Raw genomic sequence first — 112,161 nt, 5'->3', positions numbered from 1 at the left:
CCGGTGCCACCGATCAACGAAAGGTACGTCGTCGACGCGACATATTGTTGACCCCGGAACAGTTGTCCGCAAGCCCCCATTCGGAGGTGCCGACGGACCCGGGCCGGATGCGCGCGTACGCTAGGACGGGCCGCTCGCACGCCGAGCCGTCATCTCCTCGCCATTCCGGCGGGAAGGCGCGGGAAGGCGCGGGAATCAGAGGGATGCAACACGTGGGATCCGAACAGAATCCGTCCAGATCCGGGGAAGCTCCGGGCGCCGGTGCGAGTTCCCAACCGTCCTCGGCGGGTGCCGAGACGCACCATCACCATCACCTCGAGCAGTCGCGCTTCCCGATCTGGATCGCGCTCGTGCTCGCCCTGCTGCTCGGCGCGGGCACCGCGCTGCAGTCGCGCGTCAACGGGCAGCTCGCGATCGCGCTCGACGACCCGTTCGTCGCCGCGGCGATCTCCTTCGGGAGCGGGCTCGTCATCCTGCTCGTCGTGCTCCCCATGTGGGAACCGGGCCGAGCAGGGCTCGGGAAGGTCGTCGCTGCACTCCGCGGTCGCGCGCTGCCGTGGTGGATGGTGCTCGGCGGACTCGCCGGCGCATGGTTCGTGACGACGCAGGGGCTCTCGGCCGGCGTCATCGGCGTCGCACTGTTCACCATCGCGATCGTCGCGGGTCAGACCGTCGGCGGCATCGTGTTCGACCTCATCGGGCTCGGCCCTGGCGGGCGCCGGCCACTCAGCGCAACCCGTGTCGTCGGCGCCGTGCTCGCTCTCGCCGCGATCGGCTGGGCGGTGTCGGCGCAGTTGGCGGGCGATGCCCCGATCCTGCTCATGGTGCTGCCGTTCATCGCCGGCATCGGCGCGTCGTGGCAGCAGGCGGTCAACGGTCGGGTGAAGTCCGTCGCCGAGAGCGCCCTCACCGCCACGGTGATCAACTTCGCGGTGGGCACGACGGCGCTCGTCGTCGTGATGCTCGTGCACGCGGCATCCGCTGGATGGCCCGACGCGCTGCCCGCCGAGCCCTGGCTCTACGCCGGTGGGGCACTCGGCTGCATCTTCATCGCCGGGCAGGCGATGCTCGTGCGGCGACTGGGCGTGCTGCTGCTCGCGCTCTGCGGCGTCGCAGGGCAGCTCGTCGCGGCCCTCGCCCTCGATCTGCTGCTGCCCACCGCCGATCGACCGGTCGACATCGCGACGATCGGCGGCACCGTGCTCGCGCTCGTCGCGGTGGTGATCGCCTCGATCCGTTGGGGGCGTCGCAAGCACGCGCTGCCGCCCGCGGAGGTCACTCGAGGGAGCTGAACCTCGCCGCGGCACCGACCTCGGAGCCGCGGTCGGATCGCGTGCCGTCGGGCGCGCCGCCGACGTAGAGCCAGCCCAGCAGTCGCTCGCCGTCGGTGAGGCCGTGCGCCGCTGCGACGAGCGGATGCCGCGTGTGCGGCCCGGAGCGCCACATGACGCCCCACCCGGCGTCGTCGAGGAGCAGGCTCAACTGGTGGGCGACGCCCGCGGCGACGGCCTCCTGCTCCCACGCGGGAACCTTGAAGTGCGGCGTCGTCACCGCGACGATCGCGAGCAGCAGCGGTGCTCGCAGGGGCTTCGCCGCGAGGCGGGCGCCGTGCTCGCCGTCGAGGCCCGCAGCCGCGGCGAGTGCGTCACCCAGTCGGTTTCGCGCGTCGCCGCGCAGGGCGATGAACCGCCACGGGCGCAGCGCGGCATGGTCGGCGACCCGCCCGGCCGCTTCGAGCAGGCTCACGACCTCCGCGTCGTCGGGTGCGGCATCCGCGACCTTCGGCGACGAGCGTCGGGCGAGCATCGCCTCCCGGACGGACGACGACACTCAGGACTCGGCGGAGAAGTCGAGAGCGATCGAGTTCATGCAGTAGCGGTCGCCGGTCGGGGTTCCGAAGCCGTCGGGGAAGACGTGACCCAGGTGCGATCCGCAATTCGAGCAGCGCACCTCGGTGCGCACCATGCCGAGCGAGGAGTCCTCGATGAGCTGGACGGCCTCGGGCCGCACGGACTCGTAGAAGCTCGGCCAGCCGCACCCCGAGTCGAACTTCGTGCCGCTCTTGAACAGCTCTGCGCCGCAGGCGGCACACGAATAGACGCCCGCCCGCTCCTCGTCGAGGAGCTCGCCCGTCCACGGGCGCTCCGTCGCCGCCTCGCGGAGCACGGCGTACTGCTCGTCGCCGAGCTCGGCGCGCCACTCGTCGTCGGTCTTGTCCACGTTGTACGCCATGAAGCGTCCTCTCAGTGCTCGCGTCGGTGCTCCTCCATGGTCGCAGGTCTTGCCGCGGGGTCCGACAGGAGGTGCAACGCGGCGTCGTGCTCCCGTGTTCCATCGGGCCCTCGCCGGCACACGCCGTCGGTACTCGGCACCCGCGGAGGCGTCGGTGTCTAGGATGACCTGCAGGCGGTGCATCCTGCTCGCCTTGACGGGAGGATTGGGATGAGCGCCGAGCGCCTGCCGCACCGCCCCGCCGATTCGGCCCTCGACGAGCGCGACGAGCGGGTGCTCGCATTCGAGGCTCGCGCCTGGCAGCATCCCGGTGCGAAGGCCGAGGCGATCCGCGACGAGTTCGGCATCTCGGCGGCCCGCTACTATCGGATCCTCGGCGAGCTCCTCGATTCACCCGCGGCGCTGAGGCACGATCCGATGCTCGTCAAGCGACTGCAGCGGATGCGTGCGGCCCGCGCGGCGGCGCGAACGCGTCGTTCGCTCTCGATCGGCCGACCGCTCGACTGAGCGCGGCCCCGACAGACGACTGGACTCATGGCGCAGAAGTTCCCCCGCGATCGTTTCGACTCGATCCCGCATGGCATCGACCGTGTCGGGGCGCACCGAGCGCCGGCGCGCCGGGGCGCCGGATGGATCACCTTCGGATGGGCGGCGCTCGCGACGGTCGTGCTCGTCGCAGTCGGCATCGGCGGCGTCATGCTCTTCAACGATCGGCTGAACTTCGGCGACACCCCGGTCGCGACCCCGAGTGCGACGCCGGTCGTCACCGCCGAACCCGTGATCGCACCCGACATCCCCGTGCTCGTGCTGAACGGCACGGCGACGGCCGGGCTCGCGGCGAAGGCGGCCGAGACCCTCACCGCCAACGGCGTCCCCGTCGGGTCGGCCGCCAACGCCGACGAAGACACCCTGACCGAGACCGTCGTGTACTACGCGACGCCCGAGCTCGAGGGAGCCGCCCGCGGCGTCGCGCAGTTCCTGCCCGAGGCCGATGTGCGCGTGTCCGAGCAGTTCGCCGCCACCGGGAACCAGCTCGTGGTCGTGCTGGGCTCCGACTACGCGACCGCGACCGCGGGCTGACCGCGCGCCATACGCCGGACGCTGGTCGTGGCTGCGAATCGTTGCCATTCCGATATCGGCTCCGCGCCGCAGGCCCTTGTGCGGGAACGTCCAGTCGTGAGTATCTGGTTTCGGCCGCTCGGAAGCTCGAGCGCACGGTTCCGTCCCTGGCACCCTGCGCCGGCGTGAGCGGTCCGGCACAGGCCACGGGCGCGTGCTGATCGGACACGGCAACATGGGAGCAACGCATGGCGAACGGAACCGTCAAGTGGTTCAACGCTGAAAAAGGCTATGGATTCATCACGGTCGACGAGGGTGGTCAAGACGTCTTCGTCCACTACTCCGCGATCGACATGTCGGGCTACAAGGTCCTCGAGGAGGGGCAGCAGGTCGTCTTCGAGGTCGGCACGGGCTCGAAGGGGCCGCAGGCCGAAGGCGTCCGCCCGGCCTGACCTCGATTCGCGGGCGCGCCGCCGACCCGGCGGCGCGTTCTCGCGCCCCCGATGACGCTCAGGTCTACGCTGGCCGCATGGGAGCGCAGGTCGTGCGTGCTCCGCGGCAGCGGGGAGCGCGGATCGGCGTGCTCGTCGCGGCCGCGCTGCTGCTGACCGGCTGCCAATCGGCGCCCGAGCCCGACCCCGCGCCGAGCAAGGCCGCGGTTCGGCCCTCCGCCGACGCCGCGACGTCTGCGGTGTCGTTCGCTCCGCTGCGCGGAACCCCGGCGGATGCGGCCGTGCTCGCGCACCCGTCGCTCGCGGTGAAGATCGACAACCACGAGGAGGCGCGTCCGCAGATCGCGCTGAACCGCACCGACATCGTGTTCGAGGAACTCGTCGAGGGCGGACTCACCCGATACGTCGCGATCTGGCATTCGGACGTCCCCGACGAGGTCGGGCCCGTGCGGTCCATCCGCCCCATGGACCCCGACATCGCCTCGCCCTTCGGCGGCATCATCGCCTATTCCGGAGGACAGGATCAGTTCGTCGCGATGATGATGGCGACGCCGCTCGTCAACATCGTCTTCGACTTCGACGAGACCGGACTCTTCTCCCGGGCCGACGAGCGGCCCGGGCCGCACGACGTGATCCTCCGCTCCGCCGAGGCCGTCTCCCGCAACGCCTCGCTCGCGCCGCCGCCCGTGCAATTCGCCTACGGCACGGCCGATCCGCTCGCGGCGCCCGCCCTCGCCGCGGCGCCGACCTCGCGCGTCGACCTCGTCTTCTCCGAAGGCCGGTTCCCCGCTTGGGAGTGGGATGCCGCGACATCCGGCTGGCTCCGATCGCAGGAGGGCTCGCCCGACCTCGAGGCGTCGGGGGAGCGGGTGCGCGCCACGAACGTCGTGACGCTTCGCGTCACGATCGACGGGAGCTACGGAGAGGTGCCGAAGACCGTCCTCATCGGCTCGGGCGAGGCCTGGGTCTCCGCCGCAGGCCGAACAGCTCACGGCACATGGGCGAAGGGTGCCGCGGATTCACCGATCACCCTCACCGCCGACGACGGCTCTCCGCTGCGGCTGGCTCCCGGCAACACGTGGGTCGAGCTCGTGCCGAGCGAGGGTTCGGCGACCTTCACGCCCTGAGCGGACAGCGTCGGGCTCGCTTGCACTCGTGGCGGTCGAGTGCCAGAATCGATTTAGCACTCACTCGTTTTGAGTGCTAACCCAACGAATCTTTGAAGACGTCCGGGAAAGGACGAGAGAAACACATGGCAAAGATCATTGCTTTCAACGAGGAGGCCCGTCGTGGCCTCGAGCGTGGCCTCAACACGCTCGCCGACGCGGTGAAGGTGACCCTCGGCCCGCGCGGACGCAACGTCGTGCTCGAGAAGAAGTGGGGCGCACCCACGATCACGAACGACGGTGTGTCGATCGCCAAGGAGATCGAGCTCGACGACCCGTACGAGAAGATCGGTGCCGAGCTCGTCAAGGAGGTCGCCAAGAAGACCGACGACGTCGCCGGTGACGGCACCACGACCTCGGTCGTGCTCGCCCAGGCGCTCGTGCGCGAGGGCCTCCGCAACGTCGCCGCAGGCGCCGACCCCATCTCGCTGAAGCGCGGCATCGAGAAGGCCGTCCGCGCCGTCGAGGCCGAGCTCCTCGCCAACGCGAAGGACGTCGAGACGAAGGAAGAGATCGCCGCAACGGCTTCGATCTCCGCCGCCGACGAGCAGATCGGTGCGCTCATCGCCGAGGCGATCGACAAGGTCGGCAAGGAGGGCGTCGTCACCGTCGAGGAGTCGAACACCTTCGGCACCGAGCTCGAGCTGACCGAGGGCATGCGCTTCGACAAGGGCTACCTGTCGGCGTACTTCGTCACCGACCCCGAGCGTCAGGAAGCGGTCTTCGAAGACCCGTACATCCTGATCGTCAACGGCAAGGTCTCGAACATCAAGGACCTGCTGCCGATCGTCGACAAGGTCATCCAGACCGGCAAGCAGCTCCTCATCATCGCCGAGGACGTCGACGGCGAAGCACTCGCGACCCTGATCGTCAACAAGATCCGCGGCATCTTCAAGTCGGTCGCCGTCAAGGCCCCCGGCTTCGGCGACCGCCGCAAGGCGCAGCTGCAGGACATCGCGACCCTCACCGGTGGCCAGGTCATCTCCGAGGAGGTCGGCCTCAAGCTCGAGAACGTCACCCTCGACCTGCTCGGCTCGGCTCGCAAGGTCATCATCACCAAGGACGAGACGACCATCGTCGAGGGTGGCGGCGACGAGGAGGCCATCGCCGGTCGTGTCGCGCAGATCCGCAAGGAGATCGAGAACACCGACTCCGACTACGACCGCGAGAAGCTCCAGGAGCGCCTCGCCAAGCTCGCCGGCGGCGTCGCCGTCATCAAGGCGGGTGCGGCGACCGAGGTCGAGCTCAAGGAGCGCAAGCACCGCATCGAGGACGCCGTCCGCAACGCGAAGGCAGCCGTCGAAGAGGGCATCGTCGCCGGTGGTGGCGTCGCCCTCATCCAGGCCGGCAAGACCGCCTTCGAGAAGCTCGAGCTCACGGGCGACGAGGCGACCGGTGCGAACATCGTTCGCGTCGCGATCGATGCTCCGCTCAAGCAGATCGCCCTCAACGCCGGCCTCGAGCCGGGCGTCGTGGTCGACCGCGTGCGCAACCTCCCGGTCGGCCAGGGCCTCAACGCCGCGACCGGTGAGTACGTCGACATGCTCGCCGCCGGCATCAACGACCCGGTGAAGGTCACCCGCTCCGCGCTGCTCAACGCCGCGTCGATCGCGGGCCTGTTCCTCACCACCGAGGCCGTCGTCGCCGACAAGCCCGAGAAGAACGCCGCTCCGGTCGGCGACCCGACGGGCGGCATGGACTTCTAGTCCGCGCCTCGCGAAGCACACGATGGGCGTCTCCCTCCGGGGAGGCGCCCATCGTCGTATCCGATGATCTCCGGCGGCCGAGTCCGGACGGAGTCAGGCTCGTGCGCGGGCGTACTGCTCCCGGATCACGCCGCAGGGGCGGCTCTCGAGCTCGGCGTCGACCTCGAGCGGCCACGTGGGGCGCTCGCCGGTGAGCGCCCACCTCGCCTGCCGCGCCGCGCCGTCGGCGACGTACTCGCCGGGCACGGGCACGATGACCGGAGCATCGAAGACCTGGGCGGCGACGTGTCGCACGGCAGGGTTCTGCGCCGCGCCGCCGATGAGCAGCACTCGCGACACCTCGACGCCCTGCCCGCGTACGGCGTCGAGGCCGTCGGCGAGTCCGCAGAGCAGCCCCTCGATGGCGGCCCTCGCGATCGAGGAGCGAGTGGTGTTGGCGAGCGTGAGCCCCGAGAACGAGGCGGTCGCGTCGGGGAGGTTGGGAGTCCGCTCGCCTTCGAAGTAGGGCACGAGCACGGCTCCGGATGCCCCGGGCTCGGCATCGAGTGCGAGCCTGCCGAGTTCGTCGTGGCCGACGCCGAGCAGCCGTGCCGTCACGTCGAGCACTCGCGCGGCGTTCAGCGTCGCGATGAGTGGCAGGCGCCGCCCCGTGGCGTCCGCGAAACCGGCGACCGTGCCCGACGCGTCGGCGATGGCGGCATCCGTCACCGCGAAGACCGTACCGCTCGTGCCGATCGAGACGACGACGTCGCCCGGCGCCGCGTCGAGGCCGAGCGCGGCGGCCGCGTTGTCGCCGGCTCCGGCGCCCACGAGGATGCCGTCGGGCGTGCGGCCGGCGACCTCGTCCGGGGCGAGCACGCGTGGCAGCACGGCATCGTGCCCGAGCGCGCGGACGAACAGCTCGCGGTCGTACCCGTTCGGTCCCCAGTAGGCGGTGCCGCTCGCATCCGATCGGTCGGTCGTGAGCTCGCCGAGGACCGGCCCGAGCGGTGACTCGCCCGCCGGGCCGAAGCCGCGCAGTCGCCAGGTGAGCCAGTCGTGGGGGAGGGCGACGGCGGCGACGCGGGCCGCGGCGTCCGGTTCGTTGTCACGCAGCCAGCGCAGCTTCGTCGCCGTGAACGATGCCACCGGCACGACGCCGGTGCGCCGGGCGTATTCGTCGGCACCGACCTCGGCGATGAGGTCGCGCGCGGCCCGGGCGGAACGGGTGTCGTTCCAGAGCAGCGCGTCTCGGATGACCCGCCCCTCGGCATCGAGCACGATCATGCCGTGCTGCTGGCCTGCGACGGAGATCGCCTCGACGCCGTCGAGCCCGCCAGCGTCGGCGACCGCCGTGAGCAGTGCCGCCAACCACGCGGCCGGATCGACCTCGGTGCCGGCGGGGTGCGGCGCCCGGCCGGAGCGCACGAGCGCCCCGGTCGCAGCGTCTCGGATGACTACCTTGCACGCCTGCGTCGACGAGTCGACGCCTGCGACGAGCGACACGCGCCGTGCCTAGCCGCGTGCGCCGAGCAGGTGCTCGGTGGCGAGCTGCTGGAGCCGCACGAAACCGAAGCCGTGTCCGCCGAGGTAGGCGTCGGCGTCGAATTCCTCGAACGCGGCGCGGTCGGCGAGCAGCTCGGCGTGGCCCTCGCCCTCGCCGAGGGTCGGCTGTCCGAGTTCGAACACCTTCGAGGCGGTGAGGGCCTCCTGCACCTCGGGATCCGCGCGGAATGCGGCAGCCCGTTCCTTGAGCAGCAGGTAGGTGCGCATGTTCGCGGCCGCGGAGTCCCACACGCCGGTCTCGTCCTCGGTGCGACTGGGCTTGTAGTCGAAGTGGCGGGGACCGGTGTACGCCGGCGCGCCACCGGGGCCACCGTGCTCGAGCAGGTCGACGAGGGCGAACGCGTTGTGCAGGTCGCCGTGGCCGAAGACGAGGTCCTGGTCGTACTTGATGCCGCGCTGGCCGTTGAGATCGATGTGGAAGAGCTTGCCGTGGTAGAGCGCCTGGGCGATGCCGGCGGAGAAGTTGAGGCCCGCCATCTGCTCGTGCCCGACCTCGGGGTTGACGCCGACGAGTTCGGGGCGCTCGAGCGAGTCGATGAACGCGAGGGCATGGCCCACCGTCGGCAGCAGGATGTCGCCGCGAGGCTCGTTCGGCTTGGGCTCGATCGCGAAGCGGATGTCGTAGCCCTTGTCGGTGACGTAGTCGCCGAGCATGTTCACGGCCTCGCGATAGCGCTCGAGTGCCGAGCGGATGTCTTTCGCCGCGTCGTACTCCGCGCCTTCGCGCCCGCCCCACATCACGAAGGTCTTCGCACCGAGCTCGGCGGCGAGATCGATGTTGCGCAGCACCTTGCGGAGCGCGAAGCGGCGCACGGCGCGGTCGTTCGACGTGAACCCGCCGTCCTTGAAGACCGGGGCGCTGAACAGGTTCGTGGTCACCATCGGCACGACGATGCCCGTCGACTCGAGCGCGCCCTTCAGGCGGTCGATCATGGTCTGCCGTTCGGCGTCGGTCGACCCGAAGGCGAACAGGTCGTCGTCGTGGAAGGTGAGGCCGTAGGCGCCGAGCTCGTCGAGCTTCTCGACGACGTGCACGACGTCGAGCGGATGCCGCGTGGGCCCGCCGAACGGATCGGTGCCGTTGTAGCCGACGGTCCACAGGCCGAAGGAGAACTGGTCGTCACGGGTGGGGGTTGGCACGGACATCGTCACCTGATCCTCATTGAGCGGTATTGGTTGCGTGTGACAACTTATCGCATGGATGGGCATCGCGCCAGCGCAAGTTTCGGGAATATGATTCGAAACATGGATTCCGAAGCACCCGCGGAGCGTGTCACCCTTGCCGAAGTGGCCGGCGAGGCCGGCGTCTCGCTCTCGACGATCTCGAAGGTCCTGAACGGCCGAGCCGACGTCTCGGCCGCGACCCGCACGCGAGTCGAGACCCTCCTCGCCGACCGGGGATACGTGCGCCGCCACGGCCGCTCCGAGGCGAGGACCGACCTCATCGAACTCGTCTTCCCCGAACTCGACCCCATCTGGTCGATGGAGCTCATCGCCGGGGTCGAGACCGTCGCCAAGGAGCACGGCCTGAGCGTCGTGCTCACGGTCAGCGGCAACCGTCATGCACCCGATCCCGACTGGATCGAAGGCGTCATGCGGCGGCGGCCCATCGGCATCGTGCTCGTCTTCGCCGAGCTCGCGCCCGAGTATCGCGAGCGGCTGCGGTCGCGGGCCATCCCGTTCGTCATCATCGACCCGGCCGGCGACCCCTCACCCGACGCGCCGTCCGTCGGTTCCGCGAACTGGTCGGGCGGGCTCATGGCGACCCGCCACCTCATCGATCTCGGCCATCGCCGCATCGCCGCGATCACCGGGCCCGAGGACATGATGTGCTCGCTCGCCCGCGTCGACGGGTACCGCTCGGCCATGAATTCGGCCGGGCTGCCGATCGATCCGGCATGGATCAGGTTCGGCGACTTCCACGTCAGCGGCGGGCGCGATCACGCCCGCGAGCTCTTCGCGCTCGACGAACCGCCCACCGCGGTCTTCGCGGGCAGCGACCTGCAGGCCGTCGGCGCCCTCGACGCGGCGCGCGTCGCCGGGCTCCGCGTGCCGGAGGACGTCTCGATCGTCGGGTACGACGACATCCCGCTCGCGCTCTGGGTGACCCCGAGGCTGACGACCGTGCACCAGCCGCTGAAGCGAATGGGCGAAGAGGCTGCGCGGCTCGTGATCCGGCTGAGCGACGAGACGCCGGCCACGACGCCGCGCATGGACCTGGCGACGAGCCTGGTCGTCCGCGAGAGCACCGCGCCGCCGACGGGTACCCCGACGGCGGCGCGGTGATCGCAGGCGAGGTCAGCCGGTGACGGATGCCGCGGCAGCGGTCACCGCGATCGACACGTCGGGATGCAGTCGTCGGGTGTGATCGACCTCGCGCACCGGGCCCGTGAGGCGGACGGTGTGCGCGAACGGCATCTCGGTGCTCGACCGGCCGGCGCTGAGCACGACGTCGCCGGGTTCGACGATGCGCCGCCCGTCGCGACCCGTGAACGAGGCGAGGTCGGCGGGCACCGTGAACGACACCGCTGCGGATGCCTCGGGCTCGAGCTCCACGCGGGCGAAGCCGATGAGCCGCTGAACGGGGCGCACGACCGACGCGACCGGATCGTGCAGGTAGAGCTGCACGATCTCGGTGCCCGCGCGATCGCCCGCGTTCCGGACGCGGAGGCGCACGGTCACCGCGCCGTCGGTGCCGGTCTCGGCGACATCGGCGTCGAACGCATCCCAGACGAGCGGCGAATAGCCGAGACCGTGACCGAATGCGTACGCAGGCGTCGGATCGACGTTCGACACGTCGTTCGCGCGAGCCAACGGCGGCGCGAGGTAGGTGGTGGGCTGGGAGCCCGCCGTGGCCGGGATGCTCACTGGCAGTCGGCCGCTCGGGTTGATCCGCCCGCTCAGCACGCCGGCGAGGGCGGGTGCGCCCTCCTCGCCCGCGAAGAAGGCCTGCGCGATGCCGGCGGCTTCGCGGCTCGCGCGCCCGAGGGCGTAGGGCCGCCCCGCGAGGAGCGCCAGTACGGCCGGGGTCCCGGTGTCCAGCACCGCGTCGACGAGCTGCTGCTGCGCGCCAGGCAGCTCGAGCGATTCGGCATCGCAGCCCTCGCCGCTCGTGCCGCGACCGAAGAGCCCCGCCCGATCGCCGAGTGCGAGGATCACGACGTCGGCGGACGCCGCGAGCGCCGCGGCATCCGCGATGTCATCGGTCTCGCCGCCGTCGACGCTCGTGCCGATCGCCCAGCGGATCTCGCTCGCGGGGAACTCGTCGCGCAGCGCCTCGAGCAGGGTCGGAACCCGGATGCCGAGCGCGACGCCCGGATGCTGCGACACCACATGGGCGGGGAAGGAGTAGCAGCCGAGCATCGCGTACGGGTCGTCGAGGTTCGGCCCGACGACGGCGATGACGCCCGGCGCCGCGAGCGGCAGCGTGCCGTCGTTGCGCACGAGCACGATGGCGCGCTCCGCGAGTTCCCGGGCCAGGGCGCGGTTGCCGGCCGGATCGAGGTCGATCGTGCCGCGCAGCCGGTCGAGGCGGTCGACGTCGGCTCCTGCGAGTGCCGGGGGCAGCGCCGACCAGTCGGCATCGAGGAGGCCGAGCTGGCCCTTCTGGCGCAGCACTCGGCGCAGTGCCGTGTCGACGAGCGACGGATCGACGACTCCCTGCTCGACGGCCCGTCGCAACGGCTCGCCGAACGTCTTCACCGTCGGCAGTTCGACGTCGATGCCCGCGGCGAGCGCTGCGCCTGCGGCTTCGGCCCACGTCGCCGCGGTGCCGTGCAGCAGCTTCAGGAACGCGATCGCGAAGTAGTCGGCGACGACGGTGCCGTCGAACCCCCACGTGTCGCGGAGCAGCCCGGTGAGCAGCGAGCGGTCGGCGGCCGACGGCACGCCGTCGAGGTCGGTGTACGAGTTCATCACGCTGCGAGCCCCGCCCTCGCGGATCGCCATCTCGAACGGCGGCAGCAGTACGTCGGCCAGCTCGCGACCGCCGACCGAGACGGGTGCGAGGTTCCGACCGGCGCGGGAGGCGGAGTAGCCGACGAAGTGCTTGAGCGTCGCGACGACGCCCGAGGACTCGAGGCCGCGCACGTAGGCGCTGCCGACCGTTGCGACGAGGTAGGGATCCTCGCCGATCGTCTCCTCGACCCGGCCCCACCGTGCGTCGCGCACGACGTCGAGCACGGGCGCGAGTCCCTGATGCACGCCGACCGAGCGCATGTCGTCGCCGATGCGGCGAGCCATCCGCTCGACGAGCCCGGGGTCGAAGGTCGCGCCCCAGGACAGCGGGACCGGATACGCGGTGGCGCCCCAGGCGGCGAAGCCAGCGAGGCACTCCTCGTGCGCGACGGCCGGGATGCCGAAGCGGTTCGCCGCCACGATGCGCTGCTGGGTGCGGGCGAGTGAGAGCGCCCCGAGCGCCGCGTCGACCGGAGCGGTGCCGAACTGCCGGGTGAGCTGGCCGAGCCCCGACGGCAGCAGCTCGTCGAGGTCGACGGCGTCGTCGAGGTCGTGCTGGTGCGGGGCGACGTCGCCGCCGTCATCGGATGCCCCGACCCAGACGCCGTAGAGCTGTGCGAGCTTCTCCTCGAGCGTCATCTCGGCGACGAGCGCGTCGACGCGCTCATCGATGGCGAGCGAGGTGTCGTGCCACGGGGCATCCGTCATGCGATCCTCCACGTTCGTCATCCCTTCACCGCCCCGGTGAGGCCGCCGACGATGCGCTTCTCTGCGAACAGGAAGAACACGAGTGCCGGGATCATCGACAACGAGGTGTAGGCGAGCACTGCGCCGGTGTCCTGCGAGTACTGCGTCGAGAACTGGGTCACGCCGAGCGGCAGCGGCCAGAGCTCCTGCGGGAGCGTGCCCGTGCTGATGACGAGCAACGGGAGCAGGTAGCCGTTCCAGCTGCCGACGAAGGCGAGCACGCCGACCGTGACGAGGCCCGGCATCGACAGGGGGAGCAGGATGCGCCAGAAGAAGCCGACACGGGTCGTGCCGTCGATGGCTGCGGCCTCCTCGAGCTCATCGGGAATGGCTCGGAGGAACGGCACGAGGATGATGATCGTCGTCGGCAGGGCGAAGGCGATGGACGGGATGATGACCCCCAGGAACGTGCCGTGGAGTCCGAGCGTGCGCAGCAGCAGCGTCAGCGGCAGGGCCGCGACGGTGAGGGGGAACATCAGCCCGGCGGCGAACAGGAGGTACAACCCCTCGCGCCCCCGGAAGGTGTAGCGCGCGATCACGAACGCGGCCATGACGCCGACGATGACGACGCCCGCAGTGGTGCCGACGGCGAGGATCATGCTCGAGGCGACATTGCCCCAGAATCGCGGGGAGCCGAGCACGGCGCTCCAGTTGTCGAGGGTCCAGGGCGAGGGCAGACCCACCGGATTCGCATTGAGATCGGCCGTCGTCCGGAAGCCGCCGACGAACACGTAGAGCACCGGCCCGATCGCGATCGCGGCGATGACGAGGGCGAGGAGCACGATGAACGGTTGGCCCCAGTCGAAACGGCGACGAGCGGCGGGATCGTGCCCGGTGGTGCGGGTCCCGCGCAGGGCGGGGGAAGCGACTGACATGATCAGCGCACTCCTCTCGTGATGGAGCCGGCGAGGTCACGGCGGAGGGCGAAGCGCTGGTAGACGAGTGCGACGACCAGGGAGATGAGGAACAGGATGACGGCGACGGCGCTGCCGAAGCCGGGCTGGCCGCCGAACTGTCCCTTCTCGACCATGTACGTGGCCATCGTCGAGGTCGCGTTGAGGGGGCCGCCGCGCGTGGTGACCCACACCATGTCGAAGAGCTGCAGCGCCCCGATGATCGAGAGGAAGGCCCAGATCCGAATCGTCGGACCGAGCAGGGGGATCGTGATGTGCCGCTGCACCTGCCACCAGCTGGCGCCGTCGATCGCCGCAGCCTCGGCGAGTTCCTCGGGCACGCCCTGCAACCCGGCGAGCATCAGGAGGATCGCGAAGCCGACGTACTTCCAGGTGAGGATGGCGAACATCGTCCAGAGGGCGATGTTCGGATCCGCGAGCCAGTTCTGCGTGAACGCGCCGAGGCCCAGGGCCTCGAGCAGGGCGTTCACGCCGCCCTGCGGCTGCAGCAGCAGCTTCCAGGAGAGGCCGGCGATCACCTCGGCGAGCACGTACGGCACGAAGATGAGGAGACGGAGCACGCCGCGGCCCCGCAGCTTGCGGTTGAGCAGCAGTGCGATGCCGATCGCGAGTGGACCCTGGATGAGCAGCGACAGCGACAGGATCAGGAAGTTGTTGCCGACCGACCTGATGAACGCGGGGTCCTCGAGCGCCCGCACGTAGTTGGCGAATCCGACGAACCGCTCGGGGTCGGCGAGGTCGTCCCATTGGAACGCCTGCGGCAGGTTGTAGAAGCTGTAGACGCCTGCGAGGAGGACGGGCAGGATCACGAAGCCGAGGAACAGGAGCAGGGCCGGACCGACGAACAGCACGATCTCGGCCCGCTTGCGTGCCCTGCCGGCCCCGGGGCGGGGATGACGGGCGGGGGTCGGGCCCGCGGAGACCGCGGGCCCGACCGATTCGATGACGCTGGTCATGGTCAGAGCGTCGCCGCCGCGTCCTGCATCTTCTTGACGATGTCCGCAGGCGTGCCCACGCCGCCGAAGAGGTTCACGATGCCCTCGTTCATGGCGTTGCCGACGGTGGTGCCGTAGGCGGTGTCGAGCCAGATCTGGACGAACGAGGAGTCGGCGAGCCCTTCGGCGACGGCCGTCAGGTTCGGGTCCTCGAGCGACGCCACGGCGGCCGACACGGTCGGAATGCCCGAGCCGCTCGCCGCGAAGCGGGCCTGGACGTCTTCGCTCATGATGTACTCGAGCAGCTCCGCGCACTCCGGCGGAGCCTCGGCCGAGCACGCGAAGCCGTCGCCGCCGCCGAGCGACGCGGTCGGGTCGCCTGCGGCGCCCTCGATGCCGGGGAAGGGGAACCATCCGAGGAACGCGGGTACCTCGCCGTCGGCGGTGAGACCGCCGATCTGGCCGGAGTTCCAGTGACCCATGAGCTCCATCGCCGCCTGCCCGTTCGCCATGAGGCCGGCGGAGCTGCCGGCGCCGGTCTGGGCGGGGGTGCCGAGGAAGCCCTCCTGGAACGGCTCGGTGCCGAGGAACTCCTCGAGCTGTTCGCCCGCCTCGACCCAGCAGTCGTCGGTGAAGTCGAGATCGGACTCGGCCGCCTGCAGCACCTCGGGGGAGCAGGAGTGCAGCGCGAACTGGTACCACCAGTGCGCGGCCGGCCACTTGTCGCCAGCGCCGACGGCGATCGGGGTGATGCCCGCCTCGCGGAGTGCGCCCACTGCATCGACGAGTTCGTCGAGGGTCGTCGGGGTCTCGTCGATGCCGGCCTGCTCGAAGAGCTCGGTGTTGTACCAGAAGCCCTCGATGCCGAAGGTGAACGGGATGCCGTAGGTGGTGCCGTCGACCTGCCAGGGGTTCACGGTGGCGCCGACGCTCGAGACGGTGTCGGGGATGGCCTCGTCGAGCGGCATGAGGTAGTCGTTGGCGACCTGGCCGCGCAGTTCGCCGCCGGGCCAGACCTGGAACAGGTCGGGCGGGTCGCCGGCTGCGAGGGCGTTCGGGATCAACGTGCGCTGGAGCTCCTCGTTCTGGTATCCGGTCTGCTCGACGGTCACCCCGGGGTGGGCCTCCTCGAACTCCGCGGCCACCTCCTCCCAGACGGCGGGCATCGGTCCGGACGTTGCGTTGTGCCACCAGGTGAGGGTGATGTCGCCGTCTCCTCCGCCGTCGTCACCGCCTCCCGCCGAACAGGCGGTGAGCGAGGCGACCGCGATTCCCGCGGCGGCGGCGAGGGCGACGAGCCGGTTGGTGCTGCGTCTGTTCATCATTGAACCTCTCGAAAGTTTCGACGTCCGTGTCGAAAGTGATCTGGACGCCTCGAATATACGCGGGCGATCAATATGCTGTCAACCACAACAAATACGGCGCGCCGAGCCCGTCCGGATTTCGCGGCGCACCTAGAGTTGTCGCGTGACAGAACGAGACGGCACCCTCGACGGCGTCCACCGGCGAAACCTCTCGAAAGTGCTCGGGCTCGTGCACCTCGAAGGTCCGCTGTCGCGCGCGCGACTGACCGCGCTGACCGCACTCAACCGCTCCACCGTGGCATCGCTCGCCGGCGAGCTGGTCGACCTCGGTCTCGTGGTCGAACGTGCACCCGACCCGACCAACCGGGTGGGGCGGCCCTCTCCGGTGATCGCCGCCGATCCGCGCGTGCTCGCCCTCGCCGTCAACCCCGAGGTCGACGCGGTGACCGTCGCCGCGGTCGGACTCGACGGCTCCGTGCCGATGCGGCTGCGGCTCGACGTCGATCACCTGGTCACTCCCGCGGAGGTGGCGGCGATCGTGGCCGACACGCTCGCACTCTGGCGGGAGACCTCGCTGCGCACCTCCCGCATCGTCGCCGTCGGCCTCGCGGTGCCGGGCCTCGTGCGGGCGTCCGACGGCATGGTGCGGCTGGCGCCGCATCTCGGCTGGGAGGACGCCCCCATCCGCGCCCTCGTCGAGGAGGCGACGGGCCTGCCCGCCACTGCCGGAAACGATGCGAGTCTCGGCGCGACCGCCGAGCACCTCTTCGGTGCCGGTCGCGGCGTCGACGACCTCGTCTACCTGAACGGCGGCGCGAGCGGCATCGGCGGAGGCATCGTGCTCGACGGCCGCCTCGTGGGCGGAGCGGGGGGCTACGCGGGCGAGTTCGGCCAGAACCGCCCTGGCATCGCCGACCCTGCCGATCGACGCGCCGAGGGCGGAGTGCTCGAGGACGAGGTGAGCCGCGTGCGGTTGCTCGAGGTGGCAGGTCTCGCCGGCGGCGACGAGCCGACGCTCGCGGCGGCGCTCGCCGAATCGAGGGGGCCCGAAGTCGCGGCAGAGCTCGCTCGCCAGCGACGCATCCTCGCAACGGCGCTCGCGAACGCGGTCAACGCGCTGAACCCCTCGCTCGTCGTGCTCGGCGGCTTCCTCGCGACCGTCGCCGAGCACGACCCGGGCGCCCTCGAGGCCGAGGTGGCACAGCAGGCGATGCCCGCGGCGACCGAGCGGCTCGCGATCCGCGTCGCCGCGCTCGGCGAGGATCGCCTCATGATCGGTGCAGCGGAAGCCGCCTTCTCCGTCCTGTTGGCGGATCCGCTCGCGCACGGCTGACCCGTCGGAACGCGCGGGGCACCGCGGGCGATCCGCTGTTGTGCCCTCGCGCTCGCCTCGCATAGACTTGGACGCTGTCGAATCGATTCGAGCCGCGCGACGGCCGAATCGCACCCACGGCGGCGTCCCACGGGGCGCCGCTTCCCCGTCTCCCGGCGTCCGAGGGCGTGCGCCGCCGCATCCGAGCACGCCTGGAACACGCATATGTCCTCCACGTCATCCATCCCCGTCATCCGCCCCGACGACTACGACCGGCCGTCGCACCCGGGCGACCGCCTGACCAGCCGGCAGCGCCTCGTCTACGTGCTCGTGCTCGGTGCGCTCACCGCGCTCGGCCCCTTCACGGTCGACCTCTACCTGCCCGCCTTCCCGGTACTGCAGGACGAGCTCGGCGTCTCCGCGTCGGCCGTGCAGCTGACGCTCACGGGAACGATGATCGGGTTCGGGCTCGGCCAGCTCATCGTGGGCCCGTGGAGCGACAAGGTGGGTCGCCGACTGCCGCTCATCCTCGCGACGGCGCTGCACATCGCGGCATCCCTCGCCGCTGCGTTCGCCCCCGACATCGTCTGGCTCTCGGTCTTCCGACTGCTGCAGGGCTTCGGTGCCGCGGCCGGCGGCGTGGTCGCCATGGCGATGGTGCGCGACCTCTTCGGCGGCAAGCCGCTCGTGCGCATGCTCTCGCGCCTCGCGCTCGTGAACGGGCTCGCGCCGGTGCTCGCCCCCGTCATCGGCTCGCAACTGCTCCAGGTCATGGACTGGCGCGGCATCTTCGTCGTGCTCGCGGTCTACGGCGCTGTCGTCGTCGTGGCGGTCGCGTTCTTCATCATCGAGACCCTGCCGGCCTCGCGGCGCAACGTCTCCGGCCACTCGACGCTCCGTGACCGCTACGCCGCCCTCTTCCGCGACCGCGTCTACCTCGGCGCCGCGATCATCGGCGGCATGACGTTCACCGGCCTGTTCGGATACCTCTCGACCTCGTCGTTCCTCTTCCAGGACCTCTACTCGTTCAACGCGCAGGAGTACGGCATGCTCTTCGCCGTGAACTCCGTCGGCGTGATCATCGGCGTGCAGGTCAGCTCGCGTCTCATGCGCGGTTCGGTGCAGCCGCAGTGGATCCTCGCCGGCACCACGGTCGCGCATCTCGCGATGGCCGCGACGATCATGGTGCTCGACGCTTCGGGCGGCGGCTTCTGGGGCACGGCCATCCCGCTCTGGTTCTACATCCTCGCCTGCGGATTCGCCTTCCCCGCCGTGCAGGTGCTCGCGCTCGCCCATCACGGCGCGGAAGCCGGCACGGCGGCGTCGCTGCTCGGTGCGCTGAACTTCGGCCTCGCCGGCGTCATCTCGCCCCTCATCGGCCTCATGGGCGTCGGCAGCGCGGTGCCCATGGCGTTCGTGATGCTGCTCGCGGGTGCCGTGGCGATCGCGGCCCTGTGGCTGCTCGTGCGCCCGAGGACCGTTCCGCCGCTGAGCGACTGAGGGCGCGGGGCATCCGAGTCGAATCGGCCGTCGACGTCACGCGGATGCCGCGGGCCCGACGGTAGCGTGAGGGGCATGAGCCTCGAACCCGCGGAGCGCCCCGCGACCCGGCCGCGCGTCTCCCGTCGCGTGCCGATCATCGCCGGCGCGGTGTCGCTCGTGCTGGCGGTGCTGCTCGGCATGCTCGTCACGGCGGGCGGCGGCGAGAACCGCTACGCCGTCGACGAGGCCTGGGCGGAACTCATGGTGAGCCTGCGCACCCCCTTCGGCGAGTGGTTCGCCTACGCCATGAACGCGCTCGGCGGCGGATTCATCGGGGTGTTCGTCGTGCCGATCGGAGCGGCGATCGTGCTGCTCATCGTGCGGCGGCCGTGGGGCGCGCTGTACTTCATCGTGGCGTCGGCGGCGAGTGCCGGAGTCGTGCAGGTGCTGAAGCACCTGTTCGGCCGGGTGCGACCCGAGGACATGATCGTCGTCTCCGACTTCGGATCGTTCCCGTCGGGCCACGTCGCGAACGCGGCGACGATCGCGGTGGTCGTCGGCGTGCTCGTGCCGCGCGCGTGGGTGTGGGTGCTCGGGGCGGTGTACACGGTGCTCATGGCGTTCAGCCGCACCTATCTCGGAGCCCACTGGCTGACCGACACGCTCGGCGGAGCGCTCGCGGGCGCCGGCGTGGCGCTGCTGCTCTGGGCGGCTTTGGCCCTTCCGCTCGAGCGGGAACGCGTCGCGTGGCGTCCGGCCCTGACGCGAGATGGCACTCGTCGTCGGAACGACGCGGAGTAGTCCGACGACGGCGTCATCTCGACGAGCGGCTCGCGCGCCGGGCGCTCAGGCCGGGTGGTCGCCGCCCGCGAGCTGATCCAGGGTGTGCTCGAGCACCTCGCCGAGGAGTCCGAGGCCGTCGCGGACCCCGCCGGCCGAGCCCGGGAGGTTCACGACGAGCGTCGACCCCGCCACTCCCGCGAGGCCGCGTGAGAGCAGCGCGGTCGGCGTCGTCACCGCTCCACGACGACGCAGCTCCTCCATGAAGCCGGGCAGTTCGCGATCGAGCAGCGGCGCGGTCGCCTCGGGGGTGCCGTCGCTCGGGGAGACGCCGGTGCCTCCCGTCGTGATGATCACCGACGGGTGTCCGGCCAGTGCCCGTCGCAGGGCATCGGCGACGGGCAGGCCGTCGGCGACGACCTCGGGTCCGACGACGTCGAAGTCGCGCTCGGCCAGCCATGCGACGATCGCCGGGCCGGTGCGGTCGGCGGCGACGCCGGCCGCGGCACGGGTCGACGCGACGATGACGACGGCCGTCCGCGGCATCCGCTCGGCCGGGTTCGTTCGCGGGGTCACTCGCGCGACCAGTCGCCGCTCTTGCCGCCCGCCTTCGCGAGCACCATCACGTCGGTGACGACCGCGCGGTTGTCGACGGCCTTGATCATGTCGTAGAGCGTGAGCGCCGAGACGGTCGCGGCCGTCAGCGCCTCCATCTCGACGCCCGTCACGCCCTTCGTGGTCACGGTGGCGACGATGCGCACGCGGTCGCCGTCGGGCGTGATGTCGACGTCGAGCTTCGTGAGCGGCAGCGGGTGGCAGAGGGGGATGAGCGTGGAGGTCTGCTTGGCCGCCATGATGCCGGCGATGCGCGCGGTGCCGATCGCCTCGCCCTTCGGCAGGCTGCCGTCGGCGATGGCGTCGACCACGTCGATCCGCGTGACGAGCACGGCCTGCGCGCTCGCGGTGCGCCGGGTCACGGCCTTGTCGGTGACGTCGACCATGTGCGCGGAGCCGTCTCCGCGCAGATGGGTCAGGCGTGGTTCAGTCATCGATCCTCCAGATGTCGACGTGGGCGCCGGCGGGCAGTTCGCCGACGCCCACGGGCAGATGCACGAGCACGGTGGCGTTCGCGTAGGCGTGCAGCAGGTGGGAGCTCGGCGCCCCGACCTCGACGTCGCCGTCGCCGTCGAGCACGCCGCGGCGCACCTGGTGCTTGTCGAGCGGTGAACTCACGTCGTGCGCGAGCCGCAGCCGTGCGCGCGGCCGGTCGGGCGTGAGTCCCGCGAACGCCCTGAGCACCGGTCGCAGGAACAGCTCGAACGAGACGAGGGCGCTCACGGGGTTGCCGGGGAACGCCACGACCGGCAGGGCGACGTCGTCGCCGCCGGGTCGGGTGACGTGGGCGAGGCCGAAGCCCTGCGGCCCGCCCGGCTGCAGGGCGACCTTCGTGAATCCGACACCCAGCGGGGCGAGGGCCTCGCGCACGACCTCGAACGCACCTTCGCTCACCCCGCCCGTCGTCACCACGAGATCGACGAGACCGGCGGATGACGCGATGGCGGCGACGAGCGTCGAGGTGTCGTCTGGTGCGACGGCCTCGCGCACGCGCGCGCCGCTCTCGCGGAGCGCGGCTGCGAGCATCGTCGTGTTGGCGTCGTGGATCTGGCCCGATTCGAGCCGCTCGCCCGGTGCGCGGAGCTCGTGCCCCGTCGAGACCAGCAGCACCGAGACCGGCCGGCGAACGGCGACGGTCGTCACCCCGGCCGCGGCCAGTGCGCCGAGTTGCGCGGGGCCGAGGCGGATGCCGGCGGGCAGGAGCCGCTCGCCGCGGGCCACGTCGGTGCCGACGCCGCGGACGAACGCGCCGGGCCGAGGCGGTCGGTCGAAGGCGACGGAGGTGCCGGCCGCCGCGTCTCGCCGATCGGCGCCGAGATCGGGGAAGCGGGGCGGGTCGGCGGCCTCGATCGGCACGACGGCGTCTGCACCGAGGGGGATGGGCGCCCCGGTCATGACGGGTGAGGCCGTGCCGGGAGCGTGGCGCCCCATCGGGTCTCCGGCGGCGCTCGTCGGGCCCACCGGCAGCGAGACCGGTGCGCCGGGGCGAGCTCCCGCGAGGTCGGCCGAGCGCACCGCGTACCCGTCCATCTGCGAGTTCGCGAAGGCCGGCAGGTCCATGGGGGAGTCGACGGCGACCCCGAGCACTCGCCCGAGTGCCGACGAGCCGGGATCGGCGCGGCCGTCGAGCACCGCCACGTGCTCGAACCCGGCGGGATCGTCGAGCGCGGCCCGGACCGGGGCGAGGAGTTCATGCACCGCGTGCTGGTGTTCGGCGAAGGTCCGCATCGTGCGCCTCGGGGTCAACCGCCGGCGAACGGCGGCAGGATGTCCACCTGCGCAGCGACCGGGTGATCGGCGTCACGACGCACGGTGCCGTCGACGAGGAAGGATCCGGAGGCGAGCACCTTGGCCATCGGCGAACCGTGGCGTTCGACGAGCAGCGCGCCGAGCGAGCCGAGCGTCGCGGCGTCGCCGATCTCGAGCCGCTCCTCGTCGAGACCGGCCGCTTCGGCGGCGGCCGCGAAGTACCGCACGGTCACGATCGTCATGCTCACGATGCTACCGGCAGCGGCGCCGCCGCGGTCGGGATGTCGGCCGCCTCGTCGGCCGGGGCAGTGCTCGGAGCCCCGGCCGCTTCGGGCTCCGCTGCGTACAATGGCGGTCATGCATCCGCTCGTCGAGCCCGGCCCGCCGCTGACGGCCGAGCGCATCGCACGATTCAGCCGGCAGCTCATGCTGCCGGGCTTCGGCGAGATCGCCCAGCGCCGCCTCGCCGCGGCCCGAGTGCTCGTCGTGGGGGCCGGCGGGCTCGGCAGCGTCGTGGTGCCCTCGCTCGCGGGCGCCGGTGTCGGCACGATCGGCATCGCCGACGACGACGTCGTCGAACTCTCGAACCTGCACCGGCAGACGAGCCACGGCGTCGCCGACCTCGGCAGGCCGAAGGTCGACTCGCTCGCGGAGACGGTCGCTGCGATCGACCCCGACTGCCGCGTGGTGCGCCACCGCGCGCGCCTCTCCGCCGCCGACCTGCGCGAGGTGCTCGCCGGCTACGATCTCGTCGTCGACGGCAGCGACAACTTCCCGACGCGCTACCTCGTGAACGATGCCGCCTCGCTCGCGCGCCTGCCGCTCGTCTGGGGCGCGATCCTGCGCTTCCACGGTCAGGTCGGCACCGCGTGGCACGCGCACGGTCCCGGATACCGCGACCTGTTCCCCGTGCCGCCCTCGCCCGACGAGGTGCTCTCGTGCGAGGCGGGCGGCGTGCTGCCGAGTCTCTGCGCGACGGTCGGCGGGCTCATGGCCACCGAGGTCGTGAAGCTCATCACCGGTGTCGGCGAGCCGCTCATCGGCCGGGTGACGACGATCGACGCCCTCTCGGGGCGGTCGCGCGAGATCGCCTACACGGCGATCGCCGACGCACCCGAGATCACGACGCTCGTGGACTACGAGGAATTCTGCGGGCTGCGCACCGCGGGGCGGCCGACGGATGCCGCGTTCGACGCAGCCGCTCCGGCCGTGACCGCCGTGACGGCGGCGGGCCTGCTCGAACGCCTCCGCGAGGGCGGCGCGCTCACCCTGCTCGACGTGCGCGAGCCCGCGGAGGCCGAGCTCGGGCGCATCCGCGACAGCGTGCTCGTGCCGCTCGCCGAGCTCGCCGGCGGCGCGGGGCCGACTCCCGGATCAGGGCCGGTCGTCGTCTACTGCGAGCACGACCTGCGCTCGCGACGTGCCGCCCGACTGCTCCGCGAACGCGGCCTGACCGAGGTCGAGTACCTGGCCGGCGGCATCACGAGCTTCGCCGCGGTGGCCGGCGATCTCGTGCAGCGATGAGCCGCGGCATCCGTCACCCGTCAACCGGAGCATCGAGGAACCAACGCGCATGAACGAACCACTCGCCCTCGTCACGCTCGAGCCGATCGACGAACGCGCGGTGCGCTCCGCCGTCGAGGCCGACACGAGCGGAGCCGTCGTCGTGTTCCTCGGCGTCGTGCGCGACCACGACGGCGGTCGCGGCGTGCTCGCCCTCGACTACCGCGCGCACCCCGAGGCCGAGCGGTTCCTGGCCGAGTGCGTGAACGAGATCGCGGTCGAGACCGGCATCGCCGTGGCGGCGGCGCACCGCGTGGGGGAGCTGCGCATCGGCGACGTGGCCCTGTGCGCCGCGGCATCCGCTGCGCACCGCGCCGAGGCGTTCGACGCGTGCGAACGCCTCGTCGAGCTCGTCAAGCAGCGGGTCCCGATCTGGAAGCGGCAGCACTTCGTCGACGGCATCTCGGAGTGGGTCGGGCTCTGAACCCTGCGGGCGATCACCCGCCGATGTACGACATCTCGATCTTCGGGCGTGCCCCGCGCAGTTCGGGCGTGAGGCCCGCTCGCACCTCGGAGTAGCGGTCGTCGCGTCGGCCCCAGATGGCGCCCATCGCGGCAGCGAGCTCGTCGTCGTCGATGCCGCCGCGCAGGAGCGCCCGCAGGTCGTGGCCCTCCGAGGCGAAGAGACAGGTGAAGAGGCGGCCGTCGGTCGAGATGCGGGCGCGATTGCAGGTGCCGCAGAACGCCTGCGTGACGCTCGAGATGACGCCGATCTCGCCGCCGCCGTCTCGGTAGCGCCAGCGCATCGCCGTCTCTCCGGGCACGAGTTCGCCCACCGGCTCGAGCGGCAGCTCGCGGTGGATCTGCTCGACGATCTCGGCCGAGGGCACGACCTCGTCGAGGCTCCAGCCGTTCGAGGTGCCGACGTCCATGTACTCGATGAACCGCAGGCTGAACGGCGTGCCGTGGAAGTGCCGGGCCATCGGCAGCACCTCGTGGTCGTTCATGCCGCGCTTGACGACCATGTTGACCTTGATCGGACCGAGCCCGGCCGCTCGGGCGGCCTCCATGCCATCGAGCACCTTCGCGATCGGGAAGCCGACGTCGTTCATCGCCCGGAACACGTCGTCATCGAGGGAGTCGAGCGAGACGGTGACCCTGGTGAGGCCGGCGGCCTTCAGAGCTGCGGCCTTCACCGCGAGCGCGGCGCCGTTCGTGGTGAGGGCGATCTCGAGTGGGCGGCCGTCGGGCGTGCGGAGTTCGGCGAGACGTGCGATGAGGTCTTCGATGCCGCGTCGGAGCAGCGGTTCACCGCCCGTGAGCCGGAGCTTCTCGACGCCGTGCGCCGCCGCGATGCGCGCGAGTCGGGTGATCTCGTCGAAGTCGAGCATCTCGTCGCGCTCGAGGAAGGCGTAGTCGCGGCCGAACACGGCCTTCGGCATGCAGTAGACGCAGCGGAAGTTGCAGCGATCGGTGACCGAGATGCGGAGGTCGCGGAGCGGGCGGCCTCGGCGGTCGGAGAGCCGGCCCGTCGCGGGCAGGCGTCGCGCACCGATGCCCGCGCCGCCATTGGAACGGGGCGGATCGACCGATGATCTCGACGTCACGGGAGCACCCCCTGTTCGTGGCGTCTACCGTAGCACCGCGGCGGGCAGCGACCGCACCGAGACCTCCGTCGCCGGAATCGTGAACCCGAGCCTCGCGCCGGTGCTCAGGTCGAGCGAGACCGCGGCGGCCGAGGGCACGTCGACGAAGAGCCGGGGGTGCTCCGCGATGCCGATGCGCACACCGCCGGGAACCGGCTGCAGCACGGCGACGGTGCCGGTCCAGCCGTTGACGGATGCCGCGGGCTCGCCCTGCGCGATCGCGGCGACGTGCACCGCACCTGGGCCGAACACCGCAGAGACGCTGGTGCCAGGAGCCGGTGGCTCGCCCGCTGCGCGGAGCACGGGGCCGGCGCCGTTGCCCGGGATGATGTCCCCGTCGGCATCGACCACCCCGATCACGAGGTTCACTCCCGCGAGCGCCGCGACGAACGGGCTCGCCGGGTGACCGAGCACCTCGGCCGTCGCGCCCTGCTGCACGATGCGCCCGTCGTGCAGGATCGCGGCGCGATCGGCGAGCACGATCGCGTCGAGCGGATCGTGCGTCACGAGCAGGATGGGGATCGGCGCGGGCCACGGGTGCTCGGCGATGAGCGCTCGCATCTCTGGGCCGGACTCCACGTCGAGGGCGGTGAAGGGCTCGTCGAGCAGGAGCACCTCGGGGCGTGCCGCGAGCGTGCGGGCGAGGGCGACGCGCTGCCGCTGGCCGCCCGAGAGCGCGAGCGGGCGCCGTGACGCCAGCTCCGCCAACCCGACTCGCGCGAGCCAGCGTCTCGCCGTCTCCCGCGACGCCGACGCGCCCATGCCCTGGGCCCGCGGGCCGAAGGCGACGTTGTCGAGCGCGCTCAGGTGCGGGAAGAGAAGCGGCTCCTGGCCGAGCAGGCCCACCCGCCGGCCCTCGGGGCCGACGTGGCGTCGCGGTCGCCCCGGCTCCGCGGAGCCGAGCTCGCGCCCGGCGAGGTGCACCGCGCCGCGGTCGACGACGAGAGTGCCTGCGATGGTCTGCAGCAGCGTGGTCTTGCCCGAGCCGTTCGGGCCGAGCACCGCGAGGGTCTCGCCCGGAGCGACGCGCAGCGAGACGTCGAGCGCGAAGTCGCCGCGTCGGGTCGTGACGTCGGCCACGAGGCCCTCGGATGCCGCTCCGCCGCTCACCTCGCGGCATCCTCGCGCCAGCCGCGCATCACGAGCAGCACCGCGACGGCGACGCAGATGAGCATGAGCGAGAGGGCGATCGCGATGTCTTCGCTGACCCCGGCCCCGTTGAACGCCGTGTAGATCGCGAGCGGCATGGTGCGAGTCGTGCCCGCCGCGTTGCCGGCGAAGAGCGCGGTCGCGCCGAACTCCCCGAGCGCTCGGGCGAAGCACAGCACGGTTCCCGCGAGGAGCCCCGGACCGACGAGCGGCAGGGTGATGCGCCGGAAGACCGTCGACCGGCTCGCTCCGAGCCCCGCGGCGACCACCTCGTACCGCGTGCCGGCGGTGCGCAGCGCCCCTTCGACCGAGATCACGAGGAACGGCAGCGCGACGAACGCCTGCGCGATCACCACGGCGGCGGTCGTGAACGGCACCCGGATGCCGGCGACGTCGAGCACGCCGCCGAGCAGGCCGTTCCGGCCGAGCAGTGCCAGCAATGCGATGCCCCCGACGAGCGGCGGCAGCACGAGCGGCAGCGTCGCGAGCGTACGGAGCACTGCGGCGACGCCGCGCGAACTGCGGGCGATGACGACGGCGAGCGGCACCCCGAGCACGATGCACACGATGGTCGCGATGCTCGCCGTCGAGAGCGAGAGGGCGAGTGCATCGAGTGCGGCGGGGGAGGCGACCGCGGCCGGCACCCCCGCCCAGTCGAGACGCACGAGCAGGGCGACGAGCGGAAGCACGAGGAGCGCGGCGCCGAGCGCGGCTGGAAGGAGGAGCCACGAGGGGAACCCAGCGCCGACGTCGTTCCGAGCACGCGCTCGCGGTGCTCGGGGTGCCTGCGCGATGCGACGGGCGGCGTCGGCCGTCGTCACGGGCTCCCGAATCCGTACGAGGCGAGTACGGCTGCCCCCTCCGGCGAGTGCACGAACTCGACGAATGCGCGTGCCGCCGCAGGATTGACCGCGCCGGCGAGCTCGGCGATCGGGTAGACGTTCGTCGCGGCATCCGCGCCCTCGATCGGGACGCCGTCCACCTCGCCCGCCGACGCCGCGATGTCGGTGACGTAGACGAGCCCGGCGTCGGCCTCGCCGGAACGCACCTTCGTGAGCACCGCGCTCACGTTCTGCTCTTCGCTCGCGGGGGTCAGTGCGACCCCGGCGAGCTCGAGGAGCTTCGCCGCCGCGGTGCCGCAGGGCACCTCGGGCGCGCAGACCACGACGAGCGGGTGAGCGGATGCCTCGTCGCCGAGGTCGTCGAGGCCGTCGATGTCGAGCGGGTTGCCGGGCTGCACCGCGATCTCGAGCACGTTCGTCGCGAAGGCCTCCGGTTCGCCGCCGAGGAGGTCGGCTTCGTCGAGCTTCGCCAGGTTCCGTTCGTCGGCGGAGGCGAACACGTCGGCCACTGCGCCCTCGATGAGCTGCGTGGTGAGGGTGGCCGAGCCGTCGTAGGTGATCGGTGCGACGTCGAGGTCGGGGTTCCGGGTCTCGAACTCGGCGGCGAGTTCGTCGAAGGCGGCCGTGAGCGATGCGGCGGCGAAGATCGTGAGCGTTCCGCTCAGACCTCCCTCGGGCGCGTTGGGTGAGGGGGAGTCGGTGGCCTCGCCGCCGCCCGAGCCCTGAGCCGCGCAGCCTCCGAGAGTGAGGGCGACGATCGCCGCCGACGCCGCGATGAGCGGGAGCCGCCGGGTCATGCGCGGCCGTCGTTCTCGGTCTCGAGGGCGACCATCGTCGCCTTGACGACCGCGACCGCCTTCGAGCCGACCTCGAGGCGCAACTCCCGTGCCGCCTCGGCCGACATGAGGGAGACCACCCGGTGCGGCCCGCACTGCAGTTCGACCTGGGCCATGAGGCCCTCGATCTCGACGCGGGTGACGAGGCCGACGAAGCGGTTGCGGGCGCTCCGCTGCACCGCGCTGGTGTCGTGCACGGTCGCGGCGATCGCGACGGCCCGTGCCGCGAGGTCGTCGCCGGCGACCACTTGCCGGCCCGCGGCATCCTTCTCGGCTCGCAGCAACCCGTCGTGCACCCACCTGCGGATCGTGTCATCGCTCACGCCGACGAGCGATGCCGCCTCACTGATCCGATACTGCGTCATGAATTGGACGATACTTCCGCAGACGCGGATTCACAACCGGAATCCTGCCGCTTCGACGTTCGCATCCGGAGCGGGTGCGTAGGTCCTGGACTCCCCGGCTGTTAGCCTCGAACCGCTCACGCGAGACAGCGAGGACGGAGCGACATGGACCAGTTCGATGCATCTCCGCCCCGGCGCCCCTCGGACTCCGAGGCCGCACAGCTCGTCGCCGACCACCTCGACCGTGCCGTCGACCTCGCCACCGAGAACGTGCGGAAGGGTGGCGGTCCGTTCGGGGCCATCGTGGTCGCGGCCGACGGGCGGCTCTTCGAGGGCGTCAACCGGGTCACCGCGAACCTCGACCCCACGGCGCACGCCGAGGTCACGGCCATCCGGGCGGCGTGCCAGGGAGTCGGCAGCTTCGAGCTCAGCGGCGCCACGCTCTACTCGAGCTGCGAGCCGTGCCCCATGTGCCTCGCCGCTGCGCTGTGGGCGCGGATCGATCGCGTCTACTTCGCCGCGGATCGTAACGACGCCGCGGATGCCGGGTTCGACGATGCGATGTTCTACCGCTACTTCGACGACGGGCCCGAGGCACGCGAGGTGATGCCGGTCGCGAACCTCGATCTCGGCGCTGCACGGCGCATCGCCCCGTTCACGGAGTGGCGCCGCACCGCATCGCGGATCGAGTACTGAGCGTCGGTCATCCGTCGTCGCTCGGCCGATCGGGCTGCTCGATGAGCTGGAGGATGCGGGCGGAGACGCTCACCGCGATCGTCGCCGGCGCCTTCCCGGCGACCTCGGGGATGCCGATCGGGGTCTCGACGCGGCCGAGGGCCGCCTCGTCGTGCCCGAGCTCCCGCAGCTGCGTTCGGAACCGCGCCCATTTCGATCGCGAGCCGATGAGCCCGATCGACCCGAGGGCGGGATGACGCAGAGCGGTGTCGACGATCGCGAGATCCTCGACATGGTCGTGCGTCATGATGAGCACGTGCGAGCCCGGCGGGAGCAGCGCGAGGCCGGCTTCGGGCACGGGTTCGTGATGGAGGTGCACCGTGGCGACGGCATCGCCGAGGAGCCCTGAGACGCCGGGTTCGCCGAGTCGTGCAGCTGCGAGCATCTCGGGTCGCGAATCGACGAGGTGGAGTTCGAGCTCCTGACGGCCGAGGATGCGGGCGAGTTCGAGCCCGACGTGACCGACGCCGAACACGGCGACCGACGGCACGACTCGCACCGGTTCCAACAACATGGTGACCTCTCCTCCGCAGCATTGCACGCCGTAGTCCGTCGTCGCCTTGTCGCTGAGCGTCATGGTCAGCAGCTCCGGCTCGGCGGACGCCGATGCGAGCATGGCGCGGGCGCGATCCGTCGCGGTCTGCTCGAGGTTGCCGCCGCCGACCGTGCCGAACACCGTGTCGGGCGAGACGATCATCTTCGCCCCGCCGTTCCGCGGGGCATGCCCGCGCACCACGGCCATCGTCACGAGCACCGCCGGCGTCCGCGCCTCGCGGAGTCGCTGCAGTGCCTCGAGCCAGTCCATCGGCGCCGTCCCGGCTACGCCCCGGTCACGCCGGCGGTGACGAGCCCGGAGTCGCTGTCGTCGTCGCCGGTGGTCGTGGTGGCATCCGCCATCGCCGCTCGTGCCGCCTCGACCGCCCAGTACACCGCCTCGGGCGTCGCCGGCGAGCCGAGTTCGACGCTCCGCCCGGGGGGACCGAACGCGCCGACCGCAGCCCGGATCGCCTCACGGGCACTGAAGGCGAGCATGAGGGGCGGCTCGCCGACGGCCTTCGAGCCGTAGATCGCGCCGTCTTCGCGGGCGTTCTCGAAGAGACGCACGTTGAACTCCTCGGGCATCTCCGAGAAGCTCGGCAGCTTGTACGTGCTCGCCGACTGGGTCAGCAGTCGCCCTCGGCCCGGTCCGTCGGTCTCGTCCCAGCGGAGCTCCTCGAGCGTGAGCCATCCGAGCCCCTGCACGTACCCGCCTTCGATCTGGCCGAGGTCGAGCATGGGCGAGAGCGAGTCGCCGACGTCGTGCACGATGTCGACGCGGCGCACCCGGGCGGCACCCGTGAACCCGTCGACCTCGACCTCGGTCGCGGCGGCGCCGTAGGCGAAGTACTTGAACGGCGAGCCCTGCATCAGGTCGGGGTTCCAGTGCAGGCCTTCGGTGCGGTAGAAGCCGGCCGCCCAGAGCTGCACGCGCTGCAGGTACGCCGCGCCCGCGACCTCGGCGAAGGTGAGGCGCTCGTCGAACCTACCGAGGCCGGTCACGAATCCGCCCTCGAAGCGCACGTCTCGCTCGTCGACGTCGAGGAGCCGTCCGGCGACCGTCGCCATCCGTCCGCGGATCTGCTCGCAGGCGTCCCTCACCGCACCGCCGTTGAGGTCCGAACTCGAGGAGGCAGCGGTCGCCGAGGTGTTCGGCACCTTGTCGGTGCGCGTCGGCGCGAGGCGCACCTGTTCGAGGCGGAGACCCAGCGCCGTCGCCGCGACCTGTAGCATCTTGGTGTGCAGGCCCTGGCCCATCTCGGTGCCGCCGTGGTTGATGAGCACCGAGCCGTCCTTGTAGACGTGCACGAGCGCCCCCGCCTGGTTGAAAGCGGAGAAGTTGAACGAGATGCCGAACTTCACCGGCGTGATCGCGAGGCCGCGCTTCGCCTCGGCGTGCGTCGCGTTGAACGCGGCCACCTCGCCGCGGCGCGCCTCGAGATCGCTCTCGCGGCTGAGCTGGTCCCAGATCGTCCCGAGCCGGTCGGCGTCCTTCACGAGCTGGCCGTACGGCGTGCGCTGGCCCTGCCGGTAGAAGTTCCTCCTCCGGAGGTCGGCCGGCTCGATGCCGAGCACCGGCGCGGCGCGGCCGAGGACGTCCTCGATGAGGAACATCCCCTGCGGCCCGCCGAAGCCGCGGAACGCGGTCTGCGAGGTCTTGTTCGTCTTCGCGATGCGGCCGTGGACGCGCACGTTGGGAATCCAGTAGGCGTTGTCGACGTGGCAGAGGGCACGGCCGAGCACGGGCTCCGAGAGATCGAGGCTCCAGCCGCCGTCGGCGGTGAGGGTGGCGTCGAGCGCCTGGATCAGCCCGTCGGCTGAGAAGCCCGCCTTCCAGGCGAGCTGGAACGGGTGGCGCTTGCCGGTCATGGTGATGTCCTGCGTACGATTCAGCCGCAGGCGCACGGGCCGACCCGTGAGCTTCGCGCCGAGCGCGGCGATCGCGGCGAACCCGTGCGGCTGCATCTCCTTGCCGCCGAACGCACCCCCCATGCGGAGCGACTGCACGGTGACGCGGCTCGCCGGCACGTCGAGCACGTGGGCGACGATCGCCTGCGTCTCCGACGGGTGCTGCGTCGAGCACTGCACGAAGTACTGGCCCTCGGAGTCGAGCACGGCGAGCGATGCCTGCGTCTCGAGGTAGAAGTGCTCCTGGCCGCCGACCTCGCTGACGCCTTCGAAGACGTGCACCGAATCCGCCATCGCCGCTGCGGCATCGCCTCGTGAGACGGTGCGGGCGATGCCCTGATACGAACCTGCGGCGATCGCCTCGGCCACGGTGATGCACGAGCTCAGCCGTTCGTACGTGACGCGCACCGCCGCTGCGCCGAGGCGAGCCGCCTCCTGCGTCTCGCCGAGCACCCAGACGAGCGCGTGACCGGAGTACATCGCCTCGGCGGGGAAGAGCGGTTCGTCGTGCTTGATCCCGGCGTCGTTGAGGCCGGGCACGTCGGCGGCCGTCAGCACGCGCACCACGCCGGGCACGTCGTAGGCGGGGGCGACGTCGACGCTCACCCGGGCGTGCGCCTCGGTCGACTGCACCGGCCACGCGGTGAGCGCGCCGGCCGTCTGCACGGCGAGATCGTCCGTGTACATCGCGGCACCGGTCGCGTGCAGCGCTGCACTCTCGTGGGCGGCGCTGAGGCCGACGACGGGATTGACGGGGCGATCGGCGAGCGAGCTCACACCGGCACCTCCCTCGAAGCGATGAGCGCGGCGCTGTACAGCTTCAGCAGCGCGTTGCCGAGCATGTGCGAGCGGTACTCGTTCGAGGCGCGGTGATCGGAGATCGGAGTGCCCTCTGCCCGCAGCACCCTCGATGCGGCGCGCACGGTCGCGATGTTCCACGGCGCGCCGACGAGCACCGCCTCTGTTGCATGCGCACGCAGCGGGGTGGCCGCCACACCGCCGAGTCCGATGCGCGCTGAGGTGATCACCCCGCCGTCGACGTCGAGGGCGAAGCCGACGGCGACGCTCGAGATGTCGTCGAAGCGCCGTTTCGCGATCTTGTGGAACCCCGCGACACCCGCGAGCGGCAAGGGGATGCGCACGGCACGGATGAGCTCGTCGGCTCGGCGCACCGACTGGCGATAGCCGGTGAAGTACTCGGCGAGTCCCACCTCTCGCTCCCCGTCGATCGAGGCGAGCACGAGCCGGGCGTCGAGCGCGAGGAGCGCCGGGGCGGCATCGCCGATGGGCGACGCGGTGCCGAGGTTGCCGCCGAGCGTCGCGCGGTTGCGGATCAGCCGGGACGCGAACTGCGGAAGGAGCTGTGCGAGGAGCGGCACGCGGCCGTCGAGCCCGCGCTCGACCTCCGACAGCGTGAGTGCCGCGCCGATCTCGATCACGTGGCTGCCGACCGACAGGGTCCGCAGCTCCTCGAGCCGCTCGATCGCGATGACGAGCGGCGGTCGGAGGCCTCGCAGGTTCACCTCGACGCCGAGATCGGTGGACCCCGCGACGAGGAGCGCGTCCGGCTCGTCGCGGAGCATCCCGAGCACGTCGACGAGCGACGCCGGGCGGATGAATCGGCCGCCGCCGGCGCGGACGTCGGTCGCCACGGCGACGGGAGCCGGGCGAGCGCGGCGCGCAGCCAACCCGTCGTCGGCCGCCGGGGAGCCGAGCGAGTAGGCGGCGTCGCGGATCGGACGGTAGCCCGTGCACCGGCAGAGGTTGCCGCTCAGCGAATGCAGCTCGAAGCCGTTGGGGCCGCGCTCCTCGCCGGCGACGGCCGGTGCGCGATCGGAACGGTAGTACTCGTCGGCCATGCTGCACGCGAACCCGGGCGTGCAGTAGCCGCATTGGGACCCGCCCGCCTCGGCGAGCTTCTCCTGCACCGGGTGCAGCGACTCGGGCGACCCGAGGCCCTCTGCGGTGACGATCTCCTGCCCGTTGAGCGCGGCGACGGGCACGAGGCAGGCGTTCACCGCCGTCCACTGCGTGCCGCCCCGGTCGTCGGGTGCGGCGAGCAGCATCGCGCAAGCGCCGCACTCGCCCTCGGCGCAGCCCTCCTTGGCGCCCGACAGGCCGATCTCGCGCAGCCACTCGAGCGCGCTCGTGTGGGCGTCGGCGAGCACGGGGCGTCGCCGACCGTTGACGGTCACGGCGATGTCATCCATGGGCGAACTCCTCCGGGGCGCTGCACTGCGCCCGCCACCGAGTCGCTCACGGCGCCTCGGTGGTTGGATTCTACGCGTCGACCCTGACGGAACGGGGATTCCCGGCCCGTCTCGCGGCGCGGTCATTGCGGCTTCGGCGCCGTCACAGCGAAGATGGGCCATGGCCCACGTCCGCAGCACACGTGCCGCACCCGTTCCGCGCACCGCGCTCACTGCGGCCGACCTCGCTGCCGTCGACCGACGCCTCGCCGCGACCGACGCACTGCTCGAGCGCGCCTACCCCGGCGACGACGGCTCGCGCCAGCCCGTGCACACCGTGTACGTCCCCGCCGATCGGTACGGCGCGGGCCTGCCGGGGGAGTGGGGCGCCGCCGCGCTCGCCGCCGCGGAGTCCGCGGGCGGCCTCGAGGCGCTCGCCGAGCGAGTCGGCGTCGAGCGATCGCTCGTCGACGTCGTGGTGCCCGCCGTACGCGACAAGCTCGAGCGGGAACCGATCGAAGACCTCCGCCTCGACTTCGAAGACGGCTACGGCGATCGGGGCGACGAGGTCGAGGACTCCGACGCCTGGCGCCTGGCGGAACGCGTCGCCGCGGCCGTCGCGGCCGGGCTCGCGCCGCCCTTCATCGGCGTGCGCGTGAAGAGCTTCGAAGCGCCGACACGGGCGCGGGGCATCCGCACGCTCGATCTCTTCGTGAGCACCCTCGTCGCTCGCGGCGAGCTGCCGGGCGGTCTCGTGCTCACGCTGCCGAAGGTCTCGACGGTCGCCCAGGTCGAGGCGATGGCGGAGGTCGCGGCCGCCCTCGAGCGCGCGCACGGACTGCCCGACGGCCGACTCCGCTTCGAAGTGCAGGTCGAGACGCCGCAACTCGTGCTCGGCTCCGATGGCGACTCGCCGCTCGCGAAGCTGCCGACCGCCGTGCCGGGCCGCATCAGCGCGCTCCACTACGGCACCTACGACTACAGCGCGTCGCTGCAGATCTCGCCGGCGAACCAGTCGATGGAGCATCCGGTCGCCGACCACGCCAAGGAGGTCATGCGGCTCGCGGCGGCGGGCACCGGCATCCGGCTCTCCGACGGGTCGACGAACATCCTCCCGCTCGGCGACCGCGCCGAGGAGGCCTGGCGCCTTCACGCGCGGCTCGTGCGCCGGTCGCTCGACCGCGGCTTCTATCAGGGCTGGGACCTGCACCCCCACCAGCTTCCGACCCGCTTCATCGCGACCTACGCGTTCTTCCGCGAGGGGTACGCCGAGGCATCCGGGCGCCTTCGCGGCTACCTGGGCGGCGCGGCCGGCGCGGTGCTCGACGAACCGGCGACGGCACGAGCGCTCGCCGACTTCGTGCTGCGCGGCGTCGAGTGCGGCGCGCTCACCGAGGCCGAGGTCGTCGAAGACGTCGGCGTCGATCGACGCGCACTCGCCGCGATCGCCCACCCGAGACTCGCGAACGGCTGAGCGGATGCCCCGGCGCCGCTCCAACGACAAGGAATCCCCATGAGCTACTTCTCGCCGCAGGGCGGACTGCCCGCCCAGACCGCACTCCTCACCGACCGGGCGATCGTGAAGGAGGCGTACACGGTCATTCCGAAGGGGGTGCTCCGCGACATCGTGACGAGCAAGCTGCCGGGGTTCACCGAATCGCGGTCGTGGATCCTCGCTCGACCGATCGCGGGCTTCTCGACGACGTTCTCGCAGCTGATCGTCGAGATCGGCCCGGGCGGCGGTGCCGAGCGACCCGAGCAGGAGGACGCCGTCGAGGGCGTCGTGTTCGTCACCACCGGTTCGCTCACGCTCGTGCTCGACGGCGCCCGGCACCTGATGGGCCCGGGCGGGTACGCCTACGTCGCTGCGGGCGCGGCGTGGTCGCTCGCGAACGACGGCGACGGGCCCGTGACCTTCCAATGGATCAGGAAGGCCTACGAGCCGGTCGACGGCATCGCACCGCCGGGCTCGTTCGTCACGCGCGACCAGGACATCGAGCCGCGCGAGATGCCGGGCACGAACGGGGCGTGGGCGACGACCCGCTTCGTCGACCCCGACGACCTCTCGCACGACATGCACGTCAACATCGTGACGTTCCGGCCGGGCGGCACGATTCCGTTCGCGGAGACCCACGTCATGGAGCACGGGCTCTTCGTGCTCGAGGGCAAGGGCGTCTATCGGCTGAACGACGACTGGGTGGAGGTCGAGGCGGGCGACTTCATGTGGCTTCGGGCCTTCTGCCCGCAGGCGTGCTACGCGGGCGGGCCGGGTCCGTTCCGCTACCTGCTCTACAAGGACGTGAACCGGCAGATCCGGCTCTCGTGAGCGTCGGGGCGGGTGCAGCGATGCAGGAACAGCAGGTCGGTGCGCCGAGTGCCGAGGTCGGGCCGTTCGATCTGGTCATACGGGGAGAACGGGTGCTGCTCGGCGACGCGTTCTCGCCGGTCGAGGTCGCGGTGCGGGGCGGCGTCATCGTGCGCATCGCGCCGCTCGGCGCTGCCCTCGGGGGCTCGCGCATCGTGCAACTCGCCGACGACGAGGTCCTGATCCCGGGCCTCGTCGACACGCACGTGCACGTCGACGAGCCCGGCCGCACGGAGTGGGAGGGATTCGAGTCGGCGACTCGCGCCGCGGCGGCGGGCGGGGTGACGACCATCGTCGACATGCCGCTCAACAGCATTCCGGCCACGACCTCGGTCGCAGCGCTCGATGCGAAACGTCGCGCCGCTGAGGGGCGGGTGTTCGTCGACGTCGGCTTCTGGGGCGGCGTCGTGCCGGGCAACCTCGCAGAGCTCGGGCCGCTCGCGAGCGAAGGGGTCTTCGGGTTCAAGTGCTTCCTGCTCGACTCGGGGGTCGACGAGTTCCCCGCGATCACCGCCGATGAGATGGAGGCCGCGATGGCGGTGCTCTGCGCGACCGATTCGCTGCTCCTCGTGCACGCCGAGGACGCGCAGCTGATCGGTGCGGCGCCGCACCCGCACAGCACCCGGTACTCCGACTTCCTCGCATCGCGACCGCGCGAGGCCGAAGACTCGGCGATCGCCGACGTGATCGATCGCGCCACGCGCACCGGCGCTCGCGCGCACGTGGTGCACCTGAGCTCGGCGGACTCGCTCGGCCGCATCGCCGATGCCAGGCGGGCAGGGGTGCGGCTCTCGGTCGAGACGTGCCCCCATTACCTCACGCTCACCGCCGAGGAGATCCCGGCCGGCGCAACGGCCTTCAAGTGCTGCCCGCCGATCCGCGAGGCGGCGAATCGCGACGCCCTCTGGAGCGGCCTCGAGTCGGGCGCGATCGACTTCATCGTCTCCGACCACTCACCGGCGCCGGCCGAACTGAAGTTCGCGGGTCACGGCGACTTCGTCGAGGCATGGGGCGGGATCGCCTCCCTCCAGCTCGGGCTGCCGCTCGTCTGGTCGGGAGCCCGCGAGCGCGGCATCCCGCTCGAACAGGTCGTCGAGTGGATGTCGGGTGCACCTGCGCGTCGGGTCGGCCTGACGGAGAAGGGCCGCATCGGCGAAGGCGCCGCGGCCGACTTCGCCGTCTTCGCGCCCGATCAGACGTTCACAGTCGAGGCGGCGGCGCTCGAGCACCGCCACGCGGTGTGCCCCTACGATGGACGCGAACTCTCAGGAGTGGTTCGGGCGACGCTGCTCGCGGGGCATCCGGTCGACCGGGCCGCGGCGCGGGGTCGACTGCTCCGCAGGGACGGGATCGAACGATGAAGCTCGAGGATTTCAACGGACTCGACCGCCGAACGGCGATCGCGGCGCTGCGTCCGTGCCTCGACATCCCGCGCTGGAGCGATGAGCTCGCCGACGGCCGGCCGTACGTCTCGGTCGCCGAGCTCGTCTCGGCGGCCGACCGGGCCGCAGCGCCGTTCACCGCCGAGGAGATCGACGGCGCCCTCGCGCACCATCCGCCCATCGGCCGGCGGGCCGTGGGCGCGACCGCCGAAGCGAGCCTGTCGCGGAGCGAGCAGTCGGGCGTCGACCCTGACGACACCGCGGTCGGCGCCGCGCTCGCGGCGGGCAACCTCGCGTACCAGGAGCGGTTCGGTCGGGTCTTCCTGATCCGTGCCGCCGGCCGGTCCGCGAGCGAGATGCTCGCGCTGCTCGACGAACGCCTCACGCACTCGGCCGCCGACGAAGACGTCGTCGTCGCCGAGCAGCTGCGCGAGATCGCCGTACTCCGACTGAAGGGACTCATCACCGCATGACCGCCTCCCAGATCACCACGCACGTGCTCGACACGACCGTCGGTCGACCGGCAGAAGGCATTCGCGTCGAGCTGTTCGTGCGCGCGGCATCCGGCTGGAGCCTCGTCGGCTCGGATACGACCGACGCCGACGGCCGTGCGACGGGACTCGGCCCGGCTTCGGTTCCGGTCGGCGAGTATCGCCTGCACTTCGATACGGGCGGCTTCTTCGCCGCCCGCGGCGTCGACACGTTCTTTCCCAAGGTCGTGCTCCACTTCGACGTCGCCGACGACGGGCGGCACGTTCACGTGCCGCTCCTGCTGAGCCCCTTCGCCTACTCGACCTACCGGGGGAGCTAGGCCCGATGGATGGAGACACCATGCCCGACCGAGGGATCGTGCTCGGACCGAACCGGTACGGCAAGGCCGAGGTCCGCGTCGTCAAGGTCACCCGCGACACCGATCGCCACGAGATCGAGGACCTCAGCGTCACGTCGCAGCTGCACGGCGATTTCGCCGCGGCGCACCTGTCGGGCGACAACTCGCACGTCATCCCGACCGACACGCAGAAGAACACGATCTTCGCGTTCGCGCGCGACGGCGTGGGCTCGCCCGAGGCGTTCCTGCTCCGCCTCGCCGATCACTTCACCTCCTCGTTCGCGTGGGTCGACGGCGGACGTTGGGAGGCCGAGAGCTACGCATGGCAGCGCATCGTGTCGCACGGAGCGCCGCACGACCACGCCTTCGTTCGGTCGGGGCAGGGGACGCGCACGGCCGTCGTCGTCGCCGACGGCGACGAGCGTCACGTGCTCGGCGGGCTCAAGGAGCTCACGGTGCTGAAGACCACGCAGTCGGGCTTCGAGGGCTTTCCGAGGGACCGGTACACGACCCTGCAGGAGACGGCCGATCGGATCCTGGCCACGGATGTCGCGGCCCGCTGGCAGTACGTCGGCACCGACGTCGACTACAACGCGGTGTACGAGAGCGTGCGGGGGCTGCTGCTCGAGGCCTTCGCCGAGCGATACTCCGCCGCCCTGCAGGCGACGCTCTTCGAGATGGGCGCTCGCGTGCTCGAGGTGCACCCCGAGATCGGCGAGATCCGCTTCTCGATGCCGAACAAGCACCACTTCGTCGTGGACCTCGCCCCGTTCGGGCTCGACAACCCGAACGAGGTGTTCTACGCGGCCGACCGGCCGTACGGACTCATCGAGGCCACGGTCATGCGCGACGGGCTCGCGCCCGCGCCCGCGGCATGGGAGGGCATCGCCGGTTTCTGCTGATCCGGCGCGTCGCCGGAACGATCTGCGCCGTCGGCGCGGCCGCTCAGGCGTCCGGCATGCCCAGCTCGGGCCAACGCGCGGCGAGCGCACCGGCCTTCGCCGAGAGTTCTTCGATCGAGCCCTTGCCTGCGCCGGCGGCGAGGCCCACGAGCAGGGTGCTGAGCGGGCCTGCCGGCCGGGCGACGCCGTGCGCGACCTCGCGGGTGAGGTCGAGCACCTCGCCGATCGAGACGCCCGAAGCGTCGATTCCGAGTTCCGCGGCGAGGGCGGCGACCCATTCGTCGAGTTCGCCCGGCGTCGCCTGGGCGGTTGAGTCGTTCATTCGGGTCCTCTCGGGTTGCGATTCGAGGCCGCGGCGGAGCGAGCGGATGTCTCGCGCGCGCGTCGGAGGTCGGCCCACGTGTCGACGTCGGCGGCGAGGCCGTCGACGTCGTCGATGCGGTCGAGGCGGAGCCCTCCGACGAGTGCCCCCACCGATGCATCGCCCACGGCACCGAGCCGGGCGAGCGCGCCGTCGAGCCGGGCGCGGCGATAGACCGCGGCGAGCCACTGCGGGCGTCCGTCGTCGAGGCAGATGCCGTCGATCCCGCCGCCCGACGGCGAGTCCGTCGCCGCTCGTGCGGCGTCGGCCAGTGCGGCGGCGACGGCATGCGCATGAGGGAGGTCGCACGAGAGCACGAGCACCCACGCGGCATCCGACTCGCCACGCGGTTCGGCGTCGGGCAGCGCCTCGAGCGCGGCGGCCACGCCGGCCACCGGGCCCCCGAACGGCGGATCCTCGCGCCGGGAGATCGCCGGGGGAGCGACGAGCCCTGGCGGCCCGGCGACGACCGTGCGACCGGCGCCGGCCGCGACCGCGGCGGCGACGGCGAGATCGACGAGACGGACGCCGCCCACCTCGAGCTCGGCCTTCGGGGTGCCGCCGAGCCGGCTCGAGCGGCCGCCCGCGAGGACCACCGCGTCGAGCGTGAACGCCCTCGCGCGAGCGCCGGGCCCTCGGGTGGGTGCTGCACCGGGATCCGTGCCGGGCTCCGGGCTCGGCCGGGTCATCCGTCGACCAGCACGATCTGCACCTCGTCGCCCGCGCGCACCTCGTCGATGCCCGTCTCGACGATCGCGAAGCCGTCGGCCGCGGCGAGTCCGCCGACGAGGTGCGAGCCCGAACCGCCCTCGGCGGCCGGACGCACCCGCAACCCGCGTCGGCTCGCACCATCGGCGTCGTCGTCGATCGCGATCGGCATGTACTGCCGGCGGGCGACGGGGCTGCGCCAGCCGGCCGCGGCGACCGCGGCGAGGCGGCGGCGCTGCGTGCGCGCAGCTCCGCGGAGCAGCTGGAGCGCCGGCCGCACGAACGCCTCGAACGACACCGCCACCGCGACGGGATTGCCGGGCAGGCCGAAGACGATGATGCCGCCCGGCAGCGTTCCGAACGCCTGCGGGCTGCCGGGCTGCATCGCGACGGAGTGGAAGTCGACGCTGCCGAGGGGCTCGAGGGCCGTGCGCACGATGTCGTGATCGCCGCGGCCCACTCCGCCCGAGAACACGACGAGATCGGGGCGCTCGGCGACCGCCCCGGCGAGCGCCGCGGCGAAGGCATCGGCGTCGTCGGGCGCGTGGTCGACTCGAACGACCGTGCCGCCGGCCTCGGTCACGAGCCCCGCCAGCAGGACCGAGTTCGATTCGGGGATCTGCCCGCGTCGGAGCGGGGTGCCGGGATCGACCAGCTCGCTGCCCGTCACGATGACGGCGACCCTCGGCGAAGGGCGCACGGCCAGTTGCGAGTGGCCGGCCGCGGCGGCAGCGGCGAGACGGGCAGCGGTCAGGACCACCCCTGCCTCGATGAGCGCCCGCCCCGCCGCGACGTCCTCGCCGGCGCGACGGATGTGTGCGGCCGGCTTCGGCGCCGCCGTCACTCGGACCGAGCGGGCACCGGAGTCGGTGTCCTCGAACGGCACGATGGCGTCGGCGTCGGACGGCACGGCTGCGCCGGTCATGATCCGCACCGCCTCGCCCGGCCCGATCGTGGGGTCGAGCGTGCTGCCGGCCGCCACCTCGGCGACCACCGACAGGGTCACCTGGCGGTCGGGTTCGGCGCCCGCGACATCCGCCCGGCGAACCGCGTACCCGTCCATGGCGGAGTTGTCGAAGGCGGGGATGGGCAGCCGGGCCTCGAGCGACGCCGCGAGCACGAGTCCGCCGGCGTCGGCGAGCGGCACCTCGAGCGCGGCGAGCGGGCGGATGCGGGCGAGCACGTGCCCGAGATGGGCCTCGACCGACTCGTTGACCCCGCGGCTCATGCGCCCCGCCCCATGCGCTTCGAGTCCATGCGCCAACGTTACCGGGGCTCGGGAGGCCGTCGGTTCCCGCACAGAGCGGCGATGAGGCTCCCGCAGCCGCGCCGCTGCACGCTAGCGTCGAGCCATGGAGCAAGGTCGGCAGGCATGATCGAGGTGCATCCGAGGGCCGTGGCCGGGTGGCGGGGTGCGATCGAGCTGGCGGATGCCGCCGATGCCCACGCCGGTGTCGAAACGCGCCAGGCCGCCGGCGGCGAACTCGACGAGATGCTCGCCCGATTCGAGGCGACCTGGGGCGAGGGGCGAGGGCCCGATCGCTCGATGCTGCAGGCGCTGGCGCACGCCGGCGGCACGCTGCTCGTCGCGGTGCCCCTACGACCCGCGGCGGGCACCGGAGTCCTCGGCGCCGCCCTCGGCTTCCTCGGCTGGGAGGGCGGCCTCCACCTGCACTCGCACATGAACGCCGTCTCCCCCGCGGCCCGGGGGCGCGGCATCGGGCTCGCCCTCAAGCTCCGCCAGCGCGTGATCTGCCTCGAGCACGGCATCGACGAGATCCGCTGGACGTACGACCCGCTCATCCGTCGCAATGCCCGCATGAACCTCGTGCGGCTCGGCGCCGAGGTCATCGCCTACCACCCCGACTTCTACGGGCGGCTCGACGACGCGATCACGGGCGCCGACCGCAGCGACCGCTTCGAGGTGCGCTGGCGCCTCGACTCCGTGCGCACCCACCGCGCGCTCGCCATGCGGCCGCAGCCGACCTGGTCGGCCAGGGGCGGCCTCGCGCTCGATCCCGACTTCGAGCGACTGCGAGCGGATGCCCCCGCCGACGCGGCCCGACTCCGCGAGCGCTCGCGCGACGCCTTCGCCGCGCTCGCCGACCCCGAGCTGCGGCCCGAGCTCGACGCCGCAGGCGACTACGTCTTCACGAGCGACGACCCCGACCGGGAGGCCGAATGACACCCATGACCGGAACACCGACCACGCCGGCCGCGCAGTCGGCCCCGACACCGCGCATCGAGGCGATCGAGCTGCATCGCATCGAGGTGCCGCTCGTGCGCCCCTTCGAGACGAGCTTCGGCCGGGAGACCGTGCGGGAGGCGCTGCTCGTGCGGGTTCGCACCGACGCGGGCGACGGCTGGGGCGAGTGCGTGGCGGGCCGTGATCCGTTCTACTCCTCGGAGTACGTCGGCGGCGCGGCATCCGTCATCGAGCGCTATCTCGCGCCGGCGCTGCTCGACGCGCCGTCGGCCGGAGCCGCTCACATTGCGCTCGCGGGCGACGCCCGCTCGGTCGGCGTGCCGCTCGCGGCGTCCGTCGCGCCGGCGCTCGCCTTCGTCTCGGGCCATCGCATGGCGAAGGGCGCCATCGAGGCGGCCGTGCTCGACGCGGAGCTGCGCGCACAGGGGCGGTCGATGGGCGAGGCGTTCGGCGCGGTGCGCGACTGGGTCGACTGCGGCGTCTCGGTCGGCATCTCACCGACGCTCGAGGAGCTGCTCGACGAGGTCACCGGCTACCTCGAAGAGGGCTACCGGCGCATCAAGCTGAAGATCAAGCCCGGCTGGGACCTCGTGCCCGTCGCCGCGGTGCGCGAACTCATGGGGCCCGACGGCCTGCTGCAGGTCGATGCGAACACGGCGTACACTGCCGACGACATCCCGCTGCTCGCGAGCCTCGACCCGTTCGGGCTGCTGCTCATCGAGCAGCCGTTCGCCGAGGAGGACCTCGCGACGCATGCGCTGCTCGCGAGTGCGTGCGAGACGCCGGTCTGCCTCGACGAGTCGATCCTCGACGCCGCGACGGCGGTGGACGCGATCGAACGCGGGGCGACCTCGGTCGTCAACATCAAGCCGGGGCGCATGGGCGGGTACCTCGAGGCGCTGCGCGTGCACGACGCGTGCCGTGCCCTCGACGTGCCGGTGTGGTGCGGCGGCATGCTCGAGACCGGCATCGGTCGCGCGGCGAACGTCGCCCTCGCAGCCCTGCCCGGCTTCGTGCTGCCGGGCGACACCTCCGCGTCGTCGCGCTACTACGCCGACGACGTCACGGAGCCGTTCGTGCTCGGCACGGGCGAGCACCGCGGGCAGCTGCGGGTACCGGGTGGCCCCGGCACCGGTGTCGCGGTGCGCGAGGAGCTCGTGCGCGAGTGGGCGAGTGCGGAAGCGGTCGTGCTGACGCGCCGCTGACGCACCCCTCCGGCGTTTGCCGGGGAGGTCAGTCGGCGAGGAGCGTGGCCGCGCGCTCGCCGATCGCCGCGGCGGACCCCGCCCGCCCCGGGTCGTCGTCGAGCGCGAACCAGGTCGACGAGAGCGCGCACCACGCGACGAGCCACTGCGCGAGCCGTGACCGCTCGATGCCGCTCGCCTCGGCGACGACGCCGAACTGGCGTTCGAGGCGGCCGGGGCGCAGCGCCCGCTCGGGCGACGGGTTGCAGAGCAGGTTGCAGTAGTCGAAGCCGGCTTCGCCGACGAGTCCCTTCGGGTCGATCGCGAGCCAGCCGCGCTCGCCGAAGTCGAGCACGTTGCCGTGGTGCAGGTCGCCGTGCAGCACGACCGGGTCGCGCGGGTCGTCGAGGAGCGCCGCCGCGATGTCGGCGCCGCGGCGGTGCTGCGCGCCGAGTCCGTCGGCCGCCGCGAAGAGCTCGCGGAACCAGGTCGGCAGATCGACGAGTTCGGGCGGGTCGGGGCGTTCGAGCACGAGAGCGGATGCCCCGTGGATGCGGCCGGCCGCCGCGCAGATCGTGCGGCTCGCCTCGTCGTCGCGGCCCTCGGCCACCATCCGCACCAGGTCGCGGGTTCCGGTCGCGCGCTCGAGGAGCAGCGCTTCGTCGCGATGGGCGAGCACATTCGCGGCGCCGTGGCCCTCGAGGGCGACGAGGAGCTCGGCGCCGCGCTCCTCCTCGTCGACCTGCGCGAGCTTCAGCATCGCCGGCGCACCGTCGCTCGTTCGCACGGGGATGAGCCGGCTCGACGCCGTCGTCATCGGGTCGCCGTCGGGGCGCAGGTGCCAGCGCCGCAGCCACGCGGCATCGCCGGCGAATCCGGGGTTCACCGGGCCGAGGTCGCTCACGGGCGATTCCACTCCTTGCCGGCCCACGGGTCGTAGTCGATCTCGAGCGGCTCCTGCTCGGGCCGCTGCGCCTCGGGCACGTGCTGCAGGTTCACCCGGATGCGGTACCAGAGCGACGAGCTGCCGCGCATGCCGTCGACGAGCAGGTCGGCGGGGTGGAGGAGCGCGACGACGTCGGAGTGCCTCGCCTTCCAGCGCTCGAGCCCCTCGAGCGCCTCGGGCTTCGTCTCGGCACGGGCGATCTCGATGAGGGGCATCGTCGAGGCGCGGCGCCCCGAGCCGTCTGAGGACTTCGGCGGCTTCTCGGCCGGGCCGAGCTCCTCGGCGAGGGCGAGCAGCCCGTCGAGCCTGCCGACGGTGTCGTCGATGCCGGCAGCGGGGTCGCCGCGCTCGGCGAATCGCTCGAGCACGCTCGCCACGGTGAATCGCTCGGGGTGGCTGCCGCGCACCTCGCTCCAGTCGAGCGCCGTCGAGACGCGCGCGTCGGGCAGCGGCCGGATGGAGTACGCCGAGGCGACGGTGCGATCCTTGGCGTTCTGGTTGAAGTCGACGAAGACGCTCTCGCCCCGCTCCTCCTTCCACCACCTCGCCGAGGCCATGCCGGGAGCCCGGTTCTCGACCTCGCGCGCGAGGGTCTCGGCCGCGAGCCGCACCTCGCGGTAGTCCCACCGCGGTTCGATGCGCACGTTGATGTGCAGGCCGCGGGAACCCGAGGTCTTCGGCCAGCCGACGAGTCCATGGTCGGCGAGCACTTCGCGGGCGACCATCGCGACGTCGATGATCTGCGCCCACTCGACGCCCGGCATGGGGTCGAGGTCGACGCGCAGTTCGTCGGGGTGGTCGAGGTCCTCGGCTCGCACCGGGTGGGGGTTGAGGTCGAGGCAACCGAGGTTCACGACCCAGGCGAGCGCTGCGGCGTCGCGGATCACGACCTCTTCGGCCGAGTTGCCCGAGGCGTAGTGCAGCGTCGCGGTCTCGATCCAGTCGGGCCGCTTCTCGGGGGCGCGCTTCTGGAAGAACGCCTCCTGGTCGATGCCCTTCACGAAGCGCTTCAGCACCATCGGCCGCCCGCCGGCGCCTCGCAGCGCCCCCTCGGCGACGGCGAGGTAGTACCGTACGACGTCGAGCTTCGTCAGCCCCGGCTCGGGGAACACCAGCTTGTCGGGGCTGCTGATGCGCACCTCGCGGTCGTCGATCTGCAGCACCTCGGCCGTCGACGCCTTGGGGCTCACGCTCTCCACACTAGGGCGCTGCGCCCGCGAAGGGGAGGGCGGTTCCCTTCAGCCGGGGGGCAGGGGTGCCGCCGACGACTCGGCCGCTGCCGCAGCCGCGAGAGCGTATCGGCGCGGGGTCTCGCCGATCACGGCCCGGAACTGGCGCGTGAAGTGCGCCTGATCGGAGAAGCCGAGGTCGGCGGCGAGCTCGGCCAGCGACGGCGGCTCGGCCGCCGCGAGCGCCTGCGAGGCCTCCTGCATGCGATAGCGCCCGATGAGCCACTTCGGCGTGAGTCCGAGTCGGCCGCGGACGAGCCGTTCGAGTGCGCGAAGGCTGAGCCCCGACGCCGCGGCGAGCGACTCGGCGCGCACGATCGTACGGTCGGTCTCGGCGAGCTCCACGACCTGCCGCAGGAGCGCGGCATCGTCGTCGAGCTCGATGCGCTGGGTGCGGAACCAGGCCTCGAAGCCGGCGATCGCGGATGCCTCGTCGCCCGCCCCGACCGTTGCTCGCACGTGCTCGGCGAAGCCGGCGGCGTCCGTCGCCCGCAGCGCATCGAGCGGGACCGACGAGCCGACGATCTCGCGGACGGGGCAGGGCGCGAGGCGGTGCGCGACGCCGGGTTGCAGCAGCACGCCGAACGCCCAGCCCTCGCCCTCGAGGCGCTGGCGACTGCGCCCGAGCTCGGGTCCGTAGAGGGCTGCCGCGTGCGGCTCGACGACGAGGTTCGCCGACGGGTAGTCGAGCACGCCCTGCTCGACGACGATGCCAGGCGGCAGCCGCCAGCGGGGGATCCAGATGTGTCGCACGAGCCCCTCGAGGTCGGCGCTCACGGCGTGGCGGGTCAGGCGTACCGGCGCATCGAGCGAGTCGGCCTGTTCTGCGGCGCGGCCCGCGAGCGGCGCGATGCCGGGTTCGCCCGGACGGCCGGCGAGCACGCCCTTCACGGCGGCGCCGGCACGCGAACGCCAGTAGTTCTCACCCGTCTGCATGGGCCCAGTCTGGCGAGCCCCACCGACGTCGCCCGCGGTCCGGCGGCGCGTCGCGTTTGTGCAAGACGCGGATACCGGGGCATCCGTAGCGTCGATGCCGACCACCGGAAAACCACCACAGGAGGACACATGCCCGACTTCGAGATGACCCTGTTCGTCGCTGCAGACCCCGCCCGCGTCTGGGACGCGATCACCGGGGAGGAGGGCAGCCGGGCCGTGATGTGGGGCTCGGCGCTGCAGGGCGAGCTCGTGCCCGGCGCTCGCTACGAGTACGTCGGGCCAGGGCAGGACGGCGACGAGACCGTGCACGTCTACGGCGAGGTGCTGCAGGCGGAGCCGAGCGCGATCCTGCAGCTCACCGAGCACCCAGGGCCCACCTACCGGGAGAACCACGCCGAGCTCCGCAGCCGCATGACCTGGCGCCTCGAACCGGCGGGGGAGTCGCTGACGAAGCTCACCTTCACGAACGACGAATGGAGCGAGGGCCACCCCGCCGAAGCCGAGACCTCCGACACCTGGCCGCTCGTGCTCTCGAGCTTCAAGTCGTGGGTCGAGACCGGCAGGGCGTTGCCGTTCCCCTCGTGACCCCGCGCGGAGTAGGTTGATGCCACCACTGGTCGGCGAAGGAGGCACCATGGGGCGAGAACCCGCGTTTCGGATCGTGCGCTGGGAGCTCAAGGTGCTCTACATCGTCGTCGCGTGGATCGTGGGATACGCGCTCGCCGACCTGCTCCGCCGGCTGGACGCGGCAGAGATCGTCATCGGCATCGTCACCCTGGTCTTCGACGTCGTCGCCTTCGCGCTCGCGGTGCGGATCTTCCGCGGGCAGGGTGAACCGATCGACCCGCCCCGGGCGTGGTGGCGCATGACCGGTTGGCGGCCGCTCAGCCGCCGGCTCGGAGTCATCTTCGGCGCGCTCGCGGCATTCAGCCTGGTCTGCGTCGTCGGCGAGACCGTGGGAGCCGTCGAGCCGGCGAGCGAGGCCTTCGGCTGGCTCGGACTGACGCTGCAATACGGGGTGCTCTGTCTCCTCTACCTGAACTCCGCGGCCCACATGACCCGCCTCGGGATCTCGAAGCCCGAGCGCCTGCGCCCGACCATCCGGCTGACGTAGCGCGGCGAGGTGCGGTGCCGAGCTCCTCGGCGGCGCGAGCCGTAGGATCGCAGCATGGCTGACGACGCGGTGAAGCAGGCTCAGGAGGCGGCCGCTGCGGCCGCCGAAGCGGCGAAGGCGCTGCAGGCGCAGGCCGAGGAGGCGATGCGCAAGGCGGAGGAGGCCGCGGCACTCGCGAAGGCTGCGGCCGAGGCCGCGACGACGGCGACGGATGCCGCGGCGCCCGCCGCAGCCGACCCGGCGCCCGAGTCCGCGCCTGCGGCGCCCGCGGCCGAGGCATCCGGCCCGCTCGACCAGGCCCAGGTCGACGCGATCCGCGCCGGCTACGCGCTCGAGGGCGCAGCGCTCGAGATCGGCGCGCTCGTCAACGGCGAGGCGCTGCCCGACGTGCCCGTGCGCATCCCGCTCGCGATGACGAACCGTCACGGGCTCGTCGCGGGCGCGACCGGCACCGGCAAGACCCGCACGCTGCAGGTGCTCGCCGAGCAGCTCTCGGCCAACGGCGTCGCCGTGTTCGCCGCCGACATCAAGGGCGACCTCTCGGGCGTCGCGACGCCGGGCGAGGGCAACGAGAAGCTCCTGGCGCGCACCGCGGGCATCGGCCAGCAGTGGAGCCCCGCGAGCTTCCCGACCGAGTTCTACTCGCTCGGCGGCGTCGGCCGGGGCGTGCCGATCCGTGCGACGATCTCGGGCTTCGGCCCGCTGCTGCTCTCGAAGGCGCTCGGCCTGAACGAGACGCAGGAGTCGAGCCTCGGCCTCGTCTTCCACTACGCGAACGCGAACAATCTCGCGCTGCTCGACCTCGAAGACCTGCGGGCCGTGCTCGCCTACCTCGTCAGCGACGAAGGCAAGCCCGAACTCGAGGGGCTCGGCGGCCTCTCGAAGGCGACCGTCGGGGTGATCCTCCGCGAGCTCATCACCTTCGCCGACCAGGGCGCCGACGTCTTCTTCGGCGAACCCGAGATCGACACGGCCGAGTTCCTGCGCGTGGCGCCCGACGGCCGCGGCGTCATCAGCCTGCTCGAGGTGCCCGGTGTCGCCGACAAGCCGGCGCTCTACTCGACGTTCCTCATGTGGCTCCTCGCCGACCTGTTCACCGACCTGCCCGAGGTCGGCGACCTCGATCAGCCGAAGCTCGTCTTCTTCTTCGACGAGGCGCACCTGCTCTTCGCCGACGCCTCCAGGGACTTCCTCGCCCAGATCACGCAGACCGTGCGACTCATCCGCTCGAAGGGCGTCGGCGTCTTCTTCGTGACCCAGACCCCGAAGGACGTGCCGGCCGACGTGCTCGCCCAGCTCGGCTCGCGGGTGCAGCACCAGTTGCGGGCGTTCACGCCCGACGACGCGAAGGCGCTGCGCGCGACGGTCTCGACGTACCCGAAGTCTGGCTACGAGCTCGAGGAGGCGCTCACCCAGCTCGGCACGGGCGAGGCCATCGTCACCGTCATGAACGAGAAGGGCGCGCCGAGCCCGGTGGCATGGACGCGGCTGCGCGCCCCGCAGGCGTCGATGTCGCCCTCGCCCGACGCCGCGATCGACGCGGCCGTGGCCGCATCGCCGCTCACCGCGAAGTACGGCACCGGCATCGACCGCGAGTCGGCGCACGAGATCCTCACCAAGAAGCTCGCGGATGCCGCTGCGAAGGTCGACGCAGAGGAGGCGGCAACGGCCAAGGCGAAGGCCGATGCCGAGTTCGAGAAGATGCAGGCGAAGATCCGAGCGGATGCCGCGAAGGCCGACAAGAAGGCGCAGGCCGAGTACGACCGGCTCATGAAGCAGACCTCGGCGACGTCGCGATCGCGCTCATCCCGCTCGAAGGAGAAGTCGGCGCTCGAGCAGGTGCTCGGCTCGAAGACCACGCAGAACGTGCTGACGAGCGTCATCACCGGCATCTTCGGCATGGCCAAGCGCAAGTAGACGCTCGCCCCGCCGGGCGCACGAGCACGATCGTCGTCGTGCGGGAGGATGGACACGTGCCAGAGATCCGCCAGTACCATGCCGCCGACCGCGACCAGGTCGCCCGCATCTGCCTGCTCACGGCGGCCGGCGGCGGTGACGCCACCGGGGACTACTCCGACGACTCGCTGATGCCCGAGGTGTTCGCGCTGCCCTACGTCGACTACGCCCCCGAGCTCGCCTTCGTCGTCGCCGACGGCGAACGGGTGCTCGGCTACGTGATCGGCGTGGCCGACACCGCCGCCTTCGTCGAGTGGTGGAAGCGGGAGTGGGCGCCGGGGTTCGCCGAGCGGCATCCCGAACCAGGCGCCCCGACGGGGCATGCGCCGCGATTCACCGAGGCGCAGCTCGTCGAGGCCGGAACCTCGCCCGAGCGGATGCTCATCGACGAGCTCCGCGAGTACCCGGCGCACCTGCACATCGACCTGCTGCCCGAGTTGCAGGGGCGCGGGTTCGGGCGCCGTCTCATCGACACGCTCCGAGCGGCGCTCGCAGCGCGAGGCGTCCCAGCGGTGCACCTCGGCATGGATGCCGCGAACACGGGTGCCAGAGCCTTCTACGACCGGCTCGGCTTCCACGAACTGCCCTCGAGTCGCCCGGGTTCGCCGCTGCTCGGCATCGCGACGGGCGACGCCGCCCCGTCGACCGACGCGGGGGCGGCCGGCGCGGCGGTCAGCGACTGAGCGAGCGCCGCTCGAACCAGTAGAGCAGGCGCGGATTCGACTCCCGCAATTCCGCGAGCGTCATCGGCTCGGACCCGATCGTCTCCTCGACGCCGAGCACCTCGGCGACCTGATCCATCGTCGGCTCGTCCCAGAACCGGCCGCGCATGCGGAACGCGCCCCTGCCGGTGCGTTCGACGACGAAGAGCTCCTGCGTCGTGTCGAGGCTGTTCGTACGGTAGAGCTGCACCCGCAGCACGCCGGCGACGTCGCGTGCCGCAACGGTCGAGACGCCGCCGAAGAAGCCGCGCTCGACGATGCCGTACCGGCTGATCGATGCGTTGGCGCGGCGGTAGCCGATCCATGCGACGAAGATCGCGCCGACGACGACCGCGGTCGTCGCTCCCATGACGGGCCACGCCTCGCGCGAGTCCATCAGCCAGACCTCGGCCGCCAGCACCGGCAGCGCGAGCGCGAGGAGCGGCAGCCCGACGCTCCGTCCGAGGGAGCGGCGTGGCCTCAGGGTGAATACCCTGAGGCCCTCGCCCCCTACTGCCGCCGCCTCGATGGAGGAGCCCCCTGCGTCCCCACTCCTCAGTTCCATCGCCGCCGCTGACATCTCTCACATCATGGGCGTCGCACCGGAATCGCGCCATTCCGCATTAATGAGGACACGGGTGCGACCGGGCGAGTCGCGGGGTCCGCGAGCAGTGCGGAACACCGGCCGGGAAAAGAAGAACGGCCCCGACGTATCGGGGCCGTTCTTCATGGATCTACCGCGGAGGATGGGGGATTCGAACCCCCGAGGGCTTTCACCCAACACGCTTTCCAAGCGTGCGCCATAGGCCACTAGGCGAATCCTCCCGGGGACTCCTCACGCACCCGCCAGAGCCCGGTTGCCCTTGCTGCGTTTCCGCCCTGGGGGAGTTGGCCTGGATGGCGCCACGTGAGGAGCCGGAGACAGTCTACCCGAGCGAGAGGGGCGTCTTGACCGCGGCCGGGTTCAGCGGGCCGATGACGCGACGCGGCGGGCCGCCCGGGCGGCGAGGAACGCCTCGAAGGCCTCCCGGCTGGTCTTGGCCGGAATGAAGCCGAGCTCGGCCTTCAGGCGCGAGTTGTCGAGCACCGGGCGATAGCGAAGGAACCCCACGCGCTCGGGACCGTGCACCGTGAGCCGGGTCGCGTGGCCGAGGCGGAGCGCGAAGGTGAGCGCCGACGCCGGCACCGTGATGGTGCGCTTGCCGAGGGCCGCGGCGATCTCGGAGACCGTCATGCGACCGTCGCCGGCGACGTTGAACGCGCCCGTGACCTGGCCCGTGGCGCCGCGCACGATGGCACCGACGACGTCGTCGACCCAGACGAAGACGAACGGGCTGTCGGAGCCGCGGATCGCGAGGATGCGCGGGCCGTCCCAGAGCGCCGTGATCTGGTTCGACACCGATGGGCCGAGGATCGTGCCGATGCGGAGCACCACCTGCCCGAGCGCCGGGTGGGCGACGCGGTACGCCGCGAGCATCTCCTCGACGAGGCGCTTGTGGCGCGAGTAGCTGAACTCCTCGTTGCCGCGGATGCCGTCGGTCTCGACGAGCCACTCCGGGTTGTCGGCGTGGTAGCCGTAGGCCGCGCCCGACGACGAGACCACCATGCGGCGAACGCCGAACGCGACGGCGGCGTCGAGCACGTTGCGGGTGCCCTCGACATCGACGCGGTACTCGACGTCCTCGCTCAGTCCGCCGGGGTTCACGATCGCGGCGAGGTGCACGATCGTGTCGATGCGGTGCTCGCGCACGACCGCGGCGACGTTCGCGGCATCCGTCACGTCGCAGTGCAGGGCGACGACGCCGGCAGGCGGCTTCGCGGGCGTGCGCACGTCGCCGGAGACGACGAGCTCGACGTCGGGATGCCCGGCGAGGGCGTTCACGGCGCTCGATCCGAGGAACCCGGCGCCGCCGGTGACGAGCACCCGCCTCATGCGGTGGGCTCGGCTTCGCTCGTCGCGGCGCCCTCCGAGCGGGCGGTGTCGGGCGAGGTCGTCGCGACCGCCGCTGCGGCATCCGCTCGCTTCGAGTGCCGCGCCCACAGGGTCGCGACCGTGAGCCCGGCGATGATGTCCCAGATGCCCCACCAGCCGGCGACGACGGCCATGCCGCCGAGCCCGCCGAAGAATGCGAAGACGAGGCCGAGGCCGAGGCCGGCGTTTCGGATGCCGACCTCGAAGGTGATCGCCTTGCGGTCGCGCACCCCGAGGCCGCCGATGCGGGCGCTCGCGTAGCCGAGCCCGAGCGCCACGGCGTCGTGGAGGAACACCGCGAGCAGCACGACCCCGATGAACGCCATGAAGATCGCCCAGTTGCCGATGAGCGCCGCCGCGATGAAGCCCACGAGCCCGAGGAGGCTCACCCAGCGCGCATACGGCTGCACCTTCGCCGCGAAGCGGGGCCATCGGGCGCGGATCAGGAGCCCGGCGAAGAACGGCACGCCGATGATGAGGAAGATCTCGAGGAGCATCTGCCAGCCGTTGAGGCTGACGGCGCGCACGAGTTCGCCCGCGGTCGGGTGCAGGCCGCCCCAGAACGCGAGGCTGACCGGCAGCAGGAAGATGTAGACGACGTTCGAGACCGCCGTCATCGAGACCGAGAGGGCCACGTTTCCGCCCGAGCGGTAGGTCAGCACCTGCGAGATGTTGCCCGGCGGACAGCAGGCCACGAGGATCATGCCGAGCGCGATCGACGCCTGCACGTTCAGGAGCAGTGTCAGCCCGAAGGTCACCGCCGGGAGCAGGATGATCTGCGCCGCGAGCGCGATGATCATCGCCTTCGGCGCCTTGGCCACGGCCTTGAAGTCGGATGGCGCGGTGTCGAGCGCGATGCCGAACATGATGAGGCCGAGCACCACGTTCAGGGCGATGAGCGAGCCGGGGGCGAAGTTCAGGACGACGTCGTCGATGTTCATGCGGTGCCGCTCTCGGTCCGGGTGGTCGGGTCGGTGGCCGCCGTCGTCGCGTTCGTGCTCGCTGCGACGGGACTGGCCGGGAGGAGCGGGCCGCGCTCCGAGGTCGGCGGCAGCGTGCCGAGCAGGCGCTTCACGGTGCGCCGGTACGCGTCCTTGTTGACGTAGTACGACATGCGGTCGAGGCCGAGGTAGTCGTAGCCGCCGGTGAGGTCGGGCCACGGGGCATCCGCTCGCCGCCGGAACCGGGCCGCGGCCTCGGGCGCGTCGCCGGTCGCGGCGAGGTAGGCGGCGATGAGCTCGGCCTGCTCGTACCTGCCCTGCCAGCCGATGCCCGACGCCTCGATCATGCCGAGCACGAAGAGGCCGTTGAACGACGGCGGGAAGACGTTCATGAAGAGCGACGGCGAGGCGCCCTCCCAGTTCAGGTGCGAACGCTCGACGAACGGGTAGTCGAGCCGGTAGCCCGTCGCGAGCACGACCAGGTCGTAGTCGCCCGACGAGCCGTCGGCGAAGTGCACCGTGCCGCCGTCGAAGCGGTCGATGTCGGGAACGACCCGCAGGTCGCCCTGGCCGAGGTGGTTCAGCACCATCGTGTTCACGATCGGGTGCGACTCGTAGATCTTGTAGTCGGGCTTCGGGAAGCCGAACCTCACCGGGTCGCCCGTGAACGCCTGCAGCACGCGGCGGTCGATGAACTGCTTGATGCGCGCCGGCAGCGGGCGCCCCTGGTTCAGGGTGTCCGACGGGCGGCCGAAGAGGTAGCGGGGCACGAAGTAATAGCCGCGGCGCACGCTCAGGTCGACGGATGCGGCGTGGTGCACCGCATCGACCGCGATGTCGCACCCGGAGTTGCCGGCGCCGATGATGAGCACGCGCCTGCCGTCGAACGTCTTCGCCGACTTGTAGGCGCTCGTGTGCATGACCTCGCCCGTGAACTCGCCGGCGAAGCCCGGCACGTTGGGCTCGGCGAGCGTGCCGTTGGCGAGGATCACGCCCGAGTAGTCGCCCGTGATGGTCTCGCCGTCGGCGGTGACGGCGGTGACCCGCCACCGCGGTGCTCCGGGCCCGGCGCCGCGCTCGGGAGCGGGCAGCGGCGAGACATCCGTCACCCGGGTCTCGAAGCGGAAGCGCTCGCGCAACCCGTAGGCGTCGGCGTAGGCGCGGAAGTACTCGAGCAGCTCGCGGTGGCTCGGATAGTCGGCGGCCCCGGCCATGGGGAACTCGGCGAACTCCGTCGTCGTGCGGCTCGAGATGAGGTGCGCGGACTCGTACATGGTCGAGCGCGGGTTGTCGATGTTCCAGAGGCCGCCGACGTCGGGGCCGGCCTCGAATCCGTCGAATGGGATGCCGGCGCGGCTGAGCGCTCGCGCGCCGGCCAGGCCGGACGGGCCCGCTCCGATGAGGGCGATGTGGTTCACAGGTGGGTGTCTCTGTTCGGGTCGCGCCGCTGGGGGAGTCGGCACGGCACATCGATGTGCCCGAACAGCATAAGCGAAGACTGCTCGGGTTTCGTTCGCGGTGCGTGGCCGTGCCCGACCATAGGGTGGGACGACGACGAATGAGGGGGATCTCAATGGATGCAGGGCTCGTGAAACTGGCGACGGAAGCGTACGTGTACGGCTTCCCGATCGTGTTCGACCTCGAGCAGGTGAACCGGTACGTGACGACCGGTGTGGGTGGGAACCCCGCGGCGTCGTTCAACACGTTCAGCCATGCGCGTGCCCTCACGACGGCCGACGACACCTTCGTCTCGATCAACAACGACACCGTCTACTCGATGGCCTCGATCGACCTCAGCGTCGGACCCGTGCTGCTGAGCGTGCCCGACACGGCCGGCCGGTACTACGTGCTGCAGTTCGTCGACGCGTGGACGAACAACTTCGCGTACGTCGGCAAGCGGGCGACGGGCACCGCCGCCCGTGATTTCCTGCTGCTGCCGCCCGACTGGGAAGGAGAGAGCGGGGATGTCGGTGATGCGACTGCGATCCGCTTCCCGACCCGCATCGCCTCGATCGTCGGCCGTTGGGCCTGCGACGGGGTCGACGACCTGCCGGCGGTTCATGCGCTGCAGGACGCCACCACGCTGACGCCCCTGCGCCCCTCGCTCGTGCCGCCCGTCGGACTCCCCGAGACCGAGTCCGGGCTGCCGGAGGGCCTCGACTTCTTCGAGAAGTTCCGGGTGTTCTCGCAGACCTTTCCGCCGGCCGAGCGGGATGCCGCGCTGCAGGCGTCGTTCGCCCCGCTCGGGCTCGTCGGGGCTGAGCCCGTCGGTTCGCTCGACGACGAGGTGAAGGCCGCACTCGAGGCAGGGTTCGCGCAGGGCAAGGCTCTCCTCGACCAGATCCTGCACTCGGGCGCCGCTCCGGTCGTGAACGGCTGGACGCTGACCTACCACGTCTTCGACTACAACCTCGACTTCTTCGAGGTCGGCACCATCGACGACCCCGCGTGGAAGATCGCCGACCCGAAGGTGCGCATCGGTCAGCGCGCCGCCGGCGCACTCGGCGGGCTGTGGGGCAACCACGCCTACGAGGCCGCCTACGTCATGACCTACGTCGACGCGACGGGCGAGCCCCTCGATGGCACCGGCAGCTACACGCTGCGGCTCTCGCCGACCCCGCCGGTCGGGGCGTTCTGGTCGCTCACGATGTACGACGTGCCCGACTTCTTCCTCGTGGCCAACGACATCGATCGGTACTCGATCGGCGACCGCACTCCCGGCGTCGTACGCGACGACGACGGCGGCATCACGATCACGATGAGCGCGGCACGGCCCGCCGACCCCGCAGCGGCCGCGAACTGGCTGCCGGCGCCGGCCGCGGCCTTCCGTCCGATCCTTCGCATGTACATGCCCGACGAATCGGTGATCGACGGCAGCTACGTGCTGCCGTCGATCGAGCGCTCGGCGTAACTCCGCCGAGCACGGCCGGGTCATCCGCATGGGGGATGGCCCGGTGCCGACGTTCCGACCGTGGTACCACGCCGTCGGCACCTGCAGCCGATGCGCCGGGCGGTGCTCGTTCCTAACGTGGAGACAGTGCCCCGTTCCACTCCGCTCGCCTCCCCGTCCGCTTCGTCATGGCTCCGTCACCCGGGCGCCGCTGCGCTCCGCCTGGGAGGTGGCGGCCTGGTGCTGCTCGCCCTCGGCATGATGTGGGCGTCGCGCATCATCTTCCCGGGCGACACGTACGTCAGCGGCCTCGGCGCTGCGAGCGAGATCACCTCCGTCGCCTTCAACGTGTCGCTCGCGATGGTCGCGCTCGGCGGGGCGGCGTCGGCCGTCGGCCTCTGGGGCCTGCGCAGCGGCCGTGGCCTCTTCGGCGCGTGGGCCGTGAGCACGAGCCTGCTCGCCGCGAGCGCGATGTTCGGGGTCGGGGCCGCCGTGCCGTGCAGCACCGGCTGCCCGATCCCGCTCACGCCCGGCGCGGCTCCGCAGGATCTCGTGCACACGACGGCCGCGGTGCTGGGGTTCGCGCTCGCCGGAGTCGCGATCATCCAGACACTCCGGTTCGGCCGGGTCTACGCGGCCCTCGCCGTGCCGTGCCTCGTGCTCGTGATCGCGGCGGCGTCGGCCGGCGGCATCCTCTCGCTCGTCGGCGTCGCCACCGGGCTCGGAGGATGGCTCGAGCTCGTCGCGACGACGTCGGCGCTCCTCTGGCTGACCGTCGTGTCGCTGGCGACCCAGCACCGCATCACGACCGCATCGCTGCTTCAAGGATCGATGGCGGATTCCCAGACCCCGGCTGCCTCCCGCCCAATAGGCTGGACGGGTGGCGCACCGCATCTACATCTGCTCGGCTGAAGGCAACACGGGCAAGTCGACCGTGGCGCTCGGCGCACTCGACACCCTGACCCACCGCGCGACCCGGGTCGGCGTGTTCCGGCCGATCGCACGATCGACCGCCGAACGCGACTACGTGCTCGAACTGCTGCTCGCCCACGAGGGCGTCGTGCAGATCCCCTACGACGACGCGGTCGGGGTGGGCTACGACGACGTGCACGCCGACCCCGAGGGGGCGCTCGCGACCATCGTGAGCCGCTTCAAGGCCGTCGAGGACCGCTGCGACGCGGTCGTCATCATCGGCTCCGACTTCACGGATGTCGGCAGCCCCACCGAACTCGCCTATAACGCGCGCATCGCCGCGAACCTCGGCGCGCCCGTGCTCCTCGTGCTCGGCGGCCGGGTCGGGCAGGGGCAGGGGCGCAGCCGCTCCGAGCGGCTCGGCTACTCCGACGCGCGCAGCCCTGAAGAACTCGCCCAGCTCACCGAACTCGCGGTCGAGGAGCTCGAGCGCGAGCACGCGACGCTGCTCGGCATCGTCGCGAACCGCGCCGACCCCGAGCGGCTCCCCGAGATCGTCGAGGCGATGGCGTCGGCCGCGCGGCCGAACAGCGCGTCGGTCGCCGCCGGGCGCGGCGCCGGGGCATCCGTCGCCACCTGGGCCATTCCCGAGGACCCGTACCTCGTCGCCCCCTCGATGCGCGCCATCATGGAGGCCGTCGACGGGACCCTGCACGCGGGCGATCCCGAATTGCTCAATCGCGAGGCGCTCGGCGTGATCGTCGCGGCGATGTCGATGGAGAACGTGCTCACCCACCTCACCGAGGGTGCCGTGGTCGTCGTGCCCGGCGACCGCAGCGAAGTGCTGCTCGGGGTGCTCACCGCGCACTCGAGCGCGACCTTCCCGTCGCTCTCGGGCATCGTGCTGAACGGCGGCATCCCGATCGCCGAACAGGTCGACCGGCTCGTCGACGGCCTGAAGGCCGGGCTGCCGATCATCCGCACCGAGCTCTCGAGCTACGACACGGCGCTCGCCATCACGCACACCAGGGGCCGGCTCGCCGCCGAGTCGCAGCGCAAGCGCGACACCGCGCTCGCCCTCTTCGAGAAGCACATCGACGGCCAGGCGCTGCTCGACCTGCTCGAGGTCGCGCGCCCCGAGGTCGTGACGCCGCTCATGTTCGAGTACGACCTGCTCGAGCGGGCCAGGCAGACCCGCAAGCGCATCGTGCTGCCCGAGGGCTACGACGACCGGGTGCTCCGCGCCGCGGCGACCCTGCTCGCCCGCGACGTGGCCGACCTCACGATCCTCGGGGAGGAGATCGAGGTGCGCTCGCGCGCGATCGGGCTCGGCCTCGACATCTCGAAGGCCGAGGTGCTCTCGAACCACGACTTCGTGCACGTCGCCCGATTCGCCGAGGAGTACCAGCGGCGGCGCGCGCACAAGGGCGTGACGCTCGAGCAGGCGCGCGAGACCGTGCAGGACGTGTCGTACTTCGGCACCATGATGGTCGAGCTCGGTCTCGCCGACGGCATGGTCTCGGGCGCGGCGCACACGACGGCGCACACGATCCGGCCGTCGTTCGAGGTCATCAAGACGAAGCCCGGGGTCGACGTCGTCTCGAGCGTGTTCCTCATGGCGCTCGCCGACCGGGTGCTCGTCTACGGCGACTGCGCCATCGTGCCCGACCCGACCGCCGAGCAGCTCGCCGACATCGCCATCTCGTCGGCGGCGACCGCGGCGCAGTTCGGCATCGAGCCGCGCATCGCGATGCTCTCGTACTCCACCGGCGAGTCCGGTTCGGGCGCCGACGTCGACAAGGTGCGCCGGGCGACCGAGCTCGTGCGCGAGCGCGCACCGCAGCTCGCGGTCGAGGGGCCGATCCAGTACGACGCCGCGGCCGATGCAGCGGTCGCGCGCACGAAACTGCCCGAGTCGGATGTCGCGGGGCGGGCGACGGTCTTCATCTTCCCCGACCTCAACACCGGCAACAACACGTACAAGGCGGTGCAGCGCTCTTCGGGGGCGGTCGCGATCGGACCGGTGCTGCAGGGCCTGCGGAAGCCCATCAACGACCTCTCGCGCGGCGCCCTGGTGCAGGACATCGTGAACACCGTGGCGATCACGGCGATCCAGGCAGCAGACCCGGCATGAGCGTCGTGCTCGTCGTGAACTCGGGGTCTTCGTCGCTGAAGTACCAGCTCATCGACGTCGAGGAGTCGCAGACGCTCGCGAGCGGGCTCGTCGAGCGCATCGGCCGCGGTGTCGGGCACGCCAGGCACCGTCACGAGGGACCCGAGAACGACAGCCTCGGCTCCACGTGGGACGCGGCGGTCGAGGTGGCCGACCACGAGGCCGCGTTCGCGGTGATGCTCGAGGCGTTCGCCGCGCACGGCCCGTCGCTCGAGGTGCACGCGCCGATCGCGGTCGGGCACCGGGTCGTACAGGGCGGTGCGCGGTTCTTCGAGCCGACCGTCATCACGCCGCTCGTGAAGATCAACATCGACGAGCTCTCGGCGCTCGCGCCGCTGCACAACCCTGCGAACCTCGAGGGCATCGAGGCGGCGCAGCGCGCGTTCCCCGACGTGCCGCACGTCGCCGTCTTCGACACCGCGTTCCACCAGACGATGCCGCCGGCCGCGTACACGTACGCGATCGATCGCGAGCTCGCGGCGAAGCACCGCATCCGCCGCTACGGGTTCCACGGCACCTCGCACCGCTTCGTCTCGCGGGCGGCGGCGGCATTCCTCGAGCGCCCCGTCGAGGAATTGCGCATGATCGTGCTGCACCTCGGCAACGGGGCGTCGGCCTGCGCGGTCGCCGAGGGGCGCTCGATCGAGACGAGCATGGGCATGACGCCCCTCGAGGGCCTCGTCATGGGCACCCGCTCGGGCGACATCGACCCCGCGGTGCTGCTGCACCTCGAGCGACGGGCAGGGCTCGACGCCGACGGCCTCGACCGGTTGCTGAACTCGCAGAGCGGCATCCTCGGACTCAGCGGCCACGCCGACATGCGCGACCTCGTCGCGGCGAAGGAGTCGGGCGACGAGGCGTCGGCGCTCGCGCTCGACGTCTACGCGCACCGCGTGCGCTCGTACGTCGGGGCGTACGCCTCGCAGCTCGGCCGGGTCGACGCGATCGTCTTCACGGCGGGGGTCGGCGAGAACTCGCCCGTGGTGCGGGAGCTCGCGCTCGCCGGCCTCGAGGGCTTCGGCGTCGAGCTCGACGCCGGGCGCAACCGGGCACGGGGCGGTGAGGCGCGGCGCATCTCGACCGATGCCTCGAAGACCGCGGTGCTCGTCGTGCCGACGAATGAAGAGCTCGAGATCGCCCGGCAGACACTGGAGCTCGTCGGCGCCTGACCGGGTGACGGCTCAGCGGGTGACGCCCGACCTGGGTGACGCCTCGGCCCGCCGGGTGGGGGAAAGCGCAGGAGATATCGGGTCATGCCGCTCGTGAGGGCCGCACGACCCGAGATCTCCTGAATTTCGACGCGCGTAGCTCTCCGGCCGAGGTGATCCACAAGAACTGTTGCACAAGAGTTCTTGTGAAACTATGCTGGCGGTATGAACGACCCCCGCGAGACCATCGACCTGCACGACGCCGGCGCCATGCGGGCGCTCGCGCACCCGATGCGGCTGCACATCCTCGGCCTGCTGCGGGTCGAGGGCCCGAGCACGGTCGGTGCGCTCGCCGAGCGCACCGGCGAGGCGCCGGGCTCGGCGAGCTACCACGTCGCGACCCTCGCCAAGCACGGCTTCGTGGTCGAGGCGCCCGAGCTCGCCCGAGACAAGCGCGAGCGGTGGTGGCGGGCCGCGCACCTCATCACGAGCTGGCGCACCGAGGAGTTCCTGGGGGACCCGGAGGCCCACGCGGCATCCGATGCCATGCGGCGCGTCGTGCTCGACTCGTACCACCGCGAACTCCTCGAGGCGATCGACGCCGAGGCCGAACTCGAGCCCGAGTGGGTCGCCGCCTCCGACTCGAGCGACGGCGCAGCCCGCCTCACGATCGACGAGTTCCGCGAGCTGAACGCCGAGCTCGACGCGGTGCGCGAGAAGTGGTGGGGCGTCGGCCGCGAGCGGCGACCCGGCACGAGGGCCGTGCGCTGGATGACCCACACGTTCCCGAGGCCCGAGCGATGACGAACGACACCGACGCCGGTGCGACCGTCGACACGACCACGACGGATGCCCCGCGCCGCCGCACCCCGCTCGTCGCCCTCTTCGCCGCGCAGCTCTTCTCGCTCTCGGGCAACGCGATCGCACTCATCGCGATCCCGATCATCGCCCTCACCGAGACGGGCTCCCCGCTCGCGGCCGGCGTCGCCGGCGTGTTCGCGACCGTGCCGCTCGTCATCGGCGGGGCACTCGGGGGAGTGCTCGTCGACCGATTCGGCTACCGCACCTCCTCGATCGTCGCCGACGTCGCGAGCGGCGTGACCGTGCTCGCGATCCCCGTGCTCGCGGCGACCGTCGGGCTGCACTTCGGCGTGCTCCTCGCCCTCGTCTTCCTCGGCGGACTGCTCGACGCCCCGGGCGACACGGCGAAGACCGTGCTCATGCCCGACCTCGCCGAGCTCGCCCGGGTGCCGCTCGCCCGTGCCGCCGGCGCGCAGTCGACCGTGCAGCGCACCGCCACGATGATCGGCGCGGGCGTCGCCGGCGCCCTCGTCGCGCTCGCGGGCCCGATGCCGGCGCTCGTCGTCGACGCAGCGGGCTTCGCGGTGTCTGCGCTCCTCGTCGTGTGCTTCGTGCCGCGGCGAGCCGCGGCATCCGTCGCCGATGGCGATGCGCCCGTGCAGGGCGGCTTCGTGGCGGGCATCCGCTTCATCGCCGGTTCGCCGCTGCTGCGCTCGATCGTGCTGCTCGTGACGCTCACGAACGCGATCGACGCGGCGGGCATGACCGTGCTGAAGCCCGTGTACGCCACGCAGGTGCTGGGCGATCCCGCGGTGCTCGGGTTCATGGTCGGCTGCTTCGCGGCCGGCGCCCTCACCGGGTCGGCGCTCTTCGCCGCCGCCGGCCACCGCTACTCGGGCCGGGTCGTCTTCGCCCTGTGCTTCGTGCTGGCGGGCACGCCGCCGTACCTCGCGATGGCGCTCGGCGCGCCGGTTCCCGTGCTGCTGCCGATCCTCACGCTCTCGGGTCTCGCCGCCGGAGCGCTCAACCCGATGATGGCGACCGCGATGTACGGGCTCGTGCCCGACGGCGTGCGCGCCCGCGTCTTCGGCGCGATGACCGCGGGCGTCGCGGCCTCGATGCCGCTCGGCGCCTTCCTCGGCGGCCTGTCGGTCGAGCAGTTCGGCCTCGCGCCGACGCTGCTCGGATGCGCGATCGTCTACCTCGCGCTGGGATCGAGCCCCCTCTACCTGCGCTCGTTCTCGGGGCTCGCCGCGGCTCGCACCCCTACGGGGGTACGGGGTGCGAATGGCTCACCCGTGTGATGCGATCGCGAGCATCGTGTTCGTACGCTCGCTGCACGGTCGACATCGGCCGGTGAAGCACACCCCCGAAACGTTCGTCTGAGTTCCATTCGCACCTTCGGACGACGAGATGAGCGCGCATGAGCCTGCAGGTCGTAGAACGCCCCGACGGAGCCCTCGGCACCATGTCGCCCGTGATCCTCACGGCGGGCCGCCGACGCGAGGGCGTCGATCCGGCGCAGAGCGGCTTCGCGCAGCTCTCCCGTCAGATCAAGGCCGAGGGCCTGCTCGACCGATTCGTGGGCTTCTACGTGCGCAAGGCCGTCTTCTGGACCGTCGTGCTCGGCGCCGCGATCGCGGCATCCGTCATGATCGGCGACTCGTGGTGGCAGCTCGTCGTGGCCGCCGCGCTCGGCGTGATCTTCACCCAGTTCGCATTCATGGCGCACGAGGCCTCGCACCGCCAGGTCTTCCGCTCGGGGCCGGCGAACGACTGGGCGGGTCTCATCCTCGCGAACTTCGTCGTCGGCATCAGCTACAGCTGGTGGATGAACAAGCACACGCGCCACCACGGCAACCCGAACGTGATCGGCCGCGACCCCGACATCGTGAAGGACACGATCTCCTTCCTCGAAGAGGACGCGGCGGAGAGTCGCGGGCTCGTGCGCATGATCACGCGCAAGCAGGGCTACCTGTTCTTCCCATTGCTGCTGCTCGAGGGCATCAATCTCCACGTGCACGGCATCCGCCACGTGCTCGGCAAGGGCGCGGTCAAGCGACGCGGCCTCGAGATCACGCTCATCGCGGTTCGACTCATCGGCACGGCCGCACTCGTCTTCTGGGCGTTCCCGCCGCTGCTCGCCACCGTCTTCCTGCTCGTGCAGCTCGGCGTGTTCGGCGTCTACATGGGCGCATCGTTCGCCCCGAACCACAAGGGCATGCCGCTCATCCCGCGCGGCGTCCGCGTCGACTTCCTCGAGCGCCAGGTGCTCACGAGCCGCAACATCCGCGGCGGACGGTTCATGGACTCGTTCATGGGCGGCCTGAACTACCAGATCGAGCACCACCTCTTCCCGAGCATGGCGCGGCCGGCGCTCGCTCGCACCCAGGAGATCGTGCGCGAGTACTGCCGCGAGAACGACGTGCGCTACACCGAGACGGGGCTCGTCGAGTCGTATGCGATCGTCATCGCGTACCTCAACCGGGTCGGACTCGCCGCGCGCGACCCGTTCGACTGCCCGATGATCAACTCGTACCGCCGGCGCGACTGACGCGGCACCGGCGCGCGGCCCTGCGCCTGCGCCTGCGCCGTCAGCGTGCGAGTCGCGCGCAGTCGATGCAGAGCTCGGCCGTGGGCCGCGCCTCGAGGCGCGGCACGGTGATGCGCTTGCCGCAGTTCCTGCAGAAGCCGTAGCTGCCGTCGTCGATGCGCGCGAGGGCGTGGTCGATGTCGGCGAGCTCGGCGCGCGCGTCGGCGAGCACCGCCGTGCGCTGCGACCACTCCTGCGTCATCGTCGGGCCCTCGGGGTCGTGTTCGTCGTCGGCCGATGCGCCCGACCTCGCGGCCCGCACCTCGCTCATGACGTCGCCGAACTCGGCGAACCTGCCCTCCGCATCGGCCCGCTCCTGCAGGAGTATCGCCCGGAACCGATCGAGCTGTGCCTGTGTCATCGTCGACAAATCGCGCCCCTTTCCGATTCCCGCATGGTACGCCCCCGACGACCGGACGTGGTGTCGGACGCGGCAACTACGATTGATGCGTGGTCACCGCCCTGTATCGCCGCTACCGGCCAGAGACATTCGCCGAGATGATCGGCCAGTCCCAGGTGACGGAGCCGCTCATGACGGCGCTCCGCACCGATCGTGTCAATCACGCCTACCTGTTCAGCGGTCCCCGCGGCTGCGGCAAGACGACGTCGGCGCGCATCCTCGCACGCTGCCTCAACTGCGCAGAGGGCCCGACGGATGTCCCGTGCGGCGTCTGCCCCAGCTGCGTCGAGCTCGCTCGCGGCGGGGGCGGGTCGCTCGACGTCGTCGAGATCGACGCAGCGAGCCACAACGGCGTCGACGACGCGCGCGACCTGCGCGAGCGCGCCGTGTTCGCCCCGGCGCGCGATCGCTTCAAGATCTTCATCCTCGACGAGGCCCACATGGTCACCCCGCAGGGCTTCAACGCCCTGCTGAAGCTCGTCGAAGAGCCGCCCGAGCACATCAAGTTCATCTTCGCGACGACCGAGCCCGACAAGGTGCTCGGCACCATCCGCTCGCGCACGCACCACTACCCGTTCCGGCTCGTGCCGCCCGGGCCGATGCTCGAGTACGTGCAGCAGCTCTGCACCGAAGAGGGCGTCGACGTCGCGCCGGGCGTGCTGCCCCTCGTCGTGCGCGCCGGCGGCGGTTCGCCTCGAGACACGCTCTCGCTCCTCGACCAGCTCATCGCGGGCTCCGACGGGCCGACGATCGACTACGAGCGCGCGGTGGCGCTGCTCGGCTACACCCACGGCGCGCTGCTCGACGAGGTCGTCGACGCGATCGGTGCGGGCGATGCGGCCGGGGCCTTCGCGGCGGCCGACCGCGTCGTGCAGACCGGCCAAGACCCCCGGCGCTTCGTCGAAGACCTGCTCGAGCGGCTGCGCGACCTCATCGTCGTCGCGGCCTCCTCGCCCGAGACGGCCGCCGCGGTGCTCCGCGGAGTGCCAGAAGACGAACTCGCCCGCATGGCGACCCAGGCCGCGGCGTTCGGCCAGGCCGAGCTCTCGCGGGTCGCCGACCTCGTCAACCAGACCCTCACCGAGATGACCGGCGCCACATCGCCGCGCCTGCACCTCGAACTCATGCTCGCGCGAGTGCTCGTGCCCGCTGCCGACGACACCGAGCGCGGCGCCCTCGTGCGCGTCGAGCGGCTCGAGCGTCGGGTCGGCGTGGCCGATGCCGTCGGGGCGGCTCCCGAAACGCCCGACGCGCGCCCCGCTCGTCCCGAGCCGACGGCTACGGCGGCACGGGTTCCGGCTGAGCGTGCGGCGACGCCGGCACCGGTCGCGACACCGCCGTCGGTGCCGGCCGCGCCGGCCGAAGCCGTGCCGGCGGCGGCACCCACATCGGCGACGTCCGAGACGGCGGCGCCCGTGAAGGCCGAGGCCGTTGCGCCCGAGCCCGTTGCGCCAGCCAAACCCGTCGGTCCGGTCACGCTCCAGCAGATCCGCGATGCCTGGCCCGAAGTGCTCTCCTCGCTCCAGCGCACGAAGCGCAGCGCGTGGATGGTGGCGTTCACCGCGCAGGTGCGCGACTTCCGTGACGGCGACGTGCTCGTCCTCGCGTTCCCGAGCGAGCACGACGTCGCGGGCTTCCGCGGCGGTGCGCCCGGGCAGAGCGTCAGCGAACTGCTCCGCGGCGCCATCGTCGACGTGCTCGGTGTGCGGGTGAAGTTCGTCGCCCGGGTCGACGGCGCCGGTGGCTCGCCGGCCGGCGGTGCTCCGGTCGCCACCCCGCCGGCGCCTGCGTCCCCGCCCGCACCGGTGCCGCCGTCGACGCGGCCTGCCGACGCCGCGAGCGACTCGGCGTCGGGCTCGGCGAAGCCGGCAGCGGCCGAGACCTCTGCCGCCGGAGCGCGCCCGACGGCGTCCGCGACGGCGACACGATCGGCACCCGGTTCCGGCTCGCCGTCGAGTGTGCCGGCCCCGAGCGCGCCGGCTCCATCCGGTCCGGTCGACTCGTGGGCGACCGTGGCCATCCCTCGCGACCCGAGCGAGGGCGACGGGGCCGAGTCAGCGCAGTCGGGCGGCCGTACCGCGACGGCGCTCGCCGAGCGGCCCGCACCGGCAGCGGCGGCGCCTGCGGCGGAGGCATCCGTCGCGTCGGCGCCCGCTCGAGTCGACGTCGGCGATCTGCCCGACGACGCCGATGCACCGCCCGAAGACGAGGAGCCGCCGTTCGATCCGGGGCCGGAGCCCGAGCTGATCTTCGAAGCGGCCGCACCCGTCGCGGTCGCTGCGACGGTCTCGGCACCTGCTGCCCCGTCGGCCCCAGCTGCTCCCGCGGCCGGCGCCGACCGCGCTCCCAAGCGCGCCGCCCGCTCGCAGTCGACCACCAACGACGGCGGCATCCAGCGCTACGGCGAGGCCGTCGTGCGAGAGGTGCTCGGTGCGACCTTCCTCGAAGAGGTCGAAGCACCGTCGCGGCCCGGCTTCGGGGAGCGTGGCTGATCATGTACGAAGGCATCGTCCAGGAATTGATCGACGAGCTCGGTCGCCTGCCCGGCATTGGGCCGAAGTCCGCCCAGCGCATCGCGTTCCACATCGTGCAGACCGAGCACTTCGACGTCAGTCGACTGGCCGAGATCCTCATGCAGATCCGCGAGAAGGTGCGGTTCTGCGAGATCTGCGGCAACGTCTCCGAAGAGGCGACGTGCGGCATCTGCCGCGACCCGCGACGCGACCCCGCGCTCATCTGCGTGGTCGAGGAGGCGAAGGACGTCGTCGCCATCGAACGCACCCGCGAGTTCCGCGGGCTCTACCACGTGCTCGGCGGAGCGATCAGCCCCATCGACGGCATCGGCCCCGATGAGCTGCGAATCCGCCAGCTGATGCAACGACTCGCCGATGCGACGGTGACCGAGGTCATCATCGCCACCGACCCGAACCTCGAGGGCGAGGCGACCGCGACCTACCTCAGTCGGCTGCTCTCGACCCTCGAGATCCGCGTCACGCGTCTCGCCTCGGGCCTGCCCGTCGGCGGCGACCTCGAGTACGCCGACGAGGTCACCCTCGGGCGGGCGTTCGAGGGGCGCCGCGTCGTCGGTTGACGCGCGCGCCCTTGACGGTCCGCTCGCCCGCCGATAGAACGGAGCCATGGCGAGCAGGGGTGCGGAGTGGGTCGCTGGGTACGTCGCGGCATGGGAGTCGAACGATCCGGCCGAGATCGGGGCGCTCTTCACCGATGACGCCCGGTACTTCACGAGTCCCGATTCGGAGCCGAGAATCGGCCGCGACGCGATCGTCGCGGGTTGGCTCGAAGACCTCGACGCTCCCGGCTCCTGGGCGTTCGACTGGCGGCTCGTGCACGAGGATCACGACTTCGTCGTGATCCAGGGGCGCACCGTGTATCCGGCCGAGCGCGACTACCTGAACCTCTGGATCGTGCGCCTCGCAGACGACGGCCGGGCCACCGAATACACCGAGTGGTACATGGCACGGTCGCACAAGGGCTGAGTGAGGGCTGAACCCGCCACCGTCGGTGAGCGGGCCTCGGCGCAGGCATGCCCCCGAACAGGGGGTGAGGAAAACTCACATTATGCCTTGTGGCGGCATCCGTCGTTCGGAAGGCTTTGCCTGTGCGGCATCCGTCGCGCCGAATCCTCCTCCGGGGAGTTTCCATGTCTCGCAGACTTCGTTCGATTCCTGCCGCGGTCACCGCGATCGTCGGCCTCAGCCTTTTCATCGTGGCCGTCCCGTCGGCCAACGCGGCTCCGCCCGGGTCCGACCCGGTGACGGTCGCCACGGGGCTCGACAATCCACGGCAGATCGCAGTCGGCCCGGGCCAGCGCCTCTACGTCGCCGAAGCCGGCACGGCCGATTCCTGCGGCCCCATTCCCGGGGTCGGTCCGGAGTTTCTGGTGTGCGGCCTGACCGGGTCGGTGACCGAGGTCAACGGCGGCGACCAGCAACGGGTCGTGACCGGGCTGCCCACGATGAGCTTCAACGGCGAGGTCATCGGCGCATCAGACGTCGATGTGCGCGGCAACACGATCACCGTGTTGATCGGCGGCCTAAGTGGCGCCGCGACGGCGCGCGACGCCCTGCCGGCCCAGTACGCCGCCCTCGGGACACTGCGCACGGGGCGGCTGCAGTCGGCGCCGATCACCGGAGCCGACCTCGCCCTCGCGGCCGACCTCAACGCCTACGAGGTCGCGAACAACCCGGACGGCAACATCCCGCCCGACAGCAACGCGGTCGGGTTCACGGCCCTGAACTCCAAGAACTGGGCGGTCACCGACGCGGGCGCCAACGACCTGCTCACCGTCGGCACGCGCGGTGAGAGCACCGTCGCGGTGTTCCCCGATGGACCACCCGTGCCGAACCCCTTCGGTCCCGGGCTGATCCCGCCGCAGGCGGTTCCGACCGACGTCGTGGTCGGCCCCGATGGCGCGTACTACGTGTCGCAACTGACGGGCTTCCCGTTCCCGACCGGCGGATCGACGATCTGGCGCGTGACCGCTGACGGGCAGGTGTCGGCATACGCCACCGGCCTCACGATGGTCACGAGCCTGGCCTGGAAGGGCAACACGCTCTACGCCGTGCAACTCGACGACGGGAACTTCTTCGACGGACACGTCGGCTCCCTGCGCAAGGTCACGGCGGGCGGCTCGGTGCACGAGGCGGTCGTCGCGAACCTGTCGGCACCGTACGGCGTGGCGATCCGCGGCAACTCCGCGTTCCTCACCATCGACTCCGTCTCGGCGGGCGACGGCTCCGTGATCCGGGTCGACCTCCGCTGAGCGGCACTCGCTGCCCTATCGCAGCACCTCGACGAGCACGACCCATGCCATGAGCAGGGCGGCGACGATGCTGAGCACCGAGCCGACCGCCATGGCGATGAGTCCGGCCTCGGCGGCGCCGACGATGACGAGCACGGCCCCGGTGAGGAACGCGGCGACCGGCAGCACTCCCGCGATGCTCTTCAGCACCCGATCGAACGGTGACACGGAATCCTCGCGCATGACCACCCGGATCGCGTGCACCTGGAAGAGGCCGGCCAGCAGCGCCGCGACGAGCACCTCGATGCCGTAGGCCGCGACGGGTTGCCCGGGGATCAGCCCGAAGGCCGCCGCCGTGATCGCCAGCACGAGTGCCGCGATCGAGGAGGCGGCGCGCGGCGGCAGCGTCACCGACTTCATGATCTCGGCGATGTTCACCGACATCGCCACGATGAGGAGACCCGCGAGGGCCGCGGTCGCGCCCACCATCGCGACGTTGAACTCCGACCAGCTCGCAAGCGGCTCCGACATGGGAACACGCTACCGCCGCCTCGGCGAACGTCACATAGCCGGGCGGGTATGCGGGCCCGCCGTATGATGGTGCTTCCGGCGCCGGCCACCCGAGCGGCAGCCAGCAAACCACCCCTGGGAGACCACGTGAGCTTGATCGTGCAGAAGTTCGGCGGGTCATCCGTCGCCGACGCGGAGAGCATCAAGCGGGTCGCCAAGCGCATCGTCGAGACCCGCAAGGCCGGCAACGACGTCGTCGTGGCGGTCTCCGCGATGGGTGATTCGACCGATGAGCTGCTCGACCTCGCGAACGAGGTCACTCCGCTTCCCGCACCTCGCGAGCTCGACATGCTGCTCTCGGCGGGCGAGCGCATCTCGATGGCGCTCCTCGCGATGGCGATCAAGGGCATGGGCCACGAGGCGCGCTCGTTCACGGGCAGCCAGGCGGGCATGATCACCGATGCCACGCACGGCGCCGCCCGCATCGTCGACGTGACCCCGGTGCGGCTGCGCGAGGCGCTCGATGACGGCGCGATCGTCATCGTCGCCGGCTTCCAGGGCTTCAACCGTGACACCCGCGACATCACGACGCTCGGCCGCGGCGGCAGCGACACGACCGCCGTCGCCCTCGCGGCGGCCCTCGACGCCGACGTCTGCGAGATCTACACCGATGTCGACGGCGTCTTCACCTCCGACCCCCGCATCGTGAAGAAGGCCCGCAAGCTCGACAAGATCACGAGCGAGGAGATGCTCGAGCTCGCGGCATCCGGAGCCAAGGTCCTGCACATCCGCGCAGTGGAATACGCGCGCCGCCACGGCGTGACCCTGCACGTGCGCTCGTCGTTCAACAACAGCGAGGGGACCATCGTCTACGACCCCGCGCGCCTTCCCGAAGGAGAAGCTGTGGAAGAGTCCGTCATCGCAGGTGTCGCGGTCGATCTGACCGAGGCGAAGATCACGGTCGTCGGCGTTCCCGACAAGCCCGGCGTCGCCGCGAAGATCTTCAAGATCGTCGCCGGCACCAACGCGAACGTCGACATGATCGTGCAGAACGTCTCGGCCGCGTCGACGGGCCGCACCGACATCTCGTTCACGCTTCCGAAGTCCGAGGGCGAGCGTGCACTCACAGCCCTCGCGGGCTCGCAGGAGGCCATCGGCTTCCTCTCGCTGCAGTACGACGACCAGATCGGCAAGCTCTCGCTCGTCGGTGCTGCCATGCGCTCGGCCGCGGGCGTCTCCGCCCGCCTCTTCGAGGCGCTCTACACGGCGGGCATCAACATCGAGATGATCTCGACGAGCGAGATCCGCATCTCGGTCGTCACGCGCGCCGACAGCGTGCACGCCGCGGCCCGCGCCGTGCACTCGGCGTTCGAGCTCGACGGCGACGACGACGCGGTCGTGCACGGCGGCACCGGGCGCTGATCGCCTGAAGATCGGCGAGCGGATGCCGCATCCGCTCGACCATCGAAATCCTCGCGGATCCCGGGGCAATCCTGCCAAGGTTCCGCGAACCGCCGGGCGGCGCCGCCCGGGCTGGGACAATGGAAGAACGCTTCCCGGCGGCCGAGCGGCTGCCGGGTGATGGAGGAGTGCACGTGGGCAACACCAACGGAGTGAACATCGGCGTCGTCGGCGCCACCGGTCAGGTCGGCGCGGTCGTGCGGCGCCTGCTCGAGGAGCGCGACTTCCCGGTCGCCTCCATCCGCTACTTCGCCTCGGCCCGTTCCGCCGGAACGACGCTGCCGTGGAAGGGCGAGGAGATCGTCGTCGAAGACGCCTCGACGGCCGACCCGAGCGGTCTCGACCTCGCGATCTTCTCCGCCGGTGCCACTCTCTCGAAGGCCCAGGCGCCACGCTTCGCCGCCGCCGGCGTCACCGTGATCGACAACTCGAGCGGCTGGCGCATGGACCCTGAGGTCCCGCTCGTGGTCAGCGAGGTGAACCCGCATGCGATCGACCAGGCCGTGAAGGGCATCATCGCGAATCCCAACTGCACGACGATGGCCGCGATGCCCGTGCTGAAGGTGCTGCACGACGAGGCGGGCCTCGAACGGCTCATCGTGAGCACGTACCAGGCCGTCTCGGGCGCCGGTCTCGCGGGCGGCGAGGAGCTGCTCGAGCAGACCCGTGCCGCCGTCGCGCAAGACGCGATCGCCCTCGTGCAAGACGGTTCGGCGGTCGAGTTCCCCGTGGCCGAGAAGTTCCCCCGCACGATCGCGTTCGACGTGATCCCGCTCGCCGGTTCGATCGTCGACGACGGCGACCTCGAGACCGACGAAGAGAAGAAGCTCCGCAACGAGAGCCGCAAGATCCTCGAGCTGCCCGGCCTCCGCGTCGCGGGCACGTGCGTGCGCGTGCCCGTCTTCACCGGCCACTCGCTCTCGCTGCACGTCGAGTTCGCGAACGAGATCACGCCCGAGCGCGCGACCGAGCTGCTCGCAGCGGCCCCGGGCGTCGAGCTCTCCGACGTGCCCACCCCGCTGCAGGCGGCCGGTACCGACCCGAGCTACGTCGGCCGCATCCGTCAAGACCAGTCGGCGCCCGAGGGCAAGGGCCTCGTGCTCTTCGTCTCGAACGACAACCTGCGCAAGGGCGCGGCGCTGAACGCCGTGCAGATCGCGGAGCTCGTGGCGGCCAAGCTGCCGGCGGCGGTCTAGCACCCCTGAGCGGCGGATGCCCCGTGGCCGGTCGGCCACGGGGCATCCGTCGTTGCCGGTTCGTGACCTCGATGATCTTGACGTTTCTGAGTTTTGTATACAGAATACTGAGGTAGCAGTCCCCCGATCCGGCGCTCGACGCCGGCCCTCCTGCAATGACGAAAGAGGTAGCGGAATGGCCCGCGCGAACTCGAAGATGAGACGTCTCCTGGCGATCGGCGCGGCAAGCGCTCTCGCCGTCGGCCTGGCGGCCTGCAGCGGCGGAGGAGGTGCGAAGGACGAGAACACCGTCGTGTGGTCGACCTGGGGCACCGCCGAAGAGCTCACGCGCTACCAGGACTTCAACAAGGAGTTCATGAAGCGTCACCCCGACATCACGGTCAAGCTCCAGCCCGTCGCGAGCTATGACGAGTACCACTCGAAGCTCCTCGCCCAGCTCGCCAGCAACACCGCACCCGACGTCTTCTACGTCGGCGACGACAAGATGGGCCAGTTCGTCGACTCCGGCCGGCTCATGCCGCTGAAGGAGCTCATGGAGGGCGAGGACAGCCAGACGAAGCCCGATGACTTCTTCCCGGGCCTCTTCGGTGCCGCCGAGAAGGACGGGGAGTACTACGGGGCGCCGAACGACTCGAACCCCGATGTGCTCTGGTACGACAAGCAGGCGCTCGAGGCCGCCGGCATCACGGAGGACCCGGCGACACTCGCTGAGAACGGCGAGTGGACGACCGAGAAGTACCTCGAGATGAACGCCGAGCTCAAGGAAGCGGGCCTGACCGGTTCGATGTTCTGGAACTACTGGGCGACGCACTGGAGCTGGCTGTCGTCGCAGGGGCTGCCCGCGCCGTACGACGAGTCTGGCGGCTTCACGGCGAACAGCGACCCGGCGAGCGTCGAGGCGATCGACACCCTCGGTGCGCAGTTCCAGGACGGCACCTTCGTCGTCGCGGACACCCTGCCCGACGGCGCCGGCGCTGACAGCGTCTTCGTGACGCACAAGGCCGGATTCTTCGTGCAGGGCCGCTACACGATCGGCACCGTCGAATCGACCGGCGAGCAGGACAGCTACGACATCGTGCGCTGGCCGACGCCCGACGGCGAGGTCGCACCGACCGGCGTCGCCGTCTCGTTCCTCGCGATCAACGGCACGACGGCGGCGAGCGACGCGGCCTTCATGTTCTGGACCGAGTTCCTCTCGGCTGAGGGCCAGACCTTCCGCCTCGAGGGCGGCGGCAACGCCGTTCCCTCGATCAAGGGCGCCGATGACGTCGTGCTCGAGGGCGGCTACCCGGCCCACGCGCAGACCTTCCTCGACATGCGAGACGTCGGCTTCACGAACTACGCCGCCGAAGCCCGCGTGCCCGGTCTCTCGATCGACATCAGCGACCTCTTCCTGAAGCTCTACGAGGGCAAGCAGGATGCGCAGACCACCCTCGACGAGGCCGCCGATCTGGTGGCGGAGAAGTCGGGCGAGTAGCGTGACCGCACTCACCACCGGTGAGCGGATGCCGCAGGCCCAGCCTGCGGCATCCGCCCCGCGGCGCCCGCGGAAGGAGTCGGCCTGGCGCCGACGGGACCGACGATGGGGCTACGTGTTCGTCGGCCCGCAGCTGCTCGGCATGACGCTGTTCGTGGTGCTGCCGTTCGTGGCGAGCATGGTGCTCGCCTTCGCGAGCTGGGACGGACTCGGGGAGCTCACCTGGGTCGGCTTCGAGAACTTCAGCGCCCAGCTGCAGGATGAGCTGCTGCTGCGCTCCATCGTGAACACGCTCATCATCGCGTTCGTCACGGTGCCCATCGGCCTCGGCCTCGCCGTCGTCATCGCCGTCGCGCTCGAGAAGCTGAAGACGCGCACGCTCTACCTGGTGCTGTTCTTCGCGCCGGTGGTGACCTCGACGGTCGCGGTCGCGATGATCTGGCAGCAGATGTTCCGAGCCGACGGGGTACTCTCGACGGCGATCTCGAACGTCTTCGGCATCGCGCCACCCGACTGGCTCGGCGACCCGAAGCTCGCCCTGCTCGCGGTCTGCATCGTGACCATCTGGTCGTCGCTCGGGCTCAACGTCATCATCTTCCTCGCGGGCCTGCAGAACATCTCGCCGTCGGTCATCGAGGCGGCTCGCATCGACGGTGCGGGTGCCTGGCGACTGCTCACGAGCATCCGCCTGCCGTTGCTGTCGCCGATCGTGTTCTTCTCGTCGGTGGTCGCGTTCATCTCTTCGCTGCAGACCTTCGACACCGTCTACGTGCTCGTCTCGAACGCCGGGCCCGACAACGCGACTCGCACGATCGTCTACCACATCTACGATCTCGGCTTCGGCAAGTTCGAGATCGGCCCGTCGAGTGCGGCGAGCGTGATCCTGCTCGTGATCACCCTCGTGATCACGGCGATCCAGTTCGGCGCCCAGAAGAAGTTCGTGCACTACGAGGATGACGCATCATGAGCCTTGCGAACCCGCGCCTGGTCGACGGAACCCAGGCACCGCCCACGGACTCGACGGTCGCACTGAGCGCACCCGGTTTCGAGCATCGCCCGACCGGCGCGCGCACCGGCAAGGGCGGCCGGCGCCTCGGCGCCACGGCCCTCCACGTCGCACTCATCGTCGCCGGACTTGCGATGGTGTTCCCGTTCGTCTGGATGCTGCTGACGTCGTTCAAGTCGCTGCCCCAGTTGCTGCAGGACCCGCTCGCGTTCCTGCCCCAGCCGTGGACCTTCGACAACTACGTCGAAGCGTGGAACGCGGTGCCGTTCGGTCAGGCGTACGTCAACAGCATCTACATCGCGGCGCTCGTCGTGGTCGGCACGCTGCTCACCGCGTCGATGGCCGGTTACGCCTTCGCGCGCATCCGCTTCCGTGGCAGCAGGGTGCTGTTCATCGTGTTCCTCGCGACGCAGATGATCCCCAAGCAGGTCACGCTGATCCCGTTCTACATCCTGATGACGCAGCTCGGCTGGGTCGACTCTCACCTCGCGCTCATCGTGCCGGGTCTGCTCGCGAACCCGTTCGCAGTGTTCCTCATGCGACAGTTCGTGCTGTCGCTGCCGAAGGAGCTCGAGGAGGCGGCGATCGTCGACGGCGCCGGCCGCTGGCGCATCTTCTGGAGCGTCGTGCTGCCGAACCTCAAGCCGGGCCTCGCGGCGCTCAGCATCATCGTCGCACTCGATGTATGGAACGCGTTCCTGTTCCCGCTCGTGCTGCTGAACAGCCCCGACCTGTTCACGGTGCCGCTCCTGCTCTCGAGCTTCCAGGGCCAGTTCGGATCGGTCAACTACGGGCTCGTCATGGCTGCCTCGGCGATCTCCACGATCCCGATGCTCATCGTGTTCGTCATCGGCCAGCGACGCATCCTCAACAGCATGGCGGCCTCGGGGCTGGGCGGACGATGAGCGTGACGGATGTCTCGGAGCTGGCCGGACTCGCCGGCCGCCATCTCGATCTCGTGCAGGCGCCGTTCACGCTGCCGCGCTCGCGCGTGCTCGTGTTCCGGGCCGACCGGGCGGAGCTCGTCGACCGGATCGGCGCCGAGGAGGCAGTCGACCCCGCGCCCGCGACGGCGCTCCGCGTGCACACCTCGGAGTACGAGCGGTGGCTGGACGACTGCCGCGTCATCGACGAACTCGTGGTGCGGGGCGCCGCCGGCGAAGCACTGCCCGTCACGCGGGTGCTGCCGCACGTCATCGAGTTCGGCGGGGGAGCGGCGACGCTCACGTTCGCCGGGCCCGGAGCGCTCGGCATCGCCGGCGTCGGCTCGAGCGTCGAGTGGACGGTGCCGGATGGCGCGCGCACCCGCGTCGAGCTCACGGCCCAGTCGCCGGCCCTGCGATTGCACGTCGGAGCGGACCGCTCGGTGCGGCACGAGGCATCCGCTGCTCCGGCCGCCGACCTCGCGGTGACCGAGCGCCTGTGGCTCGACTGGTTCGCGAAGTGTCCGATCGTGCGCGGTGACCTGCAGCAGATGGCCGCCTTCTGCTGGTGGGTGCTCGGCGCGAACATCGTCGAGCTGCCGTCGATCGGCGAGGCTCGCGGGGTCGTGCCGTCGAAGATCGGCTACGTCGGCGTCTGGCAGTGGGACGCGTACTTCATCGCGGTGGGCCTGCGTCATGGCGATCCGGCGCTCGCCCGCGAGCAGCTCGAGATCGCCTTCGGCTTCCCCGGCGACGACGGGCAGCTGCCCGACGTCGTGCACGAGGAGGGCGTGCTCGCCTCGAGCGACGACCTGCCCGCAGCCGACCGCGACCGCCTGCGCCGCGCGGGTTCGCAGATCGCCGATCCGAACGCGCCGGTGCCGCTGACCAAGCCGCCGCTCGCGGCGTGGGCGCTCGCGAAGGTGCTCGAGGTCGAGGACGCGCCGGAATGGGCCCGTGCACAGCTCGAGACGATCCGCCGCTCGCAGGACTGGTGGTTCGCCGGCAGCGATCTCGACGGCGACGGGATGCCCGAATACGGTCACCCCTACTCCTCGGGTCTCGACGACAGCCCCATCTTCGACGGCCCGCTGCCGACGACCGCGCCCGACCTGGGCGCCTACCTCGTGCTCCAGGACCTGGAGCTCGCGCGTCTCGCCGAACGCTACGGCACGGATGCTGCGGGCGACCCCCGCGCGCACCGGGATCGCGCCGCTCGCACCCTCGAACTGCTCCTCGGCATGTGGCATCCGGAGTCCGGCCGCTTCCTCGCCCGGGCTGCGGGTGAGACGGTCGGCAGCGACGCGATCGTCGGCTTCATGCCGCTCCTGACCGGAGGGCTGCCGCAGCCGGTCGTCGACGCGCTCATCGCTGCGCTCGCCGACCCCGCCCGATACGGCCTGCCGTGGACGGTGCCGACGGTCTCGGCCGCCGATCCCGACTTCTCGGCCGAGCGGATGTGGCGCGGGCCGGTGTGGGTGAACACGAACACGCTCATCATCGAGGGGTTGCGGGCCTCGGGACATCCGGAACTCGCACGCGACCTCGCCGAGCGCACGGTCGCGCTCGTCATGAACGCCGGCGGGCCCCACGAGTACTTCAATCCGGCCACCGGGCGGAAGGCGCGCACCGCGACGACCGCGTTCGGCTGGTCGGCGGCGCTCTTCATCGACCTCGCAGTCGGGCTCTCGGCTCCGTCGGTCGAGCCGTTGCCGGTCGAGCCTCTGCCGGTCGCGTAGCGAAGCGTATCGAGACCTCGCGCGACGGTCTCGGTACGCTCCTCGGTCCCTCCTCGACCGGCGGAGCCCGGGGCGATTGCATCTCGCCGTTGTATTCAATATTCAGATCAGACAAGGAAGTCCAGATGAACACGACCCGTACCCTGCTCGCCTCCGCTGCGACCCTCGCAGGAGTCGCGCTCCTCGCCGGCTGCGCCATGGGTGGCGGTCAGTCCGCAGACCCCGTGGTGCTCGACCCCGGCGCGAAGCTCGAGGGCGAGATCACCGTGTGGTCGTGGGACGTCGCCGCGACCGCGCTCGACCGGCTCGGCGCCGAGTTCGAGGCTGAGCACCCCGGCACGACCGTGAACGTGGTCGACGTCGGGTACGACAACGCCTACGACAAACTGTCCGTCGGGCTCCAGGCGGGCAGCGGCCTGCCCGACGTCGTGACGATCGAGACCGACCGCGCCCCCGGCTACATCAACGAGTTCCCGACCGGGCTCGTCGACCTGGACCCGGTGCTCGGCGAGGCGGAGGCCGACTTCGACCCGTTCAAGTGGGCGGCGCAGTCCGACGCCGACGGCGCGCTCAAGGTCGCACCGTGGGACTCGGGCACCGTCGGCCTGTTCTACCGCACCGACTACTTCGAGGAGGCGGGCATCGACCCGGCCTCGATCTCGACGTGGGACGACCTCGTCGCGGCCGGCGAGCAGATCAAGGCCGAGAGCGGCCACACCCTCCTCTCCCTCGATGTCGCGACCGGCGGCGGGTTCCAGATGCTCCTGCAGCAGCAGGGGCAGGGGCTCTTCGACGAGAACGGAGACATCACCGTCAACTCACCCGAAGCCGTCGAGGCGCTCACCCTGCTGCAGACGCTCAACGAGAAGGGCCTGCTGAAGAACGTCAAGGGCTGGGACGGCCGGGTCACGAGCGCCAAGGACGGCGACTCGGCGGTCACGCCCGAGGCGGTCTGGTGGATCGGCACGCTGCTCGGCGACGCCCCAGAGCTCAGCGGCAGCTACGGCGTGACCGAGCTGCCGGCCTTCGAGGAGGGCGGTGTCCGCACGTCCAACAGCGGCGGCTCGGGTCTCGCCGTGCCGGCGCAGGCGAAGAACCCGCAGCTTGCGGCCGCGTTCGTCGGCTTCGCGCTCGCCGACGCCGGGAACCAGGCGTCGATGATGGAGAACGAGGGGCTCTTCCCGTCGTACCTGCCGGCGCTGCAGGGCGAGTACTTCGCCGAGCCGCATGAGTACTTCGGCGGTCAGCCCGTCTACGAGCTCTTCGCCGAGCAGACCGCGAACATCCCCGCGATCACCTTCACGACCGACAACGCCGAGGCGAGCGACATCGTCGCGAACGCCGTCGTCGCCGCCGTGCTGAACGGCGCCGATCCGCAGCAGGCGCTCGACGACGCCGCGCAGCAGATCGCCACGGCGACCGACCGCGAGATCGCGGAGTAGGCGCTCGCATGACCGCTCCGACGCTCGCCACCAGCGAGCGCGGGCGTGGCGGCAACGAGGGGCGAGGCATCCGAGGTGAATCGGATGCCGCGCCCCGCCGTTCCCGGACGCTGGGGCGCAGGCTCCAGCGTCCGGGGGCGTGGTTCGCCCTGCCCGCGGCCGCCCTGCTCGCGATCTTCTTCGCCTACCCGCTCGTCACCTCGCTCTGGCAGAGCTTCTTCGCCACCTCGGGCGGGGTCTCGAGCTGGGTGGGCCTCGAGCAGTACACGCGGCTCTTCTCCGATCCACTCATCGCGAAGAGCCTCTTCAACGCCGGCCTCATCCTGATCGTGCAGGTGCCCCTCATGATCGGGCTCGCCGTCGGGCTCGCATATCTGCTGAACCAGTCATGGCTCAGGTTCCGCTCCGGGTTCCGCCTCCTGACCTTCCTGCCGGCCGTGACGACGCTCGTGGCCTACGCCGTCGTGTTCCGCGTGATGCTCGCGACCGACGGGGGAGCGGTGAACCAGATGCTCGGGTTCGTCGGCGTCTCGCCCGTCGACTGGCTCAACAACGAATGGTGGGCACGGGTCGCGCTCGTCGCGGCGATCACGTGGCGATGGACCGGCTACAACATGGTGATCATCCTCGCCGGTCTGCAGGCGATCCCGGGGGAGCTGTACGAGGCCGCGCGCATCGACGGCGCCGGGCGCTGGCAGATCTTCACGAAGATCGTCATCCCGCAGTTGCGGCCGGTGCTCATCTTCACGACCGTGACCTCGACGATCGGCGCGCTGCAGCTCTTCGACGAGAACTGGATCCTCACCGAGGGCGGCCCGAACGACGCCACGCTCACCCCCGTGCTCTACCTCTACCGGGTCGGGTTCCGCCAGTTCGACTTCGGCTACGCCTCCGCGATCGCGTGGATGCTCGTCGTCATCACCGCGATCATCGCGATCGCGCAGTTCCGCATCATGAGGGAGAAGCCGTGACCGCGACCTCGGCACTGATATCCGTCAACCCCGAGGCGGACGGTGCGCGTGAGGCGCGCCCTGCCGGGTTCCGCCCGGCGCTCGCCCGGGGCATCCTTCGACTGCCCGTCTACCTGCTGCTCGCGGTCGCGAGCGTCTTCTCGGTGCTGCCCTTCCTCTGGATGGTGATCGCCTCGACGCACTCGACCTCCGAGCTGTTCGGCACGCCGCTCCCCGTGCTGCCGGGCGGCCAGCTGTGGGAGAACCTCGCGCGACTGCAGGAGTCGGTGAACTTCAGCCAGGTCATGCTGAACAGCCTCGGCATCGCCGTCGTCTACACGGTGTTCTCGTCGGTCGTCAGCGTGATGGCCGGCTACGGGCTCGCCACGTACCGGTTCCGGGGGCGCGGGGTGCTGCTCGGCGTCGTGCTGGTGACGATGATGATCCCGATGCAGGTGCTGCTCGTGCCCCTGTTCCAGATGATGGCGAGCGCCGGATGGATCGACAGCTATCAGGCCGTCATCCTGCCGTTCCTCGCGAACGCCTTCGGCATCTTCCTCATGCGGCAGGCGTTCCTCGACTTTCCCGTGACGCTCATCGAAGCGGCGCGCATCGACGGGGCCGGAGAGCTGCGCACCTTCTACCGCATCGTGCTGCCCGTGGCGCGGCCCCAGCTCGCGGCACTCGTGATCTACACCTTCATCAGCCAGTGGAACGCGTTCATCTGGCCGCTGCTCATGCTGAACACCGAGGACCGGTACACGGTCCCGGTGGCGCTCAACACCATGATCGGCATGTCGCGCGTCGACTACTCGGGGCTCATGCTCGGCTCGTTGCTCGCGACGCTGCCGCTCATGGTGCTGTTCCTGGTGTTCCAGAAGCAGTTCGTGTCGGGCCTGATGGGCGGCGCGGTGAAGGGCTGAGCGGGTGAGCCCGCTGGAGTCAGGCGGAGAAGTAGGGGCTCGAGGCGTTGTCGACGATCCGCTGCATGCCGTGCATCCAGTTCGCCTTGAGCGCCTTCACCGCCCCCGCCACGTCGCCCGCCTCGAGGCGTTCGGCGATCGCGGCGTGCTCGGCGGCGACTCGCTCGACCATGACATCGTTCGGCACGAGCAGCGACTCGTACCGGTGGAAGGCGCCGCGCACACTCGCGATGACGTCGAGCAGGCGCAGATTCGGGCACGCGGAGAGCATGATGCCGTGCCACTCGTCGTCCTTCGTGACCACGAGCGCGTGCTCGACGACCTCCTGGTCGAACTCGGCCGCGAGCTCGGCGAGCTGCCCGCCGATCTCGCGCAACCGCTCGATGGGGCTGAGCTCGAGCGCGAGTCCTTCGAGGGCGGCCATCACGGGAGCGAGGTCTTCGAACTCGCTCGCGCTCAGCGGCACGAACCTGAAGCCCTTGCCGTTCTCGCTGGTGATCTGCCCTTCGCTCTCGAGGGCGATGAGCGCTTCGCGAAGCGGCGTGCGACTGACGCCGAGTTCGCCGGCGAGCTGCACCTCGTTGATGCCTTCACCGGGCTGGACTGCACCCGATCGCATGCGCGCGAGGAGTTCCTCGCGCACCTGCGATCGCAGGTTCTTGCGTTCGATCGCCATGTATTCGCCTTCCGGGCCGCTCACGGCCGCTGGGGCCATCCGCGGCCAGCCTAGGCCTTGACCGAGGGCTTGACCGGTTCCGGCATCCGGTTTACGGTGTCTGTATACAGAATACATTCTGCATCGCAGGGTGTACACCCCGAGAGACCAAGGAGCAGGTGTGGCCGTCGACGTCCCCCGCAGCATCCGACTCGATGCGCTCGCCTACGGCGGCGATTACAACCCCGACCAGTGGCCCGAAGAGGTCTGGCACGACGACGCCCGGCTCATGCGCGAGGCCGGCGTCAACATCGTCAGCCTCCCGGTGTTCTCGTGGCCGCAGCTCGAGACCGCCCCCGGAGTCTACGACTGGGCCTGGCTCGATCGTGTCGTCGAGATCCTCTGGGAGGCCGGCATCCGCATCGACCTCGCGACGGCGACCGCGACGCCGCCGTCGTGGCTCGTTCGCAGCCACCCCGAGATGCTGCCGAGCGACGAGAGCGGCCGGCGCCTCGAGTTCGGCTCGCGTCAGGCCTATTGCCCGAGCTCGCCCGTCTGGCGCGAGCACGTCGGGCGCATGACCCGGGCGATGGCAGAACGCTACGGCGAGCACCCCGCGCTCGCGCTCTGGCACGTCTCGAACGAGTACGGCGATCACGTCTCGCGGTGCTGGTGCCCCGAGTCATCCGCTCACTTCCGCCGCTGGCTCGAGCAGCGCTACGGCACGCTCGACGGGCTGAACGAGGCCTGGGGCGTGAACGTCTGGGGTCAGCGGTACACCGAGTGGGCGCACATCGAGGCGCCGCGACGCTCGACCGGTCCGGTGAATCCCACGCATCTGCTCGACTTCGAGCGGTTCTCCTCCGACGCGCTGCTCGAGCTCTTCGAGATCGAGGTCGACATCCTGCGGGAGGTCACGCCCGAGATCGGCGTGACGACGAACTTCATGAGCATCCTGCGCGACCTGAACTACTGGGACTTCGCGGCCGTCGAGGACCTCGTCACCGACGACGCCTACCCCGACCCGGCCGATCCGCTCGCGCACGTGCCTGCGGCGCTGAACTACGGCTACATGCGCTCGCTCAAGGGCGGGCAGCCGTGGCTGCTGCTCGAGCAGGCTCCGAGCGGCGTCAGCTGGCGCGACGTCAACGTGCCGAAGGCGCCCGGCCAGATGCGCGTCGGCAGCTTGCAGGCGATCGCACACGGTTCCGACGGCGCCATGTGCTTCCAGTGGCGTCAGGCGAAGTACGGGCAGGAGAAGTTCCACTCGGCGATGGTCGGTCACCGCGGCGAGGCCTCCCGCACCTTCCAGGAGGCGAAGGCGTTCGGTGCCGAACTGCAGCGCCTCGAACCGGTGCGCGGCAGCCGCGTGCGCTCCCGCGTCGCACTGGTCATCGACCACGACTCGTGGTGGGGCTCGTCGGCCGCCGAGTCGCTGCCGTCGCAGCGCCTCGAGTGGCTCGCGCAGGCGCGCGCCTGGAACGCGGCCCTCTTCGCGCTCGGCCACCCGGTCGACGCGGTGCAGACGACCTCCGATCTCACCGGCTACGACGTGGTCGTCGCGCCGAACCTCTACGTGACGGATGGCGCCCAGGCGGCCGCGTTCGCGGCGTTCGTCGAGCGAGGCGGCCAGCTCGTGGTCGGCCCGTTCTCGGGCGTCGTCGACGCGACCGAGAAGGTGCACGACGGCGGCGCTCCCGGCCCGCTCCGGGGCCTGCTCGGCGTCGAGGTCGACGAGCAGTGGCCGGTGGCCGACGGGCGAGCCGAGCGCGTCGCCTTCGCCGACGGCCTCGCGGAGTTCGACGCGCCGATCTGGGGCGAGTGGCTCGAAGTGCACCCCGGCACCGAAGTACTCGCGGGCTACGCGAGCGGCGAGCTCGACGGTCGGCCGGCGATCACGCGGCGCCCGGCGTCGGCCGAGGCATCCGCTGAGCTCGACACGCCGAGCTCCTCGATCGGTGGGGCCTGGTACGTGAGCTGCGTGCTCGAGCCGACCGGCCTGGTGGAGGTCTTCCGCGCCGTGCTCGGCGCAGCCGGCCTGCCGGCGCGCGAACGCACCCACGCCGACCTCGAAGCCGTCACCCGAAGCGACGAGACCACCGACTACACCTTCGTACTGAACCACGGTCGCGACGAACTCGTCGTCGACGTGCCCGAAGGCGCCCGCGACCTGCTCGGCGACCCCGAATCTCCGCTCGGCGCCACCCTCGCCCTGCCACGTTTCGGCGCCGCCGTGCTCGCGACCCCGCGGGCCGGCGCCGCGCCGTTCATCACCCTGTCCGACATCGACGACTGAAGGCTCCCATGACCCAACCCTTCACCCACCCGTACCTGCCGAACACCGCACCCGACGTCAAGCAGGCCATGCTCGACGCCACGGGCGCGGCATCGATCGCAGAGTTCTACGCCGACGTGCCGGATGAGCTGCGTCTCAACCGGCCGCTGGACCTGCCCGCGCCCTTCCCGGCCGAGCAGGACCTCGCGCGTCACGTGCGCGGGCTCCTCGCGAAGAACCGCTCGACCGAGGACCGCCTGAGCTTCCTCGGGCACGGCACCTACCAGCACTACGTGCCGGCGGTCGTCGACGAGGTCATCAACCGGAGCGAGTTCCTGACCGCCTACGCCGGCGAGCCCTACGAGGACCACGGCCGATTCCAGGCGCTGTTCCAGTACCAGTCGCTCATGGCCGAGCTGCTCGCCATGGACGTCGTGAACGTGCCCACCTACGACGGGTACCAGGCGACCGCGACCGGTCTCGCGATGGCCGGCCGCATCACCGGCCGCAGGCGCGTACTCGTCGCGAGCGACGTGCTGCCCGCGAAGTACTCGAAGGTGGCCGACTTCGTGCGCGTGCACCTCGACCTCGAGCAGGTGCCCACGGTGGACGGCACCGCGGATGCCGCGGCGATCGCCGCCCGCCTCGGCGCCGACGTCGCCGCCGTGTGGTTCGAGACGCCGAGCGCGACGGGCGCCGTCGAGACGGCGTTGCGCGCGATCTCCGACCTCGCCCACGAGGCGGGCGCGATCGTCGTCGTCGGCACCGATCCCATCGGCTACGGCGTGCTCACCCCGCCCGCCGAGCAGGGCGCCGACATCGTCACGGGCGACATCCAGTCGCTCGGACTGCACCAGTGGTACGGCGGTGCGCACGGCGGATTCATCGCCGTCGCCGACGACCCGACCTTCATCATGGAGATGCCGTCCCGCCTGTTCGGCCTCGCCACCACCGACGTGCCCGGCGAGGTGGGCTTCGGTGACGTCGCCTACGAGCGCACGTCCTTCGCCCAGCGCGAGGAGGGCAAGGAGTGGGTCGGCACGGCCGCCGCACTGTGGGGCATCGCCGCCGGCGTCTACCTCGCCCTCATGGGGCCGCAGGGCATGGCCGACCTCGGCGAGCTGCTGCTCGCCCGTACCCGCTACGCGCAGCAGCGACTCGCCGCGATCCCCGGGGTCGTGCTCGGCGACGGCGCGCTGCACCTGCGGGAGTTCACGGTGGACGTCGCCCGCGCCGGCCTCACCGCCGAGGGCGTCGTCGGGGCGCTGCGCCGCGAGGGCATCGAGCCCGGCGTCGTCGTCGGCGAGCACACGCTGCTCGTCTGCGTCACCGAACTCACGAGCCAGGCCGACATCGATCGGCTCGCGGCATCCCTCGCCGGACTCGCTGGTCTCGATACGGGCTCCGCCCTCCTCGACCGGCACGAAACCCAGATCGTCACTACTCTCGAGGAGCAGAACGCATGAGCCTTCCTCTCGCGCCCAAGCCGGCCATCCGCCGGTTCCACCAGGCCAGCTGGGACGAGCCGGTCATCTTCGAGCTCTCGACACCGGGCGAGCGCGGCGTGTTCGTCACGCCGATCGAACCGGGCGTGCGCGACGCGGTCGGCGACGTCGTGGCGGCACTGCCCGCCGGCCTGCGCCGCGCGACGCCGCCGGCGCTGCCCGAACTCGGCCAGATGCGCGTGCTGAAGCACTACCTGCGCCTCTCGCAGGAGAACCTCGGCGCCGACCTGAACGTCGACATCGGCCAGGGCACGTGCACGATGAAGTACTCGCCGAAGATCAACGACCAGCTCATCGGTACCCCGCAGCTCACGGCGATGCACCCGCTGCAGGACCCGGCCGACGCGCAGGGCGTGCTCGAGATCGTCTGGAGCCTCGAGCGCATGCTCGCCGAGATCTCGGGCATGGACCAGGTCTCGCTGCACACCCAGGGCGGCTCGGCTGCCATCTGGGCCAACATCGCGATGATCCGGGCCTACCACGAGGCGAACGGCGAGGGCGAGCAGCGTCGCGAGGTCATCACGACGATCTTCAGCCACCCGTCGAACGCGGCGGCGGCGAAGGCCGCGGGCTACGAGGTCATCACGATCTTCCCCGACGCGGAGGGCTACCCCGACCTCGCCGCCCTCAAGGCGGCGCTCTCGCCGCGCACGGCGGCGATCATGGTCACCAACCCCGAAGACACCGGCATCTACAACCCGGCGATCAAGCAGTGGGTGGATGCCGCGCACGAGGTCGGTGCGCTCGCCGCGTACGACCAGGCGAACGCGAACGGCATCCTCGGCATCACCCGCGCCCGCGACGCCGGGTTCGACGTGTGCCACTTCAACCTGCACAAGACGTTCTCGACGCCGCACGCCTGCGGCGGCCCGGGCGCCGGTGCGAACGCGGTCAGCGCCGCGCTCGCACCCTTCCTGCCGGGCCCGCGAGTCGTGCGCGAGGTCGCCGCCGACGGCGCCGTGAGCTTCGACCTGCGCGACGCGGGAGCACGGTCGATCGGCTCCGTCGCGCCGTTCCACGGCGTGATCCCCAACATCGTGCGCGCCTATTCGTGGATCATGGCGCTCGGTGCGGAGGGCCTGCTCGCCGCGGCCGAGATCGCGGTGCTGAACAACAACTACCTGCTCGCGAAGGTGCTCGAGATCCCCGGCGCCTCCGCGCCGTATGCGACGGGCCGTCGCCGCATCGAGCAGGTGCGGTACTCGTGGCAGGAGCTCTTCGAGGACACCGGGGTCTCGTCGGAGGAGATCGGAATCCGCATGACGGACTTCGGCATGCACTACTGGACGAGCCACCACCCGTACGTCGTGCCGCAGCCCTTCACGCTCGAGCCGACGGAGTCGTACTCGAAGGCAGAGATCGACGAGTACGTGGCCGTGCTCGCCGAGGTCGCACGGGAGGCGCGCGAGACCCCGGAGGTCGTGCGCACCGCACCGCACAACCAGACGGTGCACCACACCCATCACGACGACCTTGACGACCCCGAGCGCTGGGCCATCACGTGGCGCGCGTACCAGCGCAAGTACTTCGGTGCCGGAACCCCGGCTGCGGCGGCGGAACCCGCGGAGACCGCGGCTTGAGCGTGATCGCCCTCGTCGTGAACCCGATCGCCGGAGTCGGCGGGCCCGCCGGGCTCGCCGGCTCCGACGGCGCGGCCGTGCAGGAGCGGGCGGAAGCGCTCGGCTCCCGCCGTCGCGCCGCCGAGCGCGCACGGCTCGCGCTCGAGACGGTGGCGGCGCGAAGCGCGGCGGATGCCTCGCGGCCGGTCGTGCTCACGGCGGCGGGCGCGATGGGGGAGGACGCGGTGCGAGCCGCGGGGCTCGAGCCGCACGTCGTCTTCCGCCCATCGGGCGATGGGACGGGTGAGACGACCGCAGCCGACACGACCGCGGCCGCACGTGCGCTCGTCGACGCAGGCGCGAGTCTGGTGCTCTTCGCCGGCGGTGACGGCACTGCGCGCGATGTCGCCGCCGGGATCGGCACGGAGGCCGCGGCACTCGGCATCCCGGCCGGCGTCAAGATGTACTCGCCCGTGTTCGCCGTGAGCCCCCGTGCCGCGGGTGCGCTCGCCGCGGCGTGGGTCGCGGCATCCGAGGCCGGTCGCGCCCTGCCGGTGCAGCGGCGGGAGGTGCTCGACGTCGACGAGGCGCAGCTCCGGGTCGCCAGGGTCGAGCCGCGGCTCTACGCGACCATGCCGGTGCCGTACCTCGCCGGCCGCACACAGGCCCGCAAGTCGGCGACGCCGGCGAGCGAGCACGCGGCCGTCGTCGCGGCGGCCCGCGGCGCGGCTCGGTCGCTGCGGCCCGGCGTCCGCTACCTGCTCGGACCGGGCGGCACCATGGCCGAAGTCGCTCGCGAGCTCGGTGTGGCGAAGACCCCGCTCGGCGTCGACGTCGTGCTCGACGGCGCTGTCGTGCGCGCCGCAGCCTCCGAGTCCGAGCTGCTCGACGAGATCGCCGCGGGCCCGGCGAAGGCGGTCGTCTCCGTGATCGGCGGGCAGGGGTTCCTGCTCGGCCGCGGCAACCAGCAGCTCTCGGCGCGTGTGCTGCGCGCCCTCGGTCCCGACCCGCTCGTCGCCGTCGCACCGGAGCAGAAGCTCATCGACCTCGGCGGGCGACCCCTGCTCGTCGACACCGGCGACGCCGCGGTCGACGCGCGGCTCGCGGGCTTCGTCCGCGTCATCACGAGCGCGGCCACCACCAGCATCTACCCTGTCACCGCACCCGATGCCGAGGCATCCGACCCCGAAGGAGAAGGCCATGCGCCTTGAGAACAAGCAGGCCATCGTCACCGGCGGCGCGGGCGGCATCGGCCGCGCCACGTCGATCGCCCTGGCCGCCGAAGGAGCGGCCGTCGCGGTCGTCGACCTGAACGCCGACGCCGCGGCAGCGGTCGCCGAGGAGATCCGCGCGGCGGGCGGCACCGCGATCGCGATCGCGGCCGACGTCTCGGCCGAGGCTGACATCGAGCGGGTCGTGGCGACGGCGGTCGCCGAGTTCGGCGGTGTGAACGTGGTCTTCAACAACGCGGGCATCATCCGGCGTACGACGGCTGTCGAGACCACCGTCGAGGAATGGGATCGCGTCTTCGGCGTGAACGTGCGCTCGATCTTCCTGATGTGCAAGCACATCGTGCCGATCATGGCGGCTGCCGGCGGCGGTTCGATCGTGAACACCGGCTCGGGCTGGGGCCTGAAGGGCGGCGGCCAGGCCCTCTCGTACTGCGCTTCGAAGGGCGCGGTCGTGAACATGACCCGCGCGCTCGCGATCGACCACGGCCCGCAGGGCATCCGCGTCAACTCGGTGAACCCGGGCGACGTCAACACAGGGATGCTCCGCGACGAGGCGCGCCAGCTCGCCCAGGACCCCGACGCGTTCCTCGCCGAGGCTGCCGACCGGCCGCTGCAGCGCATGGGCGAGCCGCGCGAGATCGCCGCGGCGGTCGTCTGGCTCGCGAGTGACGAGTCGAGCTACGTCACGGGCTCGGCACTCGTCGTCGACGGCGGCGGCATCGCGTAGCGGGCGCCGGTCGAACGACGGATGCCCCGTGGCCGATCGGCCACGGGGCATCCGCTGTGTCGGAGCTTGCGCGGACCCGATCAGGCCTGGGGGATGGCGGCGACGACGTCGATCTCGACGAGGATGTTCGCGAGACGCGAGCCCACCGTGGTGCGCACGGGGTAGGGCTCGGTGAAGAACTCGGCGTACGCCACGTTGTACTCGGCGAAGTCCGCCAGGTCTTCCAGGTGGGCCGTGACCTTCACGACGTCGTCGAACGACAGCTCGTACTCGGCGAGCACGGCGCCGATGTTGCGGAGCACCTGTCGGGTCTGCTCGGCGACGCCGCCGGGAACGACCTCACCGGTGGCGGGGTCCTGGGGGCCGAAGCCGGCGGTGTAGAGGAAACCGTTGGCGACGACGCCGTGGCTGTAGGGGCCGGCGGGCTTCGGCGCGTTCGAGAGGGTGATGGCGATCTTGGACATGGTTCCTCCTGTGGGGGTGTTCGGTCGGCGGTTCGTGGTCGGTGGCGGTCGGGGTGGTCGGGTTCAGCCGAGCTCGCGCGAGATGGCGGCCGCGGTCTCCCGCATCGCCGGCAGGTTCGTTCGCAGCCGGTCGAGGTCGGCGACCATCCGGATCGCCGTGACCGAGAGCGCGCCGACGATGCCGAGGGAGCTCCGGATCGGCACGGCGATGCAGTTGACGAAGGCCTCGAACTCGCGATCGTCGGTCGCCCAGCCTCGGGAGCTCACGATGGCGAGCTCGCGGTCGAGTCGCTCGCGCGTGGTGATGGTGAGGTCGGTGTACCGCTCCCAGGTGACGCCGGCGAGCACGGCATCCCGGCCTGCGGTGTCGAGGTCGGCGAGGATCGCCTTGCCGACGGCCGAGCAGTTGGGGATGACGGCGCGGCCGATGCGGGAGTACATGCGCACGCCCGACTCGTCTTCGGCCTTGTCGACGTAGACGATCGATCGGTCCATGAGTGCTGCCAGGTGCACGGTGTTGCCCGTGCGGCGTTGCAGGCGACGCACATGCTCGGCGCCGGCCTCGCGCAGGTCGAGCGAGTCGAGCGCCTCCTTCGAGAGGGCGGCGAGCCGGGTGCCGAGCGTGTAGCGGCCGGACGCGCGCCGGCGCACCCAGCCGACCTCCTCGAGCGACTGCAGCTCGCGGAACATCGTCGACCGGTGCAGGTCGAAGGCCTCCGCGAGTTCGGCGACCGTTCGCGGATCGGCGGCGATCGCGTCGATGATGCGGGCCGCGCGCTTCACGCTCTGCGACATGTCAGGCCTCCGCTGCCTCGTCGGATCGGGATGGTTCGTGTCGCACCGGACGCCGGATGTCGTGGGTCCCGTGCGAGACGAGGGGTCCCGTCGCCTCCTCGGTGACGCGACGGATGCCGCGGCCGGGCGTCGCCCCGGTGAGCGCGCCGCCCGCGAGCACCGGCACGCCGGCGACGAGCACGTCGTCGATGCCGATGCCGAGGCCGAGCGGCTCCGCGTAGCTCGCGGTCGCGCGCACGGCGTCGGGGTCGACGAGCACGAGGTCGGCGATGACTCCCTCGCGAACCGCGCCGCGGTCGCCGAGCCCGAACCGGGCCACCGCCCGCGAGGAGACGAGGGCCGCCGCTGCCGCCCACCCGATCGTCGCCTGCTCGCGCACGAGCATCGCGAGGTAGCGCGAGAACGAGCCGCGCGCCCGCGGGTGCGGGTGGCGGCCGATGAAGATGCCGTCGGAGCCCCCGATCCCCGCCGGGTGCGAGAGGATCTCCGCGAGCCCGGCATCGCTGCGCTCGTACTGCACGGCCATCACGACGTTGACCTCGAGCCGCGAGGCGACGAGCACGTCGAGCGCGAAGTCGATCGCATCGATCGAGGCGCCCGACCGAGCGGATGCCTCGGCCGCGCCCTGCGCGATCGTGAGGCCGTGCGCCCAGTCGAAGTCGGGGGAAGCGAGGTGGGCGAGCGTCAGCATCGACGGCCACTCGGGGCCGAGGCTCGCGTAGCCCGTGATCGTCGGGAACCACTCCCGGCGGAGCCTCGCGCGCACCGCGGGGTCGGCGAGTTCGGCGACGACCTCGGCCGCGGGCCGCACCGTGAGCGACGCGGGCAGGATCGGCATCGCGAGGATCGAGCAGCCGCGCGTGTACGGGTAGGCGTCGAAGGTCGCATCGACCCCGTCGCGTTCGAGCTCGGCGAGGAGCTCGTGCACGAGGTGCGGCTCGGCGTGGAAGTGCGAGACGTGCACGCGCGCACCGGACGCCCGGGCGATCGCGGCCATCTCGGCGATGCCCGCTGCCGAGTTCGCCTCGTAGCCGCCGCGCATGTGCGAGACGTAGACGGCTCCGGCGGCCGCGACCGGTGCCGCGAGCGCGGCGAGCTCGTCGGTGCCGGCGAAGACGCCGGGCACGTAGTCGAGGCCCGTCGAGAGCCCGAGGGCGCCGTCGGCGAGCCCGTCGGCCACGAGCGCCCGCATGCGAGCGAGCTCGTCGGGCGATGCGGCATCCGTCGAGCGGCCCATGACCTCGAATCGCACGGTGCCGGCAGGAACGAGCACGCCGGCGTTCACGGCCGTTGCGCCGTCGTAGGCGGCGAGCAGCGATGCGATCCCGCCGCCGCGGTAGCTCGGGTGCGGTCCGTTGATCGCGGCGAAGTACTCGGCGGCGTAGTCGCCGTCGCCCGGGGCGTACGAGACGCCGTCCTGCCCGCCGATGACGGTCGTGACGCCCTGGCGCAGCAGCGCGAGCTGAACATCTGGGTCGAAGAGCGCACCGTCGGCGTGCGAGTGGGCATCGACGAAGCCGGGCATGAGGAACCGGCCGCGGCCGTCGACGACGTGCGCGTCACCCGGGTCGACGGTGTGCGCGGGGGCGATGCGCGCGATGCGATCGCCGTCGACGAGCACGTCGGACGGCCCGGCGCCGACGCCCTCGGCATCGACGGCGAACACATCTCGAATGAGGATCGACACCGATGGCTCCTAGAAGAACGTGCGCACGAGCGCGACCACGCGGTCGGAGCCGCCGCCCTCGACGACCGGGATGAGGCGCCACTTGTCGAACGCGGTGCAGGGGTGCGAGAGGCCGAGCGACACGACCTCGCCGATCGCGACGTCGAGCGGGCCGTCGGCGCGGAGGTAGGCGTGCTGGTCGTTGAGCGCGGTGACGGATGCCTCGGTGAGCGGACGCTCACCGCCGCCCGGCTGTTCGGCCACGCCGAACGGCACGGGCAGACCCTCGTCGTAGGGGAAGTCGCGCTTGCCGCCGTCGAGCAGCGCGAGGCCGGGCTCGGGGTGCGAGACGACTCGGGAGTAGCCGCGCATCGCGGGCGTGAGCTCGTCGTCGATCGGCGAGATGCCGTGGTAGAAGCCGTCGTCGTGCAGGAGCGAGGCGCCCGAGCGGAGGATCCAGCGCGTAGCGCCGTTGCCGGGGCCCGCCGCGGACTCCGCCGTGATCGCGGGGGCGAACACCTCGGCGACGAGTTCGAGGTAGGCGCTGCCGCCGGCCGTGACGATGAGCTCGCCCTCGGCGATGCCGCGCACCGCCTCGTGCACCTCGAGCATCTCAGCGAGGTAGGCGCGGACCGCCTCGAGCGCAGCGGGGGAGCGATCATGGCCGAGGCTGCCCTCGTAGCCGGCGGTACCCGCGAGGCGGAGCACGGGCGACGCAGCGATGCGCTCGGCGATGCGCACGGCCTCGCCGACGCCGCGTGCGCCCGTGCGGCCGCCGGCGCCGCCGAGCTCGACGAGGACGTCGATCGGGCGGGGGAGCGCGATGCCGGCGAGCGCCTGCTCCATCGCCTCGACGGTCTCGACGGAGTCGACCCACGAGCGGAACGCGAAATCGGGGTCGGCGAGCTCGCCGGCGACGAACGCGAGGGCCGCCGGGGCGACGAGCGTGTTCGCGAGCATGATCGAGGCCGTGCCGAACGTGCGAGCAGTGCGCACCTGCCCGGGGGTCGCGAGAGTGATGCCGGTGGCGCCGGCGTCGAGCTGGAGCTGCCAGAGCGCGGGAGCCATCGTGGTCTTGCCGTGCGGCATGAGTTCGAGACCGCGCGCGTCGCACCAGCCCTGGATCACCGAGGCGTTGTGTGCGAGCGCGCGCTCGTCGAGGGCGAGGAGCGGCGTCCAGAACTCGGCGAGTCGGGGGTCGCTCGCGAGGAACTCGCGCACGGTGAGGCCATCGGCGCGCGCGGGCAGCCCCTTGTCGGCCGCGCTCAGTCGTTCATCGGCGAGTGCTGCGAGTCGTGTGTGCTGCGGCATCCGGAATCCTCTCGTGTTGCAGATGCTGCAACGCGTTTGCGCCGCATCTGCACACCAGACAGCATAGGGGGCGTGCCCCAGCTGCCCGAAGTCCTGACCATCGGCGAGACCATGGCGCTCGTCGCCCCGGTGCTCGCCGAACCGCTCGAGACCGCCGAGGAGTTCCGCGTCGACACCGCAGGCGCCGAGGCGAACGTCGCCGCCCACCTCGCCGCGCTCGGTCGTCGTGTCGCGTGGGCGGGCCGGGTCGGCGATGACGCGCTCGGCCGGCGCGTCGTGCGGCACCTGCACGACCGCGGCGTCGACACGCGCTGGGTCGAGACCGACGACGCGGCGCCGACCGGCGTCTACTTCAAGGACCCGGGCCGCGGCGTGCGCTACTACCGAGCAGGCTCGGCGGCGTCCCGCATGGATCCGTCCTTCCTCGGCGGCCTTCCGCTCGACACCGCCCGGGTCGTGCACGTGAGCGGCATCACGCCGGCGCTCTCCGCGGGCTGCGATGCGCTCGTCGACGAGCTGATCGAACGCGTCGCGGCCTCGCCCGCGATGCTGAGCTTCGACGTCAACCACCGCAGCGCCCTCTGGCGGGAGGGCACGGCGCGCGGCAGGCTGCAGGAACTCGCCGCCCGAGCCGACCTCGTCTTCGTCGGCCTCGATGAGGCGGAAGCGCTCTGGGGCACCGCGACGCCCGACGCGGTGCGGGCGATACTGCCCGAACCGGCGCTCCTCGTGGTGAAGGACGGTGCGATCGGCGCGACCGAATTCCGCGCCGGCGCGGATTCGGGGTCGACCCATGTGCCGGCGATGTCCGTCGAGGTGGTCGAGGCCGTCGGCGCCGGCGACGCGTTCGCGGCGGGCTATCTCGACTCGCTCCTCGCCGGGGGCGGGGCGCGCGCTCGCCTCGCCGCCGGACATGCCCGAGCCGTCACCGTGCTCGGCGACACCGCCGATTTCCCCAGAGCAGCAACGACCACGAGGAGCACCCGATGACCACCATCAGCAACGCCGAGTTCGACGACGTCTTCGACGGGCAGCCGCTCATGGCGATCTTCCGGGGCATGGGCGTCGAGCGGAGCCTCGAGCTCGCCGAACGCGCCTGGGGGCTCGGCATCGACGTGGTCGAGCTGCCGATCCAGACCGAGGCCGACCTCGAGGCGCTGCGCGTCGTCGCCGCAGCCGGACGGGCTGCGGGTCGCCTCGTCGGAGCCGGCACCGTCGTGTCGGTGCGGCACGTCGAGCTCGCGGCATCCGCCGGCGCAGCCTTCACGGTGAGCCCCGGCTTCGACCCGGTCGTCTCGCGCGCCTCCGCGGAGGCCGGGATGCCGCCGTTGCCGGGTGTCGCGACCGCGAGCGAGGTGCAGGCGGCGATGGCCGCGGGCCTCACCTGGCTGAAGGCGTTCCCGGCCTCGCTGCTCGGGTCGGCGTGGTTCCCGGCGATGGCCGGTCCGTTCCCCGCGGCCCGCTTCGTCGCCACCGGCGGCATGGACGCCTCGAACGCAGCGGAGTTCCTCGCCCGAGGCGTGCGCGCCGTCGCCGTCGGCTCGGCGCTCGACGACCCCGCCCAGCTGCCGGCGCTCGCCGCTCTGCTCGCCGAGTAGCCGGGGCGTTCGAACGATCCCAAGCGCGGTGCCGACCTGGTCGGCACCGCGCTTTCGTCGTCTTCGCGCCGGAAACGCGTGGGAAACGCGGCTGAAACAGAAACTGAATGAGTTGTTTCCAGTTACAATCTTTTCTGTTAGGGTCTCTTCCAGTAACGCGTGAGCACCGAGACCTGCGCGCCGTCACTGCACCACCTTCCACGCAACGAAGCACGAGAGGAATGCCGGAGATGACTCGAACCAAACGCTCCCTCGCGGTGGCACTCGCCGCCGGAGCGGCCGCGATCGCCCTGGGAATGACCGGATGCACCCCGTCGGCAGGAGGGGGCGGCGACGACGCCTCGGTCCTCCGCGTCTGGGCGGGCAGCGCCACCCCGATCAACAACAACTTCAACCCGTTCGCCGTCGACACGGCCGTGCACGCGACCTTCGGCGTGATCTACGAGCCGCTGTTCTTCTTCAACCAGCTCTCGGCGGATGCGCCCGTCGGCCTCATCGGCGACAGCTACGAGTACAGCGAAGACGGCCGCACGCTCACCGTCACCATCAAGCCCGACCTGCAGTGGAGCGACGGCGAGGAGCTCACCGCCGACGACGTCGCCTTCACCTTCGGGTACGGCTCGAACAAGTCCGAGCAGTTCGTCTCGGCCGAGGCGACCGACGCGACCACGGTCGTGCTCACCTACACCGAGCCGCAGTTCACGAGCGCCTCGCTCACGCTGGGCTCGACGTACATCATCCCCGAGCACATCTGGGCCGACATCGACGACTTCATGGCCGAGACGAACCCCGAGCCGGTCGGCTCCGGGCCGTACGTGCTGAAGAGCTTCTCCGATGCGGCGTACACGGTCGAGGCGAACGAGCTCTTCCGCGACGGCGCCCCCGCAGTGACCGAGGTGCAGTACCTCGGCCTCGACTCGAACCAGTCGTCGCAGGACCTGCTGACGACCGGCAAGATCGATTGGGTCGGCCAGTTCATCGCGAACCCCGACGCCGTGACCGGCAAGGGCGATATCACGACGCTGAACCTGCAGCAGGACCCGACGACGATCACGACCTGCGCGAACGCCGACCTCGGCTGCGAGGGAGCGCAGACCGACCCCGCGGTGCGCCAGGCGATCAACGTCGCGATCGACCGCGCCACGATCGCCGACAAGGCGTTCGCCGGGCTCGCGGGCGAGTCCTCGCCGTCGTTCACCCTGCAGCCGCGCGACGAGCAGTGGCTGAGCGATCCCGAGCTCGCCACGAGCCCGCAGGAGGCGAACGCCGCCGAGGCGGGCGCGATCCTCGAGGCCGCCGGCTACACGAAGGACGCCGACGGGTTCTACGGCAAGGGCGGCACGGCCTTCGAGATCGACCTGTTCTCGCCCGACGGCTGGACCGACTACAACGACGCGGCCAAGCTCATCTCGGAGCAGGCGGCCGAAGCGGGCATCCGCATCAACGCCCGCACCGTCTCCGACGCCGAGTACTGGACGCCGATCCAGTCGGGCGACTTCCAGATGGCGCTCTACGGCCTCACGCAGAGCCTCGTCGCCGACCCGTACTCGAACTACCACGAGTACTTCGCCGGCACCTCGACCGTCAAGGTCGGCGAGACCCCGCTCGTCGGTCAGAACTACGCCCGCTACTCGAACGCGGCCGTCGACGCCGCCGTGCTCGCAGCCGGCGCGACGCAGGACGTCGCGACGAAGCAGGCGGCCTACGCGACCATCCAGGCCGAGATCGCCCGCGACCTCCCGTACATCCCGGTGGTGCTGAACGCCTCGCAGTCGTTCTTCAACACCGAGAAGTTCAGCGGATGGCCGAGCGAGGGCGACCTCTACGCCGCACCGCTGCCGTACCTCGCAGTGGCCAACGCGGTCGTGCTCTCGCACCTCACGCCCGCGAAGTAGGCCGTCGGTCCCATGGAACTCCCCAACTCGAGGACGGCAGCGGCATGAGCTTCTACCTTCGGCGGGTCGCCTTCTACCTGGTGACCCTCTGGGCGGCGATCTCGCTCAACTTCCTGCTCCCGCGGCTCCTGCCGGGCGACCCCGCAGCCATCATGCTCGGCAAGCTCCGGCGCGCCAGCGGCGGGCGTCCGCTCTCCGAGGAGACGATCGAGGCGATCACCTCGATCCTCGGCGCCGGGAAGGACATGTCCCTCTGGGACCAGTACGTGGCGTACTGGGGCCGGTTGCTTCAGGGAGACCTCGGCGTCTCCTCCACGAGGTATCCGGCCCCGGTCGCCGATCTCATCGCCGCGGCCCTGCCGTGGACGATCATCCTGGTCGGTGTCGCGACCGTCATCTCGTTCCTGCTCGGCATCATCGTCGGCGCATGGGTGGGGTGGCGGCGCGGCACCTGGCTCGATCACCTCGTGCCGGTCACGACGGTCTTCCAGTCCATCCCGTACTTCTGGCTCGCGCTCGTGCTCGTCGCGGTGTTCTCCGTGCAGTTGGGGTTGTTCCCGATCGTCGGCGGCTACGACGTGTTCGAGTTCCCGGCGGGCCCCGAGCTCAGCTGGGCGTTCATCGGCAGCGCGATCTACCACGCCATCCTCCCGGCGATCACGATCGTGCTCTCCTCGGTCGGCGGCTGGCTCCTCGGCATGCGCAACATGATGGTGTCGACGATGTCGGAGGACTACGTCGTCACGGCGGAGGCGAAGGGGCTCACCCCTCGTCGGGTGCGCACGAAGTACGCCTCGCGCAACGCCGCCATCCCGAGCCTCGCCGGCTTCGGCATCGCCCTCGGATTCGTCGTCGCCGGCTCCATCGTCATGGAGCAGGTGTTCAGCTACCCGGGCATCGGCAAGCTCATGATCCAGGCGGTGCAGGGCCTCGACTACGCCCTCATGCAGGGCGTGTTCCTCGTGATCACGCTCACCGTGCTCGCCGCCAACTTCTTCATGGACCTCATCTACGGCTTCATCGACCCGAGGGTGCGACACAATGGATGACTCCCAGCCCACCCTCGACCGCGCCGACGACGTCTACGCGACCGGCGACGACGCGCCGTTCCAGGCGCCCGTCTCGGCTGAGGCCGTTCGCGAGACGACTCGCGAGGCGACCGCCACTGCTGCGATCGCGGCCGCACGGTCCACGCGCGGCGGCCGCTTCCGGCACATCCTGCCGAGCCGCTCGGGCAAGCTCATCGCGGGCGTCGTGATCGTCGGCCTCATCACGCTGTTCGGCATCTTCGGCCCGATGATCGCCCAGCCGCCCCGCGACTCCAGCAACGAGGCGCTGCAACCGCCCTCGGCCGAGCACTGGCTCGGGACCACGAAGCTCGGCTACGACGTCTTCTCGCAGCTCGCGTGGGGCACGCAGGGCTCGCTCTTCATCGGCATCGTCGCCGGGATCGTCGCCCTCCTGCTCGCCGTGATCTTCGGCGTATTCGCCGGCTACTTCGGCGGCGTGCTCGACGAGGTGCTCACGCTCTTCACGAACATCGTCCTCGTCATCCCCGGCCTGCCCGTCGTCATGGTCATCGCCGCGTACGTGCAGAACGCCGAGGGACTCGGGCCGCTCGCCCGAAGCTCCCTCCTCGTCGCGCTCGTGCTCGGCATCACGGGCTGGGCGGGCTCCGCCGTGGTGCTCCGGGCCCAGGCGCGATCGCTCCGCACCCGCGAATACGTCGCCGCGGCGCGGGTGGCCGGCGAGAAGCCCGGCCGCATCATCTTCGTCGAGATCCTGCCGAACCTCGTGCCCCTGCTCGCCGCGCAGTTCATCTTCGGCGTCATCTTCGCGGTGCTCGGCGAAGCGGGCCTCTCGTACCTCGGGCTCGGGCCGACCGGCTCGATCACGCTCGGCACGATGCTGAACGACGCGCAGACGGGCCAGGCCGTCGGCACCGGCGCCTGGTGGTGGTTCGTGCCACCGGGCCTCATCATCGCGGCCCTCGGCGCCGGACTCTCCCTCATCAACTTCGCGATCGACGAGGTCGTGAACCCGAAGCTCAGGCTCGCGCCTGAGAACGCGAAGCGTCAGCGCAAGGCCGCGAAGGCCGGCAAGGGCGTCGCCGACACCGGAGCATTCGCATGAACGCCAACATCAACGCCAACGCCAACGCCAACGCCAACGCCAACGCCAACGCCGCCGTCGTGAACGTCGCCGCCCTCGGCGAACCCGTGCTCACCGCACGCGAGGTCTCGATCGAGTACGAGGTCGACCCGCCGGTGAAGGCAGTGCGCGGCGCGTCGATCACGCTGCACCGCGGGGAGATCCTCGGCCTGGCAGGGGAGTCGGGCTGCGGCAAGACGACGCTCGCCTACGGGCTCAACCGGCTGCTCAAGGCCCCGGCGATCATGACCGGGGGCGAGGTCGTGTTCCACGACGCATCCGGTGACGACATCGACGTCGTCGCCCTCGACGGCGAGGCGCTGCGCCGGTTCCGCTGGAACAAGGTGTCGATGGTCTTCCAGGGATCCATGAACTCGCTGAACCCCGTCATGAACGTGCGCAAGCAGTTGCACGACGTCTTCACGACCCACCGTCCGGCGATGAAGCGTGCCGAGCGCGAAGCCAGGAGCGCCGAGCTGCTGACCCTCGTCGGCGTCGACCCGACGCGGCTCTCGAGCTTCCCGCACGAGCTCTCGGGCGGCATGCGCCAGCGCGTGATGATCGCGATGGCGCTCGCCCTCGACCCGCAGGTCATGATCATGGACGAGCCGACCACGGCGCTCGACGTCGTCGTGCAGCGCGGCATCATCCGCGAGATCATGCGGCTGCGCGAGCGACTCGGCTTCGCGGTGATCTTCATCACGCACGACCTGCCGCTCCTCATCGAGATCAGCGACCGCATCGCGATCATGCTCGACGGCGAGATCATCGAGCAGGGTGACGCCGAGCAGATCTACCGGGCGCCGGGGCATCCGTACACCAGGCGGCTGCTCTCGAGCTTCCCGAGCCTGCGCGGAGACCGCGGCGACTTCATCCGCACGGGCGCGGCCGCCGGGGGTGCGGCATGAGCGGGCGGGCGACCGCGGTCGAGGCCACGACCCTCGAGGCGCGCAACCTGGTCAAGGACTTCCGGCTGCGGAGCGGCACCAGGGTGCGCACGCTCCATGCGGTGAAGGATGTCTCGTTCACCCTCGAACCCGGTCGCACGATCGCCCTCGTCGGCGAGAGCGGCTCGGGCAAGTCGACGATCGCACGCATGATGGCCAAGCTCGAGACGCCGACCTCCGGCGAGGTGCTGCTCGACGGGCGGTCGAGCGCGACCCGCGGCGGCGGCCTCGCCCGCTATCGGCGCGACGTGCAGATGGTCTTCCAGGACCCGTTCAGTTCGTTGAACCCGTTCCATCCGATCCTGCACCACCTCGAACGGCCGCTGCGCATCCACCACCCGCGGCTCTCGTCGCGACAGATCCGCGAGCGCGCCGAAGAACTGCTCGAGCGCGTGCGCCTCTCGCCGGCGGCGACGTTCGCCGATCGTCGACCGCACGAGCTCTCGGGCGGCCAGCGGCAGCGCGTCGCGATCGCGCGTGCGCTCGCACCGGGGTCGCGATTCATCATCGCCGACGAGCCGGTGTCGATGCTCGACGTGTCCATCCGCCTCGGCGTGCTGAACCTGCTCGCCGAGCTGCAGCGGCAGGAGCACCTCGGCGTGCTCTACATCACGCACGACCTCGCGACCGCACGGCACTTCTCCGACGAGATCCTCGTGATGTACCGCGGGGAGATCGTCGAACGCGGGCCGAGCGAGCAGGTGATCCTCGATCCCCGGCACGAGTACACGAAGACCCTGCTCGAGGCAGCGGCCGACCCCGATCGGCTCGGGCGGCTGCGTGATGACGTTCGGAACGGCGGGTGAGGCGACAATCAGTAAACATTCTTTTCAGATAGAGTGACCATCAACACCGAACGAGAGAGGCGGCCTGCCGTGAACCAGATCGACCCGGGCACCCCGACGTGGCTCGCGGCGCGCAACGACCGCACCGCCTTCCGGCTCCTCCTCGAGCACGGCCCCCTCACGCGATCGCGGCTCGGCGAACTCACGGGGCTCTCGAAGCCCACCGCCTCGCAGATGCTCGCACGCCTCGAACGGGTCGGCCTGATCCGGCCGGTGGGCGAGCTGTCGGGGGGCCGAGGGCCGAACGCGATCACGTACGGGGTGCGCACCGATCGCATCACGGGCGTTGCGATCTCGATCCTCGAGCGGGCGATCCAGGCGGTCGTCGTCGACGCCGTCGACGACGATCACCCGATCGTGCAGATCCCGACCGACGGGCACGAGCGCTCTCCCGAGGGCGACGTGCGGGCCGCCGTCCAGGCTGCCTGCGCGGAGGCCGGCATCGATGCCGCAACAGTCAGCCGGGTCGTGATCGGCGTGCAGGCAGCATTCTTCGTCGACGGCGACGAACTCTCGTTCACCGACACCCTGCCCGGCTGGCCGGAGGTCGGGGCCCGTGCGCGCATCGAGCGGGAGCTCGGCCTGCAGGTGACGATCGACAACGACGTCAACCTCGCGACGATGGCCGAGCGCTCGTCGGGCGCCGCGCAGCAGGCCTCGAGCTTCGCGCTGTTCTGGATGGGCGACGGACTCGGCGTCGGCCTCGACCTCGGCGGGGTCGTGCACCGCGGCGCCTCGGGCGGAGCGGGTGAGATCGGCTACCTCGCGGTGCCGCGCACTGCCCAGCCGCTCGCGCCGTCGGCGAACGACTTCACCGACCTGCTCGGCGGCCCGGCCGTTGCCCGCCTGCTCGGCGACGGCGGAAGCGGCGAGACGCTCGCCGAGGTGCTGCCCCGACTCGCGCACGACGACGACGCACTGTCGGCGCTCGCCGACCGGGTGATCCTCGCCGTCAATCCGCTGCTCGCGATCCTCGATCCCTCGATGATCGTGCTCGGCGGCCCGACCGGCACCGCCGGCGGCACTCGGCTCGCGGAGCTCGTCGCCGACCGCGTCGACCCGGCGGCGCACCCGAAGCTCGCGATGCGCACGAGCGGCACGGGAGCCCAGCCGGTGCTCCTCGGCGCGCGCCAGCAGCTCGTCGAGCAGATCCGCGACCACCTCGAGGCGGACATCTCGCTCGCCACCTGACTCCGGCCATCGAGCGACGGATGCCACGGGGCATCCGTCGCCGGCCACCGACCCTTCGCTCCGCGCTCGCGCGGGGCGCACCATGCACGGAATTGAGGACTGATGAAGCTCGCCATCGTCGGCGGAGGCTCGACCTACACGCCCGAACTGATCGACGGATTCGCCCGCCTGCGCGACACCCTCCCGCTCGAGGAGATCCGTCTCGTCGACCCCGACGAGCAGCGACTCGCGCTCGTCGCGGGCATGTCGCAGCGAATGCTCGAGCATGCCGGTCATCCCGCGAAGGTGATCGGCACGACCGACCTCGTCGCGGGCGTCGCGGACGCCGACGCCGTGCTCATCCAGCTGCGGGTCGGCGGGCAGGACGCCCGTCACGCCGACGAGACGTGGCCGCACGAGGCCGGATGCATCGGCCAGGAGACGACCGGCCCCGGCGGCCTCGCCAAGGCGCTGCGCACCGTACCCGTGGTGCTCCGCATCGCCGATGTCGTGCGTGCGCATGCGAAGCCCGACGCCTGGATCGTCGACTTCACGAATCCGGTCGGCATCGTCACCCGGGCGCTGCTCGAGGCGGGCCACCGCGCCGTCGGCCTCTGCAATGTCGCGATCGGCTTCCAGCGCCGCTTCGCCTCGCTCTTCGACGTCGACCACGATCGGGTGAGCCTCGGGCACGTCGGCCTCAACCACCTGACCTGGGAGCGGAGCGTCGTCATCGACGGCGACGACCGGTTGCCGGGGCTGCTCGAGCACCGGCTCGGCGCGCTCGCAGACGAGGTGCACCTGGCGCCGGCGCTCATCGCGCAGCTCGGCGTCGTGCCCTCGTACTACCTGCGCTACTACTACGCGCACGACGAGGTGCTGCGGGAGCAGCTGCACGAGCCGACGCGAGCCGAGGCGGTGCGCGCGATCGAGCGCGAGCTGCTCGAGCTGTACGCCGACCCCGCCCAGCACGAGAAGCCCGCTGCGCTCGAGGGGCGCGGCGGTGCGTTCTACTCCGAAGCGGCGATCGAGCTGCTCGCGGCGATGCGCGATGGCGCGAGCCGCTCACGTGTGGTCAACCTGCGCAACGACGGCGTGCTGCCGTTCCTGCCCGACGACCACGTCATCGAGGTGCCGGCCGTGTTCCGCGACGGGGGATTCGTCGCGGAACCGGTCGCGCCGCTGCCCGACGACATCCGCGGGCTCATCTCGGGTGTCGCCGGGTACGAGCGCCTCGCGCTCGACGCGGCGGTGCACGGCGGCCGCGATCGCGTGCTCCGCGCCATGCGCGCGCACCCGCTCGTGCTGCAGCACGAGCGCGCGGAGCAGCTCACCGACCTGCTGATGGCCGAGAACGCGCAGTTCCTGGAGTGGGCGCGGTGAACGGCGTGATCGTCGCCGTCGACGGCGGCGGATCGAAGACCGACGCGGTCGCACTGACGATCGACGGCGAGCTCGTCGCCCACGAGCGCGGTGCCGGCTCGAGCCCGCACTTCGAGGGGCTCGGCGAGGCCGTGGTCGTCGTCGACGACCTCGTGAGGCTCGTCGCGGGGGAGCGTCCGGTCGTGCACGCGGGGCTCTACGTCTCGGGTCTCGACCTGCCGGTCGAGGTCGAGCAGTACGCCGGCGCGATCTCCGGATTCGCGTGGGCCGGGTCGTCGGTCGTCGTCGCCAACGACCTCTACGCCGTCCTCCGGGCGGGCACCGACGAACCCGATGCCGTCGCGATCGTCTGCGGCACCGGGGTGAACGCGGTCGGCGTACGCGCCGACGGCGCCGACGTGCGATTCCCGTCGCTCGGCCCGCTCTCGGGCGACTGGGGCGGCGGCAGCGGCATCGGCGAGCAAGTGCTCTGGCATGCCGCGAGGGACGTCGACGGTCGGGGGCCGCGCACGGTGCTCACCGCCGCGATCGTCGAGCAGCTCGGCGTCGCCTCGGTGCCCGCCCTCATCGAGGACCTCCACTTCGGCCGGCGCGACTCGAGCGAGCTCACCGCGCTCACGCCGACGGTCTTCGACGCCGCGCGGGCCGGCGACGCCGTGGCGGTCGGCCTCGTCGATCGGCAGGCCGAGGAGATCGTGGCCTTCGCCAGGGCGTGCGTGACGCGGCTCGGCCTCGCGGATCGCGCCATCCCGATCGTGCTCGGCGGCGGCATCGTCCGCTCGGGCGACGAACGACTGCTCGGCGGCATCGCCTCGGGGCTCGCACGAGTCGCCCCGGCGGCACGGCTCGAGATCCTCGACGCCGCGCCGATCGTCGGGGCCGCCCTGCTCGCGCTCGATCGGGCGGGCGCGAGTGCCGATGCACTCGACCGCGCGCGCGACGCCGTCACGCGCGCGACGCGGATGACGCACGCAGATGCCGTGCGCGAGGCGGTTCCGTCCGCCCACTGACGACCGCCGACGATCGCCGACGATCGCGGACGCGAGGAGGTGCTCGCCGCTCAGTCGTCGCGGCCGAGGCGCCGCACTGCGACGTCCTGGTGCGCGAGGCGCCGCAGCGCGAGCAGCACCGGTTCGTAGAGCGCGGTGCCGAGCACCGTGTACTCGACGGCGGCGTGCGGCTCCTGAGGCATCCGCTCGAGGTCGTAGGCCGCGAGGTCCGCCGCCGCCCGGCCGTATCGTTCGAGGCGCTCGGGGGTGATCGGCATGCCCGCATCGTCGGCGGCCGCGAGGGCGCCCTCGAGCTGGGCGACCGCCGCGAACTCGGGGTCGTAGACCTGGCCGAGCGCCTCGAGCGCGGCCCGCGCACGCGGATAGGGGTCGTCGGCGCCTGCGGGTTCGGCGCCGGCGGGCGGCAGTGCGCCGACCGCGCGACCGAGGGTGGAGTACAGGTCGTCGCCGGGATCGTCGACGAGCTGGAGCACGGCGCGGGCCTGCTGCACGCTCAGGCCGACCGGTCCGGTGAGCGCACGCACGAGCCGGAGTCGCTGCACGTGGCGCTCGTCGTAGCTCGCCTGCGTGGCCGAGGTCGCAGTGCCCGGCTGCAGGAGGCCCTCGCGGAGGTAGTACTTCACGGTCGCGACGGGCAGGCCGGCCGCGGCGGCGAGTGCGGAGATGCGCATACTGGGACCCCTTGCATTGGATAGTGCAACTCTCTAATATTGGAGAGTACAACTATCCAATCATGAAACAGCGACGAAGGGACCGGCCATGCCGTCCGCTCCAGATCTCATCCTCATCGGCGTCCTCCTGCTCGCGCTCGTCACGGTCGAGAGCGGCGGCTACTTCCTCACCCGGGTGGTGCGCGGCCTGGCGCCCGCGAACCGGCTGCAGATGAGCTTCTTCCGTGCGGGCCACGCGCACGCGGCCGTGCTGCTCGTGCTCTCGATGGTGATCCTCTCCGTCGTCTCGTACGCCGCACTCGACGGGTTCTGGCTCTGGCTCGCCCGACTCGGCGCGCCGATCGCGGCGATCCTCATGCCCGCGGGGTTCTTCCTCTCGGTGCTCGGGCGCGAGCCCGAGAAGCCGAACCGGCTCGTCGTGCTCCTCTGGATCGGCGCCGCCGTGCTCACCGCCGGGCTGATCACGGCCGGCGTGGGGCTCGTCGCCGGCGGGATCGCGGCACTCTGAGCAGGGGGATGGGTGCGAGACCGGCCCGACCGGCGTAGCGTCGGCGCATGGCCATTCCGCAGCGCTTCTCTCTCGTCACGCTCGGCGTCGCCGACGTCGAGGTCGCGACGGCGTTCTATCGCAGGCTCGGCTGGCGCGAGGCGCCATCGTCGGTCGCCGGCGAGATCGCCTTCTTCGCCACTCCCGGTGGCGTGCTCGCCCTGTGGGAGACCGCCGAGCTCGCGAAGGATGCCGCGCTCCCGACCATGCACGCGAACGCCCCGGGCTTCCGTGCCGTCGCGCTCGCGATCAACCTCGCCTCGCCCGAAGAGGTCGACGACGCGGTCGGCGACTGGGTGCTCGCGGGCGGCTCGATCTCCAAGGCCGCAGCCGCGACCGAATGGGGTGGCTACAGCGGGTACGTCGCCGATCCCGACGGCAACCTCTGGGAGCTCGCGCACAACCCGTCATGGCCGCTCGACGAGCGGGGCCTGCCGGTGCTCCGCGGGGCTTGAGCGCCGCTGTCGAGCCTGAACGCAGCTGGTCGGGGGCATCATCCACGGCATCTACACTGGAATCCGTGACTTCAGAGGAAACCGTCGACGTCGTGCTGATCGGCGGGGGCATCATGAGCGCGACTCTCGGCTCCCTGCTCTCGCAACTCCAACCCGATTGGACGATCCGCGTCTACGAGCGACTCGGCGAGGTCGCGCAGGAGTCCTCGAACGCGTGGAACAACGCGGGCACGGGCCACGCGGCGCTCTGCGAGCTCAACTACATGCCCGAGAACCCCGACGGCACGGTGAGCGCCGACAAGGCCGTTGCGATCAACGAGCAGTTCCAGGTCAGTCGGCAGTACTGGTCGTACCTCGTCGAGAAGGGCGCGCTGCCCGAACCGCACAACTTCATCAACACCGCGCCGCACATGACGTTCGTCAGGGGCAAGGCGAACATCGAGTACCTGAAGAAGCGCGTCGCCGCACTGGCCGAGCAGCCGCTCTTCGAGGAGATGGAGTTCACCGAAGACCTCGAGCGCATCGCCGAGTGGACCCCGCTCCTCGCGAAGAAGCGCAACCCCAAGGCGCGCGTCGCCGCGACCCGCACGGCCGCGGGCACCGACGTCGACTTCGGTGCGCTGACCCGGTTCCTGCTCCGCGACATCGAGCGCCGTGGCGCCGAGATCGCCACCAACCACCAGGTCACGTGGCTGAAGCGCCAGAAGAACGGCACCTGGAAGCTGCGCCTGCGCCACCTCGTCGGCAACACCCCCAAGACCATCAACGCGCGCTTCGTCTTCGTCGGTGCCGGCGGCGGCGCCCTCGCGCTGCTGCAGCACTCGGGCATCCCCGAGATCAAGGGCTTCGGCGGGTTCCCGATCTCGGGCCAGTTCTTCCGCACGACGAACCCGAAGCTCGTCGCGCAGCACAACGCGAAGGTCTACGGCAAGGCCGCGAAGGGCGCTCCGCCGATGTCGGTGCCGCACCTCGACACCCGCGTCGTCGACGGCGAGACCGCACTGCTCTTCGGGCCGTACGCGGGATTCACGCCGAAGTTCCTGAAGAGCTCGACGTGGTTCGACCTGCCGTTCTCGATCCGACTGCACAACCTCGGTCCGATGATCCAGGTGGGACTCAAGAACTTCGACCTCGTGAAGTACCTCGTCTCCGAGCTGCTCGCCTCGCGCGACAAGAAGCTCAAAGCGCTCCGCGAGTTCATGCCCACCGCGAAGAGCGAGGACTGGGAGCTCATCACCGCGGGACAGCGCGTGCAGGTCATGAAGAAGGACCCCGAGAAGGGCGGCGTGCTGCAGTTCGGCACCGAGGTCATCACCGGTGCCGACGGCACCATCGCCGGCCTCCTCGGCGCCTCTCCCGGCGCCTCGACCGCCGCACCGATCATGCTCGACGTGCTCGGCCGCTGCTTCCCCGACCGCATGGCGGAGTGGGAGCCGAAGCTGCGAGAGATGATCCCGAGCTACGGCACGAAGCTCTCGAGCGACCCCGAGGGCGCGGCCGCCTCGCTCGCGGCCACCGCGAAGGTGCTCGACCTCGCCTTCTGACACACGTCCGCCGACACGACACGACGATGCCGTCTCGGCGGCGGTTGGCTTTCCCGGCGAGCTCTGGTACCGTCGTACCCGCTATGAAGTGAGCACACACCCTCGTCCCGCGCCTGAGGCGCCGTAGACATCGGGTGTGCGCACGGTTCTGATCACCCCGTGCTGACCGCGAGAGCACTCGCGTGCACCCATCCACGGCAATGCCCGGCGGGACCCATCTCCGCTCCCGGGCGGTCGTCGGCGCCGCGCGCCCGCGTTCCGCCAGCTCGGTGCATCGTGCGTGCAGCACGCGCGCCGCGGCATCCGTCGACTGCCCGGGGGCTTTCGCGCAAAGGGCGTATCGCATGGCTGTATCCGTCATCCATTCCCATCATCTCCGTGTCGACGGGCTCTCCGTCTCGTATCCCGATCGACGCGTGTTCAGCGACCTCGGCTTCGCCGTCGCGCCGGGCCAGCGGCTCGGGCTCATCGGCGAGAACGGCGCAGGCAAGTCCACGCTGCTCCGGCTCATGGCCGGCGAGTTCGAGCGAGCGGATGCTGCGGCATCCGTCGGCTCGGAGGCGACGTCCACGGGTCGCATCACCCGCCCGCGGCGCACCGCGCTGCTCTCCCAGGAGCTGCCGTTCGGCCCCGACGAGCGCATCGACGCCGTGCTCGAGGCCGCGCTGGCCGAGGTGCGCGCGATCGAGCGCGAGCTCGACGCCGCGGCGGCGGCATTCGCCGACGACTCGTCGGACGATCATTCCGTTGTCGCCGAGCGCTACTCGGCCGCACTCGACGCCGCCGAACGCGCCGACGTGTGGAGCGCCGAGGCGCGCCGCGACGAACTGCTCGACGGGCTCGGCGTCGGCTCGCTCGGCCTCGACCGCCGCGTCGACGAGCTCTCGGGCGGGCAGCGCTCGCGGTTCGCGCTCGCCGCGCTGCTGCTCAGTGCGCCGGAGGCCCTCCTGCTCGATGAGCCGACGAACCACCTCGACGACGCCGCAGCGGCGTTCCTCGAGGCCCGGCTCCGCGCGTGGCGCGGGCCGGTCGTCTTCGCGAGCCATGACCGGGCGTTCCTCGACGGGGCGGCCACGGGGCTCCTCGACCTCGACCCGGGGCGGGCGGGTGCGCTCGCGATCGCCGGAGCACGATCCGCGTCCGGCATGCAGGACGCAGCGCCGGACCGGTCGCTCGCGGCTGCGGGCGGCGCCGTCTTCGGCGGCGGGTTCAGCGAGTTCCTCGAGGTGAAGGCCGAGGAGCGTGATCGCTGGCGTCGCCAGTACGACGACGAGCAGGAGGAGCTTCGGCGACTCCGGATCGGCGTCGCGGAGACCTCCCGCGCCGTGTCGCACAACGCGCCCATCTCCGACAGGAACAAGATGGCGTTCGGCCGCCGCGGCGACCGCGTCGAGCAGCAGGTGAGCCGGCGCGTGCGCAATGCCCAGCTCAGGCTCGAGACCCTCGAGCGCGAGCAGGTGCGGAAGCCGCCTGCGCCGCTCGTCTTCGCCGGTATCCCGTCGGGCTCGCACGCGTTCGACGAGGAGTCCGGCCTGCTGGTGCAGCTCTCCGATGTCGCCGTCGACGGCCGCCTCTCGCTCGAGGCGCTGCAGGTGGCGCCGCTCACGAGGCTGCTCGTGACCGGGGCGAACGGCGCAGGCAAGTCGACGCTCCTGAACGTGCTCGCGGGTGCGCAGCGCGTCGACCGCGGGGTCGTGCACCGGCGCAAGGGGCTGCGCGTGCAGCTGCTCGAGCAGGACGTGCGGTTCGCCGACCCCGACGCCTCGCCGCGCCGGCTGTACGAGCGCACGCTCGGCGAGCGGCGGGCGGAGCAGGTGCCGCTCGGCAGCCTCGGCCTGATCACCCCGCGCGACGAGTCGCGGCCGGTCGGCGCGCTGTCGGTCGGGCAGCAGCGCCGGCTCGCGCTCGCCCTCGTCATCGCCCGGCCGCCGCACGTCTTCCTGCTCGACGAGCCGACCAACCACCTGTCGCTCGCGCTGGCGACCGACCTCGAGGAGGCGCTCGGCGCCTATCCCGGCGCGGTCGTCATCGCGAGCCACGACCGGTGGCTCCGGCGCCGATGGGCGGGGGAGGAGCTCGAGCTCGCGGCGGGCAGCGCCGTGCCGGCCGGCGCGCTCCGGTGAGGCGGGCGGATGCCGCGGCGAGCGTGTCGCCGCGGCATCCGCTTGCTTCTCATTCGAACATGTGTTCGAATGTCGGTATGCGGTGGAGCGGGCAGGAGCTGGGCGTCGAGCAGTCGGGCGCCCTGCCCGGGCTCGCGAAGCTCAACAACCTCGTGCGCTCGGTGCAGACCCCCGACTTCGCCGGGGTCACCTTCCACGAGGTGCTCGCGAAGTCCGCTCTCAATCGCGTGCCCGGTCAGTCGGCGATGCCGTTCGGGTGGACCATCAACCCCTATCGGGGCTGCACGCATGCATGCACGTATTGTTTCGCTCGGCCGACGCACACCTACCTCGACCTCGATGCCGGTGACGACTTCGACCGGCAGATCATCGTGAAGGTCAACGTCGCCGAGGTGCTGCGGCGCGAGCTCGAGAAGCCCTCGTGGCGGCGCGAGCCCGTCGCCCTCGGCACCAACACCGACCCCTACCAGCGTGCAGAGGGGCGCTATGCGCTCATGCCGGGCATCATCGAGTCGCTCGCGACGAGCGGCACGCCGTTCAGCATCCTCACCAAGGGCACGCTGCTGCGCCGCGATCTGCCGCTCCTGGTCGAGGCCGCGAAGCGCGTGCCCGTCGACGTCGCGATGTCGATCGCGATCTACGACGACGAGTTGCAGCACTCCGTCGAACCGGGCACCCCGAGCACGAAGGCTCGCCTCGCCACCGTCACCGCCGTTCGCGACGCGGGGCTCGACTGCTCGGTGTTCCTGATGCCGATCCTGCCCTACCTCACCGATACGAGGGTGCACCTCGACGAAGCATTGCGATCTGTGAAGGCGGCGGGCGGCACGAGCGTGCTGTACTCGGCGCTGCACCTGCGCGGCGCGGTGAAGCCGTGGTTCATGCAATGGCTCGAGCGAGCCCACCCCGAGCTCGTGCCGAAGTACCACTCGATGTACTACGGCACCAATACATATGCACCGAAGGCCTACCGGCAGTGGCTCGGCCAGCGGATTCGACCGTTGATCAGGGCGCACGGACTCGAGCACGGTCGTGAAGATCCCGTCACCGGAGGCGTGCGGTCGTCGGCACTCGCCAGCGGACCGGCGAGTCGGCGGTTGCCCCCGGGGCCGACGCGACAGCTCGCAGCAGGTGACGAGCTCCCCGTCTCGCTGAGCCTCCCGCCCGATCCCTCAGCCCTGTTCTGACCGCGTCGTCCCCGCGCGCACCTCCGAAACTGGGATAATCCGCAGGAGGCCCGAACAGCGGTGTTCGCAGGCGGTACGAGCGGAGGACCACGATGACCCTGGGGTTGCCGGGACATCTGGCGCGCGACTCGCTCAGTCGTGCGCTCGCCAACGCCGGTCATGCTGCGGCGTTCACCTGCCTCGGTATCGGCGTGGTCCTCGGCACGGTCATGGCGACCATCGGGGGTCAGCCCGATCGATGGAGCGGCGTCGTGCTGCTGATCATCATGATCGCGCTGCTCGCGCTCGTCTCGCGGTACCCGACGGTGACGCTGACCGTGCTCTACCTCGTCGCCGGAGCAGCGATCGTCCTCGCGATCACGATCATGGTCATGGCCGACGGCGAGTTCTCGACGACGAACAACGCGGTGCTCGCCCTGCCCAGCACCGCACTCCTCCTCGTCGGCGGCGCGGGCAGCGGCTCCGCGATCGCGTTGACATGGGCGACACTCGGGTTCGCGCTCAGTGAGGCGGCCGCGTTCCTCGGGGTCGTCATGGCCGGCGGCGCGTACTCGCCGAACGTCGCCGTATGCTTCGCGTTCGGAGTCGTCGTGATCGTCCGGGTGTTCGACGGGCTCACACGCCGGTCCGACATGCGCCGTGACACGGGTCTGCATCGCGCCAGTCAGCAGACGAGGGAACTCGCGATCCGGCACGACTACGAACTGCGCGCCACCGCCCGCCTGCACGACACGGCGCTCAGCCATCTGGTGGCCATCGCCGCAGCCGGATCGGGGCAGGTCGATGAACGCCTGCGTGTCGGCATCCGCCAAGATCTCGGCCTCATCGTCGGGCGCGACTGGGCGATCGATCACGCGCTGAGCAACGACGCCGCCGCGGGTGCTGCGGGTGTTGCGGTTCGAGGGACCAGCACCCTGCGGTCGTTCGCACCGTCATCCGCATCCCCGACGGCATCGTCGTCCGCGTCCTCGCGCAACGGTCGGCAGAACGGATGGCGCACGCGCGCACGCCCCAACGGCGCTGCGTCCGACCCCCGCGCTCCGATCGAGGAGACCGTTCCGTCGCTCTCCCACGCCTTCTCGGCTGCAGCCAACGCCGGTCTCGAGGTGCGTGTGACCGGCGACTTCGCAGTGCTCGGCACGCTCGGACCGCGTCGGGTCGCCGCCCTCGACGCGGCCGTCGCCCAGTGCCTGATCAACGTCGCCCGCCACGCCGGGGTCGAGCTGGCCGAGCTGGCGCTGGGCCTCGGGGGCGGCGAGGTGACGGTCGCCGTCATGGACAGCGGTGTCGGATTCGACGAGAGCGAAGTGCCGCCCGATCGCATCGGGCTGCGCACCTCCATCCGCGCCCGGATCGAGCAGGAGCAGGGCACCGTCCGCCTCTGGTCGACGAAGGGCATCGGCACGACGATCGTGCTGACGGTGCCGGAGGGCGGCGAATGAGCGGGCATCTGCGGCTCACCCAGCAGGAGGCGGACCCGATCGGGGCGATCAGCGCATCGCCGATCGTGACGGTCGGCGCGATCCTCGCCTTCCTGCTGGCCGCCGGACTGACCTGGTCGCATTGGAGCGAGGTGGGCTCGCCGCTGGCCGCCGGCATCGCGCTCGTGCTCGTGGCGGCAGCCGGCACGGCCGCGGTGATCGCGTCGTCGCCCGCGCGTGCACCGTTCACGAACGAGCGTCTCTGGATCGTCGTGACGCTGGCGGTCGGTGGCGCCATCGCGGAGTACGTCAGCACGATCGGCAACAACCGTCAGCTGTACGA

105 protein-coding genes, 1 tRNA gene and 1 other RNA gene (1 of these 107 only partly in view) are annotated in these 112,161 nt (G+C 71.3%); 67 read left to right on the top strand and 40 right to left on the bottom strand.

Annotated elements, in window-relative coordinates; translation table 11 throughout:
- The first annotated feature begins 212 nt into the window (after nt 1-212).
- Complete coding sequence (locus ACFCVM_RS05505) at nt 213-1,292, top strand: DMT family transporter (protein WP_375834865.1); 1,080 nt, start codon at nt 213-215, stop codon at nt 1,290-1,292.
- On the opposite strand, the gene ACFCVM_RS05500 is transcribed toward ACFCVM_RS05505, so the two are convergent.
- Nucleotides 1,276-1,830: a nitroreductase gene (locus ACFCVM_RS05500; RefSeq protein ID WP_375834862.1), complete on the bottom strand. Its 555-nt coding sequence runs from the start codon at nt 1,828-1,830 to the stop codon at nt 1,276-1,278. The genes ACFCVM_RS05505 and ACFCVM_RS05500 overlap by 17 nt on opposite strands.
- Entirely contained in the window at nt 1,831-2,232 is a 402-nt protein-coding gene (gene msrB / locus ACFCVM_RS05495) for a peptide-methionine (R)-S-oxide reductase MsrB (protein ID WP_375834859.1), read from the bottom strand. It lies immediately after the preceding gene.
- Nucleotides 2,233-2,442: 210 nt separating this feature from the next.
- On the opposite strand from msrB, the gene ACFCVM_RS05490 reads away from it, so the two are divergent.
- The 5 genes from ACFCVM_RS05490 (at nt 2,443) to groL (ending at nt 6,615) form a co-directional block, all read left to right on the top strand.
- A complete protein-coding gene (locus tag ACFCVM_RS05490; protein ID WP_375834856.1) occupies nt 2,443-2,739 on the top strand; it encodes a DUF3263 domain-containing protein in 297 nt (98 codons plus the stop codon).
- Nucleotides 2,740-2,766: 27 nt separating this feature from the next.
- Complete coding sequence (locus tag ACFCVM_RS05485; RefSeq protein ID WP_375834853.1) at nt 2,767-3,312, top strand: LytR C-terminal domain-containing protein; 546 nt, start codon at nt 2,767-2,769, stop codon at nt 3,310-3,312.
- A 227-nt stretch (nt 3,313-3,539) separates the two neighbouring features.
- Nucleotides 3,540-3,743: a cold-shock protein gene (locus ACFCVM_RS05480; protein ID WP_056010420.1), complete on the top strand. Its 204-nt coding sequence runs from the start codon at nt 3,540-3,542 to the stop codon at nt 3,741-3,743.
- Between the two features lie 77 nt (nt 3,744-3,820).
- Nucleotides 3,821-4,870: a DUF3048 domain-containing protein gene (locus ACFCVM_RS05475; RefSeq protein ID WP_375834850.1), complete on the top strand. Its 1,050-nt coding sequence runs from the start codon at nt 3,821-3,823 to the stop codon at nt 4,868-4,870.
- Between the two features lie 125 nt (nt 4,871-4,995).
- Entirely contained in the window at nt 4,996-6,615 is a 1,620-nt protein-coding gene (gene groL / locus ACFCVM_RS05470; RefSeq protein ID WP_375834847.1) for a chaperonin GroEL, read from the top strand.
- 93 nt (nt 6,616-6,708) lie between these two features.
- Here the strand turns inward: groL and xylB are convergent, their stop codons facing one another.
- Both xylB and xylA read right to left on the bottom strand, forming a co-directional pair.
- On the bottom strand, nt 6,709-8,100 hold the full coding sequence (gene xylB, locus ACFCVM_RS05465) for a xylulokinase (protein ID WP_375834845.1): 1,392 nt from the start codon (nt 8,098-8,100) through the stop codon (nt 6,709-6,711).
- A gap of 9 nt (nt 8,101-8,109) precedes the next feature.
- Nucleotides 8,110-9,306: a xylose isomerase gene (gene xylA, locus ACFCVM_RS05460; RefSeq protein WP_375834842.1), complete on the bottom strand. Its 1,197-nt coding sequence runs from the start codon at nt 9,304-9,306 to the stop codon at nt 8,110-8,112.
- Nucleotides 9,307-9,405: 99 nt separating this feature from the next.
- On the opposite strand from xylA, the gene ACFCVM_RS05455 reads away from it, so the two are divergent.
- The gene (locus ACFCVM_RS05455) at nt 9,406-10,446 is read left to right on the top strand and encodes a LacI family DNA-binding transcriptional regulator (RefSeq protein WP_375834840.1); all 1,041 of its coding nucleotides are present in this window, start codon (nt 9,406-9,408) and stop codon (nt 10,444-10,446) included.
- Nucleotides 10,447-10,458: 12 nt separating this feature from the next.
- Here the strand turns inward: ACFCVM_RS05455 and ACFCVM_RS05450 are convergent, their stop codons facing one another.
- From ACFCVM_RS05450 to ACFCVM_RS05435, 4 genes are read right to left on the bottom strand one after another with little or no spacing between them, the layout of a single operon-like run.
- Nucleotides 10,459-12,825, bottom strand: coding sequence for a beta-glucosidase (locus tag ACFCVM_RS05450; protein WP_375834837.1), 2,367 nt, complete (start codon nt 12,823-12,825; stop codon nt 10,459-10,461).
- A 17-nt stretch (nt 12,826-12,842) separates the two neighbouring features.
- Nucleotides 12,843-13,739 (bottom strand): carbohydrate ABC transporter permease, encoded by an 897-nt coding sequence (locus ACFCVM_RS05445; protein WP_375834835.1) that lies wholly within the window; start codon nt 13,737-13,739, stop codon nt 12,843-12,845.
- A gap of 2 nt (nt 13,740-13,741) precedes the next feature.
- Nucleotides 13,742-14,734, bottom strand: coding sequence for a carbohydrate ABC transporter permease (locus tag ACFCVM_RS05440; protein WP_375834832.1), 993 nt, complete (start codon nt 14,732-14,734; stop codon nt 13,742-13,744).
- 2 nt (nt 14,735-14,736) lie between these two features.
- Nucleotides 14,737-16,035 carry an ABC transporter substrate-binding protein gene (locus ACFCVM_RS05435; RefSeq protein ID WP_375834829.1) on the bottom strand — a complete coding sequence of 433 codons (1,299 nt, stop codon included), beginning with the start codon at nt 16,033-16,035 and terminating at the stop codon, nt 14,737-14,739.
- Between the two features lie 145 nt (nt 16,036-16,180).
- Between ACFCVM_RS05435 and ACFCVM_RS05430 the strand changes: the two genes are divergently transcribed.
- The 3 genes from ACFCVM_RS05430 (at nt 16,181) to ACFCVM_RS05420 (ending at nt 19,612) form a co-directional block, all read left to right on the top strand.
- The gene (locus tag ACFCVM_RS05430) at nt 16,181-17,350 is read left to right on the top strand and encodes an ROK family protein (RefSeq protein ID WP_375834827.1); all 1,170 of its coding nucleotides are present in this window, start codon (nt 16,181-16,183) and stop codon (nt 17,348-17,350) included.
- Between the two features lie 204 nt (nt 17,351-17,554).
- Complete coding sequence (locus ACFCVM_RS05425) at nt 17,555-18,829, top strand: multidrug effflux MFS transporter (RefSeq protein WP_375834824.1); 1,275 nt, start codon at nt 17,555-17,557, stop codon at nt 18,827-18,829.
- Nucleotides 18,830-18,904: 75 nt separating this feature from the next.
- Nucleotides 18,905-19,612 (top strand): phosphatase PAP2 family protein, encoded by a 708-nt coding sequence (locus ACFCVM_RS05420; protein ID WP_375834821.1) that lies wholly within the window; start codon nt 18,905-18,907, stop codon nt 19,610-19,612.
- A 45-nt stretch (nt 19,613-19,657) separates the two neighbouring features.
- On the opposite strand, the gene ACFCVM_RS05415 is transcribed toward ACFCVM_RS05420, so the two are convergent.
- From ACFCVM_RS05415 to ACFCVM_RS05400, 4 genes are read right to left on the bottom strand one after another with little or no spacing between them, the layout of a single operon-like run.
- Nucleotides 19,658-20,137 (bottom strand): molybdenum cofactor biosynthesis protein B, encoded by a 480-nt coding sequence (locus ACFCVM_RS05415; protein ID WP_375836662.1) that lies wholly within the window; start codon nt 20,135-20,137, stop codon nt 19,658-19,660.
- Between the two features lie 26 nt (nt 20,138-20,163).
- Entirely contained in the window at nt 20,164-20,640 is a 477-nt protein-coding gene (gene moaC / locus ACFCVM_RS05410; RefSeq protein ID WP_179550818.1) for a cyclic pyranopterin monophosphate synthase MoaC, read from the bottom strand.
- Complete coding sequence (gene glp / locus ACFCVM_RS05405; protein WP_375834817.1) at nt 20,633-21,934, bottom strand: gephyrin-like molybdotransferase Glp; 1,302 nt, start codon at nt 21,932-21,934, stop codon at nt 20,633-20,635. Before glp (ACFCVM_RS05405) ends, moaC begins: the two co-directional genes overlap by 8 nt.
- A 14-nt stretch (nt 21,935-21,948) precedes the next feature.
- Nucleotides 21,949-22,197 carry a MoaD/ThiS family protein gene (locus ACFCVM_RS05400; protein WP_375834814.1) on the bottom strand — a complete coding sequence of 83 codons (249 nt, stop codon included), beginning with the start codon at nt 22,195-22,197 and terminating at the stop codon, nt 21,949-21,951.
- A gap of 115 nt (nt 22,198-22,312) precedes the next feature.
- On the opposite strand from ACFCVM_RS05400, the gene ACFCVM_RS05395 reads away from it, so the two are divergent.
- Together ACFCVM_RS05395 and ACFCVM_RS05390 are read left to right on the top strand one after the other, a co-directional pair.
- Nucleotides 22,313-23,479, top strand: coding sequence for a ThiF family adenylyltransferase (locus ACFCVM_RS05395; RefSeq protein WP_375834812.1), 1,167 nt, complete (start codon nt 22,313-22,315; stop codon nt 23,477-23,479).
- 49 nt (nt 23,480-23,528) lie between these two features.
- A complete protein-coding gene (locus ACFCVM_RS05390) occupies nt 23,529-23,942 on the top strand; it encodes a molybdenum cofactor biosynthesis protein MoaE (protein ID WP_375834809.1) in 414 nt (137 codons plus the stop codon).
- Nucleotides 23,943-23,955: 13 nt separating this feature from the next.
- Here ACFCVM_RS05390 and moaA read toward each other — a convergent pair whose 3' ends face one another.
- From moaA to ACFCVM_RS05365, 5 genes are all read right to left on the bottom strand, one after another.
- Complete coding sequence (gene moaA, locus ACFCVM_RS05385; protein WP_375836661.1) at nt 23,956-24,999, bottom strand: GTP 3',8-cyclase MoaA; 1,044 nt, start codon at nt 24,997-24,999, stop codon at nt 23,956-23,958.
- A gap of 90 nt (nt 25,000-25,089) precedes the next feature.
- On the bottom strand, nt 25,090-26,214 hold the full coding sequence (locus tag ACFCVM_RS05380; protein WP_375834806.1) for a sulfate/molybdate ABC transporter ATP-binding protein: 1,125 nt from the start codon (nt 26,212-26,214) through the stop codon (nt 25,090-25,092).
- Complete coding sequence (locus ACFCVM_RS05375) at nt 26,211-27,047, bottom strand: ABC transporter permease (protein ID WP_375836660.1); 837 nt, start codon at nt 27,045-27,047, stop codon at nt 26,211-26,213. Before ACFCVM_RS05375 ends, ACFCVM_RS05380 begins: the two co-directional genes overlap by 4 nt.
- A gap of 23 nt (nt 27,048-27,070) precedes the next feature.
- On the bottom strand, nt 27,071-27,892 hold the full coding sequence (gene modA / locus ACFCVM_RS05370; RefSeq protein ID WP_375834804.1) for a molybdate ABC transporter substrate-binding protein: 822 nt from the start codon (nt 27,890-27,892) through the stop codon (nt 27,071-27,073).
- On the bottom strand, nt 27,889-28,296 hold the full coding sequence (locus ACFCVM_RS05365; RefSeq protein WP_375834801.1) for a molybdopterin-binding protein: 408 nt from the start codon (nt 28,294-28,296) through the stop codon (nt 27,889-27,891). The genes modA and ACFCVM_RS05365 overlap by 4 nt, the downstream gene beginning before the upstream one ends.
- A gap of 144 nt (nt 28,297-28,440) precedes the next feature.
- Here ACFCVM_RS05365 and ACFCVM_RS05360 point away from each other — a divergent pair, with 144 nt between their 5' ends.
- A complete protein-coding gene (locus ACFCVM_RS05360) occupies nt 28,441-28,971 on the top strand; it encodes a nucleoside deaminase (RefSeq protein ID WP_375834798.1) in 531 nt (176 codons plus the stop codon).
- 7 nt (nt 28,972-28,978) lie between these two features.
- Here ACFCVM_RS05360 and xdhC read toward each other — a convergent pair whose 3' ends face one another.
- From xdhC to ACFCVM_RS05345, 3 genes are read right to left on the bottom strand one after another with little or no spacing between them, the layout of a single operon-like run.
- Entirely contained in the window at nt 28,979-29,815 is an 837-nt protein-coding gene (gene xdhC / locus ACFCVM_RS05355) for a xanthine dehydrogenase accessory protein XdhC (RefSeq protein ID WP_375834796.1), read from the bottom strand.
- A gap of 14 nt (nt 29,816-29,829) precedes the next feature.
- Nucleotides 29,830-32,232 (bottom strand): xanthine dehydrogenase molybdopterin binding subunit, encoded by a 2,403-nt coding sequence (gene xdhB, locus ACFCVM_RS05350; protein ID WP_375834793.1) that lies wholly within the window; start codon nt 32,230-32,232, stop codon nt 29,830-29,832.
- A complete protein-coding gene (locus tag ACFCVM_RS05345) occupies nt 32,229-33,665 on the bottom strand; it encodes a xanthine dehydrogenase small subunit (protein ID WP_375834790.1) in 1,437 nt (478 codons plus the stop codon). The genes xdhB and ACFCVM_RS05345 overlap by 4 nt, the downstream gene beginning before the upstream one ends.
- A gap of 160 nt (nt 33,666-33,825) precedes the next feature.
- Here ACFCVM_RS05345 and ACFCVM_RS05340 point away from each other — a divergent pair, with 160 nt between their 5' ends.
- Genes ACFCVM_RS05340 through pucL form a run of 6 tightly spaced genes read left to right on the top strand, consistent with a single transcriptional unit; the run spans nt 33,826 to nt 39,122 of the window.
- Nucleotides 33,826-35,118, top strand: coding sequence for a DUF6986 family protein (locus tag ACFCVM_RS05340; protein WP_375834787.1), 1,293 nt, complete (start codon nt 33,826-33,828; stop codon nt 35,116-35,118).
- A gap of 39 nt (nt 35,119-35,157) precedes the next feature.
- Nucleotides 35,158-35,970 carry a bifunctional allantoicase/(S)-ureidoglycine aminohydrolase gene (locus ACFCVM_RS05335; protein WP_375834785.1) on the top strand — a complete coding sequence of 271 codons (813 nt, stop codon included), beginning with the start codon at nt 35,158-35,160 and terminating at the stop codon, nt 35,968-35,970.
- A gap of 20 nt (nt 35,971-35,990) precedes the next feature.
- Nucleotides 35,991-37,370 (top strand): allantoinase AllB, encoded by a 1,380-nt coding sequence (gene allB, locus ACFCVM_RS05330; RefSeq protein ID WP_375834782.1) that lies wholly within the window; start codon nt 35,991-35,993, stop codon nt 37,368-37,370.
- On the top strand, nt 37,367-37,864 hold the full coding sequence (gene uraD, locus ACFCVM_RS05325) for a 2-oxo-4-hydroxy-4-carboxy-5-ureidoimidazoline decarboxylase (protein ID WP_375834780.1): 498 nt from the start codon (nt 37,367-37,369) through the stop codon (nt 37,862-37,864). The genes allB and uraD overlap by 4 nt, the downstream gene beginning before the upstream one ends.
- Nucleotides 37,861-38,202 carry a hydroxyisourate hydrolase gene (gene uraH, locus ACFCVM_RS05320; protein ID WP_375834777.1) on the top strand — a complete coding sequence of 114 codons (342 nt, stop codon included), beginning with the start codon at nt 37,861-37,863 and terminating at the stop codon, nt 38,200-38,202. Before uraD ends, uraH begins: the two co-directional genes overlap by 4 nt.
- A gap of 20 nt (nt 38,203-38,222) precedes the next feature.
- Nucleotides 38,223-39,122 carry a factor-independent urate hydroxylase gene (gene pucL, locus ACFCVM_RS05315; protein ID WP_375834774.1) on the top strand — a complete coding sequence of 300 codons (900 nt, stop codon included), beginning with the start codon at nt 38,223-38,225 and terminating at the stop codon, nt 39,120-39,122.
- Between the two features lie 43 nt (nt 39,123-39,165).
- Here pucL and ACFCVM_RS05310 read toward each other — a convergent pair whose 3' ends face one another.
- Genes ACFCVM_RS05310 through glp (ACFCVM_RS05300) form a run of 3 tightly spaced genes read right to left on the bottom strand, consistent with a single transcriptional unit; the run spans nt 39,166 to nt 41,419 of the window.
- Nucleotides 39,166-39,444 (bottom strand): DUF6457 domain-containing protein, encoded by a 279-nt coding sequence (locus ACFCVM_RS05310; RefSeq protein WP_375834772.1) that lies wholly within the window; start codon nt 39,442-39,444, stop codon nt 39,166-39,168.
- On the bottom strand, nt 39,441-40,172 hold the full coding sequence (locus ACFCVM_RS05305; protein WP_375834770.1) for a molybdenum cofactor guanylyltransferase: 732 nt from the start codon (nt 40,170-40,172) through the stop codon (nt 39,441-39,443). The genes ACFCVM_RS05310 and ACFCVM_RS05305 overlap by 4 nt, the downstream gene beginning before the upstream one ends.
- Complete coding sequence (glp, locus tag ACFCVM_RS05300; protein WP_375834767.1) at nt 40,169-41,419, bottom strand: gephyrin-like molybdotransferase Glp; 1,251 nt, start codon at nt 41,417-41,419, stop codon at nt 40,169-40,171. The genes ACFCVM_RS05305 and glp (ACFCVM_RS05300) overlap by 4 nt, the downstream gene beginning before the upstream one ends.
- A 144-nt stretch (nt 41,420-41,563) precedes the next feature.
- On the opposite strand from glp (ACFCVM_RS05300), the gene ACFCVM_RS05295 reads away from it, so the two are divergent.
- Both ACFCVM_RS05295 and menC read left to right on the top strand, forming a co-directional pair.
- On the top strand, nt 41,564-42,376 hold the full coding sequence (locus tag ACFCVM_RS05295; protein WP_375834765.1) for a hypothetical protein: 813 nt from the start codon (nt 41,564-41,566) through the stop codon (nt 42,374-42,376).
- Between the two features lie 5 nt (nt 42,377-42,381).
- A complete protein-coding gene (gene menC / locus ACFCVM_RS05290) occupies nt 42,382-43,602 on the top strand; it encodes an o-succinylbenzoate synthase (RefSeq protein WP_375834763.1) in 1,221 nt (406 codons plus the stop codon).
- Between the two features lie 28 nt (nt 43,603-43,630).
- On the opposite strand, the gene ACFCVM_RS05285 is transcribed toward menC, so the two are convergent.
- Genes ACFCVM_RS05285 through ACFCVM_RS05275 form a run of 3 tightly spaced genes read right to left on the bottom strand, consistent with a single transcriptional unit; the run spans nt 43,631 to nt 46,692 of the window.
- Nucleotides 43,631-44,485, bottom strand: coding sequence for an aminoglycoside phosphotransferase family protein (locus tag ACFCVM_RS05285; RefSeq protein WP_375834761.1), 855 nt, complete (start codon nt 44,483-44,485; stop codon nt 43,631-43,633).
- On the bottom strand, nt 44,482-45,717 hold the full coding sequence (locus tag ACFCVM_RS05280) for a DNA polymerase domain-containing protein (protein ID WP_375834759.1): 1,236 nt from the start codon (nt 45,715-45,717) through the stop codon (nt 44,482-44,484). Before ACFCVM_RS05280 ends, ACFCVM_RS05285 begins: the two co-directional genes overlap by 4 nt.
- Nucleotides 45,718-45,765: 48 nt before the next feature.
- Nucleotides 45,766-46,692 (bottom strand): helix-turn-helix domain-containing protein, encoded by a 927-nt coding sequence (locus ACFCVM_RS05275; protein ID WP_375834757.1) that lies wholly within the window; start codon nt 46,690-46,692, stop codon nt 45,766-45,768.
- A gap of 129 nt (nt 46,693-46,821) precedes the next feature.
- Here ACFCVM_RS05275 and ACFCVM_RS05270 point away from each other — a divergent pair, with 129 nt between their 5' ends.
- From ACFCVM_RS05270 to ACFCVM_RS05255, 4 genes are read left to right on the top strand one after another with little or no spacing between them, the layout of a single operon-like run.
- On the top strand, nt 46,822-47,277 hold the full coding sequence (locus ACFCVM_RS05270) for an SRPBCC domain-containing protein (RefSeq protein WP_179550790.1): 456 nt from the start codon (nt 46,822-46,824) through the stop codon (nt 47,275-47,277).
- Nucleotides 47,278-47,326: 49 nt separating this feature from the next.
- Nucleotides 47,327-47,806, top strand: a complete 480-nt coding sequence (locus ACFCVM_RS05265) for a hypothetical protein (RefSeq protein WP_375834754.1) — start codon at nt 47,327-47,329, stop codon at nt 47,804-47,806.
- A 54-nt stretch (nt 47,807-47,860) separates the two neighbouring features.
- Nucleotides 47,861-49,723 (top strand): helicase HerA-like domain-containing protein, encoded by a 1,863-nt coding sequence (locus tag ACFCVM_RS05260; RefSeq protein ID WP_375834752.1) that lies wholly within the window; start codon nt 47,861-47,863, stop codon nt 49,721-49,723.
- A 56-nt stretch (nt 49,724-49,779) separates the two neighbouring features.
- Nucleotides 49,780-50,445, top strand: a complete 666-nt coding sequence (locus tag ACFCVM_RS05255; protein WP_375834749.1) for a GNAT family N-acetyltransferase — start codon at nt 49,780-49,782, stop codon at nt 50,443-50,445.
- Here ACFCVM_RS05255 and ACFCVM_RS05250 read toward each other — a convergent pair.
- The 6 genes from ACFCVM_RS05250 to ACFCVM_RS05225 form a co-directional block, all read right to left on the bottom strand.
- A complete protein-coding gene (locus ACFCVM_RS05250; RefSeq protein ID WP_375834746.1) occupies nt 50,435-51,043 on the bottom strand; it encodes a hypothetical protein in 609 nt (202 codons plus the stop codon). The genes ACFCVM_RS05255 and ACFCVM_RS05250 overlap by 11 nt on opposite strands.
- A gap of 160 nt (nt 51,044-51,203) precedes the next feature.
- A tRNA-Ser gene (locus ACFCVM_RS05245) sits at nt 51,204-51,288 on the bottom strand.
- Nucleotides 51,287-51,383: signal recognition particle sRNA small type (ffs, locus tag ACFCVM_RS05240), an RNA gene on the bottom strand. Before ffs ends, ACFCVM_RS05245 begins: the two co-directional genes overlap by 2 nt.
- Before the next feature lie 44 nt (nt 51,384-51,427).
- Nucleotides 51,428-52,396: an NAD-dependent epimerase/dehydratase family protein gene (locus ACFCVM_RS05235; protein ID WP_375834744.1), complete on the bottom strand. Its 969-nt coding sequence runs from the start codon at nt 52,394-52,396 to the stop codon at nt 51,428-51,430.
- Nucleotides 52,393-53,376, bottom strand: coding sequence for a bile acid:sodium symporter family protein (locus ACFCVM_RS05230; protein ID WP_375834741.1), 984 nt, complete (start codon nt 53,374-53,376; stop codon nt 52,393-52,395). Before ACFCVM_RS05230 ends, ACFCVM_RS05235 begins: the two co-directional genes overlap by 4 nt.
- Nucleotides 53,373-54,794: a flavin-containing monooxygenase gene (locus tag ACFCVM_RS05225; RefSeq protein ID WP_375834739.1), complete on the bottom strand. Its 1,422-nt coding sequence runs from the start codon at nt 54,792-54,794 to the stop codon at nt 53,373-53,375. Before ACFCVM_RS05225 ends, ACFCVM_RS05230 begins: the two co-directional genes overlap by 4 nt.
- Nucleotides 54,795-54,949: 155 nt before the next feature.
- Between ACFCVM_RS05225 and ACFCVM_RS05220 the strand changes: the two genes are divergently transcribed.
- The 7 genes from ACFCVM_RS05220 (at nt 54,950) to ACFCVM_RS05190 (ending at nt 63,854) form a co-directional block, all read left to right on the top strand.
- Entirely contained in the window at nt 54,950-56,287 is a 1,338-nt protein-coding gene (locus ACFCVM_RS05220; RefSeq protein WP_375834737.1) for a DUF1254 domain-containing protein, read from the top strand.
- Between the two features lie 126 nt (nt 56,288-56,413).
- Nucleotides 56,414-57,178 (top strand): hypothetical protein, encoded by a 765-nt coding sequence (locus tag ACFCVM_RS05215; RefSeq protein ID WP_375834734.1) that lies wholly within the window; start codon nt 56,414-56,416, stop codon nt 57,176-57,178.
- Nucleotides 57,147-59,312, top strand: a complete 2,166-nt coding sequence (gene pta / locus ACFCVM_RS05210; protein ID WP_375834732.1) for a phosphate acetyltransferase — start codon at nt 57,147-57,149, stop codon at nt 59,310-59,312. The genes ACFCVM_RS05215 and pta overlap by 32 nt, the downstream gene beginning before the upstream one ends.
- Nucleotides 59,309-60,520, top strand: a complete 1,212-nt coding sequence (locus ACFCVM_RS05205; protein ID WP_375834729.1) for an acetate/propionate family kinase — start codon at nt 59,309-59,311, stop codon at nt 60,518-60,520. The genes pta and ACFCVM_RS05205 overlap by 4 nt, the downstream gene beginning before the upstream one ends.
- 204 nt (nt 60,521-60,724) lie before the next feature.
- Nucleotides 60,725-61,303 carry an ArsR/SmtB family transcription factor gene (locus tag ACFCVM_RS05200; RefSeq protein ID WP_375834726.1) on the top strand — a complete coding sequence of 193 codons (579 nt, stop codon included), beginning with the start codon at nt 60,725-60,727 and terminating at the stop codon, nt 61,301-61,303.
- The gene (locus tag ACFCVM_RS05195) at nt 61,300-62,604 is read left to right on the top strand and encodes an MFS transporter (protein ID WP_375834724.1); all 1,305 of its coding nucleotides are present in this window, start codon (nt 61,300-61,302) and stop codon (nt 62,602-62,604) included. Before ACFCVM_RS05200 ends, ACFCVM_RS05195 begins: the two co-directional genes overlap by 4 nt.
- A 119-nt stretch (nt 62,605-62,723) precedes the next feature.
- Entirely contained in the window at nt 62,724-63,854 is a 1,131-nt protein-coding gene (locus ACFCVM_RS05190; RefSeq protein ID WP_375834721.1) for a fatty acid desaturase family protein, read from the top strand.
- Nucleotides 63,855-63,894: 40 nt separating this feature from the next.
- On the opposite strand, the gene ACFCVM_RS05185 is transcribed toward ACFCVM_RS05190, so the two are convergent.
- Entirely contained in the window at nt 63,895-64,254 is a 360-nt protein-coding gene (locus ACFCVM_RS05185) for a TraR/DksA family transcriptional regulator (protein WP_375836658.1), read from the bottom strand.
- An 89-nt stretch (nt 64,255-64,343) separates the two neighbouring features.
- Here ACFCVM_RS05185 and ACFCVM_RS05180 point away from each other — a divergent pair, with 89 nt between their 5' ends.
- From ACFCVM_RS05180 to ACFCVM_RS05165, 4 genes are all read left to right on the top strand, one after another.
- On the top strand, nt 64,344-66,785 hold the full coding sequence (locus ACFCVM_RS05180) for a DNA polymerase III subunit gamma and tau (protein WP_375834718.1): 2,442 nt from the start codon (nt 64,344-64,346) through the stop codon (nt 66,783-66,785).
- 2 nt (nt 66,786-66,787) lie between these two features.
- Nucleotides 66,788-67,384, top strand: coding sequence for a recombination mediator RecR (gene recR, locus ACFCVM_RS05175; protein ID WP_204458840.1), 597 nt, complete (start codon nt 66,788-66,790; stop codon nt 67,382-67,384).
- A gap of 46 nt (nt 67,385-67,430) precedes the next feature.
- Nucleotides 67,431-67,790 carry a nuclear transport factor 2 family protein gene (locus ACFCVM_RS05170; RefSeq protein WP_375834715.1) on the top strand — a complete coding sequence of 120 codons (360 nt, stop codon included), beginning with the start codon at nt 67,431-67,433 and terminating at the stop codon, nt 67,788-67,790.
- A 164-nt stretch (nt 67,791-67,954) separates the two neighbouring features.
- Nucleotides 67,955-69,076, top strand: coding sequence for a ScyD/ScyE family protein (locus ACFCVM_RS05165; protein ID WP_375834713.1), 1,122 nt, complete (start codon nt 67,955-67,957; stop codon nt 69,074-69,076).
- A gap of 15 nt (nt 69,077-69,091) precedes the next feature.
- Here the strand turns inward: ACFCVM_RS05165 and ACFCVM_RS05160 are convergent, their stop codons facing one another.
- Complete coding sequence (locus ACFCVM_RS05160; protein ID WP_375834711.1) at nt 69,092-69,586, bottom strand: hypothetical protein; 495 nt, start codon at nt 69,584-69,586, stop codon at nt 69,092-69,094.
- A 126-nt stretch (nt 69,587-69,712) separates the two neighbouring features.
- On the opposite strand from ACFCVM_RS05160, the gene ACFCVM_RS05155 reads away from it, so the two are divergent.
- The 9 genes from ACFCVM_RS05155 (at nt 69,713) to ACFCVM_RS05115 (ending at nt 80,682) form a co-directional block, all read left to right on the top strand.
- Complete coding sequence (locus ACFCVM_RS05155; protein WP_375834708.1) at nt 69,713-70,987, top strand: aspartate kinase; 1,275 nt, start codon at nt 69,713-69,715, stop codon at nt 70,985-70,987.
- A gap of 173 nt (nt 70,988-71,160) precedes the next feature.
- Nucleotides 71,161-72,222, top strand: a complete 1,062-nt coding sequence (locus ACFCVM_RS05150) for an aspartate-semialdehyde dehydrogenase (protein ID WP_375834706.1) — start codon at nt 71,161-71,163, stop codon at nt 72,220-72,222.
- Nucleotides 72,223-72,418: 196 nt separating this feature from the next.
- On the top strand, nt 72,419-73,699 hold the full coding sequence (locus tag ACFCVM_RS05145; protein WP_375834703.1) for an ABC transporter substrate-binding protein: 1,281 nt from the start codon (nt 72,419-72,421) through the stop codon (nt 73,697-73,699).
- A 1-nt stretch (nt 73,700) separates the two neighbouring features.
- A complete protein-coding gene (locus ACFCVM_RS05140) occupies nt 73,701-74,666 on the top strand; it encodes a carbohydrate ABC transporter permease (RefSeq protein ID WP_375834700.1) in 966 nt (321 codons plus the stop codon).
- Entirely contained in the window at nt 74,663-75,610 is a 948-nt protein-coding gene (locus tag ACFCVM_RS05135) for a carbohydrate ABC transporter permease (protein WP_129230766.1), read from the top strand. Before ACFCVM_RS05140 ends, ACFCVM_RS05135 begins: the two co-directional genes overlap by 4 nt.
- A 2-nt stretch (nt 75,611-75,612) precedes the next feature.
- Nucleotides 75,613-77,367 (top strand): amylo-alpha-1,6-glucosidase, encoded by a 1,755-nt coding sequence (locus tag ACFCVM_RS05130; RefSeq protein WP_375834697.1) that lies wholly within the window; start codon nt 75,613-75,615, stop codon nt 77,365-77,367.
- Between the two features lie 125 nt (nt 77,368-77,492).
- Entirely contained in the window at nt 77,493-78,809 is a 1,317-nt protein-coding gene (locus tag ACFCVM_RS05125) for an ABC transporter substrate-binding protein (protein ID WP_375834694.1), read from the top strand.
- An 8-nt stretch (nt 78,810-78,817) separates the two neighbouring features.
- A complete protein-coding gene (locus ACFCVM_RS05120) occupies nt 78,818-79,780 on the top strand; it encodes a carbohydrate ABC transporter permease (protein WP_375834691.1) in 963 nt (320 codons plus the stop codon).
- The gene (locus ACFCVM_RS05115) at nt 79,777-80,682 is read left to right on the top strand and encodes a carbohydrate ABC transporter permease (RefSeq protein WP_375834689.1); all 906 of its coding nucleotides are present in this window, start codon (nt 79,777-79,779) and stop codon (nt 80,680-80,682) included. Before ACFCVM_RS05120 ends, ACFCVM_RS05115 begins: the two co-directional genes overlap by 4 nt.
- A 19-nt stretch (nt 80,683-80,701) precedes the next feature.
- Here ACFCVM_RS05115 and ACFCVM_RS05110 read toward each other — a convergent pair whose 3' ends face one another.
- The gene (locus tag ACFCVM_RS05110; RefSeq protein WP_375834686.1) at nt 80,702-81,358 is read right to left on the bottom strand and encodes a GntR family transcriptional regulator; all 657 of its coding nucleotides are present in this window, start codon (nt 81,356-81,358) and stop codon (nt 80,702-80,704) included.
- 160 nt (nt 81,359-81,518) lie between these two features.
- Between ACFCVM_RS05110 and ACFCVM_RS05105 the strand changes: the two genes are divergently transcribed.
- From ACFCVM_RS05105 to ACFCVM_RS05085, 5 genes are read left to right on the top strand one after another with little or no spacing between them, the layout of a single operon-like run.
- The gene (locus tag ACFCVM_RS05105) at nt 81,519-83,633 is read left to right on the top strand and encodes a beta-galactosidase (RefSeq protein ID WP_375834683.1); all 2,115 of its coding nucleotides are present in this window, start codon (nt 81,519-81,521) and stop codon (nt 83,631-83,633) included.
- Nucleotides 83,634-83,641: 8 nt separating this feature from the next.
- The gene (gene gcvPA / locus ACFCVM_RS05100) at nt 83,642-85,078 is read left to right on the top strand and encodes an aminomethyl-transferring glycine dehydrogenase subunit GcvPA (protein WP_375834680.1); all 1,437 of its coding nucleotides are present in this window, start codon (nt 83,642-83,644) and stop codon (nt 85,076-85,078) included.
- Nucleotides 85,075-86,697, top strand: a complete 1,623-nt coding sequence (gene gcvPB / locus ACFCVM_RS05095) for an aminomethyl-transferring glycine dehydrogenase subunit GcvPB (RefSeq protein WP_375834677.1) — start codon at nt 85,075-85,077, stop codon at nt 86,695-86,697. The genes gcvPA and gcvPB overlap by 4 nt, the downstream gene beginning before the upstream one ends.
- Nucleotides 86,698-86,699: 2 nt before the next feature.
- Nucleotides 86,700-87,887, top strand: a complete 1,188-nt coding sequence (locus tag ACFCVM_RS05090; RefSeq protein WP_375836656.1) for an ATP-NAD kinase family protein — start codon at nt 86,700-86,702, stop codon at nt 87,885-87,887.
- Nucleotides 87,877-88,635 carry an SDR family NAD(P)-dependent oxidoreductase gene (locus tag ACFCVM_RS05085; protein WP_375834674.1) on the top strand — a complete coding sequence of 253 codons (759 nt, stop codon included), beginning with the start codon at nt 87,877-87,879 and terminating at the stop codon, nt 88,633-88,635. The genes ACFCVM_RS05090 and ACFCVM_RS05085 overlap by 11 nt, the downstream gene beginning before the upstream one ends.
- 80 nt (nt 88,636-88,715) lie before the next feature.
- On the opposite strand, the gene ACFCVM_RS05080 is transcribed toward ACFCVM_RS05085, so the two are convergent.
- The 4 genes from ACFCVM_RS05080 to ACFCVM_RS05065 form a co-directional block, all read right to left on the bottom strand.
- On the bottom strand, nt 88,716-89,099 hold the full coding sequence (locus ACFCVM_RS05080; protein WP_375834671.1) for a RidA family protein: 384 nt from the start codon (nt 89,097-89,099) through the stop codon (nt 88,716-88,718).
- Between the two features lie 63 nt (nt 89,100-89,162).
- Nucleotides 89,163-89,894 carry an IclR family transcriptional regulator gene (locus tag ACFCVM_RS05075; protein ID WP_375834667.1) on the bottom strand — a complete coding sequence of 244 codons (732 nt, stop codon included), beginning with the start codon at nt 89,892-89,894 and terminating at the stop codon, nt 89,163-89,165.
- Nucleotide 89,895: 1 nt separating this feature from the next.
- Nucleotides 89,896-91,581, bottom strand: a complete 1,686-nt coding sequence (locus ACFCVM_RS05070) for an amidohydrolase family protein (protein ID WP_375834665.1) — start codon at nt 91,579-91,581, stop codon at nt 89,896-89,898.
- A gap of 9 nt (nt 91,582-91,590) precedes the next feature.
- On the bottom strand, nt 91,591-92,871 hold the full coding sequence (locus ACFCVM_RS05065) for an amino acid aldolase (RefSeq protein WP_375834663.1): 1,281 nt from the start codon (nt 92,869-92,871) through the stop codon (nt 91,591-91,593).
- A 72-nt stretch (nt 92,872-92,943) separates the two neighbouring features.
- Here ACFCVM_RS05065 and ACFCVM_RS05060 point away from each other — a divergent pair, with 72 nt between their 5' ends.
- The 10 genes from ACFCVM_RS05060 to ACFCVM_RS05015 all read left to right on the top strand — a co-directional run bounded on the left by ACFCVM_RS05060 (nt 92,944) and on the right by ACFCVM_RS05015 (nt 103,870).
- Nucleotides 92,944-93,861 carry a sugar kinase gene (locus ACFCVM_RS05060; RefSeq protein WP_375834660.1) on the top strand — a complete coding sequence of 306 codons (918 nt, stop codon included), beginning with the start codon at nt 92,944-92,946 and terminating at the stop codon, nt 93,859-93,861.
- Entirely contained in the window at nt 93,858-94,469 is a 612-nt protein-coding gene (locus ACFCVM_RS05055; protein ID WP_375834657.1) for a bifunctional 4-hydroxy-2-oxoglutarate aldolase/2-dehydro-3-deoxy-phosphogluconate aldolase, read from the top strand. Before ACFCVM_RS05060 ends, ACFCVM_RS05055 begins: the two co-directional genes overlap by 4 nt.
- Before the next feature lie 230 nt (nt 94,470-94,699).
- Nucleotides 94,700-96,364, top strand: coding sequence for an ABC transporter substrate-binding protein (locus ACFCVM_RS05050; protein WP_375834654.1), 1,665 nt, complete (start codon nt 94,700-94,702; stop codon nt 96,362-96,364).
- Between the two features lie 44 nt (nt 96,365-96,408).
- Entirely contained in the window at nt 96,409-97,413 is a 1,005-nt protein-coding gene (locus ACFCVM_RS05045; RefSeq protein WP_375834652.1) for an ABC transporter permease, read from the top strand.
- Nucleotides 97,406-98,497: an ABC transporter permease gene (locus ACFCVM_RS05040; protein WP_375834649.1), complete on the top strand. Its 1,092-nt coding sequence runs from the start codon at nt 97,406-97,408 to the stop codon at nt 98,495-98,497. Before ACFCVM_RS05045 ends, ACFCVM_RS05040 begins: the two co-directional genes overlap by 8 nt.
- Nucleotides 98,494-99,423, top strand: a complete 930-nt coding sequence (locus tag ACFCVM_RS05035) for an ABC transporter ATP-binding protein (protein WP_375834646.1) — start codon at nt 98,494-98,496, stop codon at nt 99,421-99,423. The genes ACFCVM_RS05040 and ACFCVM_RS05035 overlap by 4 nt, the downstream gene beginning before the upstream one ends.
- On the top strand, nt 99,420-100,268 hold the full coding sequence (locus tag ACFCVM_RS05030) for an ABC transporter ATP-binding protein (RefSeq protein WP_375834644.1): 849 nt from the start codon (nt 99,420-99,422) through the stop codon (nt 100,266-100,268). The genes ACFCVM_RS05035 and ACFCVM_RS05030 overlap by 4 nt, the downstream gene beginning before the upstream one ends.
- A 69-nt stretch (nt 100,269-100,337) precedes the next feature.
- Nucleotides 100,338-101,498 carry an ROK family protein gene (locus tag ACFCVM_RS05025; protein ID WP_375834641.1) on the top strand — a complete coding sequence of 387 codons (1,161 nt, stop codon included), beginning with the start codon at nt 100,338-100,340 and terminating at the stop codon, nt 101,496-101,498.
- Between the two features lie 102 nt (nt 101,499-101,600).
- Nucleotides 101,601-102,860 (top strand): 6-phospho-beta-glucosidase, encoded by a 1,260-nt coding sequence (locus ACFCVM_RS05020; protein ID WP_375834639.1) that lies wholly within the window; start codon nt 101,601-101,603, stop codon nt 102,858-102,860.
- Nucleotides 102,857-103,870 (top strand): N-acetylglucosamine kinase, encoded by a 1,014-nt coding sequence (locus ACFCVM_RS05015; RefSeq protein ID WP_375834636.1) that lies wholly within the window; start codon nt 102,857-102,859, stop codon nt 103,868-103,870. The genes ACFCVM_RS05020 and ACFCVM_RS05015 overlap by 4 nt, the downstream gene beginning before the upstream one ends.
- A gap of 50 nt (nt 103,871-103,920) precedes the next feature.
- On the opposite strand, the gene ACFCVM_RS05010 is transcribed toward ACFCVM_RS05015, so the two are convergent.
- The gene (locus tag ACFCVM_RS05010; RefSeq protein WP_375834634.1) at nt 103,921-104,541 is read right to left on the bottom strand and encodes a MerR family transcriptional regulator; all 621 of its coding nucleotides are present in this window, start codon (nt 104,539-104,541) and stop codon (nt 103,921-103,923) included.
- 88 nt (nt 104,542-104,629) lie between these two features.
- On the opposite strand from ACFCVM_RS05010, the gene ACFCVM_RS05005 reads away from it, so the two are divergent.
- The 7 genes from ACFCVM_RS05005 to ACFCVM_RS04975 form a co-directional block, all read left to right on the top strand.
- Nucleotides 104,630-105,049, top strand: a complete 420-nt coding sequence (locus tag ACFCVM_RS05005) for a hypothetical protein (protein WP_375834631.1) — start codon at nt 104,630-104,632, stop codon at nt 105,047-105,049.
- A 47-nt stretch (nt 105,050-105,096) separates the two neighbouring features.
- Complete coding sequence (locus tag ACFCVM_RS05000; protein ID WP_375834629.1) at nt 105,097-105,543, top strand: VOC family protein; 447 nt, start codon at nt 105,097-105,099, stop codon at nt 105,541-105,543.
- A complete protein-coding gene (locus tag ACFCVM_RS04995; RefSeq protein ID WP_375834626.1) occupies nt 105,429-107,087 on the top strand; it encodes a malate:quinone oxidoreductase in 1,659 nt (552 codons plus the stop codon). Before ACFCVM_RS05000 ends, ACFCVM_RS04995 begins: the two co-directional genes overlap by 115 nt.
- A 344-nt stretch (nt 107,088-107,431) precedes the next feature.
- Nucleotides 107,432-109,210: an ATP-binding cassette domain-containing protein gene (locus tag ACFCVM_RS04990; RefSeq protein WP_375834623.1), complete on the top strand. Its 1,779-nt coding sequence runs from the start codon at nt 107,432-107,434 to the stop codon at nt 109,208-109,210.
- Between the two features lie 77 nt (nt 109,211-109,287).
- On the top strand, nt 109,288-110,397 hold the full coding sequence (locus ACFCVM_RS04985; protein ID WP_375834620.1) for an Rv2578c family radical SAM protein: 1,110 nt from the start codon (nt 109,288-109,290) through the stop codon (nt 110,395-110,397).
- A gap of 92 nt (nt 110,398-110,489) precedes the next feature.
- The gene (locus tag ACFCVM_RS04980) at nt 110,490-111,839 is read left to right on the top strand and encodes a sensor histidine kinase (protein WP_375834618.1); all 1,350 of its coding nucleotides are present in this window, start codon (nt 110,490-110,492) and stop codon (nt 111,837-111,839) included.
- Nucleotides 111,836-112,161, top strand: the 5' end (the start) of a protein-coding gene (locus ACFCVM_RS04975; protein WP_375834616.1) for a hypothetical protein. It continues 826 nt past the right edge of the window; only the first 326 of its 1,152 coding nucleotides appear in the window; it begins with the start codon at nt 111,836-111,838; the stop codon falls past the right edge of the window. Before ACFCVM_RS04980 ends, ACFCVM_RS04975 begins: the two co-directional genes overlap by 4 nt.

The sequence above is a fragment of the Agromyces sp. NPDC056389 genome (assembly GCF_042262385.1).
Classification (GTDB): Bacteria; Actinomycetota; Actinomycetes; order Actinomycetales; family Microbacteriaceae; genus Agromyces.
Note: the sequence above shows the minus strand (reverse complement) of the source record. Positions and strands in the feature narration are given on the sequence as shown.

What these genes read in the sequence shown, in the direction of transcription:
- msrB (WP_375834859.1), bottom strand. Translation starts at nt 2,232, where the DNA reads ATGGCGTACAACGTGGACAAGACCGACGACGAGTGGCGCGCCGAGCTC.
- ACFCVM_RS05490 (WP_375834856.1), top strand. Translation starts at nt 2,443, where the DNA reads ATGAGCGCCGAGCGCCTGCCGCACCGCCCCGCCGATTCGGCCCTCGAC.
- ACFCVM_RS05485 (WP_375834853.1), top strand. Translation starts at nt 2,767, where the DNA reads ATGGCGCAGAAGTTCCCCCGCGATCGTTTCGACTCGATCCCGCATGGC.
- ACFCVM_RS05480 (WP_056010420.1), top strand. Translation starts at nt 3,540, where the DNA reads ATGGCGAACGGAACCGTCAAGTGGTTCAACGCTGAAAAAGGCTATGGA.
- ACFCVM_RS05475 (WP_375834850.1), top strand. Translation starts at nt 3,821, where the DNA reads ATGGGAGCGCAGGTCGTGCGTGCTCCGCGGCAGCGGGGAGCGCGGATC.
- groL (WP_375834847.1), top strand. Translation starts at nt 4,996, where the DNA reads ATGGCAAAGATCATTGCTTTCAACGAGGAGGCCCGTCGTGGCCTCGAG.
- xylA (WP_375834842.1), bottom strand. Translation starts at nt 9,306, where the DNA reads ATGTCCGTGCCAACCCCCACCCGTGACGACCAGTTCTCCTTCGGCCTG.
- ACFCVM_RS05455 (WP_375834840.1), top strand. Translation starts at nt 9,406, where the DNA reads ATGGATTCCGAAGCACCCGCGGAGCGTGTCACCCTTGCCGAAGTGGCC.
- ACFCVM_RS05450 (WP_375834837.1), bottom strand. Translation starts at nt 12,825, where the DNA reads ATGACGGATGCCCCGTGGCACGACACCTCGCTCGCCATCGATGAGCGC.
- ACFCVM_RS05445 (WP_375834835.1), bottom strand. Translation starts at nt 13,739, where the DNA reads ATGTCAGTCGCTTCCCCCGCCCTGCGCGGGACCCGCACCACCGGGCAC.
- ACFCVM_RS05440 (WP_375834832.1), bottom strand. Translation starts at nt 14,734, where the DNA reads ATGACCAGCGTCATCGAATCGGTCGGGCCCGCGGTCTCCGCGGGCCCG.
- ACFCVM_RS05435 (WP_375834829.1), bottom strand. Translation starts at nt 16,035, where the DNA reads ATGAACAGACGCAGCACCAACCGGCTCGTCGCCCTCGCCGCCGCCGCG.
- ACFCVM_RS05425 (WP_375834824.1), top strand. Translation starts at nt 17,555, where the DNA reads ATGTCCTCCACGTCATCCATCCCCGTCATCCGCCCCGACGACTACGAC.
- ACFCVM_RS05420 (WP_375834821.1), top strand. Translation starts at nt 18,905, where the DNA reads ATGAGCCTCGAACCCGCGGAGCGCCCCGCGACCCGGCCGCGCGTCTCC.
- ACFCVM_RS05415 (WP_375836662.1), bottom strand. Translation starts at nt 20,137, where the DNA reads ATGCCGCGGACGGCCGTCGTCATCGTCGCGTCGACCCGTGCCGCGGCC.
- moaC (WP_179550818.1), bottom strand. Translation starts at nt 20,640, where the DNA reads ATGACTGAACCACGCCTGACCCATCTGCGCGGAGACGGCTCCGCGCAC.
- glp (WP_375834817.1), bottom strand. Translation starts at nt 21,934, where the DNA reads ATGCGGACCTTCGCCGAACACCAGCACGCGGTGCATGAACTCCTCGCC.
- ACFCVM_RS05400 (WP_375834814.1), bottom strand. Translation starts at nt 22,197, where the DNA reads ATGACGATCGTGACCGTGCGGTACTTCGCGGCCGCCGCCGAAGCGGCC.
- ACFCVM_RS05395 (WP_375834812.1), top strand. Translation starts at nt 22,313, where the DNA reads ATGCATCCGCTCGTCGAGCCCGGCCCGCCGCTGACGGCCGAGCGCATC.
- ACFCVM_RS05390 (WP_375834809.1), top strand. Translation starts at nt 23,529, where the DNA reads ATGAACGAACCACTCGCCCTCGTCACGCTCGAGCCGATCGACGAACGC.
- modA (WP_375834804.1), bottom strand. Translation starts at nt 27,892, where the DNA reads ATGACCCGGCGGCTCCCGCTCATCGCGGCGTCGGCGGCGATCGTCGCC.
- ACFCVM_RS05365 (WP_375834801.1), bottom strand. Translation starts at nt 28,296, where the DNA reads ATGACGCAGTATCGGATCAGTGAGGCGGCATCGCTCGTCGGCGTGAGC.
- ACFCVM_RS05360 (WP_375834798.1), top strand. Translation starts at nt 28,441, where the DNA reads ATGGACCAGTTCGATGCATCTCCGCCCCGGCGCCCCTCGGACTCCGAG.
- xdhC (WP_375834796.1), bottom strand. Translation starts at nt 29,815, where the DNA reads ATGGACTGGCTCGAGGCACTGCAGCGACTCCGCGAGGCGCGGACGCCG.
- ACFCVM_RS05345 (WP_375834790.1), bottom strand. Translation starts at nt 33,665, where the DNA reads ATGGATGACATCGCCGTGACCGTCAACGGTCGGCGACGCCCCGTGCTC.
- ACFCVM_RS05340 (WP_375834787.1), top strand. Translation starts at nt 33,826, where the DNA reads ATGGCCCACGTCCGCAGCACACGTGCCGCACCCGTTCCGCGCACCGCG.
- ACFCVM_RS05335 (WP_375834785.1), top strand. Translation starts at nt 35,158, where the DNA reads ATGAGCTACTTCTCGCCGCAGGGCGGACTGCCCGCCCAGACCGCACTC.
- allB (WP_375834782.1), top strand. Translation starts at nt 35,991, where the DNA reads ATGCAGGAACAGCAGGTCGGTGCGCCGAGTGCCGAGGTCGGGCCGTTC.
- uraD (WP_375834780.1), top strand. Translation starts at nt 37,367, where the DNA reads ATGAAGCTCGAGGATTTCAACGGACTCGACCGCCGAACGGCGATCGCG.
- uraH (WP_375834777.1), top strand. Translation starts at nt 37,861, where the DNA reads ATGACCGCCTCCCAGATCACCACGCACGTGCTCGACACGACCGTCGGT.
- pucL (WP_375834774.1), top strand. Translation starts at nt 38,223, where the DNA reads ATGCCCGACCGAGGGATCGTGCTCGGACCGAACCGGTACGGCAAGGCC.
- ACFCVM_RS05310 (WP_375834772.1), bottom strand. Translation starts at nt 39,444, where the DNA reads ATGAACGACTCAACCGCCCAGGCGACGCCGGGCGAACTCGACGAATGG.
- ACFCVM_RS05305 (WP_375834770.1), bottom strand. Translation starts at nt 40,172, where the DNA reads ATGACCCGGCCGAGCCCGGAGCCCGGCACGGATCCCGGTGCAGCACCC.
- glp (WP_375834767.1), bottom strand. Translation starts at nt 41,419, where the DNA reads ATGAGCCGCGGGGTCAACGAGTCGGTCGAGGCCCATCTCGGGCACGTG.
- ACFCVM_RS05295 (WP_375834765.1), top strand. Translation starts at nt 41,564, where the DNA reads ATGATCGAGGTGCATCCGAGGGCCGTGGCCGGGTGGCGGGGTGCGATC.
- menC (WP_375834763.1), top strand. Translation starts at nt 42,382, where the DNA reads ATGACCGGAACACCGACCACGCCGGCCGCGCAGTCGGCCCCGACACCG.
- ACFCVM_RS05275 (WP_375834757.1), bottom strand. Translation starts at nt 46,692, where the DNA reads ATGCAGACGGGTGAGAACTACTGGCGTTCGCGTGCCGGCGCCGCCGTG.
- ACFCVM_RS05270 (WP_179550790.1), top strand. Translation starts at nt 46,822, where the DNA reads ATGCCCGACTTCGAGATGACCCTGTTCGTCGCTGCAGACCCCGCCCGC.
- ACFCVM_RS05265 (WP_375834754.1), top strand. Translation starts at nt 47,327, where the DNA reads ATGGGGCGAGAACCCGCGTTTCGGATCGTGCGCTGGGAGCTCAAGGTG.
- ACFCVM_RS05260 (WP_375834752.1), top strand. Translation starts at nt 47,861, where the DNA reads ATGGCTGACGACGCGGTGAAGCAGGCTCAGGAGGCGGCCGCTGCGGCC.
- ACFCVM_RS05250 (WP_375834746.1), bottom strand. Translation starts at nt 51,043, where the DNA reads ATGTCAGCGGCGGCGATGGAACTGAGGAGTGGGGACGCAGGGGGCTCC.
- ACFCVM_RS05235 (WP_375834744.1), bottom strand. Translation starts at nt 52,396, where the DNA reads ATGAGGCGGGTGCTCGTCACCGGCGGCGCCGGGTTCCTCGGATCGAGC.
- ACFCVM_RS05230 (WP_375834741.1), bottom strand. Translation starts at nt 53,376, where the DNA reads ATGAACATCGACGACGTCGTCCTGAACTTCGCCCCCGGCTCGCTCATC.
- ACFCVM_RS05220 (WP_375834737.1), top strand. Translation starts at nt 54,950, where the DNA reads ATGGATGCAGGGCTCGTGAAACTGGCGACGGAAGCGTACGTGTACGGC.
- ACFCVM_RS05205 (WP_375834729.1), top strand. Translation starts at nt 59,309, where the DNA reads ATGAGCGTCGTGCTCGTCGTGAACTCGGGGTCTTCGTCGCTGAAGTAC.
- ACFCVM_RS05200 (WP_375834726.1), top strand. Translation starts at nt 60,725, where the DNA reads ATGAACGACCCCCGCGAGACCATCGACCTGCACGACGCCGGCGCCATG.
- ACFCVM_RS05195 (WP_375834724.1), top strand. Translation starts at nt 61,300, where the DNA reads ATGACGAACGACACCGACGCCGGTGCGACCGTCGACACGACCACGACG.
- ACFCVM_RS05190 (WP_375834721.1), top strand. Translation starts at nt 62,724, where the DNA reads ATGAGCCTGCAGGTCGTAGAACGCCCCGACGGAGCCCTCGGCACCATG.
- ACFCVM_RS05185 (WP_375836658.1), bottom strand. Translation starts at nt 64,254, where the DNA reads ATGACACAGGCACAGCTCGATCGGTTCCGGGCGATACTCCTGCAGGAG.
- recR (WP_204458840.1), top strand. Translation starts at nt 66,788, where the DNA reads ATGTACGAAGGCATCGTCCAGGAATTGATCGACGAGCTCGGTCGCCTG.
- ACFCVM_RS05170 (WP_375834715.1), top strand. Translation starts at nt 67,431, where the DNA reads ATGGCGAGCAGGGGTGCGGAGTGGGTCGCTGGGTACGTCGCGGCATGG.
- ACFCVM_RS05165 (WP_375834713.1), top strand. Translation starts at nt 67,955, where the DNA reads ATGTCTCGCAGACTTCGTTCGATTCCTGCCGCGGTCACCGCGATCGTC.
- ACFCVM_RS05160 (WP_375834711.1), bottom strand. Translation starts at nt 69,586, where the DNA reads ATGTCGGAGCCGCTTGCGAGCTGGTCGGAGTTCAACGTCGCGATGGTG.
- ACFCVM_RS05145 (WP_375834703.1), top strand. Translation starts at nt 72,419, where the DNA reads ATGAGACGTCTCCTGGCGATCGGCGCGGCAAGCGCTCTCGCCGTCGGC.
- ACFCVM_RS05135 (WP_129230766.1), top strand. Translation starts at nt 74,663, where the DNA reads ATGAGCCTTGCGAACCCGCGCCTGGTCGACGGAACCCAGGCACCGCCC.
- ACFCVM_RS05125 (WP_375834694.1), top strand. Translation starts at nt 77,493, where the DNA reads ATGAACACGACCCGTACCCTGCTCGCCTCCGCTGCGACCCTCGCAGGA.
- ACFCVM_RS05120 (WP_375834691.1), top strand. Translation starts at nt 78,818, where the DNA reads ATGACCGCTCCGACGCTCGCCACCAGCGAGCGCGGGCGTGGCGGCAAC.
- ACFCVM_RS05110 (WP_375834686.1), bottom strand. Translation starts at nt 81,358, where the DNA reads ATGGCGATCGAACGCAAGAACCTGCGATCGCAGGTGCGCGAGGAACTC.
- gcvPA (WP_375834680.1), top strand. Translation starts at nt 83,642, where the DNA reads ATGACCCAACCCTTCACCCACCCGTACCTGCCGAACACCGCACCCGAC.
- gcvPB (WP_375834677.1), top strand. Translation starts at nt 85,075, where the DNA reads ATGAGCCTTCCTCTCGCGCCCAAGCCGGCCATCCGCCGGTTCCACCAG.
- ACFCVM_RS05085 (WP_375834674.1), top strand. Translation starts at nt 87,877, where the DNA reads ATGCGCCTTGAGAACAAGCAGGCCATCGTCACCGGCGGCGCGGGCGGC.
- ACFCVM_RS05080 (WP_375834671.1), bottom strand. Translation starts at nt 89,099, where the DNA reads ATGTCCAAGATCGCCATCACCCTCTCGAACGCGCCGAAGCCCGCCGGC.
- ACFCVM_RS05075 (WP_375834667.1), bottom strand. Translation starts at nt 89,894, where the DNA reads ATGTCGCAGAGCGTGAAGCGCGCGGCCCGCATCATCGACGCGATCGCC.
- ACFCVM_RS05065 (WP_375834663.1), bottom strand. Translation starts at nt 92,871, where the DNA reads ATGCCGCAGCACACACGACTCGCAGCACTCGCCGATGAACGACTGAGC.
- ACFCVM_RS05055 (WP_375834657.1), top strand. Translation starts at nt 93,858, where the DNA reads ATGACCACCATCAGCAACGCCGAGTTCGACGACGTCTTCGACGGGCAG.
- ACFCVM_RS05050 (WP_375834654.1), top strand. Translation starts at nt 94,700, where the DNA reads ATGACTCGAACCAAACGCTCCCTCGCGGTGGCACTCGCCGCCGGAGCG.
- ACFCVM_RS05045 (WP_375834652.1), top strand. Translation starts at nt 96,409, where the DNA reads ATGAGCTTCTACCTTCGGCGGGTCGCCTTCTACCTGGTGACCCTCTGG.
- ACFCVM_RS05040 (WP_375834649.1), top strand. Translation starts at nt 97,406, where the DNA reads ATGGATGACTCCCAGCCCACCCTCGACCGCGCCGACGACGTCTACGCG.
- ACFCVM_RS05035 (WP_375834646.1), top strand. Translation starts at nt 98,494, where the DNA reads ATGAACGCCAACATCAACGCCAACGCCAACGCCAACGCCAACGCCAAC.
- ACFCVM_RS05030 (WP_375834644.1), top strand. Translation starts at nt 99,420, where the DNA reads ATGAGCGGGCGGGCGACCGCGGTCGAGGCCACGACCCTCGAGGCGCGC.
- ACFCVM_RS05020 (WP_375834639.1), top strand. Translation starts at nt 101,601, where the DNA reads ATGAAGCTCGCCATCGTCGGCGGAGGCTCGACCTACACGCCCGAACTG.
- ACFCVM_RS05010 (WP_375834634.1), bottom strand. Translation starts at nt 104,541, where the DNA reads ATGCGCATCTCCGCACTCGCCGCCGCGGCCGGCCTGCCCGTCGCGACC.
- ACFCVM_RS05005 (WP_375834631.1), top strand. Translation starts at nt 104,630, where the DNA reads ATGCCGTCCGCTCCAGATCTCATCCTCATCGGCGTCCTCCTGCTCGCG.
- ACFCVM_RS05000 (WP_375834629.1), top strand. Translation starts at nt 105,097, where the DNA reads ATGGCCATTCCGCAGCGCTTCTCTCTCGTCACGCTCGGCGTCGCCGAC.
- ACFCVM_RS04995 (WP_375834626.1), top strand. Translation starts at nt 105,429, where the DNA reads ATGGGGTGGCTACAGCGGGTACGTCGCCGATCCCGACGGCAACCTCTG.
- ACFCVM_RS04990 (WP_375834623.1), top strand. Translation starts at nt 107,432, where the DNA reads ATGGCTGTATCCGTCATCCATTCCCATCATCTCCGTGTCGACGGGCTC.
- ACFCVM_RS04985 (WP_375834620.1), top strand. Translation starts at nt 109,288, where the DNA reads ATGCGGTGGAGCGGGCAGGAGCTGGGCGTCGAGCAGTCGGGCGCCCTG.
- ACFCVM_RS04980 (WP_375834618.1), top strand. Translation starts at nt 110,490, where the DNA reads ATGACCCTGGGGTTGCCGGGACATCTGGCGCGCGACTCGCTCAGTCGT.